This is a genomic window from Salinibacillus aidingensis, assembly GCF_055393355.1.
In genome coordinates, this window is record NZ_AP043759.1 from 2,869,127 (window position 1) to 2,984,469 (window position 115,343).

Below are 115,343 nucleotides of genomic sequence, written 5' to 3' on the forward strand. Positions count from 1 at the left end.
TCTAACAAAGTTTACTTTTGCCTGATCATAAGCGGGCTCCAATACAATATCTTTGTATGTTTTTGACGGAAACTCCATCCCTTCGTAATCCATAATTTTTTTTCGATGAGACAGTTCCATAACTAACATCCTCTCATTTTTAATATAGTAAGAAGCATTAATAAAACTAACCTTTACCTAATTATTTACTTCTTCCTATGAAAAGTTAAAATGCTGCTGTTGAAGAAGAATCTCCCTTTAATTTTTCATTTACTAATAACACAATAATAATCAAGATTGATTGAAGAACACCGTAAGCACATGCGGTTCCAAATTCAAAAGAATACATTTTGTTCCATATTCCAACGGATAATGGCATTGCAGAAGGTGTATAAATTAATATCGAAGCTACAAATTCAGTTAATCCCTGTACAAAGGCTAAAAGTGTACCAGCTAATATACCTGGCATAATAATTGGTAGAACAACTCTTCTAAAGGAATACCACCAATTAGCACCCAAACTGTGAGCCGCTTCCTCGACAGATTGATCCATTTGTATTAAGCTTGCTTGTGAATTTCGAAAAACTAATGGTAGCTGTCTTACAAAATATGCTAAAGGTAAAATCCAAAACGTCCCGACTAATATTTGATTAAATGAAAAAATACTTTCTTCACTAAATGCAGCAATTAAATTAACTGCTACAACAGTACCAGGCAATGCCCATGGAACCATAATTAAAATATCCATAAGGGCTTTTCCCTTAAAGTTGTACCTTACCATTGCATAGGCAGCAGCAACTCCAAAAATAATGTTCCCTATCACTGCAACAGTACTCATTTTGATACTATTCCAGATAGGCTCCCAAGTATCCTGATCTGTGAATAAATCTATATAATGCTGTAAGGTATATGATGTTGGTATAATTTGTGTTGTCCATTCCCCATCTACAGCAAAGGAAATCAGACCAATAACCAAAATAGGTAATAATAGAATAACTACACCGATTATGGAAAGAATAAGGGATATATACTTAATTAAGGAGGACCTTACCTCTGTTCGGTGAACACCAATACCTTTACTTTGATTTTGATAGTTTCTTCTGTTTTGATACCAGGTCATTAAAAGTAAAAAGGCTATTGAAACAATTGATAGAACAAAGGACTGTGTTGCAGCCATATCAAGATTCCCATTGGTTCTTGACAAAGTAATTTGCATTGTCATCGTTCTTTCAACACCAAACATAAGTGGAGCTGTGTATGAAGCCATCGAAATCATAAAAACAAGAAGAGATGAGGCTACAATGGCTGGTGTTAACATAGGTAAAATGATTTTTCTCCATATTCTGAATCTGCTCGCACCTAAATTTGTTGCCGCTTCTTCCAATGACATATCAAGTCCACGTATAGCGGCTGATGCACTTAAGTAAGAGTAGGAATACATTGTAAAGGTATGAACTACAATGACTCCCAAGATTCCATCGAGAGAGAAAGGAACCTCTTCTAAACTAAAAATAGATTGAAATAGACGGGGAAAAATACCACTTTCACCGTATAAGAACGAAAATGAGATAGCCCCAATTAATGGTGGTAATGCCATTGGAACTAACACCAGGACTGACAAGATTCTTCTACCCGGAAATTCATAACGGTTTAATAGAAAAGCCATGGTAACCCCGACAATTGTACAAGTCACAACACTTACTACTGAGATGAACACACTGTTGGTTAATGACTCAATTGTTGCTTCTGTTGTAAAAAAGCTTATATAATTACCAAGTGTTAAATCACCTTCTTGACTCATAACACTATTAGTGAATGTTTTATACATAGGAAAGATAACGTATCCTATTAATATAAATATTAGGGGAGATATTAACACATAAACAAAGTATTTTGATTGACTTATTCTTGCCCAAAGACTTTGATTTGGGGATATTGCCTCACTTTTAGTCATATTATTACCCCCTATCATCCATAAAGTATATACCACTTTCAGGAATATTTAGTTTTATTGAATCTCCCCGTTTTAAGACATCTGAACCCGAATTTACAATCATTACGTTTATCTCTTTGTTTCCGACCTTAACAATATAATTAATACTTACTCCAGAAAATTCACTTAGCTGAACCTGGCCTTGTATAGAATTAGGACCCTCACCCTCTTCAATAATTTCTGGACGAATGGAGAGTAATACATTCTTCCCCTCTTCAAGTTCAAGATTGGGTGAACAATTTTCTTTTAATCCTTTAAATTGGGTATTATCTCCAGTATCAACAACAATATGTTCATCGGTTATTTCTTTTATTTCTCCTTCTAATATATTTGACTCTCCAATAAAAGAAGCAACGAAATGATTTAATGGCTTATTATAAATTTCTTGTGGAGTACCAATTTGCTGTATTTCACCCTGACTCATTACCATTATCCGATCAGACATAGCCATAGCTTCATGTTGATCATGAGTAACATAAATAGTTGTAATGCCTAATTCAACTTGAAGACGCTTAATTTCCACACGTGTTTCTTCACGTAATTTAGCATCTAGATTAGACAAGGGTTCATCCAACAATAAAATATCGGGTTCGATAACAAGTGCTCTAGCTAAGGCTACACGCTGTTGTTGACCACCAGACAATTCGGTTATTTTCCTTGATTCATAACCTTCCAGATGAACAAAACTTTGTGCTTTCTGGACTTTTTCCTTTATAACTTCCTTTGATAACTTTCTTACTTGTAAGCCAAAAGCAATATTCTCAAAAACGGTCATATGGGGAAATAGTGCATAATTTTGAAATACCATTCCAATATTTCGTTTATTTGCTTTTAAAGCTGTCACATCTTCCTGATCAAAATAAATTTCACCTTCAGTTGGAAAATAAAATCCAGCAATCATTCTTAACGTTGTTGTTTTCCCACAGCCACTTGGGCCCAGGAAAGTAAAAAATTCCCCAGAATTAATATGTACATTAATATCTTCTACGCCTTTCGCATTACCGAACATTTTTGTTATACCATCTAATGTCACACTCTTCATATACATCACCTTTCTCTGCTATAAAAAAGATGATCAAGAAATCATCTTACTTATGGAATCTATTATCATAATTAGGATTGTAATCAATTTGCTTCGCTAATATATTCTTGAGCAAACCATTTTGTCTTAGCCTTAATCATTAATCCAATTTTTTATTAGTCTGTTCATATTTTCAACTGCCTCTCCTACAATTTTATTGCCCATTTCAAGTGATGTTTGTTGAATTAATCCAGTATAACCATCCCAAGACTTTGGAGTTCCTTCCACAAGAATATATGGTAATGAAGAATACTTTTCCACATCAGGGAATTCCGAATCATCCTTTTCAACATGAATTAAATTTGGCTTGAATGCTTTTGTAGCAGACATTTCATAGGGACCCCCATGACCTCTCCCCTTTGTATTCACTAATCCCAGTTCATCTGCCTTATCAATTTCAACCATTTGCCACCAGTTAATTAAAAGAAAACTTGCATTTTCAAACTTCTGAGTTACATACTCTGCAACAACACGCGAAACTCCCATATTACCATCATGCGCATTTAAAAGGATAATACGGTTTATTCCTTGATTTAGGATTCCTTCAACTACGTCAGTAATATATTCCTGTATTATACTTGGTCGGACCGGAACTGTACCTTTATATTTACTCGTCTTTCCAGGACATGCGGTATACGGAATTGTAGGAAAAATGACACCATTTAAATCAGAATCCACTAAATTTCCAAAACCCTCAGCCAAAAAAATATCAGTACCTAAGGGCGAATGTGGACCATGATACTCAAAGCTTCCTAAGGGCAATACAGCAAAGTTAGCATCCGAAAGTTTTTCTAGTTCTCTTCCGTGTATTTCTGTTGCTTTCATATACTCACTCCTGATCTTAATAAAGAATAATTACTTTGGATTAAACAAATATACTGATAATCATGAAAATGATTAGAGCAGGATGAGTTTAATCTCACCCTGCCAAATATTTAATAGATACTAGTTTTGATTCTTTATGTTTTGATCCCAATATTCCATCCATTCCATTTCATTTTCACCCATAACGTCCCAATCTAGTTCCATTGGCTTAAGATCAATTTCTTTTAACCAATCAGGCTGGTTATCGCCCAAATCAGAGCGAGTCGGAATTTGGTACTTGTTTTCTGCCAACTGAGCCCTTATATCGGGAGAGAATAAAAACTCAGCAAATAGTTTTGCATTTTCAATATTTTGTGCATCTTTAATAATACCTACACCATCTACTAGCATTGGTGCACCACTTTCAGGAATTACAAAGCCAAAAGGCTGATTATTTTCTTCCTTCTGTAATAAGATATCCTGAAGGTTCCACACCGATACAGTGCCTTCCTGACGAGCCAATTTCAAATATAGATTGGTAGGATCTTGTGCATACTCCTTCGTATTAGCATCCAGTTTCCTTAACCAGTCATAGCCTTTTTCAGGATTATCCGGTCCTTGACGATAAATCATTGATGAGAAGATCGTTCTCATAGTCCCAGAAGGTAGTACACCTCTAATGATAATTTCATCTTTCCATTTAGAATCTAATAAATCATCCCAATCCTGAGGTGCTTCTTCCTTTGAAAGTGCATCTGAATTATACATAATTACTTCTGGGTAAATAATCTCTCCATACCATCGGCCTTCAGGATCCTTATATTGGTCAGGTATGGATTGAGCAAACTCGGGCTCGAAGGAATGTAATAAATCTTCATTTGCTGCTGTATCAAAGGCTGATTGTGTTCCTCCCCACCAGAAATCGCCTTGAGGGTTTGCCTTTTCCCCTCGAACTCTTTCAAGTACTTGTTGTGCACCCATTGTTAACACTTCAACATCGATATCTGGATATTTTTCTTCAAATTTTGGAACTACCTCGTCTACAATAGATTGATCTCTAGCAGTATAAATGATTAATTCTCCACTACCACCTTCCTGACTATCATTTTCCTGACCATTACTACTGTCAGAAGACTCTTGACTACAAGCAGCAAGTAGGGTAATCAACATTAAAAAAAATAGTAAAAATATCTTCTTTCTAAAGTAATGCATAATAAATCCTCCTTGTAATTTTATATACTCTTATAGTCGAGAGTAAGAACTTTCTTTCATTACATTAGTTCTTACTTATCGACTTAAAGACAAATGGATAGCTGCCTGGATATTCTTAGATTTAAAAATTTGGTTCATAGAAATGTTGTAATGCTAGATGTAGTGCTCCATATATACCAGCTTTTGATTCAAGTTCAGTTATTTTTATTTGAGGAATTTTCGGTACATAGGATTCTATCATTCTTTGAAAACGGTTGTAATAAAAATTATTCAAATATGTAAGTTCACCAGAAAGTATAACAGCTTGAGGATCAATAATACTGATGATATTGGATGCAGCTTTCGCCCACTGATTGATCGTATCTTCTAAGATAGTTTTAATATCTTTATTATCACAATTCTTTTGCAGAAAATTTAAAAGTGATTTCTCATCTTGAATATCAATATTTAACTGCTTTAACTTTTTACTAACACCAAATAAGCCATAATTTGTTTCGAATACACCCAAATCTTCACTTAATGGTTGTTGATTGCCTATTACCATATAACCTATCTCACCAGCAGCTGAATGAAATCCTTTATAAAATTTACCATCAAGAAACAGCCCGCTACCTATCCCATTTCCTATAAACAAATAAATGAAGTCATTAATTCCTATTCCCTCTCCTTTATAAAACTCTCCAATTGTCATAAGATTTACATCGTTCTCTATTATGATTTGACTATTTAAGCGAGTGGATAATTCTTGTTTTAAATTAACATTATCCCAGTTAATCGATGGTGATGAACTAATAACTTCCTCATTATTCATTTTTATACCTGATACACCTATAACCATACCCAAAACTTTCTCATCATCTATTTGTTCTCTATTTAGTAACTCTCTAACACCTTCCGCAATGATATTGACGATTACGTTACCATCAGAGAATGGAGTAAATTTTTCTTTATGAAAGTTGATAATTTCCCCATTCATATCTCCAAGTGCTAAGAAAATGGTTTCATTTTCAATTAAAGTACCTAAAACATAGTTTGAACGAGCATTATATTCTAAATATATTGGCTTTTTTCCGCCAGTGGATGGTCCCAATCCAGTCTCAAAGACCAAATCATCCTCTATTAGTTCTTTAACGATTTCAGAAACAGCGGGTTTACTAAGATTAGTTTTTTTTGAAAGGTCAGCTCTTGACTGCCTGGGATTCTGCTTTAACTCATTTACAATTTTTTCCCGATTCATCAACTTAACCATCTCAGAACTGGACTTCTGCATATTTACACTCCATCTGCTAATTTTGTAACTTAGATATAATTTTTTACACTTATATTCTTGTTTTTTTCAAACTATGTTAGTTAGTTTAACTATCTAACTAAGTGTAAGTATATAATGTATGCGCATACATGTCAAATTGTTTTGAAAATTTAATATGATACTGTTATTGGCTCTTTTACCAGAGTGTATAAGACTTCCACAGTACCTCTGTGGAAAAATAAAATAAGAATTTCGCAGTCAATAAAACCACAGACATCAAACAAGGAAGAGATGATATAAATGCTTGACCTTTCTTGGTATTAACTTTAAGTGGTTAACAATTTAGTTCCGCTTTTGTGTAGAATACATACATCGTGAAAAACACCCCAAAAGTCAGATTTCAGTCCAACCTTTGGGGGGATGTAAATCTAAATCTTATTCATCTTCTACCCCGTAACTAATCATATTCGTGAAAATCCGATAACCGCCTGGTACCTGGTTATCAATTTGGCGATAGAATACGAGGTTAGTGTACAGATAGGTACCTTCTCCGTATTCAGTGAGTAGAATTCCACCATTGAAAGGCTCTTCTCCAGGATCTTTCATGGTAACGAATGTTTCGTAACGCTCATCCCAATTCATTGGGAAGTATAGCCCTCTTTCTTGTACCCAGTTATCCCAGTCACTATCTGTAATTTTGTTCGGATAATTAAATAGTTTATGCTCGGGTTTGGTAACGGTAACTTCCGCATTCTCATCTGTTACGCGCCATTCAATGGACGGTTGCCCGATTTCTAATGGATATGGAGCGGATGTTTTACTGTCCCAATTATCCCATGGTTTATGGTATTGAACGACCAAATGTCCGCCATTTTCCACATATTCTAGTAAACGATCATTATTTTCTACAAGGTCATCTCGGGAAAGACTTGCTCTTATTCCTGTAACGATTGTATCGTATTTGGATAGATCAGCGGAGATAAGGTCTTCCTCATCTAGTTTTGTTATATCAAATCCTGCATCGATTAAATAATCGGCAACTTTATCAAAGCCACTTTCAATGTATCCGACTTTTAGATTATCTGGTTTTAAGAGTTCAAAGGCTACTCCATTAATAGTAGAAGGATACTGATAGTACGAATCATTAATATGATCGTAGGAAATTTCTTGTACCGTTGTGTTAAACTGTTTTCCATTCGATTTAGCTATTGCTTCGATGTTAAAATTTCCTTCCGCGACATTAGAAGGTGGTCTTAAAGTAAAAGTCACTTCCTTTTCGTCAAAGCGATCTGTCAAAGTAATATCTCTTTGTGCTGGTTCACTGATCCATCCATCTGGAAGATTTAGCGAAACTGTTGCCTGATTTTTTTCATTAGCATAATTTTTAACCTTCACCGTAACGGGAATCTCTTCCTGAACATTAGCGGTATTAACGGTAAGGTTTACTGGGTCAGGTGTTATACTTAATTCAGGTAAAACAGCTACTGAGTTATCCAAATCAATAACTTGTGATGATTTTACACCATTTTCTTTAAACGTAATGCTTGCTTGAATGGTAGGTTCGGCATAGGGTTTAAAATATTTTGCATCCTGTGGAACCGTAACAGTGTATGTTACAGACTTAGTTTCATTTGGTTTTAGGTGTTTAACCTTATTGTTACCATTAACTTCCCAGTTGTCCGGTGTTATCAATGATGCATTGATATGATGTATTTTGCTATCCCCATTATTGGTGAACTGTATTGTAACTTCTGTTTCTTCTCCTTGAGTTAAAACATAAGTATCAATAGAAGTTTCCACCTCAAGGCTTGATGATACAAAACTTACTTGTTGTAATTGTTCTTTTTTAATCTCAAGTTTATGAAGTAAATCATTCTTCGTAGCTTCATCAATACTTGCCTTCTTTGTTAAGTTATAGATATTTTCAACTTGTTTTAAAGCTTGCTGTGATTTTGGGAAGATAGCTTCTCGGTTAGGGTAAAGATCAATAATGGAGTCTAAATCTTGTTGAAGTTGTCCTAATTTTGTTTGAAGTCTCTCATCAGTAATGACTTTCGCCCATTCATCAAAGTCATACGGAATTCCGGCAAATAAGTCTGTTTGATTCTCTGGGGTAGTAGAGTTGATTAGTTTTAGGTGGAATTGTCTTGGCTCGACAGGGATATCATTTCCCATCCCTTGACTTTTGTGCATATACCTGGATTTTTCGCCAAGCTGCGGATACGACATGCCATATATAGGATCATAATCACCAATCTCGATGGATGTAGTTGCAGTTTCTTCTGATTCAGCTGGTACGTATAATTTCTTGGGTTGCCACACATTTAGGCCATTTTCCAATTGTTCCGGGAATACGGTAGGGTCACCAGCATCTTTAAACGCACGCTTACTTAGGATTGTCATGGCACGGTGATGTCCGTGCTGACTGTCCACATTTCGGAAAGAGGGCATCACAATATCTGGTTGATAGGTTCTAATAAATTTGATTAATCGCTTATAAGTAACTTCTTCGTCCCATTTTTCTAGTGTTTCTTCAGGGGATTTAGAAAAACCAAAGTCATAAATTGTATCGTTTGTTGTTTCGCTTAAGTGATAGGCTTTCACACCGGTAATTTTTGAAGCTTCAATCATTTCATTTGAGCGGATGATACCTAAGGCATTTCCTAACTCACTTCCGATTTCATTTTGTCCACCTTCTCCACGATTTGCAATCATACTAGCTGTTTTTACTCCTAGCCCTCTGGATAGATAGGCTAGCAGGTCACTTCGCTCGTCATCAGGGTGTGCTCCAGTATTTAAAAAAGTTACAGTAGTATCAAGTGGTTTTATTACATTCCAAAGCTCGACATCTTGGCCTTTCGTCTGTTGGGCAAATCCTACCATAGGGTAGAAAGCTGCTATTAACAGGATTGCTAAAAACAGATAGAAAACTTTCCTCATAAACATTAACACCTTCCATTTTATTTTTTTTGAAGCTCCTTTCGTAAATCTTGATGCCCCTCCTTGTCAAATTTCTAAGAAAAAGCCTTATAAAGAAGTTAATCTTGTCCTCCTTTCTACATACCTAGTTAGTAAGGCTATCTAACTAACTAGCTATATGGTATTTCTTTAATCAAATTAACATATGTTAGAAAAATGTAAATATTAAGAAAGTTCTATTTATGCCTTTTGGTTTAGGAACAAAGTAATTATTTAAACCATATAAACCCTAGTAATACAGCATTTAACTAATCCTTAAATAATTCCATCCCTTAACTGTAAATGCCTTCAAGCACATATTAGTAATAATGCTCATAGTAAGGTGAACACATTATTAACATATCCTCATCCTTTAACTTGCCCTTCCACTCCACTTCTTCGACCTCCCTTTTTATTCCCGATATCATAAGCAATAGTTGTTTTTTTCTTATTATAATCATCAAAGAGCTTTCTCCAATGTGTGATTACATTCACCGACAAATATGGTGTTACAATCATGGCTTCTTCGGCTCGCTCAATATCTGTCTCAAAATCCTTGTGAAGCTACAACTTTCTCACACCAACAAAAGTTTTGAGTATTTATTATCTATAGCTATAAGTGTTGCGCTATTTCTGTATCTCATTGATTTACTGGTTCCGTACTATAAGGATAGCAGTACATAAAGGTGGGTTATTTTCTGCTATGATCTGAATTTATCCCGCCTACTCCCTTTTTATAATATGAGCTTTCTTAATCTATTAAAAAAGGCCTTGCAGAACCCCTCTGCAAGACCTCATTCCAATATCCATCTTCCTCAGTCATATCCAATCATTTCTTCTAATTCATACCGACTCCTATTTAAACCGAGCCTCAGCCCAATCGGCATGATCATTACTATTCCCATCGCCATCAAACCTCAGCTCATCATAAAATTTTCTGAAATAATACCGATAAATTCCTCAAAACTATTCACCTTGACTAACTGTTGCACAATTGAAGGGCTGTCGATTATATTACCCAGTAAATCGTACAAGTATTGTAAGTTCTCTGCGCTGTTTTTCTTCACACTAAGGATACAGATAAATTGGACCGGCTTATCATGCCATATGACAGGCCTGTCTAGTGTGCATACAGATAGGAAAGTCTGATTGGACTTCGGGTTTATTGGATGAGGTATGGCTACTAAATTTCCAAACGATGTTGGTGCGACTCGTTCCCTTTCATATATGGATTCTAAAAATGATGAATCTACGAGGCCTTTTACTGTTAACTGATTTGTCATGAATGATAAAGCCTCTTCTTTAGATTGGAACTGTTTATTTAAGAATATAAGCTCCTTCTGAAACAGAGAGTGCAAACCTTGTTCACCTTCAGATACAAAGTTTTTTATTCTGTTTAAATCATCATCTCCCAGAATTGCATTAACTTCGATGACGGGTACAGGTAATTCTTGTGGTATTGGAATAGAACTTACAATAAAATCAATGTTGTCTAAATTATACTCGTCAAGTTTATAATATTCTGTCGTTCCAACCACTTCGATTTCATTGTAAAATCTGGCTTTTAACTTGTAATAAATGAGTTGGGCTGTTCCAAAACCTGAAGCACAAACCACTAAACATCGCTTAGGACCTGATTGTAATTTTTTTCGTTCAATTGCTGCACCTATATGAAGCGCAATATAGCCAATCTCATTCTCATTCATCTCCGTACCTATTTGATCTTTTATTGCGAGTGCAGCGACAAGTCCCGCTTCAAAAGCTAAAGGATAATTCCTTTTAATGTCATCTAACATAGGGTTTCGTATATTCATATCATATTTATAACGATTTATTGCAGGCTTCAAATGTAGGCCTAAGCCTATGATTAATTCTTGATCATCACTTATTCCTAAATTCATTTCCCTTTCTATTTTATTAAGAGAGATTTGAACTAATTGATAAGTTTCATCGTCCATAACCTGCTCGACTACACGATTGTTTATATTTTTCTTTGACAGCATTTTCGTACCAAGCAAGTGCATTGTTATATAAGCAATCTCAGACTGGGGAAACTCTACCTGAAACGATTTTTCAACTTCATTTACTATCTGCTTTGCGACTCTGTATTCATATTTATCAACAAGCTGATTGACATCAGTTTGGTAAAAATTAACTTTATATCCACTTTGAATTCTTTTGTATGCAATGGCTATATGAATAAGCAGATTGTTAATGGCGATGTCAGACAAAGTTATTTTATGTGTATTTAGCTGATTCAAAATAATTGATAATATCGCGTCCAATTCTTTTTTGGAAAAAGCTGAATTGTAAAATTCCTGGATATAGTCCTTTCTTTCATCAGAATGATCAAAGACATACTCTGACATACAAAAACGTAATTTAAGTTCGCTCCCTTGAATCTTTAAACCATAATTAGGTCTTGCTTCCAGTGAGATCTCATATTCGCTGAGTATTTTTTTTACATCTTTTAAGTCATTTTGAATGGTCGACTTGCTAACATAAATTTCATCAGCTAAGTCTTCTAACTTTACGTAGCCCTCACTTAATAACAACCTTTTAATTAAATATACAATTCTGTCTTCCCGGGACCGTGGTATATTGTTGTTTTCATAAGCATTGTCACTTAACTCAGAGTCTAAATACTGCAGAAATTTATTTTCATGATGAATGGTTAGTTCATACCCTTTTCCCATAACTGAATTTATCGAACTACCATGTTCAGAAAGAATTTCATTTAATTTCTTTATATCTTCTCTTGTTGTCCTTGATGAAACTTGATTGATGTTCGCTAAATATTTTCCAGTTAATGGTGAATGAGAAGCCATTAATTCTCGCAAAATAACTTTCATACGGAAGTTTAACATAAAGGATCTTCTCCTTATTTTCTATGAATCAGCTTTCTCTGCGTAATCCAAAGGGGCCTGATCCAAGTAGAATCAGGTACCCTTACCAATGATAACGACACGATACATAAATTAAATCATTATCTACTAACTTGATGTGTATCTTCTCTAACCTTAAAAACCGTTATTATTCGATACATCTCTAATCCAGTAAGCACTTTTCTTTAGAGTTCGTTTTTTCGTTTCAACATCAACAGAAACAAATCCATACCTATTTTTATAGGCATTCATCCATGACCAATTATCCATAAATGACCATAAATGATAGCCTTTTGCATTGCATCCCTCTTCAATAGCTTTGTGCAGCCATTTCAGGTGTTCCTGAATAAATTCTATCCGATAATCATCCTGTATTTCTCCATTTTCGACAAATCGGTCCTCGTCCTGAACTCCCATGCCATTTTCTGAGATGAAGGATTCAATGTTTCCGTAATTTTCCTTTAAATTAATCATAATATCGTATATACCTTTTTCGTAAATCTCCCAGCCACGATACTTGTTCATTTTTCGACCCGGCATTTCATAATTATCAAAGAACCAATCCGGCATAAATGGACTATATGGATTAGGTAAATGTCCTTTAGCTTTTACCCTGCGTGGTTGATAATAATTGACCCCTAAAATGTCAGCAGTGTTGTTTTTAATAAGCTCAAGATCACCTTTTCGTGTTACAGGCAATTGACCATGTTCTCTTAATATCTCAACTAATTCTTCCGGGTATTCTCCTAGCACTGCAGGATCTAAGAAACTTCGATTGAAGAATAAGTCGGCAATACGGGATGCTCTTAGATCAGCTGGGTTTTTACTTCTTGGATATGAAGGTGTTAAATTCAGGATGATTCCAATTTGTCCATCCTTGATATCAAGAGTATGGAAGTATTCTACTGCTTTGGCATGTGCAACGATCGTATGATAAGCTACCTGAAACGCTCGTTTTGCATCGACTACATTCGGGTAATGAAAATCGTAAAGATAACCACCTTCTACTGGTACAATTGGTTCATTGAATGTAAACCACTTTTTCACTCGATCCCCAAATAAACGAAAGCATTCTTTAGCATATTGCAGGTAGGCCTCAACCACATCACGTTTTTCCCATCCGCCCTCATTTTGAAGTTCCAGAGGCATGTCAAAATGGAATAGGTTCACAAATGGTTCAATATCATTTGCAAGTAATTCATCAATCACATTATTATAAAACGTTACAGCTTCCGGATTAACCTCACCACGTCCACCAGGTATTAGTCTTGACCAGGAGATCGATAAACGAAATGTATTATGTCCGATTTCCTTCATCAAACGAATATCTTCTTTATATAAATGATAGAAATCTGAAGTAGACTCTGGACCAACATTATCAAAGAATCGGTTCGGTTCTGTTTGATACCAATAATCCCAAATGTTTTGACCTTTACCACCTTCATCAGCAGCACCTTCTATTTGGGTAGCAGACGTAGCACTCCCCCACCAAAACCCTTCTGGAAACTTATACTGTAAAGACATGTTGAAATTCCTCCCTTTTATTTATTACGATAGAGATCAATAAATTCTGTTGCTAAATCCTTTACTGCCATTGATGTCATTAAATGGTCCTGAGAGTGTACTAAAATTACATTTACTGACTCTCCTTCACCATTCACTTCATCTTGTAACAACTGCGTCTGATAACTATGTGCTTTACTTAATTCCTCTCCAGCCTTCTTAATCAAACGATCCGCTTCCTGAAAATCCCCTTCTTTCGCTAACTGAATGGCTTCCATTGCGTCTGAACGTCCGTTACCAGCGTATAATATAATTTGAAATGCGATTTCTGTCATTTTATCCATACTCATTCACCTCCGAAGTAACCCAAAAAGCCCTTGTATTTACTTATATAGTCAAGGGCTTTTCTTCTAAATACTAGTCATTACCCTTGGATGCTTTTTTCTCATTTTCATAATAATTTTTATCCATAATTTTGAGGAATGGCCACCAGATTCCCATAACAACAATTAGATTAAAGGCTTGTAGAACAGCACCTTGCCATGCATTACCGGTTGCCAAATATCCACTTAGTATTGGTGGTGTTGTCCATGGAACAATTATCCCTGCCGGCTTTGGTACCATTCCAGTTGACATTGCAAAGTACGTAATAATGGTTACAACGACTGGTGCTAACAACCATGGAATAATCACCAATGGGTTCATCACGATTGGCAAACCAAATATTATAGGCTCGTTTACATTAAATATTCCAGGAGGGGTTCCCAGCTTACCAATTTGTTTCAGCTGTCTGCTGCGTCCAATTAAATAGATTAAAAGAATTACTGCTAAAGTCATTCCTGTTCCGCCCATACCTACAAGGAACGTATCAATGAATTGCTTTGTAATTACATTAGGAAGTTCTTCTCCTGCCTGGAACGCCTGTAAATTTTGATCATTTAACGCATACCAAATTGGATCGAATACTGAATTAACGATAATCTGGCCATGCAAACCAAAGAACCAGAATATTTGGATTAATAGTACAGCCACAATGGTTGCAGGTAATCCGCTGCCTAAAACAGTCAATGGTTGTTGGATAACTGTATAAATAAAGTTCTGGACGGTTTCGAAAGGTGTAAAACTAAAGATAATACGAATAAGTAAAAACACTGTTAAAGTTAAGGCTATTGGAATTAAAGAGCTAAATGACTTTGAAACAGCATCCGGAACTCCCGCTGGCATTTTAATCGTCCAATTTTTTTGAACAAAATACCGATATAATTCGGCTGCTATGAAAGCAGTGAAAAGTCCCAGGAATAAACCTTCAGCTCCTAAAACAGATGTTGGAATAACTCCTGTAATATCCTCCAAAACTTGTGGTGTTAAGATTAGAAATGCTGCTAAAGCCACAACCCCACCGTATATAGGTCCTTCAATCTCATATTGCTCTGTTAATTTATATCCTATACCGATAATGACGAAAGCTCCCATAATACTTAAGGTTGCATTAGATGCAGGACCAAGAGCACTTTGATATGCTGCAAACGCTTCTTCACTCAATATTTGATCCAAAAATGGAAAATTTGCCAGGACAACAAAAATAGAACCAAATATAATCAATGGCAGCGCAATCATAAAGCCATCACGCAAGGCAGTTAAATAGCGGTTATTATTTAACTTATCAGCGATAGGTAATAAAATATTTTCTAAGAGCTGCATAAACTTATTATTTTCCACTGTTGTTTCCCCCTTTTTGAGAAGTTAATCAGCCATTAACTCCAGAGCTTTTTCCAGAACCGCTTCACCATCCACACGTCCATAGGCAACTGGATCAATCGAATCAATCGGTAAGCCTAATTCATCAGCTTTTTTAGAGAATTTCCTTTTCAAAAATCTCATCTGAGGACCTAAAAGCAGTACATCCGCTTTCTCCATATCCGTTTCTGCTTTATCCTGTGAAACAGCCCAAATTTCTGCCTCAATTCCTTTTTCTTTGGCCACTTCCTGCATTTTCTTTACCAATAGACTTGTTGACATTCCTGATGAACATGCTAATAGAATTTGCTTCATATATAATTCCTCCCTGAAGTATGGTTTATCTATCTACAATTCGAAGTTTATAGTAAAAGCGCTTTCAACTAAACCTATTAATTTTCCGCCAGTAAGAGGAAATGTCTAAGCAGCAAACCAATATCCTTAGAGAAACCGGAATCCATTTTTATATTAGTCAGCTATGTTAGCGGAATAATGTTTCAGCAAATAAGTGAAATCTATATTTTGATCGCGTAAATAAGATTTAAAGAGTTGCTAAACGTTTTAAATATATTAAAGCATGAAATTCAGGACTTGGCTCAGTCTGCGGGAGATGAACTGGTATCGAAGCTATAATGAAAGCCTTAAAGCAAAGCAGGAGTGCCGGGGTATATGAGAATATTTGAAAATAGTGGGAGAAAACAAGGGGTTGCCAGTGTTGAATTAATTCTATTAGTCACCAGAAAATCAAAATGGCAAATTGGAGAAATCCAAAGCAAAAAAAGACTTGCAGGAACTTACGTCTCGTTTGGAGAGCCATCTAACTGGCGAATGACCAGTGCAGGAAAGGTATAAAAATTCCGTTTACAGGAAATTCAAAGGAACTAATCCATATTGTTGCAAAATTTATTTTTGAGCAGAGATTTTCTTCTATTTTTTACTTCCCTCTTTTCCTATTAAAATCGAGTTCTTTTTTTAAAAAAATACCATATTAGAGCGGACGGAGGGGCGTTTCCCTCCGTCCTTAGCCTGCCACCACTCGAAAATTTGTCGAATCAGGAAGCCGTGAAACATTTGTGAAACAATATTTTTCGGGTGGTGACAGGCACCAAAACCCAATCAAACCCAGCGACTTGTCACAACCTTCTGTCTCGTATAAAAGGCTAATCCGTCTTTCCCATTAGCATGCAGGTCACCGTAAAAGGAGTCCTTCCAGCCTGAGAAGGGGAAAAAGGCCATTGGTGCTGGTACACCTATGTTTACGCCTAACATGCCAGCATCAATCGTTTCCCGGAATCTTCTGACCGCACCTCCATCGTTAGTGAAAATGCAAGCCCCATTGGCAAAACGGGATTGATTGGTTAATTCAACGGCGGAGTCAAGGTCTTTTACTCTTGCTATCGATAAAACGGGCGCAAAAATTTCATCCTGCCAAATTTTCATCTCTGACGTTACCTCATCAAAAATCGTCGGGCCGATGTAATAACCATTTTGCTGTACGACCTCATCATTACGGCCATCACGGACAAGTTTTGCTCCTTCTCTTTCACCGGTCTCAATATATCCCAGTGTTCGCTGCTTATGTTCTTCCTGAATAACAGGGCCAAGAAACACCCCATCATCCAAGCCATTCCCGATTTTTATAGTATTTGCTTTTTGTATAAGCAACGAAATCACTTCGTCAGCCACACTTTCTTCAACAGCAACAACCGAAGCAGCCATACACCGTTCACCAGCAGACCCGAATGCAGCATTCACGATTTGTGTTGTTGCGTGTTCCAGGTTCGCATCACGCAGAACAATCGAATGGTTTTTCGCTCCGGAAAGTGCCTGGACCCGTTTTAAATTGTCCGTACCTCGTTTGTATACATACTCGGCGACTGGTTGGGAGCCCACAAATGAGATCGCGGCAACCTTTTTGTGGTCTAATAACCCATTGACGACATCCTTGGCACCGTGAACAATATTAAAAACTCCCTGTGGCAGCCCTGCTTCTTCTAACAACTCAGCCAATCGATTCGCAAGCAATGGGGTTTGCTCGGATGGTTTTAAAACAAACGTATTTCCTGTTGCAATCGCCATGGGAAACATCCAGCAGGGAACCATCATGGGAAAGTTAAACGGAGTAATGCCGCCAATGACCCCAATCGGATAACGATAAACCCCCGATTCCAGTCCATCAGCAATAGACGGCAACTGTTCTCCCATCATTAATGAAGGCGCACCGGCCGCAAATTCTACATTTTCGATGCCGCGTTGAACCTCTCCCTGTGCTTCCTTAAAACTTTTTCCGTTTTCAATCGTGACAATTTCAGCTAACTCATCCTGATGATCAACAAGCAGCTGCTGATATTTAAAAAGGATTCGAGCCCTTTTTGGAACCGGAACCTCCCTCCACTCCTGAAATGCCTCAAAAGCAATCTCAACAGCCTCATGCACATCTGCCTGGGAAGATAGCGGAACCTCAGCGATCACCTCCCCTGTTGCTGGATTATACACCTTCTCACTATACTGGGATCCAGCTTCTACCCATTTCCCACCTACATAATTTTTTAGCATGGTGCCTGTCACCTCCCGAATTTTGTCGATTATTGTTGAACGCTAATTACTTAAAATACCATTTGCGCAGAGATAATCCGATTACGACTAAACATGTTATAAATCCATAGAGCCATAAGGAAAGCATCGTATTTACGAAAATGACTGCTCCCTCCTTCCTCTAATTTGCTTTCGAGCCTTCTTTTTCAATCTCATACATCATTCGCGGCTGTGGGTCTTTCAGCACGCGAGCCAATACCACAATCGTAAAAATCCCGATAGCCGTCGAAACTGCACCCGCAGACATGGTACTTGATATCATTCCTCCAAAATAGATAACCAGATACGAGAGGAGTCCCACGATCATCGACACCTCGGCTGCCCGTGCAGGTGCTTTTTTCTTCCCGTAAACCGCATACAGGATAGGTCCCATCGTCCCGGCTGCAACCCCTGACACGCCAATCCACAGCACATCTCCCATAAAAACAGGAGGCTCTAATACAATAAGAAAAGCAATCAGGCCAATCAATGGAACGGACAAGCGACTGATTTGCAGGGCTATTTTTTGCGCTTTTTGTTCACTGACATTCACGATTTTCCTTTTTACTAAAACTTTAAGAAAAATATCGTTAGCAAAAACGGTAGAAATAGACACAAATAAACCATCAGTGGTTGACATGGCCGCTGCAAGAATAACCACACCAAAAATCGCTACTACTACAACAGGAAACGCCCATACCACATATTCCATTAAAGCAAGGTCGGGGGCTGCAACATTTCCCCCTAGTGCTGCTCTGCTAAACAATCCTCCAAATAAAACAAAAAGGGAAAAAGCAGATGCAATGACATAAGTCAGGATCATTTTCCCCAGATCCCGTTCGTTTTTCAATCCAAGCACTTTGTTAAATAAGTGTGGGGCAGAGGCAAAGGCCCATTGGATGACGATGGCACCTATCACGAGACCAAAGGAGTGAAAGTGAGTCGATTCCGGATTAAATACCTCTACTAAATGACCACTCTGATTAGCCAAATCGTTTGTAATCCCTGTAAAAGTGGCGGAAATACTGCCTTCCCAAAAGATTACAATACCTGACACAACTATAAACAAACCTGCAATGGCCATCATAACCGCCTGAACCGCATCCGTATAAATATCAGCAAAGGCTCCACCTGCAAACACATAAATAACAACAATAGCTGCGATAAACACAAGGCCGCCCGTATAAGACATATCGAGTAAGTATTGGAAAATTCTAGCCCCGGCAACAAATTGGGCTGCAATGTAAAAAATGTTGAACAGCAAAATCAGGCCTGTGCCTACCCGGATGATGTCACTCTTGTAAAAGTCCCCCAGCCAATCTGGCAATGATAGGGACTTTTGGCCATTATTCAGCTTTCGCACTCGTTTTGCTACCATTAAAACACCGATGGGACCTCCGCCAATCATGGCTAAAAAGAGCCACAGGTTTGAGTATCCCCAGGCATGGGACCAGCCGGGATATCCTAAAAACGTCGCTGCACTTAAATAGGTAGCCGCAAAGGATAACCCGAGTACATAGGGCCCCAATTTTCCACCGCCGATTGCAAAGTCTCCAACACTCGTTGTCTTTCTGGCACTAAGTAACCCTAATACGAACATTACCACCAGAAAGACTCCAAACCCGATCCAGGTATAAAGCGTTAACGTATCCATTTCCCTCTCCTTTCCATATAAAATATAGTCCTACCGATTTATGGACTGTAAACCGAGCTGTTTGGCAGGGTGATGCTCCGGTAAATGGGCATAGCCCTTTCCAAACATATTTTCACGCAATGTGTTTCCTTCGTATTCCGTTCGATAAATGCCTCTTCTTTGTAATTCAGGTACAACATAATCAACAAATTCCTGAAGGGTACCTGGTGAATAAGTTTGCGCGATATTAAAGCCATCTACATCACCGTCGAACGCCCACTGTTCCATTTTGTCTGCAATCTGTTCAGGCGTACCAATAAACTTCACCGTCCCATTTCCTAAACCATGATTTTTAACGGCTTCCCGTAACGTCCATTTCTTATTCGGGTCTTTTGCATACATGTCCAGATTCCCCTGCACCGCATCGGTTTCCATATCCTCTATATACTGGTCCGGATCGTATTTGGAAAAATCAATCCCGGTATGGCCGGATAAGAGGGCAGCAGTACCTTCATAGCTAACATGGTTCGTCAGGTCCTCAAGTTTCGCATACGCCTCTTCCTCTGTGGAACCAACGATGGGTAAGATCATTGGGAAAATCAGTACCTCATCCGGATTACGTCCCTGAAGTTCTGTTCTTCTTCGTATATCAGCCGAATATTCCTTTAAAGCATCTAATGAATGATTTTTGGTAAACACGGCCTCTGCATGTTTGGCGGCAAAATCTCTTCCTCTTGGAGAAGCGCCTGCCTGAAATAATACGGGTGTGCGTTGCGGCGATGGCTCGACCAAGTGAGGGCCCGGGACATTAAAGAACTCTCCTTCATGGTTGATTAAATGCACCTTTTTAGAATCAGCAAACGAATCATTCTCTCTGTCATAAATCACACTGTCCCTCTCCCAGCTGTGCTCCCACAATTTATAAACAACCTCCAGAAACTCATCGGCACGATCATATCTAAGATTCTTAGGCAGACGCCCCGAAAGCCCCAAATTGACAGCCTCACTCTCCAGATAAGAGGTGACGACATTCCAAGCAATCCGCCCCTTCGTTAAGTGATCCAACGTTGACAACTGTCTCGCCAACGAATAGGGCTGTGCATATGTGGCGGATATAGTAGGAGCAAATCCAAGATTATCTGTCACGGACGCCATGGCTGAAATAGGAATAAGCGGATCATGGGCCGGGAGCTGAACTGCCCCGCGGGTCGCCGCACTGTGTGAGTTTTCATAAACGCTGTAAGTTCCAAGCACATCGGCAATAAAAAGAGCATCAAACTTTCCCCGCTCTAATGTTTGCGCCACCTCTATCCAATAATCCAGACGATTATGCTCGGTCCCTTTGTCCTTTTCATGTTTCCATAAACCGGTTGAATGAGGGGACGGCGAATTTTGTATAAAACCATTTAAATGAATCTGCTTACCCATACATCATGCTCCTTTTTGAGAGATTTTTTATACTTTAAAACGACTGCCAAGAAGACTTACCCGGCGCAGTAGATGAGATTTTTATGTTCTAGTCTGACGGAAGCCGATGATGCTGCAGACCGTGCTGGACACGGGACATAGCCATTATGATGCGATAAACGTTCAACTCCGGCTTGCCGTTTTCAAAAGGCCCGGCAATCGTAAAAGGTTCACACTAGCTGAATTCTTTAAGGATGGTCCATTCGTCAGCCTCTGTCATAAGCATTCAAGGCATTTACACTGTGGGCAATGGCAGAACCAGCCTTTAAAGCAACCGCAACAAAGATCGCTTCCGAGATTTCCTCCAAATCAGCACCTGCCTTCTTCGCATTTTGGGTGTGAAGGTCAATGCAATACGCACAGCCTGTCGTGTGGGCTGAGGCAACCGCAATGAGTTCCTTTTCTTTCTCGGTCAATTCCTTGGTTTTAATGGCTTGCTGGTCAAAATCCAAAAAACTCTTGAATGTATCCCCGCTCAGTTCAGCAAACTCCTTCAAACGATTGAAATAGGAGGCCTTATATAGCTCCTCATCCCCAGCTCCATCAAAGGCATTCAAAGCATTCACCCCATGAGCTGCCGCAGAACCTGCCTTCAAAGCAGTCGAAACAAAAATAGCTTCTGAAACCTCTTCCTTTGATGCTTCCTGTTTTTTTGCATTTCCAACATGAAGTTCAATGCAATATGGGCATCCAGTTACATGGGCGACACCAACAGCAATCAACTCTTTTAATTTCACGGATAATTTCCCGGGGGCCAGTGCCTGATTGTTAAACGCAAAAAACTTTTCAAATGCTTCTGGTGCATGTTCTTTCAATTCTGTAATCCGGCTAAAGTAGGACTTCTGGTATAAGCTATCTGTTTTTGTTGTGGTCATTAAAATCTCTCCCTTTTGATTCGTTTTAAAATTCAGTTTCCGCTATTGCCATTCACATAAATCGATACTGTTCACATAGGTTTACTTGGTTTAATGCAAATAATAGCCCATGAATGTTCTCCACCCCTTCTTTTTGGGAATTAAAAAAACCTCTGCCGATGAGGTAGAGGTTTTAAAAACAACATCATCTCATCTTTCAAGCAAATGCTTGCTGGAATTAGCACCTTGTTACATGCGTAACGGTTGCTGCGGGATCAACGGACCAGTTTCCTCCCCCGACTCTGGATAAGAGATTCATATTTAATTTTAAATTGAATTGTTCACATCATATCGGTTATATATTAAATCTGTCAAGTGGGAATGTTTTTATTTTTCTGAAATAGGACTTTTTGGGGGGACGGAGGGACAGGTTCCTCGTCCCTGGGGGGTGCCTCCCTGGGGTGGTGCCTGTCACCACCCGAATAATATTGTTTCACAGAATGTTTCACAATTAGAGGATAAGACATTTTGGATTAATAACATATCTATCAAAATTAATAATTAAATATAAAAAAACAAGGCTTGTAGCAATCCCCCCACAAGCCCACATCCTGTCCACCTGTTCCCCCGTCCCTATATTGTCGTCACATCCTGGATATGAAGTATTTTAATAATCTGAATATAGGGTTGTTTGATACCTATGATATATAAAATTTTCTGGTATAGGAAGTGGTTTTATCAACCTGATACGATTATCTTTTGGAAGGGTATTAAGCTCTTAGTTTGGTTTGTTTTGTAGTTGGTTTGATGCTATGTATTACAGGGGGACTATCACAGATATAATTTCGTCTGATTCTCAGATTCACTGCTTAACACTCTATTCTCAATCGCAATCAAATGATCATCAAAAAGAATCAATAAATCTAACCGCCGATGGTCCCTCAACTGGTATTCTCTAAAAAGTTGAACATTTTTTATCCCGGAAATAGTTTTTCCCGAAATCCACTTATATAGTTGGGCAAGTGCCTCGTGACCTATGCCTTTGATTTCGGGATTTAATATAAATTGCTAATCAGGTTTTCATCATAGGCTCTATTTGTAACGGAAAGGAAGGTTGGCGTCTGTTCAGAATATGCTTGCTTGATTTCGTCTGCTTTCCGGACCAATGACCTTAATTGATCAGTGTATGAGATACTTTTATTAAGGTTCATATCTTGTAACTCATAGATAGATCATGAAGATTTGGAAATGCTTTTTTCATATATTCCTAATCGGCACTATATCTTCCTTACAAGACAAGGGGAACGGGCCGCTTCTCATTATTTCAAATCTTTAAGTTATCGTGAATTAATCAGGATATTAAAGCAGGTGGACCTGGAAAATACAGAAGAGAAAGAGCGGTTTTTGTACCAGGAGTTTCTCACGCATTTGGAGGGGTATATTGTGGATAATACAGAAAAACAGTAGGAACTAAGCCGGTTGTATTTGAAGCATCATGATATGATTGATGAAATGGAAAAGGCCTATGAAAACCAAAAACAAAACTTCCTGAAAAATTTAGAAAATCTGCTGAAAGAGTATTGGGAGACGGGAAAATGGGTATATGATTTTTCGGTTAAGCGCGGCTATCAGCAAATTCGTTTTTATGAGTGGAAGCATTTAACTCCAGACGTTCATGTTGAGTTACATGTACACAAAGAAAGTATATCCAGCAAAATCAAATTGTAGTGATGATTGATATAGAAGGATTGGGAAGAAACGAACTATTGCATGCCGCGAGAAAAATGATAGACAGTGATTTAAAAGAAGAGATGAGTAACAGGAATATGGACTGGAAGGTTCTGAAACGCCCAGCTGCACTGGTAGAGAAGATAAATAAATCTGAAGAGGACATTTTTTGGGATGCACATTCTCTGGCGGATTTAGTTAAGGAAATTGTTGAGGATTTTAATGTTGTATTAGAATCTTTTAATCGTCTGCTAAAAGAGAGGTAATACCTGCGCTTTCCAGAAATGGTCATTCTCACAACCCCTAATAGGTAGGCTAAAGTGTGACATCACGACATGATGTTAGGGCGATATCTATGGATAAAACGATTGAATCGGATTATACAAACGGAATTTATCTGCACTTTTCTTTACAGTAAAATATAAAACACAAACAGAGGGAGAAATATGTTGAACTTCATTTACATAATCATCGCTATATTTATTACGGTTTTCCTAATTTTCCTTTTCTTTTCTTATAGAAGTGAGAGTAAAGGAGATCAAGAGCATCCTCTTTTAATTGCTCTTTTTGTTTCCACAGTATTCGGGCTATTAGTTTCAGTCATTATTTCGATTTGTATATTAGCTTTAACGGGTTCATTAAACTTGATAAATGAATTTCTAAACTTATCCTTAAATCAGAAACAGATCATTTATTTAATGTTATGGTACTTAGTTTTCAGTTTTTTCCTTGAGGCAAATTTAACCAGGATTTTATTATCCTTCTTTGGCTATTCGAAAATTTCATACTTCGTGAGTGTGAGTATACTTAGAATTTTATATTTGCTGGCTGTTGGATATTTATTATCTATTGACCTTGATACGAACATTACAATTGCTATAAGCTTTGCGCTATTTCTGTATTTAATTGATTTATTGGTTCTGCACTATAGAATAGCAGTGTGTAAAGGTGGGTTATATTCTGCTATGATTTGAATTTATTCCCCTCCTCCCTTTCTACAACGTGAGCTTTCTAAATCTATTAAAAAAGGCCTTACAAACGAATAATAACCTTTGTTCTATCATAAAGTAAAATAACTCATTATGTAATAAAGGGAACTGATTGAATGTCTTACATTAAAAAATATATTGCAAACCGCTACATCAATCCAAAACCAAACCGGAACAGATACTTTAATGGTTTCCATATTCAAAAACAAAAACGCATAGCTAGGCCATTTTCTTCTTTTTATCCTGAACCAGAAAAAATACAAAAAAAATCCACCGATCGATAAATCAGCGGAATTTTTCTTTATATCTTAGGTTATATAATTCATTAATGGTTCTTGCCTTCTTATCTTTATGAGAGTTCTTGCTAAACCCATACGCTGGCAGTCCCAAAAGTTTTGACCTTGCAACAATTTACCGGTGCCATTGAAATTGGTCGCCATCCTGGGTTATTACCCTTTACATTTCTTACTCCTAAAAAGTATTTGGAGGAGTAAGGACTCCTTGACCTGGTTAAGAGACAATATATTTAAAAAAACGTATCCCGTAAATCATTATATTTTGATTTACGGGATTTATTGCTAAAGCAATCAGGCCCGTGCATATCGAGTATTGCCAGGTATTGAACCAAGAATATTAGAGGCTGGGGCAATTTACCTGTCCTCTATGTCCCACCCCTAAATCAGAATTCTCTTAGCTTATTTTGAATTCCTTACCTGAGCAACCTTCTCCACATATCTCTCAGCTAAATTTTGCAGTGCTTTCCAATCCCCTTGTTCAATTAATGTTTTATTGACAAGAGAACCGCCGATCCCTGCTGCAACTGCTCCCGCATGTATAAAAGCACCTAAATTATCTAAATTCACTCCACCAGTGGGCATCATCGGAACTTGGCTAATAGGTCCTTTAACATCTTTAAAGAATTGAGGACCAACAACGGTAGCCGGAAATACTTTTACCATATCAGCACCCCATTGATAGGCTTGATGGATTTCAGTAGGAGTAAACACCCCAGGAATCATTAAGATGCCTTGATTCTTTGTATATTCTATTGTCTCTCGATCTAAGATAGGAGCAAAAATAAAATCAGAACCAGCCTCAATAGCTTCTTTTGCTTGTTCCTTATTTAAAACCGTTCCGGCTCCAATTAGAATTTTGTTCCCATGAACCTGTTTTAGCTCACGAATCATTGCAGATGAATTATCTGAATCCATAGTAATTTCGATACCAGAAACTCCACCGTCCACAAAAGCTTGGACGAGTGGGGGGACCTTTTCAGGATCTACTTTTCGTATAACCGCTACAATACCCGACGTTAATAATCTATTTAAAGATGCTTGATTACTCATTATGGTCTCCTTTCCAATACCTTGTCTACAGCCATTTAGACACCAGAGTAGGCCATAAACCCACCATCTACCGGTACAGTGACGCCTGTTACAAATCCAGACATGTTTTCATCCACTAACCAAAGCAAAGTTCCGAGTAAATCTTCAGGCTTACCGAATCGTTGTTGTGGTGTATGACTAATAATTTTATTGGATCGTTCAGTTAAAGAACCATCTTCGTTTAGTAATAGATTACGGTTTTGATCCGTTAAGAAAAACCCTGGTGCAATCGCATTCACACGAATACCAACGTCCGCCATGTGAACAGCCAACCATTGAGTAAAGTTGTCAATTCCCGCTTTTGCTGCACTATATGCTGGTACCTTGGTCATCGGAGACGGTGCACTCATCGATGACATATTAATAATGGTTGCGCCCTTACGATTGGCCATTTTTTTCAAAAAGACTTGAGTAGGAATAAAGGTCCCGACTAAATTCAAATTGAAAACAAATTGAAAGCCTTCTGTTGTCATATCGAAAAACGTAGATATATCTTTATTTCTTAAATCCTCTGGCTTTAAGGTTTCATTTGTAGTCGTTCCATCAGGATGATTTCCGCCTGCCCCATTAATCAAAATATCACAGATACCTAACTTTTCTGTAATGATTTCTTCTGCCTTACGAACACTTTCAATATCTAGAACATCGCAGGATATAGCTAAGGCTTCTCCTCCAGATTCCTTGATATCTTGTTCTACCTTTTTACCAGATTCTATAGTACGGTTTAAAATTGCAACTTTTGCTCCTTGGCGGCCAAGCTCACGAGCCATAGCCCCACAAAGCACCCCACTTCCTCCTGTAATAACAGCTACTTTTCCTTCTAAATTTTCATTTAGCTTTAGCAAAATTATTCTCCTTTTTCTTTTAGTCGCTCAAGGGAATCCCATATTCCCCATAAATACATAACCCCTAGTGCACGGTCATACAGTCCATAACCTGGTCGGCATTCTTCTCCCCAAATGTGTCTGCCATGGTCAGGTCTTGCATAACCCGTAAACCCTACTTCGTGATAGGCTTTAACGATTTCGTATACATCAACTGACCCATCCTGAGTACGGTGGGAAGTCTCAATAAAGTCACCGGTTTCATATCTTTTTAGATTTCGAATATGGGCAAAAGGAATTCGATCGGCAAACTCTCTTACCATTTCCGCTACATCATTTTCAGGATTAGCTCCTAATGAACCACTACAAAGGGTAATACCATTATAAGGATCATCTACAAGCTTTAAAAATCTTTCTAGGCTTTGTTTATTAGTAATAATACGTGGTAATCCAAACACAGACCAAGGCGGATCGTCCGGATGAATACCCATTTTGATGTCATTTTCCTTTGCGACTGGGATGACCTTTTCTAGAAAATATTGAAGATTCTCCCATAAATCCTCTTCCGTTACGTTCTTATATTTTTCAAATAAATTCGCTAAATGAGCGAGTCTTTCTGGTTCCCATCCTGGCATCGTATACGCCGAGTTTTTCGAAATGGTGTCGACCAATTCCATCGGATCAATGTCCTTCAATTTGTCGTTTTCAAAAAATAGAGCGGTTGAGCCATCTTCCATTTCCTTAAATAAATCGGTACGCGTCCAGTCAAACACCGGCATAAAGTTATAGCAAATCACCTTCACGCCAACCTTGCCCAACTTTTTAATCGTTTTAATGTAATTCTCAATGTATTGGTCACGTGTAGGAAGTCCAAGCTTAATGTCCTCGTGAACATTAACACTTTCTACCACATCGATATTTAATCCGTGTCGATCGGCTTGTTCTTTGACTTCCAAAATTTTATCCATTGGCCATTCATCACCGGCTGGGACGTCATGTAAGGACCAAACAACCCCTTCAACACCCGGAACTTGTTTAATATGCTCCAATGGGACACGGTCATTATCTTCCCCGAACCATCGCATCGTCATTTTCATAGAATTTACCTCCCTATTGCCTCGTCTCACAAATCAATTTTATAGTTTAATAACAACCTTACGTGCTTCTGGCGGAGCTTGGTCCATTAATTCAAAGGCTTTTTCAGCTTCACTTAATTCAAATTGGTGACTTACTAATTCCTTTACATCAAACTCTAGCGTGTTAAATAATTCAACCACTTTCGGGAAACGGTGTGTTTGTAAGCGTGAACCACAAATCGTTAACTCTTTCTTCGTAATATTCACTTGGGCAAGCTGAGACACTTTCGTATCAAAACCAAGTAAAACCACTCGTGCAGCCGCAGATGTTACCGCTACTGCTTGCTCAACTGTCTGCGGAAGACCAACCGCATCAATGACGACATTGGCACCCATGCCTCCAGTCCATGCAAACACTTCTTCTTCTACATCAGAGTTTTGTGGATTGATGATGTGATCAACCCCCCACTCTTTCGCAAAAGCAAGACGCTTATCATTGAAATCAGAAATTGCGACCTTCGCACCTGCTTGCTTTGCCATTTTCAAACAACACAATCCAATTGGGCCAGCCCCAATGATGAAAACATAATCTCCATCTTGAACTTGACCACGATAGATAGATTGAGCCCCAATCGTAAATGGCTCAATCAAGGCAATCTCAGACCAATCTCTATCATTATGGACCCGATGCACTAAATGCTCGGGCATCACCATCACTTCACGGCCACCGCCTTCACGATGCACACCATAAACTTGTACACTCTCACAAATATTCGGACGACCTTGTTTACAAGCATAGCATTCTCCACAAGATGTCATCGGTTCTATCACTACTTTATCTCCTACAGATAAGCCAGTTACAGAATCGCCCGTTTCTACAACCTCTCCAGCAATTTCATGCCCTATAACCCGAGGATAGGTCGCAAAAGGATTTTGTCCATGAAGAATGTGCATATCAGATCCACAAATTCCCATCGCTCTCATCCGTATTTTTACTTCATTGGGCTGTTCTAAACTTGGCTCTTCCATTTCTACTACATTTAATGTTCCTGGTTCTTTTACTTGAATTGCCTTCATTATAAGCCCTCCTTTTATTAATCAAATAAGCTTGGTAAGAATAGTGTTAGACTTGGAATGAAACTAACCGCTAATAATACGAGTAAACTTACAGCTAAGAATGGTAGTAACGCCTTAGATGCCTGGCCAATGGACACTTTCCCAATACTAGATGCCACAAATAAACATACACCTACTGGAGGCGTAGATAAACCAATCATTAAGTTCAGTACCATCATGACCCCAAATTGAACGGGATCCATTCCAATTTGAGTGGCAACAGGTAATAACACTGGGAACAAAATCACAAGTGCTGCGATGGTTTCCATAAAGGTTCCTACAAAAAGCAGCAACACATTTAGTAGAAGAATAACGATTATTGGATTTTCAGAAATGGCTAAAATCGAATCTGCTACTAGTTGTGGAATTTGCTCACTTACTAGAATCCATCCAAATAGATTCGCCATTCCAACCAACACCATAATTCCCGCTGTACTAACCATAGAATCTAATAGAATCTTCGGAAGCATGTGCAGCTTTAAATCACGATAAACAAATATCCCGACAATTAAAGCATACACAACGGCTACAATAGATGCCTCTGTTGGTGTAAAGTAACCACTTAAAATTCCAAATAAAATAATAACCGTCATCATAAGAGCCCAGAAGGCGCCGAAGAATGATTTGGTAATAACGGAGAATGTTTGACGTTCACCTTTTGGATATTTCCTCTTTTTCGATATCACATACGTAGCAGCCATTAAGCATAGCCCGAGCAAAATGCCAGGGATAGTACCCGCTAAAAATAAATCGCCGATTGATACCGTCGCAAGTGTTCCTAAGATAATCATAGGAAGCGAAGGGGGGATAATAGGTCCAATTGTAGAAGAGGATGAAGTTACAGCTACTGAAAAAGGAGCATCATACCCTTCTTTTTTCATGGCGGGAATCATGACTGAACCAATGCTTGCAGTATCCGCTAGTGCTGTCCCAGTGATGCCAGCAAACCCCATGGATGCACCAACGTTTGAGAGACCTAAACCACCTCGTATATGCCCAACTAGCTTTTTTGCAAAGTCGATGATTCGTTCTGTAATACCACCAGCATTCATTAAGTTTCCCGCCAGAATGAACCCTGGAATACAGAGTAAAGTAAAGGAGTTAATACCCCCAAACATTTTCTGAGGGATTATATTTAAAGGAATATCGGCAATCAAAATATAAACCAAAGATGATAGACCTAAACTAAAGGCAATTGGTACGCTGAGAAATATTAGAAGGATAAAGGTTACAAATAATATGGCGGCCATCATTGGTTAACACCTTCTTCCTCTTCGTACTGATCTAATTTAAGTACGGCATAAATATTAAAAAAACTGTATAGTGCTAAAAATACAAATAAAATTACCATGCTAAAGTGAATGTAATACATTTCAATCGCTAGTGTGGCAGAAGATTGATTCTTCCCAAGTAATGTAAACTCGTAGGCATAGGATATTAAGAAAGCAGAAAACAATCCTAAAATCAGGTAAATCATTGCATCGACATATTTTTTAAGTTTTTCAGGAAGGAAATCGATAAATAAATCGACTCGAACATATTCACGTTGCTCCATCGCTAAAGGTGCTGCAAAGGCAATAGAGAAGATAAAAAAGAAACGTGAAAGTTCCTCCGTCCAAACAAAACTAAATGGTGAATAACGCCCTGTAATTTGGATGATCACAACGAGAACGAGGGCAGAAAAACTAGCAATCGTTAAAAATTTTAGTATCCGACTAAGAATGTGTATAGCTTGCATTGTTGCTCACCCTTTATAAAATTATGGGGTAACATACCCCCTGAAAAGCGCAAGCGCCTCGCTCAGCCCCGTCAGGCATAGGCAAGCCCTGAAGTGGCGGTTTTTGCCACAGAAAGGGCTGACTTATGATCCGAGGCGCTAGGTGCTGGAACTAGACACCTAAAGGGGGATATGTTACCTAATTAAATTTTTATTGTCCTGCTTCTACAATTTTATTAAATAGTTCTAATTGTTTTTCAGTTAAGCTATCTTCAACAGCTGGTTTCATCGCTTCTGCGAAAGCCTCTTGGTCTACTTCAACGAATTCCATTCCAGCATCTTTTAATTCTTGCTCAATTTCAGCAGTTTCAGTTTCATATAATTCTAGACCATATGCTTGTGCTTCCGCTGCTGCTTCTTGAACAGCTGCTTGCATATCCTCACTTAGTGCGTTGAACTGTTCATTACCAACTACAACATAAATCCAAGAATATACGTGCTCGGTTACGTTTACATAATCTTGTACCTCATTGAAACTAGCACTTTGAATTAAGTCAACTGGGTTCTCTTGCCCATCGATAACCCCTTGTTGTAGTCCTGTAAATACTTCACTAAAGTCCATAACCTGAGGTCTAGCTCCTGCTGCTTCCCAAGCATCCATGAATAAAGGTACGTTTGGTACACGCATTTTAAATCCTTCTAGATCTTCTGGTGATTTAATTGGCTCATTAGAAGTTAAATTTCTTGGTGCACGGATATGGTAATAAAGTGGTGTTACGCCAACCCCCTCTTTAATCGCATCTTCAATTTCACCACCGATTTCACCTTCTACAACTTTTTGTAAGTGGTCTTGACCTTTAAATGCATAAGGAACAGCCATCAATGCGGCTTCTGGAGCCCAGTTCGCCATCGTTTCTCCGGAAATCGTCATATCCACTGTACCAGCTTCAATTCCATTTAAAACCTCTGTTTCAGAACCTAATTGCTCATTTGGATAAATTTCGATTTGTAACTGACCATCTGTTTTCTCATCAACAAGCTCAGCAAACTTTTCTGCTGTTTTGTGCCATTGGTGGTCCTCATTAGATAAGTGTCCCATCTTCCAAGTAATCGTTTCGCCTGAATCTGAACTTGATCCTTCTCCTGCACTACCTTCATTTCCAGAACCTGAAGCGTCTTTCTCATTACCACTACATGCTGCTAAAACCAAAATCAGTGCCGATACAAACAAAAAGCATAGAAACTTCTTCATGATTAGTGACCTCCCATTTTTTAATAGATTAATATAAAGAAAAGGTTTTTCACCTTAACTTACGATTCGAGATAGTTGTAAATACTTTCCGGTACCGGGATTCCTTCTACTTGTCTCATTTCCTCGTTTAGCTGTTCTGGCTCACCAGGTACCATTACAGACTTAAAGCCTTCTGCTGGTTTTACTTCATGTAACTCATCAATCATCTTATCGATGTTTTGCATGAATTGATGTTGGTCAATGAATAACCCTGGACTAATCGTAATAATGGTATGACTTAAATGACGGTAGTTATTATAGTCCCCATACATGCTAGAAATACTAGGGCCAAAGGCAGATCCAGTTAGTACACCTGTTAATACATCCACTATAAGAGCTAGACCATAACCTTTAGGTCCACCAGTTGGAAGTAAATGTTTAACTAGGCTTGGGTCTGTTACAGGAGTACCATTTCCATCTACTCCCCAGTTGTTTGGAATCTCACTACCTGTTTCTCTAGCATGTAAGATCTTTCCTAAAGCAACATTACTTGTTGCCATATCTAAAATAATTGGGCGATGTTTACTAGCCGGAAAACCATAAGCAATTGGGTTTGTCCCGAAATAGGAATCGGCTCCCCCAAAAGGTACGACGGCGCTATCGGTATGCGTCATGATCATGCTGATGGTATCTTGCTCTGCTGCTTGCTGTGCGTAATAGGACAAAGCACCACAGTGACTACTGTTTATAATTCCTACGATTCCAATGCCATTATCTTTAGAGAGTTGAATCGCATGGTCCATCGCTTTTTTTGTAATCACATGACCCATTCCGTTATCTCCATCAAAAAGTAATGCTGAAGAACCTTTACGCTCCGTTCGGAATTCTGGGTTTGGGTTCATGCCCCCTTCGTTCATTCTCTCTACATAGTGCTCGGTTCGCAATACACCGTGTGAGCCCACACCGCGTAAGTCTGCATGTACAAGCACATCTGCTACATCCTCAGCATGCTCTTTGCTTACTTTAGCTTCGGTTAATTTATGAACAACTAATGACTTTAGCTCTTCCTTTTGTACGATGATGTCAGACATCTAATCTTCCTCTCATTGCAGATTGGCATGATTTCTATTCATCATGTCGTGAATATCTTCTTTCTCCGTCGTCATTGAAATTACCACAGCATCTAGCAACAGATGAACAGATTGGTCGAATTGATTCCCCATCGGCTGAATGGTTGCCGGTTCATCTTTTCTACGCTTTTTCGTGGCTGCTGGTATAATCACTTGATGGTCCACTAATGTTTGAAGCTTAGATTTTCTGTTGCTCGTGACTAAGTGTACCAGGGCCTTCGATTTAGCTGCTTGTTCAGCTACGAGCGCAACAGACGGGGTATTTCCTGAGCCACTGATGGCTACAAACAAATCCCCTTCTTGAATACTTGGCGTAATAGTTTCTCCTATCACATAAACCGTATAGCCTGCGTGCATAAGTCTCATCGCAAACGCCTTTCCCATCAAGCCTGATCTACCCTCCCCACAGACAAAAATACGTTTAGCTTGCTGCAGGGCATCTATGAAAGCAGTAACTTCCTCATGGTCAACATGTTTAGCTACTTGCTTAAGCTCCTCTAAAATTTCCAAATGAACACTCCTCATCTTTTTGAAATCACCTCCTTCATCGTACGACTGGCCTCACCCGGGTTACTTGCATTTGTAATGTAACCGCCTACAATAAAGACATCGGGTTTAAGCTTTTCAGATTGTTGAACCGATTTTGGTGAAATTCCCCCTGCCACAAATACCGTGAAATCATCAGATAAAGATCCGTAATGTTCAAAGGAGTTCCCCTCTGAATGATCTTGTGTATCTTTTCCAATATGGGCGGAGACGAGTTCTACGCCTAATTCTTTTAATCTAGCAAAACGCTCTACTGGAACCTCCAATAAATCGACCAACACATTTTTATACAATTCTTCAGCTACCTGAATAGAGTCGAGAATGGTTTGATCATGGGAAAGCCCCATCACTGTTGTAATGTCAGACCCGGCCTCAAGTGCTTGGCGCGTCTCATGCTTCCCCGCATCGCAAGTTTTCATATCCGCAACAATTTTCTTATCAGGAAACCGCTTACGAAAATCGCGAATGATATCCATTCCGTACTCCTTAATCACGCCAGTTCCAATCTCGATATAATCGATATGATCATAAGTCTGCTCTGTAATCGAGATACATTCCTCTTTTGTTAAACGGTCTAACGCAACTTGAATCATCCTCGTTGCCCCCTACCTTTCAACAGACTCTTTTTCCCCAAGTCTTTCTAGGACGTCATCATAATACGGCAGCCCTTCATTATCACCATAAACACCAACGACCATCGATCCAATTGTATTGGCAAATTGCAAAATCCGTTTTGGCTCCCATACGTTTAATAATCCACAAATGACACCCGCATCAAATCCATCTCCTGCACCGACTGTATCAGCTACTGTTTCCACTTTAACAGCTGGAGCTTCAACTATTTCGCCGTCAGTCCAAACAAGTGAACCATCTACCCCAAGCTTGATGAACAAATGAGAAATATTATATTGCTTAGCTTTTTCGATCAGTTCAGTTACATCATTCGTACCAAATAGCAATTCAGCCTCATCTAACCCAGTCAGTAGGTAATCCACGTAAGGCATCCATCTTAACAACGTTTCACGTGCCTTTTCCTTACTCCAAAGCTTCAGTCGAATATTAGGGTCCATGGAAATTTTCACGCCATGTTTGTGAGCTAAAGTAACAGCCTGTTCAATCACTTGAATGTTTTGCTCACTGATTGCCGGGAACACCCCCGTTATATGAAGCAGCTTAGCCTGTTGAAAGTATTCTTCATTTAAAGATTCTGGAAGTAATGTCTCAGTAGGTGATTTATCCCGATAATAAAAAGTTTTTCCAGACCCGTCTTCTTGGATTTCTTTAAAATTTAGGGAGGTTGGATAGCCTTTTTCAAGTTTGACCTCAGATACATCTATGCCTTCACCTCTAGCAAAGTTGTAAATATGCCGGCCAAACTCATCCTTCCCTAATCGGCCAATCCATCCGACATTGAGGCCCAGTCGAGAACATCCAATCGCAACATTAAATTCTGCTCCCCCTACCTTTCGTTTAAAGGAATCTGAAAACCGAAGGGGACCTGTAGAACTTGGGTCAAATGTAATCATGGCATCTCCGATTGTGATAACATCGTTCATATACGTACACCTGCTTTCTCTGCTGATTTTCTAACGATTATTGAAGGGTCAAATCGATATATTTGTGCACCCTCACTCTGGTTGGAATCATCAAACTTATCGAGTAATAACTCTACCGCCTTTTCCCCCATTTCAAAGGTTGGTTGTGCGATTGTAGTTATTGGTGGATTATGAATCTCCATAAAGTTTACTTCATCAATGGTCACTAACCCGACATCACTCCCAATTTTCAAGTCATGCTCCGAAGCATATTTCAGGAATTCCATTAAGGTTAAATCGTTTCCTGAAACAATGGCCTGTGGCGGTTTTTCTAACTTAAAAAGCTCAGCTATACCTTTTTTTAAAACCGGGAGATCTCTTGATTTGATGTAAGCTTCACGTATCGGGAGATCAAACCTTTTCATTGCGCTTTTATAGCCTTGAACACGCTCAACCCTTGGTACAACAGCCGTATCAATAGAAGTCGTTAAGACGGCAATATCCTCATACCCATTGGTGAGCAAATGTTCTATAGCCATATGAATAGCTTTTTCGTTATCTAGCATAACCGCATCACTGTTCAAACCGTTTACATATCGGTCAACAAAAACAATCGGAAAGTTTGAATCTACCAATCTTTTATAAAGTTCTCGATTCCCACTTGTAGGAAAAACGATTAAGCCATCCACCTGTCTGGCTAATAGAGTTTCTATATAATTCTTCTCTTTTTTTGGATTATCATCTGCATTACAGATAATAGTCGAAAAATCATTTTCGTTTAACGTATCTTCAATCGCTCGAATCACCTGGGTAGAGAAGGAATGAAGAATATTCGCCACAATAACCCCTATCGTAGCTGTGCTTTTCAGCTTTAAACTTCTGGCTACATTGTTAGGTTGATAGTTTAATTCTTCAATAGCTTGCTCTATTCTTTCCCGAGTCTCTTCCCGCATGTATTCATATCGTTCGTTCAGGAATTGAGATACAGTACTTTTCGATACCTTTGCATACTTTGCCACGTCACTAATCGTCGTTTTTTCTATTGTCATATTTGTTCATCCCTTTACAAAACCGGTTTACTAAATCGGTTTACTAAATCGGTTTAATGAAACTATAACATAATGAAAACGCTTTTAAAATAGAAAATTTAAATTTTTTAAATATATTGGTGAGAACAAAAGCCAAAATGCCTTGGTCACCCCCGACAGACATAAGGTGAAGTTCTGGCGTTGCGGTTTTGCTGATTAAAGACATGGGATAAATTTAAGGCATTGCATACGTATTGTACAACCCCGCCCCCTATCGTCCGTTAAAGAAACAACCATCCCTGATTGCGTTGTGTGAGGACCGGCTTTTAGCCCCTAAACCGAAAAACTTAACTATGGCACAGGCTACTGCACTTCCCCTGGTTACAATTACAGCATGGGAATCGCTCTATAATCGTGCTCATGTACAACAGGGCAAACTGTACTCGTCCACGTAGCTACGGGTGGTGTAGGTCATATTGCAATCCAGCTCGCAAAGCTCGCAGGTGTAGAGGTATTTACTTCGGCATCACTGAGAAAAAATTAAATATTGGCAAGCGTCTCGGAGCGAATGCGACAATTAATTACAAAGAAATGCCAATAGAGGAGTACGTAGAAGAATATACGGATGGCAAAGGGTTTGATATTGTATTTAGAAAATCTGGATCTATCGTTCAAGGCCGCTGGCACCTATGGAACTGTACTATGGATTGCTGTACGTTCAGTGCATGATTTATCTCCACTTCATTCCAAAGCTCTATCCTTACATGTTACATTCATGCTTTTTAAAAATAATTAATAAAGCCCATAGACAGGATTACGGAAACATCTTGAAAGAAGTACCAAGTCTTATCGAGGAAGAAAAAAACTACAACCACTCGTAAACGAGCAAATTTTTACTTTTGATAGAGTCAATGATGCAGATGCCTTCTTGGAATCAGGAGAGGCTATTGGAAAGGTTGTATTAGTTAATGAATGGTGATTAATGTATTTTTTACTGATAGCTTTATACTGTGTATTAAGTACGTCTTCTTACACAGTTTTTTAATTGGAAATAAATGATAATGAGAGCTGCTCAAGTTATTTCAAAAAATCTTCTTCACAAAGTCTTCCTCTACCACTTAACTGTTCTTATCCCAATTTCACTAATTTTTACGATAACCCGATTCTTGCAAATGATCCAACCCCAATCCCACGTGTCATAGATGATTACCCTTATTTGACCAAAATGAGTACTGGGTATAAATCTCCAAAATATTTGAAGGTGGGACAATGTACTGAAATCCCACAGCAGTATTTGGCGCCAGGTCTATTGGATTACTTCTAACTGAGTATTTACGAAAAGCAGGAGCCAGTAAAATTTTTGTGATCGAGTAAATGAACAGCGATGAGAGTTAGGTTAGGACTGGCAGCAGATATTATTATTGACCCAACACAAGAGGATATAGTTAGTACTAATGAATTGAATTTAGCCTGTAGAGAAGGATTAAGCTTCTTTTCTCTACAGGCTTTTTAATTTTAAAGAAGTGGTACCAGATACCGATCATACCGGGCAGACCTACAAATTTTACTCTTCCAAGTCCAAAGAAGTATCTTTCCTGGTAACCTTGAGTATGATTAGATATACAATACCAAAAGCTAACCATATAAATCCTAATTTTTTAGATAACGGATCCAAATTCAACCATACATACCCAATAATAGCGAACCCAATTAGAGGTAATACCAAGTGTTTAACATAGTTTTTACTCTTCTGCTTTTTCACGAAATAAATAATGACCGAAACGTGTAAAAATAAAAATGCAGAGAGTGCTCCAAAGTTTACAACAGAAGCTAAAGCACCAATCTTTGAAGCAAAGAATGTCGTTACTATTAAAGATATAGCTGCCACAACTAATGTACTTGCATATGGAGTCTTGAACTTTGGATGAATCTTTGATAAAAACTTCGGCAGTTTACGGTCTCTGGCCATACTATATAGAATACGTGAAATTGCTGCCTGTGCAACTAAGGCATCCGCAATACCCCATGCGAGAGCCGTTGCAAGGATCGTCATCCATTTCATCCATGTACCACCAGCAATTTCTGCAATTTGATAGAAGGCTACATCTACATTTTCAAACGTCGTATAATCTGGCCAAATAAGGGCTGCCACCCAGGTTTGGATAATAAATAGAGTTCCGACCACTAATAATGAAAAGATAATCGCTCTACCTACAGCCTTGCTACCACCTTTTGATTCTTCAGCTAAGGTAGAAATAGCATCAAAGCCAAGGAAGCTTAATACTGCAACGGAAACAGCACCCATCACCATACTCATACTAAAGTTGTCTTCATTATAAAGTGGCTTAAATGTGAACTCCGCTCCATTTACCCCCTGGATGATAGCTGTAACTCCTACTGCAACAAAAATAGCCAATACAATTAATTCTAATACAACAATAATTTTATTTGCTCTTGCAGTAAATTCAATTCCTAATACATTTATGACTGTATTTATACCGATAAAGATAACTAACCATAAAAGTAACGGTATTTCAGGAACGATATCATTTAGAGCTGCGGCACTTACCAAATACAGCAAAGCAGGAACAAAGATATAATCCAATAAGATGAGCCAACCCGCAATGAACCCGGCTGATTCATTAATTCCTCTCTGAGCATATGAATATACAGATCCTGCTATCGGGAAAGCTTCAGACATCCTTGCATAACTGAGTGCGGTGAAAATCATACCAACCATACCAATCAGGTAAGCAAGTGCCACCATACCATTTGAGCCTTGAGCAACCTCACCGTAAATTCCAAAAGGTGCTATTGGAACCATAAAAACAAGACCATATATTAATAGATCCCAAAAGGTTAATGAGCGTTTTAATTCTTGTTTGTAACCAGTACTGGGTTGATTGTTTGTGGATATTTCAGCCATTTACTTTTCCCCTCTTCCAAACAGTATAATATCATAAGCTTCTAAGATTGTTTTAGGTACAAAAAATCTTGCTGTTTTTAGCGGGTCCACAATTTGACTGATTTGAGATTGACCAGCAGCACTCATTAGCATAGTAATTTCTGATAAGGATAGATTCGTATGCGGCTGTAATAAGTCAATCATTTCTTCAACCGCCTGATCTGCAGCATCATCCAATGATTCCTTTGATACTAAGTAAGCGATTCCTTCCTCATTTTCAAGTAAAGGGTAATTTAAGCTATATCCCTTGATAACATCTACAGTAACGGTTACTTTAGCTGGAATTTCAATACCAGACACCCCTACTTCACCATCTCCCATTGCCGCATGCAAATCACCTAAGGCCAAGAGAGCACCCTTTTGAAATACAGGGAAGTTTAACGTTGCTCCAGTAGTGACTAAAGTTGTATCCATATTACCTCCGTGTGCTCCAGGGGTACCGTTGTTGACTGCATCACCTTCAGGGGCAACACCGATTACTCCGATCATGGGGTTTAAGTCTAATTCAAGCTTCTCATCAAAAATCGCTTTATTATTTTTTACAGGGATAATTTTGACACCAAAGTTTTTAATCCTATGCCCCATAACACCGAGTTCCGGACCAACAACCATGACCCCTTTATCTCCCAGTTCAATATTCTCAATCTTTACTTGCAAAATATCTCCTGGTTCTGCCTCTTCTACATATATAGGCCCTGTAGCCGGATTAATCTGGTTCCAATCAATTGAATTAAATTCCGTCTTCTCTGATTGGATTTGATTTTGGAAACAGTCAAAGGTATTAATTTCAACCTGTGAACCAGACTTTACCGTTAAAGCAGGTTCGTTTTCTTTATCCATAGCATACACGTAGGATTCCTCAAACAACTTCTGTGACATATTTATTCCCTCCTAACAATGATTTGAGAACTATTTTACTAGGTTTCTGTTCTTTTTATTTACAAAATTTTATCATTATTTTATAAAATTTTATTTGTTTTCTGATTATTTAGTTTAATAAATACAACCCAAATCATGGATGTAACGATAACAACTATAGGAGAGACCAGCCATATGTCTGAGATCCATTTGGATAATAAAATGCTAAAACCTATCATCAGGGATGTTGTATAAAAGTAAAGTTTTAAATGGGATCGTCTTTTTACATTCATTAAAAACATAGGGATACCAACAGAAGAGTAAAAAGCAATAGCCAATGAAATCCACTCACCTGTGATTTTATAGGTAAACATGACCAGAACCCCGGAGAGGAATGTAACCATCATTCCAAAAAAGTATCCCATCCTTAACAGACGATAAGCAGTCCAATTGTACGTACGACTTTTCAGGATAAACAGGAATATACTTATTATTGAATATAGCTGTGTACTTACACCAAGCGTAATCGATGCTAAAAAAAGGATTGTTAGTAAGCTTAGAAAAGGACCATTCATCTGACTAATTATGGTGAAGAAGGAAAAAACCCCCTTAGAACCAGAAACTGCAAATAAATAAACAGAAAGGACAAAAAATAATAGCAATAAAGCACTCCAGGAAAAAATAGATAATTTTAATGCAGTTAATCTGTGATTTGATTTAATCGATTGAATGGATCGCCAGAAATAAAAACTGGTACACACTTGTCCAAATATAGTCATGATTATCGTGAAGGTGATAAGAGTTATATCAATAAAACTCCCATCAAGAATACTCGCAAAGTTACGGTTAATATGTTCATATACATTCTCTATACCCGTGCGCATATAAACCGTTAATCCAATAAAGACTCCAATAATATAAATACAGAAAAATATCTTTGAGCCAATATAACGTACTCCATAATAACCACCTAAGCCAAAATAGCTAAAAACAAAACTCAGGAATAATAGAAATCCCACTAACAAACTGGTCTTAAAAACCTCATCAAAAAGAAAACCTAATATGGATAGCTCAACTAAGAGTGAAATGAAATTAGATAGCCCAAAAACAATAAGAATATACAAACTGAAATCATTTGTCACATTCTTATCAGTCAAACTAAGAACTTTTTTGTTATTCTCATTTTCAGTAACTTTCACCAATAAGAAGTAAATGGCACATGCACTAATAACAAAAGCAAAAAAACTGGACAATTGAATTTGATTCGTTATATAAATTGGTAGATAGAACACTCCCCCAGTCACGAATTGAATAATTAGCGCATAACTTCCCTCACTTAAACCCGCATCACGATTAAATAAAATATAATGATTTACGCTTTGATGTTCACCAATTTTTTCTATATAAACAATAAGAAGTCCAAAAGCGATAAACAATATAAAATACCAATCAATCATATTTATTCTCCTTAAACTGACTAGGTGTCATCCCTTCTATTTTTTTAAATAGATTGCTGAAATGATTTTGACTGGAAAAACCAACTCTTTCTGCTACTTCAAAAAGTGTCCATTCCGGTTTCTTCAGGATAAATTGTTTCGCTTTCTGAATACGATAATAGTTGAGATACTCTGTAAAATGAATACCTGCTTCTTCTGTGAACTTTTTACTTAAATATGCTGGTGTTACATAAACCCGCTTTGCTATATCGGGGAGTTGTAATTTTTGATTGTAGTCCTCCCGAACAATGTCCAATACTTTATTAATGGTTTCTGATTTTGTTTCAATATCAGGATTACTCTCTAAAAAATGATCGATAACTTGAAAAAACTCACTTTCAATAACAGGCTTAACCAAATAATCCATTACTTCTAACCGTATGGCTTTTTGGGCATAGGAAAAATCCTGATAGGCTGTAATAAGAACAATGCTCGTTTTAATCTCGCATTTTCTAATATACTCACATAGATCAAGTCCAGACTGACCTGGTAAATGAATATCAATTAAAGAAAGCGGAATTTTCGTTTCCTTAAAAATCTGTTTTGCTTCAACTGCATCTTCAGCGGTATAGATTTCCCAATCTGGATATTTGTTTTTTATTAAAAATGACAGTTGTTCAATTTCCAAAGGCTCATCATCAACAACTAAAACATTCATATTCTTCCCTCCGGTGTATAGGGCCAAATAGCTTTTACTTCTGTTCCTTTTTCACTCTTTTTCAGTGATACTTCTGTATACAAATCAAATATTAATTCAAACCTTTTTCTCACATTTTCCAGGCCCATCCCTGTGTTACGGTGATGTTCTGGTTCTGAGTCGCCATTATCAACAACTTTTAAAATTACCCAATCTCCGTGCCTTTTCAGTTTTATCACCAATTGTTTCGTTCCTCTTTTTTTATCAAGCCCATGTTTAAATGCATTTTCAACAAAAGTTTGGAGTGTGTATGGGGGAAGTATACTGTCATAAGCTGCCTGTTCAATCTGATATTCAATATCTAATTTGCTTCCATAACGCATTTTCTGCATGGCCAGATAATTTTTGGTATGATTAATTTCACTTTCAAAGCTAACCAGGGATTCCTTATTTTTACTTTGATATTTTAAAAATGTAGAGAATTTTTCCATCGAAAAAATCAGATCATTATTTCGCTCGAGTCGGGCAAGAGACATCATCGTATTGAGACTATTTAATAAAAAATGGGGTCTGATTTGCTGACTTAACTGAATATATTCCATCTGTTGCACCTGTTTTTCAAGTTGTATTTGTTTATTTTCCATTTGTAAGTAATCAAATTCCTGCTCCAATAATTTTAGAATAGTAAGCACCACCAATGAAACGACTGAAGCTAATAAACATAGAAATATAATGATAGAAAAAATAAGCCCATCATTCATCATTATCAATTCCTTTTCTTGATTAGAATCGCTTAAAACTATCTATAATGAGAACATTTTATCATATAGCCATGGAGAGGTTCCTGTTATTCTAACCTGAAATATTAAGGAAAAATAAGGTTTCTATCAGAGAAGATAATTTAATGAAGAAGAAAAACGAGATACACTACAATTAAGTAAAAAATGGAGAGTAACTAAACTAGAAGAATCTTATCCTATTTCTTTTGTTATATTTGGAGCAGATTTCAATGAAGCAACAACAAGTTGAACGGAAAGGGCTGCAAATTTATTGGATATTACAGTCCCAAAAGTTATAAACCACGCAACAATTACCGGTGCCATTGAAATTGGTCGCCATCCAGGTCTATTACCCCTTACATTTCTTTCTTCTAAAAAATATTTGAAGATAAAGGACTCCTTGCCCTTGACCTGGTTAAGCGACTATATATTAAAAAAAGCGAATCCCATAAATCATTAGTTTTGATTTACGGGATTTATTTACTAAAGTAGGTCAGACTCGTTCATATAAAGTGAAACTTCCATCAGTGAGGTTTTCCATCGCCCACTGATGGTTAGTTGAACTTATCAGGAATTTACTGGCCATTTATCCCCCGCTCCTAGTCTTGTTGTGTGATCCTAAAGACCTGAAGTGGGGGATTACGGACAGTTAATGCGTGATAAAGTATTGACGGAGTTGAACGAAGAAAACTAGAAACCGGGACAGCTCACCTGTCCCCCTGTCCCAACAACCCAGGCACCCGATCTCCCAACGGTTTCATCTGCTCAACTGCATACCCTACATTCAACAGCCGGCTTTCACTAAACTCCGGCCCCATAATCTGTAAACCTACCGGCAATTGCCCATTAAATCCACACGGAACGGACAATGCTGGAATTCCACTAAGATTGGCCGGGCCTGTCAGACGAATAAAGTTGCTTAGTAAATCCACATTTTCCCCGTTCAGATCAACGAGGTCTTCCCCTATATTATTAGGCATGACGGGTAAGGTCGGTGAAATCAGCACGTCTACCTTTGTGAATATTTCCCTAAATTCCTCGATCAGCTGTTCTCTTACTCTTTGCGCCTGGGCATATGCAGTTGAGGAAGGAAAGGCACCTGATAGGAGAAATCCTTGAATATCTTCTCCAAAGTCTTCTGGTCTGCTTAATATACTGTTCATATGAATAACGGAAGCTTCGGATACATTGAACGTAAACATGGCCGATTGTGCATCCTTAAGAGCTGGGATGTTAACTTCCTCTACTCTTGCTCCCTGATCGACAAGAGCCTGAATTGCTGCTCGGGTGGATTTTTCAATATTGGAATCGATGTTGTTGAAAAAGAAATCTTCATTGACCCCAATGACTAAGTCTTTCACATCGCCAGTTATCTTATCTAAGTAGTTTTCGACAGGTGTGTCTGCGGAGGCTGGGTCTTTTTCATCGTGTCCAGCGACAATTTCCAGTAAACCAGCTGCATCTTTGACTGTTTTCGTCATTGGTCCGACATGATCCTGCGTCCATGACAAAGGATACACGCCATGTGCACTCACTCTTCCACGGGTAGGTTTTAAACCGACAATCCCGCAAGCTGCTGATGGAATGCGTACCGAACCAGCTGTATCTGTTCCAATCGAAGCCATACTTGCACCAACGGCAACAGAAGCCCCGGAACCACCACTCGAACCTCCAGGAATTTTGTTAAGGTCCCACGGATTTCTTACGCCCCCATAATGCGGGTTATTACTGGTAATGCTCATCGCATATTCGTGCATATTTAACTTTCCGGTAAAAATCACCCCTGCCTCTCTAAGTTTAGAGACAATGGCTGCATCATATCGGGGAACAAAATCTTTATGTATTTTCGAACCCATCGTCGTTACTTTGTCTTTAAAGTAAATATTATCTTTCAACCCCATTGGAATCCCATGATACATTCCACGGTAATTTCCATTCAATATTTCCTCTTCTGCCTTTTCTGCAGATTCTTCCGCCTCTTTACGATAAATATCTAAGTACGCATTCGTTTTTCCCTGACTCGCTTCCGCACGGTCCAATACCACCTTTGTCAATTCGACAGGTGAAAGTGCCTTCGCTTTCATGAGAGCTGCTAATTCCTCTACTGATTTTGTAAATAGTTCATTTGTCAATGTGATACCCCCATCGTATTTGCTTACCAAAATTGGTATTATTCAGTCTTTTCTGTTCATGGTTATTATAGGCTTTGCGTAACAGGGGTTGTCAAATGAAGTGGCTGGTTGTGAGGTTTTGAAGGGTGGTGTAACTGCTAAACAAAAGTAACTGTTTCTGCCAGATAAGATTGAATACTTGATGGAGCAGCAGAGGTCGACGACAATGACTTGTATATGATTATTAAGCGGTGATTCTGTAAATAATATCTTCTGCCCAGCATCTCTTATAGACAAATGACCAAGTATGTCTTTAACAAAAGGACAATAGTGATCTAAGTGAAGATTTGTTATTAATACCTGATATCACTTATATAAATAGTAACGAGTATAGGGCGTGACTACATGTATTCCGGTTTGATTTAGCTATTTTAAAAAGAAATTGCCAATAAAAGAAGGATTATTCATTGTGTATGTTAAATTGTGTAATTGTTAGTTTAAAAAAACTGATAGGATGGTGAAACATGAGAGTTGGTGATATCTATGTTTTTTATGACCATGATGAAACGTATAAAAAAGTAAAAATAATTAATGTTAGAGGTTATGAACAAATAGAGATGACGGGAATCCAAGAGAAATACGTTGAGGCAGATGTGGTAGACTTTGAATATACAGACTCTAGTACTAGGAAAAAATACGGAAGTGAATTATATCAATCAAAGCGATTTAGAAAAATTGATAGGGAGCCTCATTGTTGGAGTTGTAAAGACAATCTGAATGAAAAAACTGATCATATTTGCCCCACTTGTGGCTGGATTGTTTGCCCTAACGATGGGGGTTGTAAGTGTGATAAACCATAAATCCATAAACCATTGTGATATTAAAGAAATATATTGAATGTTGCAATGTTTATAATCAAGCCCAAGAGGATTATACCCTTGATCCTCATTAATAAACAAACAGAGTCAATTAATGTAGAAGTTCATAAATTATTTAAAAGACTCTGGTAAATTCTTTTGTGGAGAAGATTGGTACTCAGAAATTAAATCAGTTTCGTTTTAAGCTAGTACAAAAACTTGATAACCAAAGTGTTTAGAAATTGAAAAACGAACAGGGATTACAGGAGGAGAAGCTAATAAGTTTTCTTTCATAAGGATATGTCACAGAAGGGGAAAAAGCATGCAGTAAAGCATCATGACCTAACCATGATGAATAAAATTTGGGGCTCACCTGTACTTTGCAGGAAAGCTCCTCATGTACGTCCTTATCTTGAAATCATACGCATAATGGGGTTATTAACTTCTACTGAATTAACTTTAATTGAAAAATACGCGCGTTTTGCAGAAGTACCATTTCAAAACAAGAAAAAAATATATGCGAATCAAATTTTGAAACTTTTAAAAGAAAAAGAACCCCGGGAGCAAATCTTATTTAAGGAAGTTGAGATGATGGGTTTTCAGTGTAAAGCACCTCCTGCAGCGTGAGTATTACTCTGATACCCTATATAACATTCCTTTAAGTTGGTAAAACAAGCTTTTTAAATTCTCTCGTTATTTCAATTTTTCATCCTCCAATAACTAAGGCGCTGAAATCAATCGTCGCAGCTTTCAATTACACTTTCACTTTTGTAAACAAATTAGAGATTTGCCCTCAAGGGTACTACGAATCTTGTAATTAAAAATCTATTTACGATTTTCCAATAATTGGCGAATATCAAAAACATTAATGTATTTTTTCAATTTTTTCTAACCGCCTCCGTCCGTCCAATAATAAACCCAGTTATATTATTCTCATTAATTTCAACACGTACCTGTTCCAGAATTTGGCCAACTCTGATCTCGTTTTACTAGTTTTGTAAAAACATTCGTTTAACAATCACAGGGCTTTTCCCTTTTTCTCGTTCTGCCACTTTACAATATTGTTTTTCACCCAATTCAATTCATAACAGAGCATTTGGTAGTCATCTGCTTGCCTCAAAGCGTCTTTAGTATAGCCGGAAGTGGTTATAAATCGTGATAGTACACATCCCTGATTGCGCTTGGCGGAATGTAGTTCTCTTATTTGGCTTACAGTAATTTGATTTCCTGAGCCTATATAATGTTTGATTTGAATAGCTTCAGCCTCATGGTGTTTATTATAGATGATTAGATCTACACCACCGTCAGCTCCCTCTTTCGTTTCTTTTGGTTTATATCCTTTGGCCTTAAAGTAAAGAAAGCATAATCTTTCAAATTCTCGCCATGACAATTCTTCTAAACCAGAACATATTATATACTTATCTTCTCGCAGCCGATTTGGTGAAATATTATTTAACTTTTTGTTCTTGCCCTTCTTTTTACCTGAACTACTTTTTTTACTTTTTTTGTCTGGCAGAATAGAATATATAATTCTCTCTATTACAGGTGCTGCAATTATCAGACTAAGTAATATGTAGAAATTAGTACTTTTGAAAACAATCCAGTATAAAAATAAACTAACTAATAGAAATAATGATGCAACGGTATTAGAAATTGTCTTTTTATCTTTTTTAGTCACTTATTAACATCCTTTGCCTATTAATCACACTTTTATGGTTATTCATATCTAAGTTATAGAAGGTATTGGCTTTTCTTAGTTCTTATACATAAATCGTATTATAGTATCCGGAATGATATTAGTCTTCCAATTGGTATTTCTGCAGATATTCCTTTCCTTTCTCTCGAATAACATAATTATTGTCTACACTAGCTTTTTGCATCATTAGTTTGGTTATTTTTGGATTAATGACTATTAGCTGATCAAAGTCATTAATAATAGTATTCTTTATATAACCACTATCAAAATCCATAATTTTTGATAACTGAGTTAAAATTGTTTTTTCCGTATTAATAGTTATCATTTGTAGTAATGCTTTAGTGGCGAAGAATCTCACATCATGATTTTTGTCATTACTCATGGATAATACGAACTGCAAGGTCATAAATAAAATATCTTTGTCTATTTTTTCTGCGTACTCATCATTCATTAAATTATTAACCGCTTTTAATGCTTCAATCTTTTCAAAGTCGTCCAGCTCAGTATATCTACTTATGACATAAAACATTGCTCTAAAGTCTACAACTCCACACAGTACCTCCAAAAGCAAATAATTAAATTCAAGCGTAGTAGCTGTATATCTATCAATAAAATCGTTTTTTACATTTTTAACAACTTCCCTATTGTTCACTATCCTTTTATATAGATTATCTTTAATAGCTATGTCATTTTTATATTTTGCGATAAATACAATTAATTGAATTGCGCTTATTTTATCTGAGATTAGTTGTTTTTTATTAAGTAATGTTTCTAACGCAGTCTCAATAATTAAATTTGCTAAGTCCCCTGCTATCTCTAACTTATTGTGATTTATTATATTTAATATCGTCTTATAGGGATCAGAACCGAAGCCTGCATATAGTCCATTTTGACCTTGAGTGTTATTACGTTCTTTTATTTCTTCAATATAATCCAGTATGTGTTTCTCATCATATCCAGAGGAGTCTGTCATTGTTTCTATCTGATAAACTTTTTTACTGTGATCAGGTAGATATTTCATTACATTTTGGTGTAAATCATCACATAACTCTGGTTTAGTGCGGCTAATGGTTATTACTGCATCCAATAATTTATGAACTTTATCACGCTTATCTTCATCCTTTATGATATCGTTAACTAACAATATGATCTGCTTTGAGTTTTGATCACTTACATATTTAAGACCCATACTTGCTAGTAAATCAAATATATCATCGTAAAATCTGTACACTTTTTTTGTTATTGCATTAATACATGTTTCAGCAACTTTATTATTATCCATTCTTAGATGATTGGCCTTTAAGGCTTCAAAAATATGATTACCATTAACAAATACCCGATTTTCTTCCTCAATCCAATCATTGACCATATTTAAAATTTCTCTTTGTATATTTGCATAATCATAATCTGAGAAAAAATAACCCAGGTGCTTAAATGCTTCCAAAGTAGAAATCATTCTCTGGTGCTTTATTGGTTTAGTTTTTGAAAATTCATATATATCTAATGCATCATTTGAGTTCATTTTCCCAAAAACATCATTAAAGGTATTGATATAGCTATTTATTTGCTTTTTGTTCCCTCTGTATATAGCCATCTTCAGTAATAAGACACGGAATTGCCATTCTTCATATTTTTCACTGAGATAAAAAGCAATGCTTTCTAATCTGTCGACTGTAATCAGAATATGTGTAAGTGAACCATTATAAATGGCAATTGCAAAAATACTTGCTACTAATTCAGCAAAGATGTCAATATGATTGCCAAAAGTCACACTGTAAGGAGATTGAGTCCTTTCTTTAATTCTTTGCTTATCAAGCTCTTGATATAAGCTATTTGTGAAACGGTCAAGAATAGGATAAAAAAGTGGTTCACTCATCCCATCTATCTCTTTTTGTGCATCATTTTGTAGAGAATATTGATTCCTCTCTTCACCATAACTTCCTTGAACATTTCTAAGATCAATTAATATATCCTGGATTAACCATTTCGGCAAAGAGTATTCTTTGGCTTTATTTAATGCATCTTTTAAATGTTTTAGACAGCTGGATAAATCATCCTGCCAGTAACTCTGTATTGATTTCCAGCGTAACTTTACAACCTTATGTAAATTACTGCTTTGTTGATTTTCAAGATAGTCAAATAGCAAGGATGTATTAAACTCCCTTATGCTTCGTTTACCAAATACCAGATGTAAAAAGTCCTCACTATAATCATCTAATTCATTTGTTTTTTTTATATCACTTTTAAAGTTAGACATCTGATTTACTATAAAATTCTTTGATTTGTCCAAACCTTTTAGTATACTCTTATTCATTGATTCATCCGCTTGAAATCCGGCTTCAATTTTTACGTCTTCATAATCATCGAATTCTGGATCTATCAGACGGTTTTTGGTGTATAGTTTATATATTTTCACAATATCATTAATCAGACTGTCATAGCCTGTCGCAACAAAGTCAGTAAAATTTTCTACTACATAAAACCGATAACCTTTAGCTCCCATCAGTTCATTTTGAATTTGGGTAGGCGTCTTTTCTTTTTCATTACAAAATAAATATATTGACTTCTTTGATTTTGCCTTTGCACGATTAATTTCATTTACGACAGCTTGCGTAACATCATCTTTATTATCAATAAGAAAGATACACACATCACTGTCATCAATTTCATATAAATATTCCTGTTCAGCAGAAAGAGTAGATCCTTGACGATTTTTTTCAAATAAATATACATTTGCTAATCCTGTTTCTTCTATAAGTTGTTTTAATTTTTCCCTTACTTCATCATATTTCGGAATACCACATTGTGAACTTATAAACACTTTTATTTTATCTGTGACTTCAGTATCAACCATCATTCTCACCTTTTTTAAAAAAATTATTTCGCTCTTTTCTTTCTATCTGCAGCCGACTCTATATGCTTATCTTCCACATTATACTTCATAAATCAAAATACTCACTTGCGTCCTTTTCATGCTCTCCATTTAATATAGGAAAATAATTGTTACACTTATCTATTTCACTAATAAACTGATTTACTTTTGATAAAAAATCATTATCTACTTCAAACCCTTTCCCAATTGCTAAAAACATAGGTCCTTCCAACCAATTGAATTTCAGTAGTGAGTCAATCATATACCTTACCAGTTATTTTGAACACCATTTTCAGAACAGTATATTTTGTGATTCTTTAATTTTTTGTAGATAATGTTTCAGGAGTTAGTGTTAAAATCCTTACCTCTTAAATATAATCAAAGATTCTAATAATAAGTATATTTCTACAAATTTCCGCAAAATCCTTCCCAAAATTTGTATTATTAATCCTTCCTACTATCATTCCTTTCTTCACAATCAATCCCTGTTAATCCCCACCACCTTGTTTATTGCGACCTACAGGTCGCTTGGGACAATGTACCTGTCCCCATGTCCCGCAAAAAAACTCCGTCTTAATTCCAAACGTGCTGTGTCTTGTCTTTATCTCCCAATAGATAATTTAGAAAAAAGGGAGATCGTTTTGACGGATCAGGAATTACAGTTGGTGATTGGTAGATTTCTACGCAGGAGGAGAATGGAAATGGAAAAGGAAATCAATGTTCATTCTATAGAGGAGATCGCTTATCAAGCGTGGATTCATGACAAAAGTTTAGGGAGAATGGAACGGGGAGAGACGATGCCTTACGTATTCAATCTATTCATCTTTCTAAAACCCTGCATATCCCATGGGAATTACTTGATGAGATCAAGAAGAACATGAATTAACCCCATTCTCCTCCTCTTATCCTCCGCACCAGCCTCGAGTTTCGATTTGTTTAACCCCAATTTCCCCACAAAAGGAGTGTCCCCAATGACTGAAATTCTGAGCAACTACCGCATTACCCCCTCCACCATCGCCTTACTGCCCGCCAGACATTTTGACTATGACACCATCGTATTAGAAAAAGGCCGCGAACTTTATATAAGAAAAACCCCCTTGCAGCTAATCAAGAGGGCCTGTCTGGAGGCTGGGTCATCTTATGATGGGAGGAGGCAGTACATTATGTATCAAACGAGCTTCCGTCACAAGGTCCCCATTCCTATTTATCCCGACCAGCAAATTTATGCCTTTCCGACTCATTCCCCTAACGACTTCAACTGCCAATGGATTTTTTATCCCCACATTGACTCGCTTATCTCCAATCACACCGCTTCGAAAAAAATCCATCCATCAATCATCCGATTTAGAAACGGGGATGAACTTCCACTTAAGGAATCTTTTTACCTGCTCGAAAAACAAATCCAGCGAACGGCGATCTGTATGCTGCGCTATCAATCCGCTATTCAAAATCAATTCCCATCCAAAAATGATAGAAACGAAAGGACGATCCATAATGAATTATATTCAAGAGATTAATGCTTTTTATACGTTAGGCGTAACCAATCCTGTCTCAAATTCTGCCGTGAGTCTTTGGCATGCGTTAATGCACATTAACAATCTGACAAGATGGAGGAAAACATTTACGGTCGCTGCTACGGTTTTAAAAACGAAATCCGGGTTAAAGGATAGTGCGTTTAAGCGGGCGCGAAAGGAACTGGTGGACAAAGGGTACATTCACGTCCGATCCCGGGGAGGAAATCAGGCTCCGGAATATCAAATGGTCAGCCTGTTGGCCATTATGGACCACAGCGCGAACCCCAAAGCCGACCACACGATGGACCAGAGTACTGACCAGAGTTTGAACCACAGTGCGGACCCATTAATAAAAGAAAGAAAGACGAAAGAAAACCAAACCAATCCTACAACAACAAATGCAAAAACTGCATCCGTGATTTTCTTTGAGGAAAATGCAGGTGAACTGCCTACCTATATTCAACATGATGTCCAGGAATGGGCTCAGTCTGTTGGTGATGAACTGGTTATCCAAGCTATAAAAAGAGCCTTAGAGCGAAATAAGGCGAACTGGGGGTATGTGAAGAGTATTTTAAAAAGCTGGGAGAAAAAAGGGATTACCAGTGTTGAAGAAGCAGAGGGAGAGGAACAGACTTATCAAAAGCAAAGGTCCAAACCGCGAGTTTCACGGAAAAGAGAAGTGCTGCCGGAGTGGTTTGAAGTGGAGAAGGAGAAAGAAAAGCAGCCTTTAGCTAAGAAAAGTCGTAAGGAGATTGAGGATGAGAAGCAGGAGCTTGCGGGGTTACTGGCTAAGCTATAGATCGTACCCTGTACTCCGCTCCCGATCTACATAATCGAAATAACTGCTCCACTTATAATCATTCAATTCCGATACCATGTTGGCTCGGAGCGGGTTTAAGTGAATATATTTATTTACCTCTAATTCGTACTCTACATTATGTAAATATTCAGAAGCATATCGGCTTTCGAACACATGACCTGTGAATTTATATTTTTTGTTGAAGTATTTGGCATAATTGAGGTGAACCTGCTGAAGGATTCTTCCGGGATGATGTTCATGTGGCTGCATCTGGAGGTGAACATGATTGGTCATAAGGCAGTAGGCATGGAGTGTAAAAGGTTTGGTTTGTTTTACCTCTTCTAAAATCCTTAAGTACTCCAGGAAATCATCGTCCTCATGAAATAAAGTCGTCCTCCTTACTCCACGAGTGGTTATATGCAAATTCGCACCAGGAAACCAGATCCTTTTCTGTCTTCCCAATCTAGCAACCTCCCATGACTGATTTTCAAAACGGTGACGTGATATCTATGTTTCTATCTTATCCAAGAACCCGGTGCTAACTCAAACTAGTAAAATTTAAAATTCTCAGTGGGTAAAAAAACATATTCCAGAGTATTAAAACGATATTTTATCAATCACAAGACACTCAAAATAGAAGTTTGAACTAATTCAATACAAAAAAATAAACTTGCAGGAATTATCCCACAAGCCCTTTCTATCCACCACATAGGGACAAACACCCCTAATTGTCCATTTGTGGTACCGGGTACGGATATCACGCCGCCAATAGTAGTTATTGTTGACAAAAACGGTCAAACTTTGGGTTAATGGCAAAGTTCTGTGTTTTCGATCCATATGAAAAAGTATGTTCAAGTGTAGAAATCATGTCATTATCCACTAAAGTTTGTAATGCATCCCTTACGATTGGCTCACTGTACCCATCTATAGCAGCTGTTGTGATAATTTGATTGATTGACGTTATACGATTTTTGCTAATCACTTTACATAATAAATCAAATAGACCTTTATCAATGTCCTTAATCGAATTATTCACTTAATGTCACTCCTTTTTATCTTCATTACTTTTATTAAATTTATTTTAGATCATTGTTAATACCCAAAGTAGACAAAAATAGTGTAACAACTCCTATCCTAGTAAGAGAAGTAATCTTATATTACCTAATAATATAGTCTTGGTGGTGTACCTTTGCTTTGAACAACCTGCCTAACGTATCCTTTCCATTTCTCCATTATTTGGAGAAATTCAGCACCTTCTAAATAATCCTGTGTATCTTCATTTAAATCAAATTCTGGTAAATAAGTTCCAGTCACACCTTTCTCTCTTAAAATTAGTATGGGAAGTCCTAATTGAAAGGCCATAGCTGGCTCAATATGAGAATACGGGCTAGTCATCCAGACATTTGAAATATCTTTCGAGTCTTGTCCTTCTAGATCAGGCGAATACTTAAACGATCCGTTATTTATGTAATATCGTCTATAAGCAATTGTAATAATTCCATTAGATTCTAGCATTAACCTTCTAATTGCTGTCAGCGGTGCATCCATATCGTAATCTGTAACACCGAGAGTTCTTGGTTCAAGACCACTACTCTTCAAATATTGCTTAATTTCTTCCACAAATTTCTCTTGAACTATTTGATGTGGTTTAGGATAACTTAAAAATACCGAAGTACCCAAAAATATCGCTCCTTATTGTACAATCCGCCTTTTAAGCAATGATTTAAATTGGAATATTATTAAGATAAATCAATTACCAAATTGAAAAAACCTCAAATAAATAATAAAGGGCTATTATTAAATAAGGAAAACCAAGATAAATTGGCACTTTTTGTTCAATCTGAGTTAAACGTGTATAATTTTCTCCGTTTCCTCGTTTAAGGTGATTCCATTCCTCATAAAAACAACAGTAAGGAAGCTGTTTTTCAACCTCATGAATAACTTTAAATCGGCCTGTGTTCAATTGTTTATACGACTTTATATGTACGTACCACGTATAGCATAGTAAACCGCCTAACAAAGAAATAATTAGTATCATTGTGTTTGGAAAGTTATTTTTAATAAAAAGTGATACTATAGCCAATAATCCTGAAAGAACGGTAATATAAAACTTATTTGTGTTCCCTCTTTGCACAGTTGTGTTATCTGTTAGTTGAACATATAACTTATACTGTTCTAGCAAATGTTCTTTATAATTATCACCGTACTCTTCTTCATTCACAAACAACACCTCTTAAATTAAAGTCAAATTAGATAAAATCACTAGCATACTAGTGTTTTATCTAACATACTTTTATTTATCCCAGTTCTTTTATAGCATCAATTATTGATTTTGACTGCCATTTAACAATACTGTCCGCATTATCCTTTACACGTTTTGAAGTCCTTTCTGATGCCCAAGGTTCTACAGCAATAATAGGTTTTGGTACAATAAATTCTGTTTTGCAAATGTCAATCTCTTTATCAATCCACTTGCTGTGACTGGAATAAACACCAGCCAGTATTATAACCACACCGCTAGGACTGACTTTCTTTTTAATTGCTTCATAAAGTTCTTTTTCATTCTTAGCATTATGAATTGGATCATTTTTAGGAACAGAGTAATTTTTATATAAAAAATTATCATCCTTATCAAGCAATTCAATTAAACCATCATATGCATCTGAATATGTCCATGAATGGCTGATAAAAAGATTGTAAGTTTTAGGCATACTAAAAACCCCCTCTGTGTTTTATTTACATATATTAGATAAAAGATGACAAAAATCCTGCAAAATAGCTAAATTAATTCCAAAGAAGATAGCTGTTTCTAGAATTCAGATAATTTATACTTTAGAATAGAAGGCATTCTGTGTTTATGGCAAACTAAAAATGTAGTCTTTGGCAGTTAATTTATGTAGTTCCCAAAAGGGGGGTATATAAATAAAAAACCACTTGCCAACCTCTCAAAATAACTTTAAACTCCTCGTTGGACCAACAACGTTCGACAGGAGGTTATTAAGGAGATGTTAGCAGTGGCTAAAATTGATTATATCAGACATGAGGTAAATCAAAAAGGAGAAACATATGCCAGCGTAGGTGGGAAAATGGGGATTAACCCACACAGTAAATAATTATGCAGAGAGCAAGAGATACATAACCTACATCTGTGTTCACTTTTCTAAACTCAACATTGTGACCAGTTAAAGATTCTTGTGAAAAATCCATAGCTAAAAGAACTGCAAATAATCATTCTCAAGTCTTCACCATATTGCTGAAACAATTCCCGTATTATTGCAATACTTCTGAAAGCATGGCCAAATCCGTAATCAGAAATATAAAAAGCAACAGTTTTCATAAGGATCACCTATGAAATAACTGTTGCTTTTGATTTTTGAAAATGGGCAATAACATCTTCCCATTCGAAATATATACGATTAAAGTCATCATTACTAATACCTGCACCTGTTTGAACTTCTATAAATTCGAGTTCAGAAATAGCTCGTACACCATGTTTTTTACCGGCAGGAAGGTGAATAACATCTCCAGCTTTTACTCTGGTGATCTGGTCATCAAGGGCTAGTTCTCCTTCACCTTTTACAATGGTCCAGACTTCATCTCTTAAATTATGGTAATGGTAGCTGGAATTCTTTCCTTCTTCTATACAAATTCGTTTGGTTACCATCTCTTGTTCATCATCGTATTTCGTATAGTCCAATGTTCTTGACCATCCCCAAATCCGTTCTTCATACATAGGTGGCTGATCAAAATCCTTTATAAGATCCTTAACTTTTGGACTGGATGCTTTGTCGCTAACTAATATGCCATCAGGACTTGCAGCTACTACTAAGTCTTTGCCACCCAGCACTGTAACCGGGATATCCAGTTCATTAATTAAATGAGTATTTACCGAATCCTCACTTACAACACCTTTTCCAATTTGAGTTGTCGCCATTTCTTCGGTTAATGTATTCCATGTACCCAAGTCTTTCCAATAGCCATCATAAGGAAGTGCAACAATGCTATTAGCCTTTTCAACCACTTCATAATCAAAGCTTATTTTAGGTAGATCATTATATTGATCTTTTAGCGATGTGTATTCAGTAGGCAACCCTTTCTCTTTTAATACATCCATCAGATACCCAAGTTTGAATGCAAATACACCACAGTTCCATAACGCATTTTCATTTATTAATGATTCTGCTCTTTCCTCTGTTGGTTTTTCTGTAAAATGGCTAACTTCTACTACCCCATCACTGTTATTCATTTTAGGAACTATATAACCGTATTTTGTAGAAGGATAGGTAGGTTTTACACCAATAAGTCCCAAATCAGCATTAGAAGTGTTAAGTGCATTATCCAAATCTTTCACTCTATTAAAAAAATCATCCTGCACAAATGGGTCTACTGGCAAGACGACTACTGTTTCATCTTCGTTAACTTCTTCAACTGAATATAAATATGATGTTGCTAATGCAATGGCTGGAAAGGTATCTCTTCGGTTTGGTTCAGTTAGCACTGGAACATCCAAGCCTAATTGGTTATGAATCATTTCACGTTGTAGTTTTGATGTCGCTATCATAGAAGAATCTGATAATCCTACAGATTTCAACTGCTCCCATACACGTTCAACCATTGATTGCTTATTACTCTGACTTTCTAATATTCTTAGAAATTGCTTTGATCGTGTATCGTTGGATAGTGGCCACAGTCTTTTTCCTGATCCTCCTGAAAGAAGTAATAATCTCATACTATACCTCCGTTAATAATTCTATTGAATATAACCTAACTTTTTAAGAAGATTACTATATTGTGACTCAAGTATTTCTATCTGTTTTTTTGTCAAATAGTCATTCCACTGACCCTTCTTACCAGATCGAAAGAATTTTATATTTTGGTTTGTATTCTTTAACTCTTCAGCTTTATTCTGAACTTCTACTTCACTTTTTTGTAAATTATCAAAAGAACTTTTCTCTATTGCCATGGTTAATTCCGATTTATTTACATTTAAATCTAAAAAATCACATACCTTAATCATTTCTGAATATATATCTTCTAACATATCTTCATATTTAATTAAGAGGAAGTTTGAATTTCCCTTAGAAGCTCCTAGCCAACTTCCGACGTTTTCACCCCATGTTCCATAATTATCGATATCTCCGGCTAAAAACTGATTATAAAAATCGTTAAACTCTATTGAGGTATTTTTCCTTTTTTGTACATACTGATAGTACGATATGATTACATCCCTAACATCTCTTACAATGTATACTACCTTATTACTTTTATATTTCGTGAATTTAGGCCTAAAATAACTGTGAGTTTTAAAAATATTAATATCATTATTACGTTTAATTTCATTGTTTTTTCGTTTATAAATATCAACTATAAAATCTTCTATATTAGCAAAATCAATCCTCTGTTTACTATAGATTAAATTTGCTAATAAAAATCTCATCCACGTATTTCCCGACTTTGGATAAGATGCTATAAATATGTCGTTTTCCTTCACTTCAAAACCTGTATCGTGATCAATCAATCTTGGCATTATTGATTTAGATAAATAGTTTTTTATACTTTTTTTAAACATATGACCAGCTATTTTCCTTTCTTTAATTTACTTAGAATTTTATTACGCAAAAATGTCTTATCACTAATACTTAAGAACCACCATTCTACTACAGTTACTAGTAATGAAAAGAATAACACCAAAATAAATTGAACTAGAAATGTTATACTCAAATATATTTGGGTAATTAAAAATAATACAAATAGTGCCATTACACTAATTTGAAATTTTGAAATAGGTTTAAACAAAAGTGTTTTTTTTATTTGAAATAATTGAATTATATTAATAACAACCATGGCCATAAATGTCGCAAGTGCTGCACCCACAATATCTAAGTCCATATAATAAATGAAAATGGTATTGGCAATAATATTAATAATGATTGTTGAAGATGTATTCATAAACTCATATTTTGTATTGCCAGTCATAAGTAATGTTGCACCAGTTGGTCCTGCCCAAGAAGAGACAAATTTAATGAAAACTAATAAAGTAAGCACCAAACTAATAGATGAATTAAGATATTGCTCACCATATAATAGTTTAATAATAAGAGGACCAAAGGAGATTGCGAAAATCGCAAAGACAAAATTTAAAAATGTCACTATCTTCACCATAAAGAAATATGACAACTTGATATCTTCATAATTTTTATTTTTATATGATTCAGAAATCATTGGCATTAGTGCATTTTGCATTGAATTTTGTACTACAGAAATAACTTCAACTATAGCTACAATAGCTACATATTGACCAACAACCGTGGCATTATCAAAAAATCCAAGCATCAAACGATCTAACTGGTGATTAAAAAAATAACCCATACTAATTATTGTTGTCTCGGCACCTAAAATAAGCATACCCTTATTGGGAAAAGCAATGGCTGGTAGTTTTCTTATTCTAATTCCATTAAATAAATCCAGTTTTGTAGATTTTATAACTATATATATAAATTGAAAAAACACCACTGTAGTATAAATATATATAACATGTAATAATTTCAATTCAATTACTGTAGTTAAAACTAATAAAATTATAAATTTAAAAAATCCCTCTATTAGTTGTGTATAAAAAACATCTCTTAGGTTCCTTTTTGCTCTATGCAATGAAACTAGGAAGTTTGATACAATAGATACACCAATAATAATTGAAAAGTACTTTAATACTATTTCTAGTTGAGGTTCATCAAAAACATTATTTGCTATTGTAGATGATAATAAAACTACTAATAATGGAATTGAAATTGCAAAAACTAAATTAATCAATATATATTGTGATATTTTTTTATATTGTTCATTATTTACCTTCCCTGAAAAGTCCTTTTGAGCATTTAAACCTAGCCCAAACATTCCTATTTTTTGTGAGAAGTTTTTTACAGTTTGTGCTAAGGAGAATATTCCAAAGTTACTTGGACCTAGGGTTCGTGCTAATAGTACCGATACTAAAAAATTTGATACCCTTTGTAATATATTAATTATAAAATATATACCGCTATTACGTGCTAATTGTTTCTTTTGAGGCATAATATCTTCCTCATATTCATAATATTTTATTATACAATTGTTTATGTTTTTCTAAGAATAATGAAGGCTCTAGATTTTTTTTATACCTTTTTGTCTCAATAGATTGTTGCCAATTTTCTTGGGAGAATTTTTTAATTCTGAAAGATAAATCAGCTGGATCTTCACTTTTAAAAGTATATCCTAGGTTGAATGAATTAATTAAAAATCCTAGATTACCTTCATCTGGCCCTATTATAGGTATATCCCTGTAAACCGCTTCAGTCATTGGACCACTATTACCAGTAAAATCACTTTTATAAGGAAGAACTAATAAATCAGATACTACAATGTTTCTAACAAAATCTTTATTAGCAATAAAATCCAATTCTAATCGACAATCTATGTTATACTGCCTTATTTTTTTTTGTATATATTCTTTAGAGAAAAATTCTTCTTTTCCTACAATATTTAACTTTATTGTTTTTTTTAATGAATCATCTAAATACTTAAAAGCCTCAAGGAGTAAATCCAATCCTTTTTCCTTACGAGTACCGCCTAAAATTGAAACAACAAGCTTATTTAAATCAATGTTATACTCTTTTCGGATAACTTGCTTAGACTCGACTTCAAAATCATTAAAAACTGGATAATCTATAACAATTACATTTTTTATTTTATTCTCTAAAAGTTTTTGTTTTATAAATTTTGAGTGTACTATTATATATTCTAAGTTTTTTGAAAAAAGTTTTAACAGAAACATCTTTTTTCGAGTTTGTGGGTAGTGATGTAAGGTACCAACTATCTTTACCTTTTTATTACCAAAACTAAATGGTCCTATTGTATATAAATTATCCAAATATAGAAGATGTAGAACATCCCCATTATTTATTTTATTTAAGCTTTTTTTAAGGAAATCTCTTCTCTCTTTTATATATCTTTTTATATTTTTTCTATTCGAAGAAAACCTTAATTCATGAGATATATTATTAACATTATCCAATTCATTTAATGTATCCATATATAATTTATGGTGACCACTATAAACATTATCAGCAATCCAAATAGTTCTATTGGTCATATTTAATCTTCCTCATATAAATTTTCAATTTATTTATCTATAATTTAATAATTTCAGTATTTATATCAAAATTCCAACACTGCCTAAACCTTCCAATGACTAAGGTTTATTTTTAAAAGCTTTTCTAGGTTATTTAAATCTTCCTCATAAACACTATAAAGTTTACTTTTGATTTCAAAACTTAGTTCTGGTTTCTTTTCAGAAAATATCCTTTTTAAAACAAGTTCATCAATGCCTCTAAATAAAATTTTTGACAAATTTATTATTGGTCCCGACCTTTGAGTTAACCGAGTATTAGTTTTATTATATTTATATATAATTTTATTTTTTATTTTATTTATTCTTAAACGATTTAGGTTATACATCCCCATATTAGGTTTCTTAGTTAAAGAATTAGGTATATAAGTTTTATTCTGTATTCCTAAAAAATTATATACTCTCTTCAAAGTATTGATAGAATCCATTTTAATATCTTCATCAAACATAACCAATATTTGATTTTTATTAAAATACTTTAAATATAGATCAATATGTTTATAATAATAACCGTATTCTATAATATCCTTAGCTGATTGATATTTCTTGCTTAAAGACCCATTTAATATACTTTTTATTCCTTCTTCCAAAGGTGTTATTGGTAAAAAGCCCATTCTCATATAATGATAGTATGCAGATATAGTTCTGTTTACAGGATTACGTAATACAACTATTAATTTAATATTTTCTGAATAACCCCTGATTCTTTTAGGACATTCCTCTTTAGCTAAATAGTTAGGTCTTTTTATACCTTTTATCGGTGCATTACTATTTTCTATAATAGTTTCTAACTTTTTTAACCCTTCCATGTGATAGTCTGGGTTTTCAAATACAGAGATTTCATCTTGAGGCATATAAACCTCAGGATGTTCTTCCAAACACCTATGAATAAAAGTAGATGCTGACTTTTGTGCACCTATTATCATAAAATCCAGCATGATAAGTGCTCCTTAAATAAAATATTTAAATATGGTTCCTTTTATTGTGACGCCATAACTCTATTAACTTTTTAAATAATATTTTGGCTCTTCGTCATATTCTGTGAACTCGCACATTTCAGGCCTTTCCATAGGTCAGTAGAATCCCTTCTGCGCTTACCAACCATTCAGTTGATGGAGCGCAAGGGTCAAGCGCTTTTGTCTTGATCCTTAAGCGACATCAACTACGCTTTTGGAAGCCGAAGAAGGATGTAACTCTTTGTTACTCTGAGAGCATTCTAGCTTTACTCTAATTCGAAAATGTTCTGGGTTTCTAAATCCGTAAGAAATCCGTTTTCTATTTTTGATTTTATGATTCGTTCCTTCTGTTTTGGCATTTGTATAAGGTAACCGAAAATATTCTAGGATATGAATCTTCCATGTAGCCAACGTTTTTGTATACTCATGAAATGCTAAGAAAGGGCTCATCCTTGCTTGCTCAATCCAAGTATTTAAAAATGCTTTAGCCTCCTCATATGTTGACTGTTCATAGAAGTCATAAAACCATTCTTTTAAGTAATAAGCATGAGCGATTTCTGGTGATTCCTCATGGTATTCTTCCAGCTTTTGATGTTGTTTTTCGGTTAGACGACAAAGGCGCTTTAATAAGGCAAATCTACCCTTTTTAAGTCCTTTAATCTGGGCATTATGAGCTTTTCTGACTTGATCAAAGGCGTGATTCACTTTTTGAACTACATGATTCTTATCAATCACGATTGGGACACCTGTATATAACTATTTGTCAGCTTTATGGAATAGCCGCCACATGTGCATAACAAGGGTTTTTAAACTATGTCTTTCAACATTTCAATAATCTCAAGAGCTGATTGATAGTAGAGCTGATTGATAGTCACGGTCTGCGCCCATTTCATGGACGTTACCCGTTATAATACCTGTCACAACAGTTTCGTAACGGTGAACTTTTCGAACGGCAAATTCATCGATGCCAACTACACTAGAAGTTTGTTCATCTTGTAATTCATTCTTTGCCATTTTGTAATAGATACGTTCGATTGTTTTGTAGCTCATCGCCAATTGACGGCTCACATAACTAATCGTTGTATCACGACATTGTTCAAATATGTGCTCCTGCAATCGATAGGTTTGATGGCTTCCAGATTGTACAGATGATAAAGGTTCACTAAACACTTCCTTGCAGTTTTGACAACGCGATCGTTTGACATGAATGAGTAGATGCAAATTTTTATGAAATAGATTCATATTCCTTACTCTTCGTAGACGTTTGTCGTGTCGTTTAAGGTTTGAAAAACCGCAGTGAATGCATCGATTTGGTGATTCGATCGTTTCCACCTCTAGTAGTATTCTTTTTTTGAATGGTCTGTTTTTAAAATCATAAATTCCGGCAATCCTAGTGGTAAACTTATATTAGCTTTCACTCGCTATTTCCTCCAGTTCATTGATTGGTCCCCATGAAATGAATTGCCAAGAAATAGCGAGTTTTTTCATGTTTATTGTATATTTTTCACAGAAAGTGACGATGAATCAATATTTTTTTGTTCACCTACACTTCCTTTTATAATGTGATGTACAATATTAAAGATTATAAATAATACAGATACGATTAATACTGGTCTAACTAAACTAAGGGGTGTATATAAATACCACCTGGGTACAGAAAATATAATTGTGACCGTAACAATTTTCAGATAGTGATTATTACGGGAACCTAGCTTGTTCAGGATAATTACAACTATTACTGAGATAAGAATAACCCCTAACCACCCAAGCCAAAAATAAAAATGAGAAGGTATTAATCCACCACCGTGATTGTAAAAATAATGTTCCTTAACATAGTGGGTAACATCACCCATATCATTACTTGCTCCTAAAAATATATGACTTAAAAACATAAAAAAGGAGTTAATTTTATCATTAATAGTTACTAGAAGCTCAGCGGCAACATGTGTCGCTGATGCATGATAAGCATAAACTGGTGTATTGAAAACAAAAAAGTTATTTACTAAATTAGTGGCAACACCTATAAGATTAATTGATTCTAACGAGTATTGTTGTCTGTAAACATCAATTAAACTATTAAGAAATATCCCAATACTCCCTCCTAATAAAATTAATTTTACAGATAATCTTTCTAACAAAAATAACATTAAAAATAGTATCATAAGTTGAAGTGATGTTATCCTACCCCCGTAATAAAAATCTTGCAAGATGAATAGAAACATTATCCCAATTAATAAATACCTTCTTATAGATGACTTCCCTGAAAAGAAATATGCAACTAAAAACATAATGGTTGAGTATTCATACATAGGTGTGATGCTTATAGTATATGTTGAAAAATCACCTCTATTAATACCGAATAGAAAAATGTATATTAAGACTAATAATAATCCATAAAATATAATAATGTTATCTCTCGGGATAATTCTAAAGTTATCTATATTTGCTATCCTAGATTTAAAAAATAAAGATACTATACTAGTAAATATTAATAACACTCTTATTGTTAATCCATAAATTTCTGTTGTTTTTATTTCTTCAGTTGGTACACCAAGATTCCCCCCAATAAAGTATTCTCCTACAACGATACTATAATTACAGTAGAAAATGAAGAAAGCAACAATAAACAATGGAACATTTTTTCTGCATTTATACAAAAAAATAAATGAGAAAGTCAAGGATAAGGCAGCTGATATTCTATTTGTTATAATTGTTATATCTAAATACATTGCATAAGTGGTTACAGCGAAAAAGACAATTAATTTGAATGCTAAGCTTGTGTAGTTACTTTTCTTCATAGTATTCTCCTTTAATTTATAACCCATATGAATTATAGACCATCAAATTATTATCTATTTTGGTGGTACTTCTCTAGATATCTGACTAATTTCACAGTATTCTCAGTATAAATATTAACTTTTGAGAATCCACCCACCTCCGGGTTATCAACTAATATAGAGTAATATTACTTGCATACAAATTTATAAATTTTTTAATATTTTCTTATATTTAGTAATTGATAATTCCTTTGTTAAATAAGTTTCAAGATATCTCCGGCCTCTTAAGCCAATTTCACTTCGTTTATTTTTGTTCAGTTTATAAAAGTAGGTTATTTTTTCAACAATTTCATTATATTTATGTGGTTCTACTACTACCCCACTTCTACTTTTGGTTATAAGCCTTTCTGCTTCACTACCCTCTTCAATAACTCCTAAGATAGGTTTTCCAACAGCCATAACCCCATATATTTTACTTGGGACAGATACCCCTTTTATCCCCTTTTGATTAACAACAAGATGAAGATCACCAACATTTAAAGAATACTTAATAAAATCTTTCGGTTGATAAGGTAAAAACATTACATTTTCTAATCTATGATTATTAACATATTCCTCAAGTTCCTTCTTTTTAGCTCCATCACCTATAAATAGAAAGATAATATCCTTTTGAGTGAACTGTTCAGCTACTGAAATAATATTTTCCAAGTCATAATACAATCCAATGTTACCGGAATACATTACAACGAATTTATTTCTTAACCCATACTTTTCTTTGAATTTTTCAATTTCATCAGTATTTTCAGGTAGAGGAGTAACTTCATTTTCATTTATCCAGTTATTAATAACTGTATAATTGGGTACATTCCCTTTTTTGAATCTATTCTTTAAGGTTTCTACCATATCATTTCCAACTAACACTATTTGGTCAGCATACTTACAATTAAGTTTATCTAGCTTTATCGCAAACTTATAAATTAGTTTGTTATTTGTGTAATTAACTGCTTCTGCCTGCTCCGGATTAAAATCCTGAATGTTATAGAGATGCTTCTTTCTTTTGAAGAACTTTCCTATTGTTCCGATTAATCCTCCTAGAATAGGAGGTTGTGATATAGTATATATAATATCAATATTCTTTTCCCTAATAAGTGCTATTAACGCAAAAATAAAATAAGAAGTGATATATTTTATTCGGCTCCATTTTGAAGTTTTCTTAACTGATGGTAATTTGATTCTTATAACCTTTATACCATTCTCCAGATATTCTACTTCGTATCTCTTTTTTGTTTGAACAGTTTCACCAGCATATCCTGGTTGTGCTGCAATAACTGTAATGTCGAAATCTTCAATTAAATCAAAACACAACTCTGTCATTAGTTGCCCAGTTGAAGCTAGATCAGGATAAAAATAATTAACAACGAATGCAATTCTTTTTTTTGGCATGTTCCTCTTCCTTATAAAACTTATATTTGTTGAAAAGTCTTTATTAGTGAATCTATATACTTTTCCTCTGTATAATAATGTTCATAAATATCCCGGCTACTCTTCCCTAATTTCAATTGCTCATTTTTATCATTATACAATTTTTTTATAGCTTCCTTTAAATCCTTAACACTAGGTTGAATTATATAACCACAACCTGCTATCAATTCAGCTATTATTCCTTTATTAGTTGAAATTATAGGTAATCCTGCTGCCATACCTTCTATGATTGACATTGGCTGACCTTCAACTTTATATTTAGTTGGTAAAACCATAACATCAGCACCCAAAAACAAATCTTTCTTTTCATCACCTTTTTTTATTCCACAATAGGTTATATACTTATCAACTTTTTTATTTTCTATATATTGTAGTACTTCATTAAAATCTTCTTTGTTAAAAATACTGCCAGCTAAATTTAATTGAAGATTATAGCCTTCATTTATTAATTCAGTAGTAGCCTTAATTAGATCAATATACCCTTTTTCTTCCATTAAATTACTTAAATAAAGAATGGAAAAAAAGTCCTTGTTTGGTTTTGAATGAATTTCATCCGTTTTAATAAAGTTAAATGGAATACCATTTGAAACAACTTTTACTTTTTGCACTAAACCTTTATAGTTTTTTGATAATTTTTTGCCTAAGACTATGCCAATGTCTACTTTTTTTAAAGTATATGAAATAAATTTATTAAGAAAACCATTTGTTTCATCAATTACATTTGCTAAATTATTTCCATGTAAATGTGTGATCACTTTGCAGTTACCAAATAATTTACACAAAAAAATTATTATACAGTCTCTAAAAAGACCTAGTTTTGTTTGTGATATTGATAAATATATAATAGAATTCCTATAAAGTAGTGATGACATAAAAGCGCGAAAGATATTTGCCATATCCATTATTGTTTTAGAAAGAGTAAAAACCCCAGCATTATCTGTTGTGTGTTTACTTGTATCTATTTTTCTAACATTAAACAGGTCATGTAGTTCATTAGATTTGTATAATGATTCTAAGGCAATACTTTCTCCATGTATTGGAGGAGGCAAAGGCCCAATAAAAATCAGTTTTTTTTTCTTTTTTAAATTTTCCTTGGACAAAGTATCACTTCTCTTTATATAAGACGTATTTTTTTCATTATAGTTTTTATTAATTTATAAATTCCTATTTTCTTTAAAGCTCTTCCAATGTAATTATAGAAGCTTAGATTATACTTTTTTCTAAAATTATTTATTATCTCAGGATCTAATTTTACTCTTTCAAGATTACCTTCGTATTCCTCTGCTAAGTTTACTTGATACTTGCTTTTACCAATAGAACCGTGTGTAGCATCATTATCAAAGCCAATATTAACTACAAATGATTGTCTTGGATAAACTGTTAATTTATTTAATTTAAATTGATTATAGCACCATCTAATAGCCCATGAATCAATAATACCTTTTATCTGATCATCAAGCATTGGTGATAGATCATTACCAGCATAATTAAATAATCTTCTTGACTTACCATTATTTTTAAATTCATGATAATCTTTAATATCCCAATCTATTAGTTTCCATCTATCCTTCCATGTTCCCCATCCCCAAGAACTCGCTCTTGGAGAAACATAGATATTTGATTGATAAGAATCTGGAAAACTAAGGTTAGGTGTATAACCAGATATAGACCATATATCATTATCAAACTTATAAAAGTTTAAAGCTTCATTTATGAAAGTTAAAAAGTTCTTTGATGTTAACAAGTCATCTTCTAACACAATTACTTTATCGTAATTTTTAAATACTTTAGTAACACCATTAATTACTGAATTGGCTAAACCTTGGTTTTCTTCATAACAGTAAATGTATACAGATTTAAAACCCTTAATATCATTAATAATATTTCTAACTTCCTCTACCTTTTTCAAGTCTTCATGTTTCTTTGGTCCATCAGAATAAATATATAATTCACTTTCTTGTGCCAGATTATTATTTTTTAATGCTTCTAATGTCTTCAATGTGTTTTCTGGTCTGTTATATACAAATAAAATAATTGGTGCCCACGAATTATTCATATTGAAATACCTCATTTTTAGTGGATAAGGTTCAGCTTCTGTAATCACTATTATTCATATCAGCCTCGACCATAATCTTAACTAATTCCTCAAATGAAGTCTTGGTTGGATTCCATTTTAAGTTATTCTTTGCTTTAGTAGGATCTCCCAACAATTGCTCAACTTCAGCAGGACGAAAAAAGTCAGGATGAACTCCTACCATAATATCACCGGTGGCCTTGTTCACACCAACTTCTTCAACACCTTCACCTTTCCATTCAATTTCAATTCCCGCATATTTAAATGCCAATGTAGCAAATTCACGTACTGTATGCATTTCACCAGTAGCAATAACAAAATCTTCAGGTGTATCATGCTGTAAAATCAACCACATACACTCTACATAGTCCTTTGCGTAACCCCAATCACGTTTAGCATCTAAATTACCAAGATAAAGCTTATCTTGTTTACCTTGTGCAATCCGAGCAGCTGCTAAACTAATCTTACGTGTAACAAAAGTCTCCCCACGTCGTTCAGATTCATGGTTAAATAAAATGCCATTAACTGCAAACATCCCATATGATTCACGATAATTTTTTGTAATCCAATAACCATACTGTTTCGCAACAGCATAAGGAGATCGTGGATAAAATGGTGTTGTTTCACTTTGAGGCACTTCCTGAACTTTACCGTACAATTCAGAAGTTGAAGCTTGATAAATTCTCGTCTTTTTCTCTAAACCAAGGATTCTAACAGCTTCTAGAATCCTAAGTGTTCCTATTCCATCTACATCAGCTGTGTACTCAGGAGTCTCAAACGAAACTTTAACGTGAGACATAGCTGCTAAATTATAAATTTCATCCGGCTTTATTTCATTAATAAGTCGAATCACATTTGAAGTATCCGTCAAATCTCCATAATGAATATAAAAGTTTTCTGTTGATTTTAATTCCTCAATATATAAATGTTCTATTCTTTCTGTATTAAAAGTTGAGCTTCTCCTAATAATACCATGCACTTCATACCCTTTATCCAATAGAAATTCAGCTAAGAAAGACCCATCCTGTCCCGTGACTCCTGTGATTAATGCTTTCTTCATATTAACCTCCATTACTTAGTAACTCTTGTCCCATTTTCTATATTATTTAAAAACCAATCATAGGTACTCTTCAATCCTTCATCTAAGGAGATTGATGCTTCCCAACCAGTATTACTGAGCTTGGTAACATCAACTAACTTCCTAGGCGTACCATCTGGCTTGTCTGTATTAAAGACAATTTCACCTTCATATCCAACTACAGATTTTATCTTTTCTGCTAATTCCTTTATAGGTAAGTCCTTCCCTACACCTATATTCACGAATTGATTCTCTTCATAATGATTCATTAGATAAACAGTAGCATCTGCTAAATCATATGAATGTAAGAATTCTCTTTTAGGATTTCCCGTGCCCCAGACTTCGACTGTGTGTTTTGAATTGATTTTAGCTTCATGAAACTTTCTTATTAAAGCAGGAAGAACATGCGAAGTCTCTAAATCAAAATTATCATTAGGACCATATAAATTTGTCGGCATCACGGAAATATAGTTAGTCCCATATTGGCGATTATAAGCTTCACACATTTTTATTCCTGCAATTTTAGCAATTGCATAAGGTTCATTTGTTGGTTCTAATTCACCTGTTAACAGCGAATCTTCATTCATAGGCTGTGGCGCATATTTCGGATAAATACATGTACTGCCAAGGAAGAGCAGTTTCTTTACATTATTTTGGTAGGAAGCGTCTATTACGTTCGTTTGTATCATAATATTGTCACGAATGAAATCAGCAGGATACTCATTATTTGCGACAATCCCTCCAACTTTTGCTGCAGCCATAAATACGTATTCAGGCTTTTCTTCTGCAAAAAACTGATCAACCTGAGTTCTGTCTGTTAAATCCAGCTCTTTACTGGTTCTATATATAATGTTTGTATACCCTTTTTCCTTAAGTTTCCTTACTATAGCTGATCCAACTAAACCTCTATGGCCAGCAACATAAATTTTAGAATCTAAGTCCATTTATTTCACCTCTAGTATGCGTCTTTTGAACCGAATAACACTAAAAATGTCCTAAGTATTAATTTCATATCCAACCAAAAGCTTCTATTTTTAATATATTGTAAATCTAGCCGAACCCACTCTTCAAAACTCAAATTACTTCTACCACTAACTTGCCAATAACAAGTAAGTCCTGGTCGAACAGACAATCGTTGCCTTTCATAACTGGTATATTCCTTAACCTCATCTACAAGTGGCGGTCTCGGGCCCACAAGAGTCATTTCACCTTTTAATACATTAAATAATTGCGGTAACTCATCAATACTTGTCCTTCTGATGAATCTGCCAATTCTTGTGACTCTGGGATTTCCTTAATTTTAAACACAGGCCCTGTCGCTTCGTTTTGTTCAATTAATTTTTCCTTCAACTCTTCTGCATTAGAAACCATTGAACGAAATTTATACATATAAAAACTTGTCTCATCTTTACCTATTCTTTTCTGCTTAAAAATAACCGGTCCTTTAGAATCCTCAATCTTTATTAATAAAGAAACCATCAAAAATAATGGAGATAATATAATAATACCAAAAATCGAACCCAGAATATCTATGGCTCGTTTAAAGAATAAATAAGAAGTTTTATTATTCGTCTGAATCTGTTCATGAATCGAATATTGAATCCTTTTCTCTGCGATTTCTTCCTTTGACTTCGATACTTCCAAGGACCATTCACCTACTTTCCCATCAAGTGAATTAACTTATACATAAGTGCCTGTCTGTACCATTTCAACAGCTGGTCTCCCAACAGAATGATACTCAACCCCACACTCTTTCATTTGATCAAGCGAAAATACATTTCGGCCATCAATCACTAAGGGATACTTCATAGCTTTAAAGATATCCAGATTTATCTTCTTAATTTCATCCCATTCGGTCAAAATTAAAGCTGCATCACTATCTCCAATCGCATCCTCTAAACGATCGGCATACTCAACATTAGAATTAAGGATTGTTTTCGCATTCTCCATCGCAATCCGATCATAAGCCACAACTTCTGCACCTTGCTCAATCAACTTTTCCGTAACAATAATCGATGCAGCCTCTCGCATATCATCCGTATTCGGCTTAAATGCAAGTCCTAAAACAGCAATTTTCTTCCCTTCAATCGAACCAACACGCTCATTCAACTTATCTAAAAGGAGTGACTGCTGTTGTTTATTTACGTCCACTACACCTTTTAACAGCTTGAAATCATACTCAACATTTCCAGCTATTTGAATGAGTGCTTTTGTATCTTTCGGAAAACAGGATCCACCATAACCAATCCCTGCATTAAGGAATTGAGGTCCAATGCGCTTATCCTGCCCCATTCCTTTTGCTACATCTTCCACATTGGCACCGACACGGTCACAGATGTTGGCAATTTCGTTGATGAAGCTGATTTTGGTTGCGAGAAATGCGTTGGATGCATACTTAATCATTTCTGCACTGCGGATATCTGTTTTGTAGATGGGTACACCAAAGGGTTCATTGATTTTTTCTAACGTAGCAGCTGCTTCTTCACTGTCACTGCCGATCACGATTCGATCACCTTCAAAGGAATCCTTAATGGCAGAACCTTCACGAAGAAACTCTGGATTGGATACAACCTCTATTTTGACGTTGTTGTCCAGATTTTTATTGAGAAGGTCTCTTAGTCTATCATTTGTACCAACTGGAACCGTACTTTTCGTTACAACAATCACATCATTCGTTACGGTTTCCGCGATTTGCACAGCAACATTTTTCACAAAGGATAAGTCAGCCGAGCCATCCTCCTTTTCAGGTGTGCCAACTGCAATATATATTACATCTGCACTTTTAAAAGCATCTTGATGATTGGTTGTGAAATCCAGTCGATTCGCATCCATGTTTTTCTGCATTAGTTCATCAAGACCAGGTTCATAAATTGGGGAAATCCCCATCTTTATTTTTGCTACCTTTTCTTCATCAATATCCACACATGTTACATGGTGGCCGATTTCAGACAAAGTAACGCCTGTCACCAATCCAACGTAGCCTGTTCCCACTACGGCTATATTCATGTCTTTGACCTCCAAGTTTATCGATTAAACATTTGCTTTCTCTGATGCCAGCGTCTGGATAATTTCTTTTACCTCATCGCCAATTTCTTCATTCTGCAGCGCAAACTCGATACTGGTTCTGATAAACCCAAGTTTCTCCCCAACATCATACCGCTTCCCCTCAAAATCGTAAGCATAAACAAACTGATGCTCATTCAGCTGCTTAATCGCATCGGTCAGTTGAATCTCACCGCCTGCACCTTTTTCATGCTTATCCAGGAATGGGAAGATCTGCGGGGTTAGGATATAACGTCCCATGATCGCCAAGTTTGATGGCGCGGTTCCTGGCTCAGGTTTTTCCACAAGGTCATTCACCTGATAACGGCGGCCTTCAATCGTATTCGGATCCACAATTCCATAACGATGGGTCTCGTCATTCGCTACCTGCTGCACACCCACAACAGAGCTTTCGGTTTCTTCATACTGCTCAATCAACTGACGGAGGGCTGGTGTGTCGGCTTGTACGATATCATCCCCGAGCAATACCGCAAACGGCTCATTTCCGATGAATTTCCGTGCGCACCAGACCGCATGGCCCAACCCCAGAGGCTCCTTCTGACGGATATAGTGGATATCCACCTGTGCGGGCTGCTTCGTTTTTTCCAGCAGCTCGTACTTGCCTTTTTTCATCAGGTTATCCTCTAATTCGAAGTTGTTGTCGAAATGGTCCTCAATTGCGCGTTTGCCTTTTCCGGTTACGATGATGATATCTTCAATGCCTGATTTCACCGCCTCTTCCACTATGTACTGAATGGTCGGCTTATCTACAATCGGCAGCATTTCTTTCGGCATCGCTTTTGTCGCTGGCAGGAAGCGTGTGCCCAGACCAGCTGCAGGAATAATCGCTTTTTTGACAGTCTTCATCTCGTCTATCCCCTTCCAGATTTTGATTAAATGGTTCACGGAAAACCACATGATGATCATGGCCTTTCGTTGACCATTTATTTCCTCTATATATCTATTCGTCTAATTTTGTGGAAAATTGGGCATCGAACCCGAACCTCACACCATTCCCTTGCGTCGGGCGCTAAGGTGAGGATTTGCTTCACCCACAGAATGGCCGAGTGCCTCCGTTGATAGGGGTAAGGAGACATTACCCGCTTAATGATGGTTTCTTCATTCGTTATGAATCGTAAGTGTTACCATATCCAAATATCCAAAAGAAAAGGATACCCAGGCACGAACAACACACACTCAGGGTGTATGCTGACGGTTGGGTATCCTCGATCAAGCTCATATAGACATAAGGGCTTGCGCTTTTTAGGCAACTCAAAAACCACCTTGAATCGCAGGCAAAACTTTTCCGCTCGAATCCCGTATTCTCCCCAAACGCCTGCTTCTCTGGTGTTAAGTGTCTATATATGGTTTTGGAATGGTATGACGCTAACTTTTTCTCTTTATCTATTTATCTCTTTATTTTTTTAATAGGCCAAAGAATTTTTTCTGTGTGATTCGGTGCGGCTGATCCCCAACAACCGCCTGGCCATCCATTAATCTCTCTGTATTTTCCATTAACTGAAAAACCATTTCATTGCCGAATGTCTTTTTAATCTGCTCGTAAGCTTCCAGTAAGTGAAATCCTCGTGATGTGGTGTTATGAGCATCGGAGGCGACGAAATGGGTCAGGTTTGCTTCTAGAATGTCTTTTGTGAATTTCTGGATCTTTTTGCCGAATTTGCCGGTTGCACTGGCTGCGGTTACCTGAGTGAGTGCGCCGCTTTTGACGAGACTGTATAGCTGATCCGGTTTCTGTATAAGGGCGGAATTCCGCTCAGGATGCACAATCACCGGTGTGTAGCCGGCCACTTGCATATCAAAGAATAATTGGTTGGTATAGTGCGGTACATGATTGGATGGAAGTTCGACAAAGACATATTTACTGGCAGCATTTAATGGCAGGATTTCATTTCTCTCTAATCGTTCCACCATATCCCCATTGATCCTCGTCTCATGCCCGGGGACTATGGTAACTGGTATATTTTCATCCTCAAGTGCTTCGTTTAATGCTTGTACAGCTTCTTCCACTTCATGTCCGGTATTATTATATCTCCCGTCCAGATGATGCGGAGTTGCGACAATGGTGTAAATCCCATCTTTCGCAGCGGTCTGGGCCATTTTCATGCTCTCAGCCACCGATTTCGACCCATCATCGAGATTGGGGAGAATGTGACAATGAATGTCAATCATACACGTTCCCCCTTTCCATTCCAAAACTAAACGTACATTTTAATGAACAGGTACTATTTTACCACCGGTTTCCATAATTTGAAAGGGGAGAAAATTCTGTTGTTTTGTATAAAACGATTGTTTTGTGTCGTTTGTTGTTTTATTTTAACTCTGAATTTAGCGAAAATCATCTCTGAATTCGCGATTTTGATGGATTGTCATAAAACTGTATGAGATTTCCTCCTGATTTAGAATGGAAAAATTAAGATTTTTTCTAAGGCTTATTGTATTTTTTAGAGTGAGAGAATAGTACTAATGAATAAAAAAACCACAGCCTAACGCTTGGATAGGTTATGGTTTTACGTGTTATTTGTTTCCGTAATAGTAATAATAGTTGCTTTCTTTGACTTCCCGGTCGTTTAGGACAACCCCTAAAATTCTCGCCTGTACCTGCTCAAGCTGCTCTTTTGATTTTTCTGCTGCCTCATGTTCAGTTATTTTGCTTCTTACCACAAGCAGCACACCGTCACATTCCTTGGCGAGAATCGATGGATCGGTCACAGCCAATACCGGGGGTGTGTCAAAAATGACGATATCATAGGCTTCCTTCGCTTCTGCTATATATTGCTGCATCCGCTTCGAGCTTAAAATCTCGGACGGGTTGGGCGGAATCGGTCCACAGGTAGCGACATCCAGATTGGGCACTTCCGTCTGTGAGGTTGTCGATTCCAGATCCGCATCTCCGATTAAATAGTTGCTCAATCCGGTAGTGTTATCCACCTGGAACGTGTAGTGCACAGTCGGCTTCCTCAGGTCTGCATCCACTAAAAGGACCTTTTTCCCCTGCTGTGCAAAGACAACAGCCACATTCGCGGTCGTCAGGGATTTTCCTTCCGATGGACCGGATGACGTCACCACGAGTGTCTCGAGGTCACGATCCACCGAGGCGAACTGTAAATTGGTTCGGATGGAACGATATTGCTCGGATATCGGTGACTTCGGATTTTTATGGGCAATAATTTGTCTGATTCGTTCGCTGAATCGTTTCTTTTTACGCGCCAAAGGTTCCACCACGCTTTCTGTCCATTCGCAGGTTTGGTGTTCGTTTGCCTGCCGGCCGAATGTCGCTGTCGGAAATTTGAGCAACAACACCTAATACGGGCAGCTCCAGTGTTCTTTCTACATCTTCTTCGGTCTTGATGGTGTTGTCCAGGTATTCAAGTAAGAAGGCCAGTCCAACACCGATCATGGCGCCAAGCACCAGGGCAATGGCGATGTTTAACATTGGATTCGGTTTGACCGGCTGTGGGTCGGCTTTTATTTGGGCTTCCGATAAAATCTGGACGTTATCCACGTTTAAGAGCACGGGCACCTGATCCTGAAAGACGGATACAATCGTGTTTGCCAGCTGTACAGCTCGATCCGGGTCAGGATCCTGCACAACCACATTCACGACCTGCGAGTTTTCCGCACTGTTCACCTGAATCTTCTGCTCCAGTGCATCGACGGACATGTCCAGGTTTAACTCACTAACTACATTATCCAGAATCGCCGGACTTTTAATGATGACATTATAGGTATTGATAATCTCCACATTGGTCCGAATATCATTAACGTTATATTCTCCCTGTGGATTTTCGGTCTGCTGATTGACAATAAATTGGGATGAAGACTGATAAATCGGTGTAAGAAAATAATAGCTGATAATAGCCGCAATAAATGCAGCGCTGAACGTTATGGATAAAATTAAAAGTGCACGCTTTTTTAACGTCTGATAAATTTCCTTCAATGATATGGTTTCTTCCATTTTAGTGGTTCGCACCTCCGTAATGCGTACTGTGATCTATGTTTATTGGATTTTTTGATAGAGTTTTTTGTTGCATTGTCTAGCGAAAATCTCTGAAACTAAACATTATTACTATATCATTTGGGCTGGTGCCTGTCACCACCCGAATTTTGTCGAATAATCTTGCTGGGCAGCTCCCTCTTTATTTCGGGGACTGTCCCTCGGTTAATTAACGCATTAACGCTTTAAAGCATATGGGGACAGTCCCAAGATAAAGACGTAATGAAAAAGCACATTGAGCTTGTGCGCTTTCATTACGTCTTTATCCATACAATTGATACATACCTCATAAATATTCACACATAATGAAATGGGCATTTAACCCTTCCTCACTCTGCACCCCTGACGACAAGCGTCTAAGGTCGAGAGTCTGATCTCCACCCACAGCACAGCCGAGTAGCTCCATTGATAAAGGTAAGGAGGTATCACCTAAGAAACTCATTTTTATGTAAATATTTTTGGGAAATTTATTATATTATGTATTAATTGCGGATAAATTGCGAGGTTTCTGTCTCCCTTTGTCTTCTTTTGTATTATAACAAGGGGACAAAGGCTTGTCATCGGCCAATAATCTCATGTGCAGGAAATGTATGGAGCATTATCCAGGGGGGAGTGGCTTTTTTAGCGGGGCTTAGGTTGGAGATGGGGAGTTTATAGGAACGGGGAGATCGGTATCGGGCGGGATGGGGCTGGTATCCGTTGGTTTTAGGGTTTTATCGGTCGGCGGATCTGGCATCGGTCGATTTTTGGTTTCTATCAACCTGTTTTGATTTAGTTTCAATTAAATTGGGCTTTTTATCAACTGATTCGGGGCCGGCATCCGCCGGCTTTAACTTTCTATCAATCACTGGAGCTGGCATCAGTCAGTTTGTATATTTTATCAATCAATAAGCGCTCTTTATCAATCAACTCGCCTCTGTTATCCGTCAACCTGAGCTTATTTCAATCATCAGTCCCGACCTCGAGATAAAATCCATATATTTACCTACCATTTTTTCCTTTCCTAATATATAATCCCTTGTCCATGAATGGTATAATACGATTGACTTACGGTTTAAAACAAAAAGTGTAAATTAGATTAATAGAGGGAGAGAGTTATGAAAAAGAGTATAATTTTTATTGTTGGTGTGATTATAGCTGCTGGGGTTGTGTTTTGGATTATGGACCGGGACAATCCGGCACAGGAGGCGACTACCCAGGCGGAGAATTATGAGTACCCGCCTACGGTTGCGAAGGATTTGCTGGACGAGCAGGAAAAGCTGGAGGAGACGATTTTGCAGGAAAGTGAAGGTAGCACGTTTGCAGAGCCTTATGTGAAGCTGGATCCTTACAATCGTTCTCCATTATCCGCGCTGGCGATTTTTTCGACCGAGGAGCCTGCTCAGGTTTCGGTAACAGTTGAGGGAGAAACGGATGATGCGGATATTTCCAATACGTTTGATGGCTACAAGACCTATCACGAAATTCCAATTTTAGGGCTGTATCCTGATGCTGAAAACACAGTTCATCTTACCGTAACCACGGAATCAGGGGAAACTTCTGAGAAAACCTTGAATTTAGAGACCGATCCGCTGCCGGATTACATTCCTACCATTAAGGTGGAGGAAGTGCAGAAGGAAAAAATGGATCTGGCGGACACGAGTTTGACGTTTGCGATTCCTAGTACGAAATATCCCTATGCTTTTGATGCAAATGGGGACATCCGCTGGTACGGTTCTGGCTACAACAGCCACGTGCTGAAGGAATTGGAGAATGGGAATCTTCTCTATTTAGGTAAGGAAGACAATAGCGGCAATGCGTATAACCGCTTATTTGAGACGAATTTTATCGGGAAGCTGTTTAATGCCTTTAAGATTAGCGAGGAGGCGGCCCAGGCGGAGCAGGATGGCATGGAGTCCACGCTGATCCACCACGATATCGCGGAGCTTCCGAGCGGGAATTTACTTTTAACCGTGAATGACGGAAAAGGCAATTATATGGAAGACACGATGATCGAGATCGACCGCAAAACCGGTGAAGTGGTTAAGGTTATTGATCTGAAGGCGCTCGTTCCGGAAGAGATGTACACGGACTACGACAGCACGCCGAAAAAGGATGGGCTGACGGACTGGTTCCACCAGAATTCGGTCGTCTATGATGAAAGTGATGACAGCATAATTATTTCCGGGCGTAACTCGGATACAGTGATGAAAATCGATTACGAGACGAACGAGATTAAGTGGATTCTGGCTGACTCTGAGGGTTGGACAGGCGATTATGCGGATTTAGTTGTGGAAGGCGTTGGTGAGGATTTCAAATATCCAGCCGGCCAGCATGATGCAACGATTATGCCGGACTTCGATAACAATCCGGATACGATAGATCTGCTCATCTATGATAATAACACCGTTGTCACCCGCGGAAATGAGGATCTGTCGAAGGATTACAGCGCCGGCGTTCAGTACCGGATTAATGAGAAGGAAAAGACCGCTGAGATTATCTGGTCCTATGGTGAGGAGCGCGGTGAAGAGCTGTTCACGAATATCGTCGGTAGCGCGAAATATATGGAGGACACCGGCAACCGTCTGCTTGGCTTCGGGCACGTTGCTAAAGGCGAGCGGAGTCATATTATTGAAGTGACTGATGATCAGGATGCTGAGGTTGTGTTTGAGGCAGTGATGTCAGACTTTCCTCAGGGCGCCTGGGTGTATCGCGGTGTGCGGTATGAGCTTTATCCAGGTGGCTGGGAGAAGAATTTTTCGGTTAAATAGTTTTTGGTGGTGGGACGGAGGGACAGGTACGTTGTCCCGATTTTAAATAGTCAGGTTGGACAGGATACTTACTTCCCTACTGTTCCACCTACTTCCCATAAGTATCACAACGAATCATTGATAGATTAGATCAGAATCAACCGATTGAGTTTATAAATTTACTCTACCCGAGCGATACTGCTTTAAAGGACAGTATCGCTCGGGTAGTTTTTGTTACGACCCAACAATTTTTTGAGAAAAAGGGCTAAGCGACCCTGGATTATACAGGTTCGCTTAGCCTTTCATAAATTTATTTAATCTACACTAAAACTGTGTCCCATGGGGTGGCTGTTTCTTCAATGGCCTTGGTTACTTTTTTAAGGTTTTGAACACCTGTAGATTGAAGCCATTCATAATATCTGTCTTTCCCATCTTTTGCAAATGGCTGGACGCCTTCTTTCCAAATGGCCCTTCCACATAGACAGCCATTAAAGGCAATCCTGAGTCTTTAGCAAAATGCAGGGTATCAATAAACTGTTCATTTGTAACCCCACCACTTAAGTAAATAAACGGTAGCCTACTTCTTTCTGAGCATTTCCTGTAGTAAAACCCTGCTTCCTGCGCTGTAAATACCGGTTCGTAATTTTCGTACTGCTCGTTACCTTCAATATGGAAAACCTGAACGGGTACTTCTACTTTTAATAAATCAATACCATATTCCTCTTTTGAGAATTCTTCCATGAAATATTCAACAATTTGTGGTTTTCGCTTGGCAAATTCGACACCTTTTGAATCAAGTCCATCAGCACTGTATGATACAGGCTCCAGAATAAACAGCACATCATTTTCCTTACATTCATCGCCCACTCGTTTAATTAGAGTTTTCTTTATATTATTATATTTTTCTTCTTCTTCCGTGTCATAATAGACCAATAGCTTGATTGCATCTGCTCCTGAATTAGCCAAATCCTGAACGGCATAAAAGTCTACTAAGTTGGGAAGTCGACCTTTTTCTGACGTATCGTAGCCCGTTTTTTCGTAGGCCATAATGAGTCCTCTTGAGTCCTCCAGTTTCTCAGCCGCCTTCCAACCATATTCAGGATCCAAAAGTAGGGATGAAGATTGATTGCCCAGGACTTCACTTACTCCTACTTTAAAGTTCGTAAGTCCATCTCCATATGAAATGTTTTCATTGAAGGACTTAATCATTTTTCCCAATGAACCGCGCTGGTCCATAGCAGTTGCCAGTACAATATGGTTATGATTGGAGATTGCATCTAATCCTCTTTTTTTACCTGGTGTTAATTTCATTGATTTATCCTCCTCATTTGCATGATGCGCGTACCATGCTCCAAAATTATTCATTATCTAGAAAGCTATGAATAACCCTGGCGACGCCGTTCTGATCATTCGATATGGCAATATAATCTGCTTCTTTCTTGACATAATCCTTTGCATTTTCCATCGCATAACTATGGGAAACAGCCTTGAACATGGAAATGTCGTTTCCGCTGTCACCTATTGCAATAGAATTGTCTAAACTCATGTTCAGCACCTGTGCCAGGTATTTAAGCGCATTTCCTTTTGAGGCTCTAGGGTGCTCTAGCTCAAAATTGTATGGTGATGAGGAAACAAGCGTTACGTCCTTTTCCCCTGCAAAATGATTCCATCCATTTATCCTTTTTTTATCCAGGAAAGAAAAGGCCAGTATGTTGTAAACTTTCTGTTTATCCTGGTACACCTTTTCATTGCTTTCCATGAATACATAACCGGTTTGTCCTACTTGTTTCTCATACGCTTGCTCCATAGATTCCATTTCTATTTTTGAACTGTGAATTTCCAGTTCTTTCAACTCGCTCTTAAGAATCTCTCTCCCTTGAACAGGGGTATAAATCCCGCTTTCACAAAACATTTCATAATAAAAGTTTTGCTGATTCAACCAGTCTGCAATTCTTCTGGTTTGGGCCTCTGGCATTGATTCTGAGAGAATATTAGTTCCAGCAGGAGAGTGGATGGTAGCTCCATTAGCCCCAATTGTGTATAAAGATAGATCGATGTCATCCAGGATCTTCTTAACATCGAATTGCGCTCTACCTGTAGCAATGACAACCTCATGTCCAAGCTTCAGTGCTTTTTTTATTGCCGCAATGTTTTCCTTACTAATTTGATGGTGACTGTTAATCAACGTACCATCCATATCAATCGCTATGATACCCATACTGGGATGACCTCCATCTTTACCTGTTAATTCATATGCTCGTTTAAAAAACCATTGATAATATCATAGATCTCATCCGAACTCTTGGCTTCTGATAATTCTGATCGAACATCGTCATGAATAAGCATTTTGGAAATAGCAGATAATACTTTTAAGTGTGTAGAACCGCCTTCTTCGTCAGGGATCAGCAAGGAAATAAAAAACTTCGCAGGTTCACCGTCCATTGAATCCCATTCAATCCCATTATCATTAACCAAAATCACAATTCCAGCCTTTTTGATAGAATAATCCTTTGTATGGGGGATAGCAAAACCATTATAAAAACCAGTTGTGCTTTCCTCCTCACGTTGAATAAGTCCCTTCACAACAGCTTCTTTATCTGTTGCAATCCCCTGCTTAATAGCAAGGGACGCAATTTGTTCAAACACTTCCGCCTGTGAATTTAAATCAGTGTTATATTGGATTAATTCTTTATCTAATAATTGATTATGCTGCATCTTCAACACCTACTTCATTTTTTAAGTAAGAACGTTTCTTGTAAGCCCCGTAAATAAAGGCAGCTACTAAAGATCCGATTAAAATCGCTACAACCCATAAGATTGCGTTAGTAACAACAGGTAATACCAAGAATCCTCCGTGTGGTGCCGGTACTTGTACGTTAAACAGGTAAGTTAGAATTGCCGAGATAGATGAACCGACCATTAAAATAGGAATGACTACAAGCGGGTTCTTAGCTGCAAATGGTATAGCTCCTTCAGTAATATGCGTCGAACCTAAAATAAAGTTTAGAATACCAGCGTTTCTCTCTTGCTCATTAAAATATTTTCTGAAGAATACGGTTGCAAATGCGATGATCAATGGTGGTGCAATACATGCGGCTGATACACCTGCCATGAAATAGAAGTTTCCGTCTGACAGCAATGCTGTACCTGTAAGATAAGCAGCCTTATTCACTGGTCCACCCATGTCAAATGCACTCATACATCCAACTATTAAGCCTAAAAGAATCGGGTTGGAATCCTGGAAGTTTGAAAGAAAATTCATCATACCTTCGTTTATGGTTGTCATTGGTCCTACAATAATTTTCATCGCTCCACCGGTTAATAATATCCCGATAAGCGGATACAAGAAGATTGCTTTTAACCCTTCTAAAGATTGTGGCAGCGATTTAAAGAGTTTCATCAATAAGACAACAATGTAACCTGCGATAAAGCCGGCAGCAATTCCGCCTAAAAAGCCTGCTCCACCATCATTAGCAATTACACCGCCAACAAAACCAGCAATCATACCTGGCCTTTGTGCGATCGATTGAGCAATGAATGCAGCTAAAATTGGAACCATAAGTCCAAAGGCCACACCACCTGTACTATTCAGAAATGCTGCGAACTCATTATATTGTTCGTGATCTGGATTAGCTGAGTGAATCCCAAATAAGAAGGATAAAGCTATCAGCACACCACCACCAACAACAAATGGAAGCATGTGGGAAACACCGTTCATTAAGTGTTTATAAATGGTTCGGCCTACACCTGATCCTCCTTCAGATGATTCCTCCTCTGCAGCATCAGAACTTGAACTACTTCCATTTCCCTTGTAAGGGAGTGCCTTTCCATCGATAATTTGCTGAATTAAATTTTCAGCATCTTTAATCCCTTGTCCTACCGACACATCGATGGTTGGCTTTCCAACGAATCTGCCTGCATTTACGTCTTTATCTGCAGCAATGATGACACCATCAGCTTCTTGAATCTCAGCTTTGGTTAACTCATTTTCAACACCTACCTGGCCGTGTGTTTCAACCTTGATTTCTACACCTAATTTTTCGGCAGCTTTTTTTAGTGCCTCTTCAGCCATAAATGTATGTGCAATTCCTGTTGGACAGCCTGTGGCACCGACAATTTTAATCTTACTCATGTTTGATTCCCCCTTTTACATTTTCTTCTATTTTAATTTTTTGAACTAGCTCATTCAGGTCGCTTAAATCACTAAGTCCTTTTGAAAAAGCAGTTGAAGCTCCTGCTGCCGATGCATAGGTTAATGCTTTTCCAATAGAGAACCCTGCCTGTAACTTCTGAACAAACATTGCAAGCATTGTATCTCCTGCACACGCTGTATTTACAACGCTCCCATTTACGGATGAGACTTTTACTAAATGGTCATGATCGATATATACTGCACCCTCTTCTCCCAAGCTGATCAATACACGCTGGGATCCTTTATCTAAAAGGTCATAGCCTAATTCAATAACCTCTTCATCTGTTATCGAATCACGGTTATATAATTTTGCCAGCTCCTCTCGATTTGGTTTGATCAGGTATGGATGATAAGGGAGACAGTTTAATAGATTTTTTGAACTAATATCTAAGACTAGGTGTATTCCTTTTTGATCGGAAACCTTTGCAATTTCTTCATAAATGGCTTCATCAACGCCCTGTGGCGCGCTCCCTGATACAAAAAGTATTGAATGGTCCGGTAATTGTTCGATTTTTTGCTTGATTTGATAAATGCTTTTCTGCTCTACCTCCGGGCCTCTATTCACAATTTTATATTCCTCATCATCATTATGAACGAAAATGTTCACACGGGTGATTCCGTCTATTTCTACAAAATCTGTATGAATGCCTAAACGTTTTAACTCATCTTTAATATAAGACCCGGTAAATCCCGCAACAAAACCTAATGCAGTGCTATCAACACCTAACTTTTTAAGCATAATAGATACATTAATTCCCTTTCCATTAGCCTGATAGTCTTCATCATAGGTTCGATTGACCTGATTGGGTTTAAAATTCTCTGTTGCAACAAATAAATCAATCGCCGGATTTAACGTACAAGTATATATCATCCAACCACCTCCTTTATCTTGATTTCATTATCGCACATAATTTAATGTAAAGGTTTTCAGGATGTGTAAAAGGGTTTTCATATATTCAATTCTTTAGGTTTATATAAAAAGAAAACCCAGGAAAGCCTCTATGGAGGACAAATTCCCGGGCAAATATCTCTACGTCATACGAATCACATAGGCATCCAAAATAATTCTTGAGATAACCTGTAACGGAAGTCTCGAGCGAACTTCATAGTCAGGAAAATAGGAGTGAGAATCTTTATAACCTAAAAAGAATAATTCCGATAAAGAAGCTAGGCTAGAGTCCATTTTTGCTGTTAAAGTGATAGTACTTATGTTATTAATGCGTAAATTTTTACAAGCTTCTACTAATTCCTTTGTTTCCCCACTTAATGAAATAAAAATTGCCAGTTCCCTCTGTTTGAGCTTTTTTGACTTTAATCGAATAATATTTGGGTCATTATGCATCTCGCAGTTCTTTTCTAATAGCTGGAGTTTTGTGGTCATTTCGGAAGCTATCATCTCTGAAAAGCCTCTTGCGAAAACATAAATTTTATCAGCATCCTGTATTTTTTGTATCGCATCCTCTATCATGCCGATCGATTGCATTTGAATGGTCTTTACCACTTCATGTTCATTCTTAAAAATTGCCTGTTTGATTTCCATGTCTATATCCTTTAACTCTGATGGTTCATCATCCGGGGTAGAGAGCTTTTCGTGAATGCTGTATTTAAAGGATGTATAGCCATTATACCCAAGCTTTTTCATCAAGCGGACGATTGTAGCTGTTGAGACATTTGCTTTTTCACTTAAATTTACGATAGACATTTTAGAAGTTTCCGTTAAATGGTCATAAATATATTTCAACAAAAACCGTTCAGATTCACTTAACGTCTGGTACTTGTCAGGTGAAATATCAAAAATCATGTCGCTCATAGAAACCCCTGCCTTCTTTTTGAATTCGTTTGTATAGTTCAATAGTAGCATATTTTGGGGTAATGGTGTTCGTACCAAGTGATAGCTGTGTGGTGGCCCCCCCCTATAGAAAGTTAGTCTAGAAGAGCATTTGACAAACCCCCAAGATTCTAAAGAATGGCCGGTTAGAGGGAAGAAGATTATCTCTGCATAAATGTAAGGTATTAAAAATTGAGCGTTTTTTTATTGAATCAAGCGCTTCTTCTTCCATTCTGTCCTATTTAAAAATTTTTCTGTCCGGTTTCAAAATTAATTCGTCCTGTTTATAAAAAGATTAAGCCCTATTTATTGTGATTAAGCCTAAAATGTATTTTATTGATCCCATAGCTCTTTATTAAGCCTGAAATATATTTATTAATCCAAATCTCTACTAATTAAACCTTTAATACATCTATCAATCCACTTTTCTACTAATTAAACCTTAAAAGGGACATGGGACCTGTCCCTCTGTCCCCCCGAAGGAGAATAGCGCCCCTGGGCATACCTGCTCCACTGGGGTGGTGCCTGTCACCGCCCGGATTTTGTCGAATGGGGAGACATTTTTCTCGAAATGGGTTATGATTTAACTGAAATTTCTTTAAATTAGCAATCCTGGGTGGACAGATGTCCTGTCCTCTATTGATCGAATCCTATAAAATAAAAGAAGGAAGTTGATGGGATGGAGAAACTGACAGAGCTGATAGAGGAATATAATCATGTACATGAAATGGTGAAAGAGTGCCCCTATCGATTCCTGAAGAAAATGTCTGTGGATCAAATCAGTCAGGGAGATATTGTTATTTATCAGGGCGATTCAATCCAGCGTTTTTATATCATTGTTGAGGGGACGGCGAAGATTTACGTCACCTCCGAAAACGGCAGGACGTATTCACAGGCGATATATCAGAAAGGGGATTTTATTGGGGAGATTGAAATTTTTGACCAGTATTCTTCTGTTTCAAATGTGAAAGCGTTAACAGATTTAACGTTGATCAGCATCGATAGAAAAGATTTTCTTGAGTGGATGAGTGTAGATCATCATATGAGTTTTTATTTCAACCGGCGTCTGGCGAAATATTTATATAACCTTGCGATGAAGGCGGGGGTCGATAGTCTCTATCCGCTCAAGTATCGTCTTTGTGATTTTATATTAAAGGAAATGGTCCCCTATCAGCGTAATCATTATATTGTGAGAGTCAGCAAGAGCCAGATGAGTGAACTGCACGCGGTTACGTTAAGAAGTGTGAATCGGGTCCTGCGGGAGTTAGCTGAAAAGAACGTCATTAAGTTCAAGGAAGATGGAATTATTGTTCCCCATCCTCAACTTCTGAGTGATGAAAAGGAAAATAGTTTGCTGGAATAGAAAGGGAGATTATTTATGGGCACTGAAATGCAGCCACACCTTCAATTAACCGAAGAAATTCAGGCAAAATATGCATTGCTCCCGGGGGATCCAAAGAGGGTCGATCAGGTCAAAAAGCATTTTCATAACGTGAAAGAATTGGCTTTTAACCGTGAGTATAAAAGCATCATTGGAGAATATAAGGGCATTCCCGTTCTGGTTGTTTCGACGGGGATCGGCGGGCCGTCAGCCGGGATTGCGGTGGAGGAATTGGCCAATATTGGGGTAACCACGCTCATCCGGGTTGGGAGCAGCGGATCGATGCAGAACCACATTCATTTAGGTGACCTAATTGTTGCTACAGGGGCCGTTCGTGATGAGGGTACAACCAATGCCTATATTGAAGCCGGCTTTCCTGCTGTAGCGGATGATCAGCTGGTTTCTGCAATCCGTGCTGCCGCTTCCAAAAAGAATATCCCCTATCATACAGGGATTGTCCGAAGTCATGATAGTTTTTATACCGATAAGGAAGAACAAATAGAGGACTACTGGTCTAGACGAAGAGTCCTCGGCTCCGATATGGAAACCTCCACATTGTTTGTCGTCGGAGCTTTGCGAGGAATAAGGACGGCATCAATTTTAAATGTCGTGGTTCCGTCAAAAGGGAATCTTCAGTCCGGAATCAATGACCTTGTTGATGGGGAAAGCCTGCCAATCCAAGGTGAAAGATATTCCATTCAGGTGGCATTAGAGGCTATTGCTTCTATTCACAATACATTTTAATTTTTAAGGGAGGAACTGGAAATGAGTAAAACGAGTATGTGGTCTTTCAAGCTCTCAACAGCCGCGATTGCTTTAATTCCTGCAGCCATCGGGATTAACTACTTAGGGAAATTATTTGCGGGATTGTTAAAGCTGCCTCTGTGGCTCGACTCGATCGGGACCGTTTTAGCAAGTATGCTGGCAGGACCTATTATTGGTGCTTTATCAGGAATCATTAACAATATTATTTATGGAATCACCGTAGATCCTATTTCCACAGTATACGCCATTACCAGTGGTGCCATCGGTCTGATTGTCGGGGTTATGGCTTATAAGGGCTGGCTGAAAAATGTAAAAACCGCGATTGTCATTGGTTTTGTCGTAGGGATTGCAGCGGCGATCATCTCAACCCCTCTGAATATCATTTTCTGGGGCGGTCAGACCGGCAACGTGTGGGGAGATGCTTTTTATGCCTTCTTAGTATCCAATAACGTCCCGGTATGGCTCGCTTCGTTTGGGGACAGTTTCGTTGTCGATGTTCCTGACAAAATCGCATCCGTCATTATCAGTTATTTCATATTTAAAGGCCTTCCAAAGAACTTCAACACGATTTTCCGCAGCAGTGACAAAATTGAACAACTATAGAGGATGATTCTGATGAGCACAATGACCCTGTACGTAGACAGAAATTCCATTTTACACAATACACATCCGCTAACAAAGCTTTTGTATGTGATGGTGAGCATTGCCATCACATACATCATTCCTGAGGTGACGTTTGTTTTTACCGTTGCCATGATTACATTGATTTTGCTTATTTTAGGAAAGGTTTTTCGCAAAATTGTTCCGATATTAGGCTTAAGTATTATTTTAATTATTTCCATCATTATTGTTCAGGGCTTTTTTCACCCGGAAAATCAAACGGAGCTCTTTTCCCTCGGGTTTCTCACTTTTTATCAGGAAGGATTGAGCTACGCAGCCTTGCTGACGTTGCGGGTGATGAACATGGTGATGTCATTTGGCATTTTAATTTTAACAACCCGGCATGATGAACTGGTGGAAGCGCTGATTAAAAAAGGGCTCTCGCCTAAAATCGGCTATGTTTTGCTGTCCGTTCTGCAGCTGATTCCGCAAATGCGTGCCACCATGGGAAAAATCACGGATGCCCAGCGTTCAAGAGGTATGGAAACAGAAGGAAATCTGCTCGTACGTATGAAAGCCTTCTTTCCGCTAATTGGCCCCGTCGTGCTCAACTCGCTGAACGTGACACGGGAGCGGGCGATTGCACTCGAAGTCAGAGGGTTTAATGCCAATCGTCAAAGGTCCTTTTTAAACGTATCAAAGGAATACCGCTACCAGAAATTGGTTCAGATTCTATTATGGACGGCACTGATAGCAGCCATTGTTTGGAGGATTGTGACATGGGGATCATAAGCGTTGAAAATTTAAAATATAAATATCCGGACACTGATAAGCTCGTGTTAAATGATCTTTCCTTTGATGTGGAACAGGGCGAGTATATCGGTCTGATTGGAAAAAATACAGCTGGGAAGTCCACCCTTTGTTTTGCACTGGCCGGTCTTGTCCCCCACTTTTTTAACGGAGCTTACGGCGGAAAAGTTTTGATCAATGAACTGGAAGTCAGGCAGCATGAAATCGGCGAAATTTCCTCGCATGTCGGGCTGGTATTCGAAAATCCCTTCTCCCAAATGACCGGATCAAAATATACCGTGTACGAGGAAATCGCTTTTGGACTGGAAAATATGGGCTTAGACAGAGAGACGATGATTCATAGAATTGATGAAAGCCTGGAGCTGCTTGACATTACCGGCATTCAGGACAAAAATCCTTTTGACCTGTCGGGCGGACAAATGCAGCGGGTCGCCATTGCCAGTGTGATCGCCATGAAACCCGATATTCTCATTCTCGACGAACCAACATCCCAACTGGACCCTCAAGGAACAGATGAAGTATTTAAAGTGATCGAAAACCTGAGGAAGGAAGGCATCACGATTATTATGGCCGAGCATAAAATCGATAAAATGGCCGGCTATGCAGATAAAATTCTATTCATGCACGACGGCAAATTGATCGATTACAGCAGCCCGGGCGAGGTCTTCTCCCGTGACGATCTGGAGGACTACGGAATGACTGCTCCTGCAGTAACGAGAATCAGTAAATCTCTGGGCATTCAAAATAAACAAAACGGACTGTATCCTGTTACACTCAAGGAACTGTCCCGGGAAATTGGTGATACCTATGAACTCCATCGAAATTAAAAATCTATCTTTTTCCTATACAGCTGGAAATGATGTTTTGAAAGGCATCGATTTGACGCTGAATGGAGCAGCCACCGCTATTGTGGGACAAAATGGTGCGGGCAAATCCACGTTTGTCAAATTGCTTAAAGGGCTGATTGTTCCCACAGAGGGCGAGATCGTCCTTAATGGAAAAAACACTAAGGATTATACCGTAGCCAGCCTAGCGAAGGAAATTGGACTCGTCTTCCAAAATCCAAATGACCAGGTCTTTAAAAATACCGTCATCAGCGAAGTCATGTTCGGACCACTGAATATCGGGATGGATGAGCAGGACGCCAGGGAGAAGTCTATGGAGGCACTGCGGAAAGTTAAACTGGACGAATACGTGGACACGAATCCCTACGATTTAAGCCTGTCCGAACGAAAAATGATCGCCATCGCCTCCATCTTGGCCATGGACCCCAATATTGTTATATTTGATGAACCGACCATGGGACAGGACCATGAAGGAAAGGAAACGCTGAAGGAAATCATTTATGAGCTCCGTAATCAGGGAAAGCTCGTCCTCTGCATCCTTCATGACATGGACTTTGCCGCCGAGGTTTTTGAGCGGACGATTGTATTTAATCAGGGGCGGGTTCAGATTGAGGGCCCGACCCGGGATATTTTCAAACAGAAAGACATCCTGCATCAGGCTTACCTGGAACAGCCTATTGTTGCACAGATTGCTGAAGTGCTCGGGGTGGCAGGGAGTTATGTGACGGAAAAGGAGGTGGTTAGTGCTGCTGGTGCCTGTCACGACCCGAATTTTGTCGAATAATCTTTTGTGTGGCTCCCGCGGGACGGAGGGACAGGTTCCTTGTCCCGGTCTAATGGGACGAGGACGACTCCCCACTTGGTTGACAGGTGGGGGTTTTTATTTTCGGTGTATGGCGTTGCACGGCGGTGGATTGAGCGTGTAATTTAATAATTAAGCCGATTTTCCTTGAATTAAGCGTCCGTGACCGTTATCTGTCCTATTTTAAAAATAATTCATCCTGTTTTCAAATTAATTCATCCTGTTTTCAAATTAATTAAACTTGCTTTTATATAATTAAACCAAAAATTTTATGATCAATCCGCTTTCCTTTTAATTAAACCATAGAGAATTGAGCTGTTTTGTACGGAATCGGTCCGTTCACACGCGTATTAAGCCTGCCTGAAAACATCAAACGCGCAAAAAATCTTTCTTCAAACACCTTCTTACCAGTGTTGAAAGCTGGATCCCGGGATGGGACAAGGGACCTGTCCCCGTGTCCCCCCGTGCTATTCGTCGGATTTCTGAAAATTATATAGAGGTAGTGTAATTTTTTTGGACATCATCCTGACACATTCACCTTGTAAAGTGAGTTTTGTAAGAGATTAAAACATCAAAATAATTCTGTGTTCTAAAGAGGTGATGATAATAAAAGAGCAACTATGTTAATTGGATGGAAAAAGCGAATAGCTAACAAAGGGTTAGATCATTTATTCTTACTGAATTCCCTGATTTACTCAATATAACGAAGAACCATAAGGGTTTTTACCAACTTCATCACACATATATCAAGATTGATTTTGACTTTAACCGCACAACACAAATTTATAAGGTGAAAGTTGACCGAGTTAAGTGGTTACCTCTTAGGAAAATTTTAAATGGTAGATAATAAAACGATTTAATGTAATTTAATTTAATAGAGATAGTCAATGAATGATTTAACTCTGACATCATGAACAAATAAACGTATTAAGAGAGGAGAAAAACATGATGACAAAACCAAAAATGATATATTGGGGTATCGGTTCTATTGTTGCCCTGCTTCTTTTAATTTGGGGCTTTTCATACAACTCATCAACAAAATATGTTGCGGAAATTGATGACACAAAAATTAGTGAACAGGAATTAAATGATGTATTGGTGTCTCAATATGGAGCAGAAGTATTAGATTCATTAGTCACACAAAAAGTAATTGAGATGGAAATTGAAAAGCAAGGTGTGGAAGTATCTCAAGAAAAAATCGATGCTGAAATGGCGAATTATCAGGAATATTATGGTGGTGAGGAAGCCTTTCAGTCCTTACTGGAGGAAAACGGAATCAAGCAGTCAACCATTGAACAAGATATTGAAACGTATCTTGCAACCAATAAATTAGTTGCTGAAGGAATTACCATTACAGATGAAGAACTGCAAACTTATTTTAATGAAAACAAAGACCAGTATAATCAACAAGAAGAAGTGCATGCCAGTCATATTTTAGTAGATGACAAGGAAACTGCAGAAGAAGTAATTGATAAGCTGGAAGCAGGTGAAGAATTTACAAGTTTAGCAAAAGAGTATTCAACAGATGAAGCGAGTCGTGAATCAGGTGGGGACTTAGGAACCTTTGGCAAAGGAGAGATGGTTCAAGCATTTGAAGATGCTGCTTTTTCAATGGAAGTTGGACAAATCAGTGATCCTGTGGAAACGGAAAATGGTTTTCATGTTATTCGGGTAGAGGAAAAATTTGAAGCAAAAGAAGCAAAATTTGAAGAGGTAAAAGAAAAAGTAAGAGAGGATTTAATGGCTACTAGAGTGAACAACGAATATTCGACATGGTTAGAAGAAGTGAAGTCTAAATATGACATTACTACTTCATTAGATGTTTAATCCCCCATTAAACCGCATTAATTCATCAATATATGGTGACTTAATGCGGTTTTTTTATATGAAGTGTGCCATTGATGTGAATTGTAAATTAGGCTGAGCCTCCAAAACTCGCTACAAGTGAGTGGCTAACTCTTACCTGGCAGGTATCCCACCCGCTATATGTCACGACCTTGCTCGGTCGCTCTGCCTGTCACACCGAATTTTGTCGAATAATCTTAGACAGGAGGACAAGGGACCTGTCCCCGTCCCACATTACTGTAAATAATACACGTCTGTATAGGCGTAGGAGCTAAGCTTTTTGTAGCTTATAATTTGTGGAAGCTTATTTACGATATCCTTTACGATAGGGGCTGCTTCTCCATGAACATATAGAACAAATTCGTCGTAATCCGTATTTTGATAAAGGGGATTGAGCTTACTTTTATCATAGAAAGTTACGGTTTTATAGTTCGATAATTCTACGTAGCTTGCCGGGATTTTCCATACCCTGTCGAATATTACTATGCTGTCTTTATCACTGTATTTCTCCGCCAGTTCAATGGCCTCCTCACTTTGAAGCCTTAAATATTCAAAATTGGTTGTATTTACATATCCATTTATCGAAATCAGAACCAGGGCCGCACTAACGATAAACACAGGAGCTCTTTTCGAAAAGTACTGGATGGCATGGTAGAGTAGTGCTGTAAACGTTAATATGATGATGGGGTAAATTGGCTGCATGTATCTTTCTGCTGAATAAACAGCAATTTTTGCAATCAGCAGGAAATACAGGGAACACGTCGTCAACAGATAGACGATATTCCAGATGGATGGCCGATCGAGCACGCTTTGCCTGTCATGGTCAGTCTTCACTATTTTCCGCTTGCGAAGACTTATCATAATCAGCAGGATCCCGATTGCGAACACAGCTATGAGCAGGACGCCTCCGAATAGGGTATTACTGATAATACGCCAAAACCCCTGAATGGAACCCAGATAATCACCCATATTCATTAGGTTTTCCATGGACTCCTGGCCCCGGCTTTCCCCGCCAAAAATATGATCATAAACAGAAGGGAAGATCCCGAGGACAGCAAGAATCGTCAGGATATAGGTTCCAACGTACATCAGCAAGTGCTTGATTTGTTTTTTATACAATAAATAGAATACAAATAATGCACAGACGAAAAAGGTGAAAACGATAAAATAATAATGGGTTAAAGCCCCGCCCAGAGACACCAGGAACAGAGATAGAAAAAATCTGCTGTTGCTGGGGGTTACGTCCTTCATAAACTTAACATGAACATAGGATATCAATAAGCAGAAAAACATCGTCATAATGTACATACGGATAAACATCATGTCCGACATAATTCCCGGATTCACAGCCCAGAACAAGCTGGTCAGGTAAGCTGCTTTTCTGCTGTTTGTAATAAGCATTGAAAACTTATACAGCAGTAAAATAATCAGTGCATTAAAGAAAATATTTATACTAATCCCAATATATTTGGTGAATTCCCCCGGCATAAAGGAACTGATCGTATGAAAGATTGTATAATAAAATGGGGGATGTACATCCTCGGCCTGGTTTTTCCATACATTTTGATAATTGAACCTTGTCTCCCCTGATGGAGTCAGAAAGCTTTCCTGGTGCTTGCCGTATAATTCGTAGGTCTCTCCCGGTTTAATATTAATATAATCGGTTCCGTTCGACAGGCTGTATGTAAGAAGTTCATCCAGATGGTAGTTTATTTTCTGTGTCGACAGGAATAAGGTTATAACCGTAGAAAGCAGGATCATCGCAATCATCAATATATGATGTCTGCTGAATTTCGTTTTCGTTCCCATTTCCAAAACTCCATTTCTATACAAAAAAGATGGTTGATGTCATTCAACTTCTCTTTCCTTTTTTGAAAATACGTGCCATTTGCTTGTGATATAGTTGAAAATCACCACGACGACGTTCGCAATAATTTTCGTTAACAGATCATCTAAATAGAAAAACTCAATTAGAACATACATCACTGCCAGGTCCACGAGCAGGCTGAGTAGACGGTAAAATACAAACAGGAAAAAGCTCTTAAGCGTCTGAATCAGCTTCGTGTAGCGGGCATTGAATACATATTTTTTATTTGTGTAATAAGCAAACAAGACCGAAGCAATCCAGGCAATTACGGTTGCAGTCTTGTAATCAAAAGCCAGGACCTTCGTCAGGAAAATATATGTTAATATGTTGACAAGCGTCGTTAATACCCCAAAAATTGCGTATTTAGAAACTTCATGATTGATGATCTTCATGGATAACAAATTCCTTTTCCCCATTATATTCCTGCACGAGGTACACAGGCCTCTGCTTCGTTTCATTAAAAATTCGGCCTAAATATTCTCCGATGACGCCGAGAGAAAGAAGCTGAATACCGCCAAGAAACAGAATGACGCTCATTAATGAAGGATACCCGGATACAGGTTCACCAAAAAAGATGGTCTTGAAAATAATGACAAACATATAGATGAAAGCCCCAATGGAAATGAAAAATCCTAAATAGGAGGAAAGCTTTAATGGATATGTAGTAAAGGACGTGATCCCCTCTATTGCCAGGTTCATTAATTTTTTATAATTCCATTTGGTTTCTCCGGCCGCACGGGGATCCCTTGTAAACAGGATTTCCTTTTTCTTAAACCCAAGCCAGCTAAATAATCCTTTGGTGTATCTCTGAGACTCCCGGATTTGGCGGAGGGCATTGATACAGCGTCGGTCCAGTAAGCGAAAATCTCCCGTGTCCTCCTGAATGGGTATCGTGGTTGTTTTTTTCAAGAGACGGTAAAACGCTTTGGAAGTCGCTTTTTTCAGCCAGGATTCACCCTGACGATCCCTTCGTTTGGCATAGACGTCATCGTAGCCCTGTTCCCAATAATAAATCATCTCAGCAATTAATTCAGGCGGGTCCTGTAAATCAGCATCTATAATGACAACTGCATCGCCTTTCGCGTAGTCAAAGCCTGCCAGCATCGCCACTTCCTTCCCAAAATTCCGGGACAGGTCTACATAGGATACCCTCTGATCCGTCTCCCTTAATTGTTTAATAATCTCCAGAGTCTGATCCGTGCTTCCATCGTTCACAAATAATAGTTCAAAACGATAGTTACGAATCCCATTAATGACTTCATTGATTCTGCTGTAAAACTGCTTAATCACGATTTCTTCATTATAAGCCGGTACCATAACGGTTATCAGCTTTTCCATATCTGATCACCTCTATCAGTATGCCTCATTAAACATTCCTCCTGAAGATTCTCCTGAGAACGTTTAATGCTTCCATACCAGTATTAACATAAAACAGAGGAAATAGAGCACTCCGATTTGTGTACAATTTATTCTTTATCATGAAACGACTCATGCTGTCAAAATAAAAACCATTTCGGAAAAAAGACTGATTCGATTTCACGTAGCGAATCAGTCTGTATGAAAAAACATGCAAAAGTAAAACCCTATTCTTCTTTCTTTTCTTTCACCTGCTCTTCTTCTGCCTGCTTTAATAGCTCCAAATAATCATCCTGCAAAATGTTTTGATTATAGAAACGGGAATTTACCGCCAGCTGATCGTTCACATGCTTTCTTCCATATTGCTCAAACAATGTCTGTTTGTCTGAAAATAAATTCGTTCCAAGTCCCAGCCTGTCTCCTTCAATGTTCACTCCGATACTGGCCAGAATCGTCGGATACATATCAAGCAGGGAGAATGTGCGATTTTTTGGTTGAACAGGTTTAGTTGTTGTATTTAAAAAGGCATTATAAATCGTTCGCTGATACTCTTTATTGAGGTGAGCAGGAAAGAAACCTCCCCCCTGCATACTCAGATGATCTCCAAGAATCACCAGCGTTGTATTTTCATAAAAGTCCTGCCCTTTTAGCCACGTCACAAATTCCTGCACCTGTTTGGAGGAGTAGGCATAGACATTTTCGTACTGAGTGTCATATTTGTTGCCCGCTCCTTCTTCCAGATAACCGTCTGTGAAATGAGTGTTTGCAGTCAAAAACGTGAAGTTAAAGGGCTGTTCTCCCTGGGCTAAGGTACTGATTTCCTCTTTGGCCCATTTAAATAAGTCCGAATCATCAAAGCCCCACCACACTTTTTCACTTGCCGTCATTTTTCCTTCATGAATAGCCGTATTGACATCAAATACTTTATAGTCGCCATGACTTTTGTAATAATTTTTGCGGCCACCAAATTTGGCATTCGATCCAAACATGGCGGATAACTGGTACCCTTCTTGTTTTAATATATCCCCTAACGCATATGCGCCTGGCATGAAGTCATCGGAGTAACGATACCGGTTTTGACCTACCGGAATTTTTAAGGGAAGTCCAGAAGTTGTTGAAAAAAGGGAGGCTACCGTCCAATCGGTCCCTTGAGTCGGTAAAGGGCCACCTATTTTACCTGTATTTGAAAAATTGATATTTTCCCTTGCGATTTGCTCAAGCTCAGGGATGACTGTATATGGCCAGCCTCCCCCACTCTCCCGGTCAATGAAGGAGTTTTCCATGGACTCCAGGTACAAAATAATAAGGCTCCGTTTTTCTTCCGGGAATGTGATAGATACATCCGTGCCACTTACATAATGATCCTCGATGAAGGTGGATTCAGCATTTAACTGATCTAGGTATTCATCCACTCCAAGCATCTTATAGCATGCAAACAATGCTATAGCCAGCGTAAATAATGCATAAATAAGTCTTAGTCTTCTTAAAGGGAAAATGTGAATATTAAGCTTTTTCTTTCGGATGCTGATTTCTATACGATTCTCCCGTTTTTTGAACTTGATCAATGGCAGAATCAGGAACAATAATATGATTAGAAATGGGATGATACCCTGTTGAATGCCGGTAATAAACACATCATTGGACGTACCCTCTAATCCACTTGTGAGGTAAAAAAGCATTTCATCAATGCCCTGTTCCGGAAAGCTCTGCCTGATATATATCGCTGTTGCCAGTACCAATGCAGTAGTCGCTAATAAAATATAGGTTAATACGGTTATGATGGCTTTAATGATTCTTTTCATCGGCAACTTTCACTTTCACATTCATTTTGATATTTAATTCAACAATTCGATACAATACGGCAATGACTACTGCAATAAACATCGCCAGGATACTGTACTTCATCGTAAATGAAATGCTGAACAACAGGGAATTTCTTTCAAATATAAAAATTAAAATTCCATAGCAAATGGCATTGGTGATTACCATAAATAAGGCCAGGTTACTGAAGAATTCAAACCATGTCAGATCACGCTTCTTCAATTTTGAATAAATCAATAGCCCTATGATTGAAGGCATAATTAATGCCATTACTTCATTAAACGTCACACACCTTCACCCCACAACGTTATTTGACAATCTTCACAAAAGATTTACATAAGCTTAACAAACTATCCTTATTATTACATAAATTCCAGGAAACTCAAAACGGAATTTTGTGGGGGGGAGCGGGGGTGGTCGGGGGTGGTGCTTTCCGTGGGTGGTGCCTCCCGGGGTGGTGCCTGTCACGCCCCGAATTTTGTCGAATTTTCTGCGAGCGGTCACGGATTGAGCCTGTCATTTTATAATTATGCCGATTTCCCCGGAATTGAGCGTCCGAGAGCGTTATCTGTCTTTTTCTGAAAATAATTAATCCTATTTTGAAAATAATTCGTCCAGTTTTATAATTAATTAAACTTGATTTTATATAATTAAGCCAAAAATTTTATAATTAATCCGTTTTTCTATTAATTAAACCCCAGGATAGAGAATTGAGCGGTTTTGTACGGAATCGGTCCGTTTCCAAAAGTATTAAGCCCGACAATATCGAACCCAACAAAAAATACCGCTTCCAACACCTTTTACCAGTGTTGAAAGCGGTACCCCATTACATTTCAATGATTTTTTGTTTATTACATCCGGTTTTGTGCTGTGTATGTAACTTATAAGTTCAGTAGACTCCATAGGGCGTCTGCAACAGATGTAATTTTCCATTCCAACCGATCGCTTCAAAGGTCTGTTTATCTAATCTTTGAAGCACACTAGACTTTCTAGTATTCCCCAATCCAAATATTTCTATATCCACCCATTATATTACAACATCCGATACAAAATTTCAACTAGTTTAATAATTTAATAACTTTTTGTAAGTAACTGGCGAAAGCGTATGCTCCCCCTGCTATTTTGATTGTAAGCAGAGAATACATAGCGTAAATTTCCTTTAGTTCGTTATATATTCACTAATTTTATCAGGCAGAATTTCTGTATCCCTCGGGTGCCAGTACCAAGTTTCGTGGTCATAATTAATTGAATAGGTATTTACAAGCGGCTGGTCTATATAGAGAACCATTTGATGGCGGTCGACTGGTCCCTCTGAATGGTTCGGTGCAAAATCGGTTCTTCTTTCGCCCTTATCCAGCAGGCTGATTAGTGTCTGAATGTCCTTTTGACTGGTAAGCTGGTTCAAAAGTTCAGGCTCCCCTGGAGATTTCTCCTGATAAAATTCCACTTTGCTAATTTTGCCTTTATCCACATCCTTAAAACTCCGGGAAATGTCAGTCTCAGATTTATCCGCCTGATACAGCTGGTAGCCATTTACCTCGTTCGAATCTTTAATGGCAGCAAAGTCAGGCAGATTTTTTACTGCAAATATTTCTGTCCCCTTATCCTGGAACGCAGCATCCCCGTTTTTGACCTGATACTGGGGATTCGACACATTATCCGCTACTTTAAACTCCACTTCACCGATTTTTTCCCCAATCATGGATGGATCTGCGATGACGCTGGAATGCAGGCCGGTGTACTGGGTGTCGTTTATTTTAATAAAATCTACCCAGTCGATAACGACGTGTTCGTTTGTGCCACCTGCACCGTTACCTGCTTCTCCTCCTATTCCGGTTCCGCAGGCCGTTAAGCTGAAGACCGCTGATACCAGGATGAACAGAATCATTAATCTTTTGTTCACTTGTGTTGCCCCCTTTATTATACAGTCGTTCGTTTCAGCACAAACGTTTCAGCCTTTTTCATTTTGGAATCGATCGCCGCTTAATACATCCGTAAACTTTAAAGTCTTTAAATACGATTATTGATAATAATAGAAGATTTCTTTCTCGATTAAGATATTCGATTCGTCATAAGGGTGGAAATTTTCGCAGCAGATTCTGTGAGATGATATCTAGGAGATTGTCTTAGAGCTGTAAACATCAGTGACTGAAAGAAGTATGAGTTCAAAGACTCCCAATCACGTCGCCCAACCTCAGAAAGTGCAGATCATCAACAAAAAAGAGCCAACCTAATGGTCAGCTCTCTATCCAAATAATCTATTGATCTACTCGCTTTTTACCGGCTACGAAATTCAACACCGGCCGGTAATTCTGACTCACCATCCCGGTAATTTCAACCGTAAGCTCAATCAGAACAGCTAATGCTAACAATATCATCATCGAGCCCCACATTGTACTGCGGGTGAAGATAATCGCGGCGATACTAAAGATCCCACTCAGGCCATAGATCATTAGGACTGCCTTCCTGTGACTGTACCCCAAGCGGATGAGGCAGTGATGCAGGTGGGACTTATCTGGCGCACTCAATGGCTTACCCTGTACCATACGGCGGATGATGGCAAAGGTTGTATCGACCAGTGGCACACCTAAAATGATGATCGGCACAATAATGGAGAAAAAGGTTAAATTTTTAAATAATCCCATAATCGATAGAATACCAATCATGTAACCCAGAAAGTACGAACCCGTATCCCCAAGGAAAATTTTTGCCGGATGGAAATTGTAGAACAGGAATCCAAGCGTACTTCCCAATAATAATAATCCAAGTGCTGCAACAAAAATACTTCCCATGGATAGCGCCATGCCGGAAATCGTAATCAGGGCAATGGCTGAGACGCCTGATGCCAGGCCATCCAGTCCGTCAATCAGGTTAATCGCATTCGTGATGGCGACAATCCAAATGATCGAAATCGGAATGCCCCAAAAGCCAAATTCAATTTTTGGACCAAATGGAACGGTAATAAAGTCAATTTGAATGCCGCTGAATACAACAGTAAACGCAGCCAGCAGATGACCGGCGAACTTAATTCCTGCTGAGAGTTGAAAGAGGTCATCCAATACTCCAATGGTAACGATGATGGTTGCCCCGATCATCACCGGCCATATATGAACGCCTTCTGGAGAAAGGATGAGGACTCCCAATAGGAAACTAGCATATATCGCCAATCCTCCCATACGAGGCATCACTTTTTTATGAACTTTTCTTTCATTTGGCTGGTCAACAGCATTTAGTTTTATCGCTAATTTTTTTACAAGGGGTGTTAATACAATCGAAATAGCCAGACATATTAAAACGGCAGCGATATATAGCATTGGGATCCTCCTTTGCGATGTCTAAGGCGTGTATTTTGTTCAATGTCCACATTCACTCATAAAGTCTACGAAACTGGCATAATGTTTATGCCGGTTGCTGATTAAAGATTTTTCATTTTCTTTCCATACAGATACTTACTTCTTCGCGCACAATGAAAACTCTCGTAAATTTAGACGTTATGAAAATCAAAATGGTTTCAATTTATTTTAAGTTTTTCTTTCAAATTCATCTTTTAAACTCACAGTCTATTTGTCCTTTAATAAAGATACTATATATTTAATGGAAATACAATACATTTATCCGTTTGCAATATAATTGTAGAATTTATGTAAAATTGATTTAGGAATGAAACCAAGAGCAATGATAAACTTGAGAATATTTTCTTAAGACTTCCCTCATACGGTTAATCCGGCTTTAATAATGTATGGCCAATGACCATTTAAAGCGTCTTTTACCACACCATATCTAATGAACACACTATATAGACTCTTCAGACACGGTATGCGCTTCTTACCAGACATTCTTACCACATTATAACAAAAGAATGCAGCTTACGAATTCTATGGTAAATCACACAAGAAGGTTTACAAAAGCCCCCCACAACTCATTTGTGAAAGGCTCAGCTTCTAAATCGATAAAATCCTGCTATAATAAAAATCAGCGTAACACCACCACCTGCCAGCAATGAAAAAACAGGTGCCGAAATAGGAATCCATCCACTTAATATGATAAAAAATGTTGAGATACACAGAAATGGAAGCAATTTGCCCATCTCGCGCCAACTACTGACCACTAACCCAAGTTTTCTTTTCGCTAAAATCACTAATAAGAGCAGATTAACCATGGTAGCAATAACCGTCCCAATGGCAATCGCCTTGGCTTCATATTGATCGATAAGCAGCCAGATAACCAGAATGTTGACTCCGAATACGGAAATTACATTAAGCAGAATCGGAATCCAGGAATTTTCCATTGCATAAAAGAATCTGGTCACATACGTGTTCAGGGCCAGACTTAATACTGATAATGAAAAAATCTGCAATAACGGGTAGGTCCGTTCCGTGGAATTCATGCTAAAATTCCCGTACTGAAATATAAATCGGATGATGTCCTCTGCGTACATAAAAATAAAAATAGAGGCTGGAATCAACAGTATAAAGAGCATGCGAAAGCCTTTCTGATAGGCCCGCTTAACTTTATCAAAATCGTTTTCTCCAACTGCTTTGGATAACATTGGATAGACGATGGTTGTCACACTTGTCATTAGCACAGCCTGAGGGAATTGAGTCATTTTTGAGGCGTAATTCATTGCTGAGATGACGCCTTCTTCTAAATGAGAAGCAAACATACGCTGTATCAGGAAATAAAACTGAATAGTCGCTCCTCCAAACATAATCGGAAGGGCAAGCTTTACGAATCTTTTCATTTCCGGGAGCGCGTATAGTCGAAACTTTATCGGAGCCAGCTTTTTTTGAAGTACAAAATAAAGCAAGAATGAAAACATAAGAATTGAACCTATTAAGGCTCCTAATCCATAAGCGTACTCCCCCATAATGAAAGTTAACCCTGCTCCCAGGATTAAAAAGACTGCATTAAATATGAGAGCACCAAATGTACTGATCCGATAATGATCATTCACATTATGTATACCGCTTAAAATCATCGCCATCGTTAAGAAAAAAGTAGCCGGAGCCATCCACCTGAAAAGTTCACTTGTCAGACGAACGGCCTCACCTGACATTCCAGAAAAAAATACATTCATCCAAAATTCCGGAAAAAGGAAAAATACAAGGGTAGCGCTCCCCATTAATAAAGCCAGTCCGGAAAAAATCGTTTGAACAAATGTATCTTTTCGTTCTTTCTCAAGTTTTGTATAAACAGAAATAAAGGCGGTTGTGATCGCTCCGCCTACAACAATATATAAAAAGTTTGGAATGGTAAAGGCGGAGATAATACTGTCCGCGTGTGAGGTGGTTCCATATTGATAGCCAATGACGACTTCCCGTGCAAACCCCAGAAGCCGTGAGATGATATTAATCACCGCAACAGCCCCTAATATTTTCAGAAAACGCGAATGCAATGTACTCGCCTCTTTTCTGGGTGACTAATGGTGTTTCCTATCCTTTTAATCATTCTCCCTGGCATAAGTCAAATCCTGTTCATTCTGGTGGAACTGCTGTTTTACCAGCTCCATACCTTGGTAAGCCATCCCTTTCATATGTTCTGATATTTGTTCAAAACGTTTTTGGGTTTCCTCCCAATTCTGAGCCATATGATGATAAGATTCATAGAAGAAAGACGGTTGTTGATTCAGATCTCCAATCTCAATGGTGTATTCGGTACAATCCATCATTTCCATAAGGTCGTACACTTTATGATGATAGGATACTGAAATAACCGGCGTATTAGATACTAAAGCAAGTATAAGTGAATGGAGTCTTGTCCCAATCACAACATCCTGCTGACTGGCAAATTCTACAATTTCACCATGAGTCATGGCCTGATCACATGTAGAAGTTCTGTCTGAATACTTCATTTTCTTCTGTATATCCTTTGTCACCATCATGTCCTGAGGATATTTAGTTGAAAAGAAATTTATAACAGCATTTGGATACCTGCTCAGCATCATATCCAGGTTTGCAGCCATCCCTTCCACATAATCCACGTACATATTCGTATTTTCCTCTGGCCAGTAAGTGCTGTTATAAAAGGGAACAGCTGTTACTCCAAATCGGATTTTATCCCCTTTCACAGAAGGTTTCTCTATATTCTCAGGGATCGGAACCTGAAAGGCCGGATCGCCAATGACATATACAGGGGATTTAACACCAATGGAGATAAGCAGTTCCTTCGACTTCGGGTCACGAACTGTAACAAGATCTGAAAGGTGTGCCAGTGATTTTAATAATTTCTTTCCCGTGCGTGTAATAATCGGACCAGCGCCAACTCCATATAATACAACGGGAGTCTTTGCTAACTTCGCTATCCATCCATACATCCCATATAAAAATGGTTCTCGTCCATATAAATCCATAAAAATACCGCCGCCGCCAACCAAAAGCAAATCGATTTTTCGAATGGTTTTCCAATTGCGAACCAGCGTATGAAAAAGTGTAGTAAACCCATTTGTCTTTTTGAAATAAAGCTTTGTTGATTGAACGCCATACTTCCTGCTTGTATATTCAGGCTGATTGGAAAATACAATAATATTCTTCCGTTCAATATTATGGGTCTTCTCTAATAAAACGAGAATTCCTTCTAAGATGGATTCGTCACCTTGATTGTTATTACCATAATTCCCCACAATACCAATTACCATGTTATTTTCAATCCTTTTCAGGGCTTATCTCCCCTATACTCAATGAAATTCATTTATATCATGAATGCCGACCGTTTACAACCGATAACCGACCATCAGATAATACATTTTCATTCTATCATTTTAACATGAAGCCCTTGCATAATAAACAACAATATTAGACAGTTTCCCACATTTTCCTTATGATTGGCTATTTCATTCATGTTATAATATTTTTTAGCATAATCCATAATTAAGGAGATTAAACGTATGAGCGTTCTTAATAAACAACCATTTACTAAAGACGATCGTAATATAAAAGGATATAAAAAAACGGTAGAAAAAATCAATTCGCTTGAAAGCCACTTTGAACAATTCACTGATGCCCAGCTTAGATCGAAAACAGATGAATTTAAAAAGGAACTTACGAATGGAAAAACTCTTCACGACATAGCCCCACAGGCCTTTGCAGTTGTACGTGAGGCTTCTAAACGTGTGCTTGGATTACGCCACTATGATGTACAGCTACTGGCAGGTCTGACACTTCTTGACGGGAAAGTGGCGGAAATGGCAACCGGTGAAGGGAAAACTCTTGTAGGCTCCCTGCCAAGCTATCTAGTTGCCTTGGAACAAAAAGGAGTTCACGTAATTACTGTAAACGAGTATTTGGCAAGCCGTGACAAAGAACTCATTGGCCCAATCCATGAATTTCTTGGGCTAAACGTTGGCTTGAATGTACCTATGATGGGTTCAGAGGAAAAAAAAGAGGCCTATAACTGTGACATTACATATGGTGTAGGAACAGAATTTGGCTTTGATTATTTACGTGACAATATGGTGCGTTCCCTGGATCAAAAAGTACAACGCCCTTATCATTACGCTATTGTTGACGAAATTGACAGTGTGCTCATTGATGAAGCAAGAACTCCATTAATCATTGCCGGAAAAGACAAGCCTATACAGAACCTTTATGGAGTATGTGCGAAGGTGATTAAAACACTGAAGCAAGATGAAGACTTTACCGTTGATCGTGAATTAAAGGTTGTTAACTTTACTGACCAGGGACTGAATAAATGCGAGAAGATCTTCAGTATTAATAACTTGTTTGATCTTGAACACAGCTCCCTTTTCCATGCCCTTCTGCAGGCGTTACGTGCCCGAATGCTATTTGAGCGTGATGTCGACTACATTGTGGAAGAGGATGAAGTAAAGCTGGTGGATATGAATACCGGTCGTGTCATGGAAGGGCGCAGTCTTAGTGATGGACTTCATCAGGCGATTGAGGCTAAAGAAGGCGTACCAAATACAGACGAAAACAAAACGCAGGCTTCCATTACCATTCAGAATTATTACCGCATGTACCCAACATTAAGCGGAATGACAGGTACGGCTAAGACAGAGGAGACCGAGTTCAAAAGTGTCTATAACATGGAAGTTGTACAGGTACCTCCAAACAAGCCTAATATTCGTGTGGATCTGCCCGATATGGTTTATTTAACCAAAGAGCAGAAATACGCCCAGCTTGTGAAGGAAGTCAAAAAACGTCATGATAAAGGACAACCTGTATTGATTGGGACCAGAACGATTGTCCAATCTGAACAAATTGCGGATTATTTGAATGAAGCGAATTTGGACTTTGAATTACTTAATGCAAAAAGTGTTGAGCAGGAAGCCAAATTGATTTCCATGGCCGGGCAAAAGGATCAAATTACCATTGCTACCAATATGGCAGGTCGAGGTACAGACATCATGCTTGGGGACGGTGTCGCTGAACTTGGCGGGCTCCATGTAATTGGAACGGAACGAAACGAAGCAAGACGTATCGATAACCAACTGAAAGGCCGTTCAGCACGTCAAGGAGATCCAGGATCAACTCAATTTATTATATCTCTTGAGGATAATCTTTTCATACGCTATGCTTCAGACGAGCTCGAAAGACTTCGGCCAAAGCTGAAATCAGATGAAACAGGCCTTGTCACGAACAAAGGCATTCCTAAGTTTGTAGAAACAGCTCAAAAGATTAGTGAGGGCGTTCACTTCTCGCATCGTGAATTTAACCTTAAACTGGAAGATATTATTAATGACCAAAGTAAAATTATTTATCAGTTTAGGGACTCTCTGCTGGATGCAGAAAGCCCCCTTCAATTTTTACTGGAGCAGACAAAGAATACTCCTAATGATATCATTGCTCATTTTTGTTCCGAGGAAATTGTACCTGAGGAGTGGAATTTAGTAGAGTTGGAGGATTCCCTGAACCATATTCTGTTGCCAACCCTGTCATTCGAAGGGCAGAATTTTGAAACACGGCAAGATGTAGAATCCTTTGTTAAACCCTATATTCAGGGGCATATTGATACCCTTCAGCATTTTGAAAATAAGCAGGATGTGCAAAACACAATACGGAACATTGCATTATATGTCATCGATACTTTATGGAAACGTCAATTGGATGCGATGAACCAACTGAAGGAAGGGATTGGGATTCGTCACTATCAACAAGAGGATCCATTCCGTATCTTCCAAAATGAGGGTTATGATATGTTTGAGGCGATGTATAACGACTTATATTATGAACTTTGCAGCCAAATGAAGAAGTTCTTCCAGAATATTTTAGAAAAGGAACAGAATAACTAAGGGGGATGCGTTCATGTTTGGAAGAAAGAAAAAGAAAGCGGAAGAAAGTCAGACTGTTACAGAAGATATGCTTCAGGACAATCAGGTTGATGATTCTGTCGAAGGGATTGAAACCGAATTGTCCATCCCTGACGAATGGAACATGCGAAATGAAGATCGTTATGTCTATGCCTTCCATAATACTGTGAGCCCTAAATTGAAAAAGAATCAAATCTCTGTTTACGGAATAGAACTAAAGCCATTAATGAATGATGGATATAGTGTGAATACCTTAATTCGGAGTACAGTAAAGAAGCCGATCTCATTTGGGAATACAAACATTTTACTACTGGATCCTGACAAAAATGTCGTTGCACGTAAAGAATTTGATATGAGTAAATTGGGAACCTTACCCCCTAATTCTGCTCGACCACTTAAATTCACCTTCCGGAAAGAGGATCTCGTAAATAAAGTAGATCTATCTGACAATGATGACTGGGCGATAGCTTTTGAATTAAAGAAAAAGCATCAGCTGGATCTTCCGGATTCATGGGAAAACAAGATTCCCGATGAGACAAAAGCAGGGCTTGAGAAAATCGTGGCCAACGCTTCCCCATTAAAGCCAGGTGAAGTGAACTTTATGGGAATCAGTGCAAATCAGACCGATCAAAAGGATTTGTCCGTAACAGTCCTGATTCGTAATGGTTCAGAGAAAAATATCAGCTTTCAGCAAATCCCATTAGCATTTAAAGATGGCAGTAATGAGGTCATTGCCAAAGGGACCTTTAAACTGGAGGACTTTGAGGTTAAGGCAAACACGAGTAAACCATGGACCTTTATCTTTCCATCATCCATGATTCAAACAGAAGAGCTGGATTTATCCAAATGGCAGGTGTTTCCTGTTAATAATCAATAAACCATACCTGGGGACTGTCCCTCACCACTTTAGAGAACTAAAGCAGCGGGAGACACGAAGTCTTGTGGAGAAGCAATCTCTGCAAGGCTTTTTTGTTTAATCATTCTTAATGAACGCTACAAAACTATTTCAAAGCACAAAAAACTGCACCACCTAAGTGATGCAGCTTGTCCAATCTTATAGTTCTTTAATAAAGTCTCCGTGAACCCAGGCTGGTTCGCCATTATAAATAATTTTGTACCAGTCCCCATCCTTAACAAGGTTTCCTTCATCGTTTAGTACTCCAAATACTACTTCCTTGTTTCCAAGAGAACCGACTACGGTGCCTTCAGGTTTTACCCTAACATTTAAGGAGGTGTCGATTTTTATGGTTTGCAGCAGATTGGTAAAGTCAACATATTTTCCTGATACCCAGCCTGTCTGATTGGCTGTTTTCACCTTATACCATCCGCCATTTTCACCTATGACTTCTAATTTTGTACCCTTGCTTAAGGTTGTGATAATGGTTTCGTATGGCGCTTTACGTATACGTAGGTCAGATGTTGATGTTTTTCCTAATGCACCTCTTAAAGTATGATCAATCTGATAGGCTGCTTCTCCTGTTGGCTTTCTTGATGCAGAAGGCTGATTTTTATATTTTGGTACTTCAAACTGGAGTGCTACGTTTTTATGAAGGTCATCATTTTCAAACATGTTCTCCAGATTCTTAGCTTGAATGACTGCCCACATGACGTGAGTAGCATATTGATGATCGCCAGGGTCTCTTGGATTCCATTTCATCTTGTATAATGTATCCTGACCTTGTCCAATGTACCCATTATTAATAAATGCTGCCCCACCAATGATAGCCTCTTCAGGTGTGAACCATCCTTCTTTGTAAGCATGCTCGGAGCCACATTTTATTGGACAGGAATCAAACGCCCTAATTCCGAATACATTGTACGTTGTTTTCTCAGTGACTTCTTTCCCATCTACTTTTGAAACTGGATATCCAGAAGCTAATGCAGAGGTTCCATTCCCTGTTTCATGTAATGCGTGGGCAATTAAGTATAATTCATTTATACTATACTTCTTTGCTGCTTCTATAAATGCATCTGCCGTACCCTCAAGGCTTCCTTTTCCAGCAAGTATTTTGTTATTGATCTCTTCTGCTGACAATCCAGAGGTTCCAGAAAGAACTAAAAATTGATAGTATGCACTGGTTCCTTTTTCAAAGTTTGCTGGATTTGCATAGTATTTTACTAATTCTTCACTAGCTAAAAATTGACCTGCTCCATCTACTTTTGGGGTCTTTTGCATTTGTCTGTTCATAACATCGGAGAAATTTATATCGTAATTCGTTGTTTTATGTGCATTCGGTACCGTGTTATTGTCATCAGGTACAGTTCCATACTCTTCTATTAAATCCAGGGATGTCATGGTTTTATAGAGAAATGTTGCAAACTGGCCCCTGGTGATTGTTTCGCCTGGTCTAAAATCATCTAATTGATTTGTTATCCCATATTGAGCAAGAATCTTTACATTTACTTTATGATCTTTATAGACATTTTTTAAGTTAATCCCAGGATTGGTTCCATTATCCTGTAGATCAAAGGCTTTGACAATCGTAGTCGCCATTTGCTGTCGGGTTAGTTTATCAGTTGGGCCAAACACTCCATGATTCCCTTTAAAAACACCTGGTGTGACTCCGGCAATTTGTTTGGCGTACATACTATCCATGTCTACATCCTCATAGTATTTGTTAAGTACAGCCTGAATTTCTTCGCTAGTATTAGCCTGAATTTCTTTTGCATTTGTGTTCTTAAGAGCTTCATAAAAGAGTACTGCACCGTGCCGACGAATTAATTTTTCCTTATATCCAAATGTACCATCGCCTTTGCCATTGATGACCCCGATATCTGTCAGTTTCATTATAGCTGGATAATGGGAATCTTCTGGACTCACATCTGAATATCTACTGGTTCCATCTGCATGTACAATGAAAGGAAAAAGTACGAGAATGAACATCATCATTAAAGTTATTAAGATTTTTTGGTTCAACCTAATTTCCACTTGTTGTTCCCCTCCCTTCCTGTAAGTCTCTATTACAATATTAAACTAGTTATCCGACAAAATATAGGGTATTTTTTCATGATTTCTTTAAAAATTCTTATTTTTGCTGCTGAATATAATTATAGAGAAAAACAGAGAAATGTTCCCTGCTAACTTTTAGAGAAGGTCTGAAGGTATTGTCTTCATAACCTTTTGTTATCCCGTTTGCTGCCAAGGTATTGATGACGTCATAAGCAAAATAATCCTTCGATACATCAGAAAAGTCCTGTTCCATGGAACCTGTTAAATCGTAAGCATTAACTACGATAGCTGCCATTTGTGCACGGGTAAGATTATCTTTAGGATTAAATTCACCCTTTAAATTTCCATGTACAATACCTAGTTCGGACGCTTTTGCTATCGCTTTATATCCATATGTGTCCGGATCTACATCCTTATACCCGGGATTCTGAACAACTGCATTTTCAAAGTCTATTCCTTTTTCCTTCAAAATCATCTGAATAGCCTGAAGTCTGGTTACCTTAGCCTCAGGCTTGAATGTACCGTTTGAAAATCCACGGATAATTCCTCTATCATGTAATAGCTTGATAGGTTCGACGTAGCGGTCTACATCAGGGAAAACACTCTTGACATCTTGATTTTTTGCCGCATTTGCTGTTCCGGTTATTTCTATCTCATAAGGCTGACTGGACCAGTGATCATAGAAATCATGGACTTTCAGGAAGTACGTTCCCTTTTCAGCCTGAAATTGATATTGTTCCCCTTCTCCAATATGCCCTTGATCCATTTTATAGCGTTTACCGTTATCATCATATACCGTTCCCACTAGATTAAGAGTAGTAGAATGATTATGAATGTTGATTTCCACAGTTGACGAGGAATCTACTTTAAAACTATACCAGTCCTGATCCATAGGATGGTCTACCTTTTGTTTCTCTGAGGAATTGATACTCTTAGCGTCTGCTTGTGTATCCGGGGCATCCTGTGTCCAATCAGGTAAATTGACAGCTAATGACTTATAGCCATTCACAATCCCATAACCATTTACATTTTCCCACTCTTCCCCGGATTCCGCACCAGCTTCAAGCGCCCACTCAATTTCATAGTTTTTCCAGGAAGGGTGTTCGGCCTTTATGAGACCTGCTAAGGCACTGACCATTGGGGCGGAAAATGACGTACCAGCGGCTGTTGCATATCCTCCTTCATAGTAGGTACTAAAAATATTCACTCCTGGAGCTGTTATATCAACATAATTACCATAATTAGAGAAATCAGCTTTACGGTCGTTTTGATCGATGGCCGAAACACTGATGACACCTGGATATGACGCCGGATATTGGGGCGTGATTACATTGTCATTACCGGCCGCAGCCACAAGTACGATTCCAGCATCATATGCGGCCTTAATCGCCTTTTTCTCTATTAAGCTAGGCTGAGTTGAAGAATAACTCATATTTATGACATCAGCACCCTGTTGCATGGCATAATGAATCCCCTCAACAATGTGCTCTATGCTTAACGTTCCTTTTTGATTTCCGACTTTAACGGGAAGAATTTTGGACTGAAAATCCAGTCCAGTCATTCCCTGTCTGTCTGCATTTGCAGCAATAATCCCGGCAATAAAAGTTCCGTGGAAGTGGTCATCATCAGGTAAGGAATCATTATTGACAAAGTCAAAGCCTGGTAATACGCGCCCTTTTAAATCAGGATGGTTTTTGTTTATCCCTGTGTCGAGTACTGCAATTGTTACATCTGAGGAACCTTTTGTCATCTCCCATGCCTCAGACATATCCATGCGATTTGCATACCATTGCTTGGAATAATAAGGATCTGCAGGAACATAAGAGCTTGTTCTTATATAGACAGGTTCAGCAATAGAAACATCAGGGTCCTGATTGATTTCCCGCAGTTTTTTATAAAAATCTTTGCTTTCTGGTACACGGACTACAATAAATTCGTTATTTTTTAAAATTTTATAGGATTCAACGAGAGTAACCCCGTATTTCTTAGGGTTAAACGCTAAATTATCTAAATTATTGACGACTTCTATAATGATTCTCCGGTCATGAACGGTATTTACATCCACTTCTTTTTCAGCTACGTCTATATTATTCTGTTTCGTTAAGGGCTGCTGTTCTTCCAAGGGGGCTGCAAATAGACGAGAAGGAAATAACATCATGGCAATGAGAAATAATAGCGATATTCTTCTGATTGTTTTATTCTGTCTCATTTTGGCTATCTCCCTTTGTGTATGTCTTTTGTTTGTTGTCACATGCACTTTCTTAGCCGATACATTTTTATTGAACAATTATAAGATTAAAAAAAGAACGAGTCTTAACCCGTTCTTTTCAGTTCTACTCATCCCTTACTAAGTTTATTATACGGATTTCGACAAATTCCGCAATGGGAGTTTAAGGGATTTATAAGATTCGTCTATCAGCTTAGAAATCTACCATTGTACGATAGATAAAGATAGCAAATTGTGACCTTGTAATATCTTCATTCGGACGGAATGGATCGGCAACGGTTATGTCATTTTGATAAATTTTATTTACCGCTTCAGAATTCCAAATTTTGCCTTGATCCTTGAATGTATGAGTTTCAGTTGGTTCGCTATAATAAGAATCGAAAGCCTCTGTCATGACCTGGGCCATCTGAGAGCGTGTTAAATACTCATTTGGACGAAGCTCTCCACCGCCACCGAGAAACTTATGGTATTCAACTTCTCTTAGCTGCTCATAATAATCGTTTGTTTTCTTTACATCATCAGAAATCATTTCATAACTATCCGGCGCGGAAAGATTTAAAATATTATCCAGGATAACCGCAACATGCTCACGTCTTAATTTATCTTTGGAGCCAAAGCTGCCATCCTGATATCCTTGCACATAGTCATTCATTGCGGCAAAGGCAAGTGCCGCTGCACGTTTGTCATCAATCGGATCACTGAACATGAGGTCCTTGCTTTCCTTGTTCAAATAGGCTGAGGCTACCTGACCCGTATCCTCTGCACTTTCCACCTTATAGTACACATAATCGTTATCGATATCGTTTAATTCTTGTGGTTCCCCTTTGATTGTTAAAGGTGTATACGGCCAGAGCTTTTTGTCGGGATTACCGTCATATTCTCCTTTATAAAAGCTGACTGACCCATCTCGCTCATCAATATAGACAATATCTCCCTGTTCATACATTTGCTGACTCGGTGTAACTGTCTCTGTTACATAGCTTTTGCCTTCAGGGAAATGCATCCGGTTATCCCCGTCTTCATAATTGATATCAAACTTAGGAAAATCAAAGTATACATAGTCTGGTGACTCATCCCAGAAAATTAATGAAGCACCTTCTATACGTTTATAGACACCAAACTGGTAAGTGTCACCTGAATTGACATTGGGGTCATTGCCACGTGACAGCCCATTATAGGCCGCTATGGCAAAATACCAATTTTCAAGGATATGACGGCTTCCATTATTTATTTTTGGTGTATCCAAATCCCATTTATTATCTAAAACCTTAGCGCCTACCTCAATATTATACCTAATGTCAGTCTTAAGTTTTTCTTCATTAACGGAAAAATCAATGTTGCCTGGTGTTACTTGCATAATCCCAATCCCGCCGTCAGTTGAAATATAAGGTGACCCATCCTCGTTAAACTGCTTATATCCTGTTTCCTCGTAGGCAATCGCCTTTAAAATTTCTGGCGGAATATCATACTCACGGGCAATATCTGAAATGATTTCTTTCTTTTCCTTAATAGATAGATTACCAGCTTCATAATTTTCTGGTACTAAAGTCAATACTGAAATCGCTGTCAATGTCATAATTAACGTTACTAAAAATGCTTTAAACTTTTTCAAATTTATCCTCTCCCCTATGTAAATCTTCCTGATTCTATTATACGGTTTTCTGCCGGAAATGAAAATAATAGAAAATACTCATTCGTTTAAATTCGACATGGACGTGACATACTAAAATGAACATGGTTACCATGATGGAGTGATATTCAATGGAATTTGTTCACTACAGATTAAAGGAAACCGAACATGGGTATGAAATTTATCTCTATGTAGATCCCAATGATAGTGAGTTTGCCAGAGAATTGGGCGACAGACCTGATGAAATGAAGGAAGACCTAAAGGAAAGAGTACATCAGTTTATTAAAAAAAGAATGCGTGGCGTCCGGATCGTAACGGCCAATATTATGATTGGAACAACCCTTTTAATGGCTGTGCCTTTACAGGACGTAAGTGCGCATGATGCGTCTTTTAATATGTCTTATTTATATTTTGGTAGTACACAGCAAAACATACAATCGGTTGAACAGACAAATGGAAATCTAGACGTGATTGCACCTTCCTACTTTGATTTAAATACGGACGGATCCTTGGCGATCACCAGTAAATTTGATAAAACCTTTGTGGATGAAATGCACAAACGTGGCATTCGTGTCGTTCCATTCGTAAGCAACCACTGGGATCGTGAAGTAGGAAGAGCTGCTCTTGAAAACCGAGAACTCCTGTCTGATCAGATCGCAAATTTTATTATTGAAAACCAGTTAGACGGGGTAAACGTAGATATCGAAAATGTAACAGATGCAGACCGTGATCACTATACCGATTTTGTGCGACTGCTTCGGGAGAAATTACCGGTTGATAAGGAAATCTCCGTAGCTGTTGCAGCCAATCCCAATCAGTGGACAAAGGGCTGGCACGGCTCCTATGATAACGAAGAATTAGCTAAATATGCAGATTATTTGATGGTGATGGCTTATGATGAGCATTTCCAGGGTGGTGATCCAGGACCAGTAGCGAGTATATCCTGGGTGGAAAAGACCATCCAGACGATGATTAACGGAGATAACGTCCCCTCAGAAAAAATTGTATTAGGACTCCCATTCTTCGGACGCTACTGGAATGATGCCGAAAGTACTGGGGGATATGGGGCATCGAACACACAAGTGGAAATGCTGATTTCGAAATATAATGGTGCGGTCACCTTTGATGAACAAAGTCAATCCCCTAAAGCCACGTTTACTATTAAAGCGAGCGATCCAGCTACTACAATAGCGGGAAGAACATTGAAACCTGGAAATTATGAGGTCTGGTACGAAAATAATGAATCCATTCATGCGAAAATCGATCTTGTCCATAAATATAACCTCAAGGGTACAGGATCCTGGAGTTTAGGTCAGGAAAACACGTCTGTATGGAATAACTATGGCATGTGGCTGTCAGACCATGAGCATACGCCAGATAACAGCCCGGATGTTCAAACTGCCGACCAGACCAAAGATTTATTACCCTTTAAGGATACCCGGACGCATTGGGCTCATGATGAAATTCTATATACGTATCAAAAGGACTGGTTTCAAGGGCGGACTGACACAACGTTTGCACCAAACGATGGGTTAACCAGAGCTCAGGCCGCAGCACTGTTTGTAAAAATTTTTGATTTAAAGCCTATTGAACCCCTTGGGAATACAGCAACCTTTACAGATGTGGGGACTGATTACTGGGCCTGGGAGGTCATTGAAATCGTTCAGCAGCATGGGGTGTTTAAAGGACGTTTAGATGGTACGTTTCAACCTCGTTCAGAATTAACAAGAGAGCAAATGGCTGCTGTTCTGGATAATGTTCTATCCGATGTTTATGACCCGGCTAAAGCAAATGAACATGTTTCCTTTCGAGATGTCTCCGAGGACAATGGGTTTTATAATGCTATCGTAAATATGAAACAACAGGGCATCTTTGAAGGTTCTCAGGATGGAACATTCAGACCTGGAGACTCTGTCACAAGAGCGCAAATGGCCGTTGTGCTGACGAATTCTGCTGATAAAATTCATGAAGTCAAAGGTGATTCTCTGTTTAATCAAAACCTAAGATCAGGGAACCAGGGGGCTGAT

At 37.8% G+C, this 115,343-nt stretch carries 100 protein-coding genes, 1 pseudogene and 1 riboswitch (2 of these 102 running past the window's edge); of the genes and pseudogenes, 20 read left to right on the forward strand and 81 right to left on the reverse strand.

Annotated features, from left to right (window positions below):
* The 13 genes from argH to ACZ5OK_RS15050 form a co-directional block, all read right to left on the reverse strand.
* A protein-coding gene (gene argH / locus ACZ5OK_RS14990) for an argininosuccinate lyase (RefSeq protein ID WP_343838156.1) crosses the window boundary here: on the reverse strand, window positions 1–120 show its 5' end (the start). Its footprint begins 1,401 nt before the window's first position; only the first 120 of its 1,521 coding nucleotides appear in the window; its start codon is at window positions 118–120; its stop codon lies off the left edge, out of view.
* An 85-nt stretch (window positions 121–205) separates the two neighbouring features.
* The gene (locus ACZ5OK_RS14995; RefSeq protein ID WP_343838159.1) at window positions 206–1,933 is read right to left on the reverse strand and encodes an ABC transporter permease; all 1,728 of its coding nucleotides are present in this window, start codon (window positions 1,931–1,933) and stop codon (window positions 206–208) included.
* A gap of 4 nt (window positions 1,934–1,937) precedes the next feature.
* Window positions 1,938–3,014 carry an ABC transporter ATP-binding protein gene (locus ACZ5OK_RS15000; RefSeq protein WP_343838162.1) on the reverse strand — a complete coding sequence of 359 codons (1,077 nt, stop codon included), beginning with the start codon at window positions 3,012–3,014 and terminating at the stop codon, window positions 1,938–1,940.
* A gap of 132 nt (window positions 3,015–3,146) precedes the next feature.
* Window positions 3,147–3,878 carry a creatininase family protein gene (locus ACZ5OK_RS15005; RefSeq protein WP_343838165.1) on the reverse strand — a complete coding sequence of 244 codons (732 nt, stop codon included), beginning with the start codon at window positions 3,876–3,878 and terminating at the stop codon, window positions 3,147–3,149.
* A gap of 120 nt (window positions 3,879–3,998) precedes the next feature.
* Window positions 3,999–5,069: an extracellular solute-binding protein gene (locus ACZ5OK_RS15010; RefSeq protein WP_343838167.1), complete on the reverse strand. Its 1,071-nt coding sequence runs from the start codon at window positions 5,067–5,069 to the stop codon at window positions 3,999–4,001.
* A gap of 121 nt (window positions 5,070–5,190) precedes the next feature.
* Window positions 5,191–6,306 carry an ROK family transcriptional regulator gene (locus ACZ5OK_RS15015; protein WP_464758218.1) on the reverse strand — a complete coding sequence of 372 codons (1,116 nt, stop codon included), beginning with the start codon at window positions 6,304–6,306 and terminating at the stop codon, window positions 5,191–5,193.
* Between the two features lie 447 nt (window positions 6,307–6,753).
* Window positions 6,754–9,258 (reverse strand): NEW3 domain-containing protein, encoded by a 2,505-nt coding sequence (locus tag ACZ5OK_RS15020; protein WP_343838171.1) that lies wholly within the window; start codon window positions 9,256–9,258, stop codon window positions 6,754–6,756.
* A gap of 384 nt (window positions 9,259–9,642) precedes the next feature.
* A complete protein-coding gene (locus tag ACZ5OK_RS15025; RefSeq protein ID WP_464758219.1) occupies window positions 9,643–9,795 on the reverse strand; it encodes a hypothetical protein in 153 nt (50 codons plus the stop codon).
* Window positions 9,796–10,193: 398 nt separating this feature from the next.
* Window positions 10,194–12,128 (reverse strand): BglG family transcription antiterminator, encoded by a 1,935-nt coding sequence (locus ACZ5OK_RS15030; protein ID WP_343838173.1) that lies wholly within the window; start codon window positions 12,126–12,128, stop codon window positions 10,194–10,196.
* 168 nt (window positions 12,129–12,296) lie between these two features.
* Window positions 12,297–13,685 carry a glycoside hydrolase family 1 protein gene (locus tag ACZ5OK_RS15035; RefSeq protein ID WP_343838175.1) on the reverse strand — a complete coding sequence of 463 codons (1,389 nt, stop codon included), beginning with the start codon at window positions 13,683–13,685 and terminating at the stop codon, window positions 12,297–12,299.
* A gap of 17 nt (window positions 13,686–13,702) precedes the next feature.
* Entirely contained in the window at window positions 13,703–14,008 is a 306-nt protein-coding gene (locus ACZ5OK_RS15040; protein ID WP_343838177.1) for a PTS lactose/cellobiose transporter subunit IIA, read from the reverse strand.
* Window positions 14,009–14,081: 73 nt separating this feature from the next.
* The gene (gene celB, locus ACZ5OK_RS15045) at window positions 14,082–15,383 is read right to left on the reverse strand and encodes a PTS cellobiose transporter subunit IIC (protein ID WP_343838179.1); all 1,302 of its coding nucleotides are present in this window, start codon (window positions 15,381–15,383) and stop codon (window positions 14,082–14,084) included.
* Between the two features lie 24 nt (window positions 15,384–15,407).
* The gene (locus ACZ5OK_RS15050; RefSeq protein ID WP_343838182.1) at window positions 15,408–15,716 is read right to left on the reverse strand and encodes a PTS sugar transporter subunit IIB; all 309 of its coding nucleotides are present in this window, start codon (window positions 15,714–15,716) and stop codon (window positions 15,408–15,410) included.
* A 354-nt stretch (window positions 15,717–16,070) separates the two neighbouring features.
* Between ACZ5OK_RS15050 and ACZ5OK_RS15055 the strand changes: the two genes are divergently transcribed.
* A complete protein-coding gene (locus tag ACZ5OK_RS15055; protein ID WP_343838184.1) occupies window positions 16,071–16,253 on the forward strand; it encodes a hypothetical protein in 183 nt (60 codons plus the stop codon).
* A gap of 264 nt (window positions 16,254–16,517) precedes the next feature.
* On the opposite strand, the gene ACZ5OK_RS15060 is transcribed toward ACZ5OK_RS15055, so the two are convergent.
* From ACZ5OK_RS15060 to ACZ5OK_RS15080, 5 genes are all read right to left on the reverse strand, one after another.
* The gene (locus tag ACZ5OK_RS15060; protein ID WP_343838187.1) at window positions 16,518–17,957 is read right to left on the reverse strand and encodes a CoA-acylating methylmalonate-semialdehyde dehydrogenase; all 1,440 of its coding nucleotides are present in this window, start codon (window positions 17,955–17,957) and stop codon (window positions 16,518–16,520) included.
* Between the two features lie 160 nt (window positions 17,958–18,117).
* Window positions 18,118–19,629 (reverse strand): sodium:solute symporter family protein, encoded by a 1,512-nt coding sequence (locus ACZ5OK_RS15065; RefSeq protein ID WP_343838190.1) that lies wholly within the window; start codon window positions 19,627–19,629, stop codon window positions 18,118–18,120.
* 30 nt (window positions 19,630–19,659) lie between these two features.
* Entirely contained in the window at window positions 19,660–21,036 is a 1,377-nt protein-coding gene (locus ACZ5OK_RS15070) for an LLM class flavin-dependent oxidoreductase (RefSeq protein WP_343838193.1), read from the reverse strand.
* Window positions 21,037–21,281: 245 nt separating this feature from the next.
* Window positions 21,282–21,950, reverse strand: coding sequence for a carboxymuconolactone decarboxylase family protein (locus tag ACZ5OK_RS15075; RefSeq protein WP_343838196.1), 669 nt, complete (start codon window positions 21,948–21,950; stop codon window positions 21,282–21,284).
* A 186-nt stretch (window positions 21,951–22,136) separates the two neighbouring features.
* Window positions 22,137–22,242: riboswitch (SAM riboswitch) on the reverse strand.
* A 518-nt stretch (window positions 22,243–22,760) separates the two neighbouring features.
* Entirely contained in the window at window positions 22,761–22,991 is a 231-nt protein-coding gene (locus ACZ5OK_RS15080; protein ID WP_425542194.1) for a PD-(D/E)XK nuclease family protein, read from the reverse strand.
* A gap of 186 nt (window positions 22,992–23,177) precedes the next feature.
* On the opposite strand from ACZ5OK_RS15080, the gene ACZ5OK_RS15085 reads away from it, so the two are divergent.
* Genes ACZ5OK_RS15085 through ACZ5OK_RS15095 form a run of 3 tightly spaced genes read left to right on the forward strand, consistent with a single transcriptional unit; the run spans window position 23,178 to window position 23,923 of the window.
* On the forward strand, window positions 23,178–23,396 hold the full coding sequence (locus ACZ5OK_RS15085; protein WP_343838199.1) for a hypothetical protein: 219 nt from the start codon (window positions 23,178–23,180) through the stop codon (window positions 23,394–23,396).
* Between the two features lie 18 nt (window positions 23,397–23,414).
* A complete protein-coding gene (locus tag ACZ5OK_RS15090; RefSeq protein WP_343838202.1) occupies window positions 23,415–23,657 on the forward strand; it encodes a hypothetical protein in 243 nt (80 codons plus the stop codon).
* Window positions 23,658–23,659: 2 nt separating this feature from the next.
* Window positions 23,660–23,923: a hypothetical protein gene (locus tag ACZ5OK_RS15095; RefSeq protein ID WP_343838205.1), complete on the forward strand. Its 264-nt coding sequence runs from the start codon at window positions 23,660–23,662 to the stop codon at window positions 23,921–23,923.
* Between the two features lie 1,418 nt (window positions 23,924–25,341).
* Here the strand turns inward: ACZ5OK_RS15095 and ACZ5OK_RS15100 are convergent.
* From ACZ5OK_RS15100 to ACZ5OK_RS15155, 12 genes are all read right to left on the reverse strand, one after another.
* The gene (locus ACZ5OK_RS15100; protein ID WP_343838208.1) at window positions 25,342–25,992 is read right to left on the reverse strand and encodes a bifunctional 4-hydroxy-2-oxoglutarate aldolase/2-dehydro-3-deoxy-phosphogluconate aldolase; all 651 of its coding nucleotides are present in this window, start codon (window positions 25,990–25,992) and stop codon (window positions 25,342–25,344) included.
* A 35-nt stretch (window positions 25,993–26,027) separates the two neighbouring features.
* Complete coding sequence (locus ACZ5OK_RS15105; protein ID WP_343838210.1) at window positions 26,028–26,876, reverse strand: SDR family oxidoreductase; 849 nt, start codon at window positions 26,874–26,876, stop codon at window positions 26,028–26,030.
* Between the two features lie 2 nt (window positions 26,877–26,878).
* Window positions 26,879–27,952: a mannonate dehydratase gene (uxuA, locus tag ACZ5OK_RS15110; RefSeq protein WP_343838214.1), complete on the reverse strand. Its 1,074-nt coding sequence runs from the start codon at window positions 27,950–27,952 to the stop codon at window positions 26,879–26,881.
* 39 nt (window positions 27,953–27,991) lie between these two features.
* Complete coding sequence (locus ACZ5OK_RS15115; RefSeq protein WP_343838216.1) at window positions 27,992–29,008, reverse strand: zinc-binding alcohol dehydrogenase family protein; 1,017 nt, start codon at window positions 29,006–29,008, stop codon at window positions 27,992–27,994.
* Between the two features lie 17 nt (window positions 29,009–29,025).
* The gene (locus ACZ5OK_RS15120) at window positions 29,026–30,300 is read right to left on the reverse strand and encodes a TRAP transporter large permease (RefSeq protein WP_343838218.1); all 1,275 of its coding nucleotides are present in this window, start codon (window positions 30,298–30,300) and stop codon (window positions 29,026–29,028) included.
* Entirely contained in the window at window positions 30,297–30,785 is a 489-nt protein-coding gene (locus tag ACZ5OK_RS15125) for a TRAP transporter small permease (RefSeq protein ID WP_343838221.1), read from the reverse strand. Before ACZ5OK_RS15125 ends, ACZ5OK_RS15120 begins: the two co-directional genes overlap by 4 nt.
* A gap of 190 nt (window positions 30,786–30,975) precedes the next feature.
* Entirely contained in the window at window positions 30,976–32,016 is a 1,041-nt protein-coding gene (locus tag ACZ5OK_RS15130) for a TRAP transporter substrate-binding protein (protein ID WP_343838223.1), read from the reverse strand.
* A gap of 59 nt (window positions 32,017–32,075) precedes the next feature.
* Window positions 32,076–33,086, reverse strand: coding sequence for an ureidoglycolate dehydrogenase (gene allD / locus ACZ5OK_RS15135; RefSeq protein WP_343838226.1), 1,011 nt, complete (start codon window positions 33,084–33,086; stop codon window positions 32,076–32,078).
* Window positions 33,087–33,098: 12 nt separating this feature from the next.
* Window positions 33,099–33,650, reverse strand: coding sequence for a 6-phospho-3-hexuloisomerase (gene hxlB, locus ACZ5OK_RS15140; protein ID WP_343838229.1), 552 nt, complete (start codon window positions 33,648–33,650; stop codon window positions 33,099–33,101).
* Window positions 33,647–34,264: a 3-hexulose-6-phosphate synthase gene (hxlA, locus tag ACZ5OK_RS15145; RefSeq protein ID WP_343838231.1), complete on the reverse strand. Its 618-nt coding sequence runs from the start codon at window positions 34,262–34,264 to the stop codon at window positions 33,647–33,649. The genes hxlB and hxlA overlap by 4 nt, the downstream gene beginning before the upstream one ends.
* Before the next feature lie 12 nt (window positions 34,265–34,276).
* Window positions 34,277–35,227, reverse strand: coding sequence for a sugar kinase (locus ACZ5OK_RS15150; RefSeq protein WP_343838234.1), 951 nt, complete (start codon window positions 35,225–35,227; stop codon window positions 34,277–34,279).
* Window positions 35,224–36,249 (reverse strand): LacI family DNA-binding transcriptional regulator, encoded by a 1,026-nt coding sequence (locus tag ACZ5OK_RS15155; protein ID WP_343839010.1) that lies wholly within the window; start codon window positions 36,247–36,249, stop codon window positions 35,224–35,226. The genes ACZ5OK_RS15150 and ACZ5OK_RS15155 overlap by 4 nt, the downstream gene beginning before the upstream one ends.
* Window positions 36,250–36,654: 405 nt before the next feature.
* Between ACZ5OK_RS15155 and ACZ5OK_RS15160 the strand changes: the two genes are divergently transcribed.
* Entirely contained in the window at window positions 36,655–36,963 is a 309-nt protein-coding gene (locus ACZ5OK_RS15160; protein WP_425542184.1) for a zinc-binding dehydrogenase, read from the forward strand.
* 835 nt (window positions 36,964–37,798) lie between these two features.
* Here ACZ5OK_RS15160 and ACZ5OK_RS15165 read toward each other — a convergent pair.
* The 6 genes from ACZ5OK_RS15165 to ACZ5OK_RS15190 form a co-directional block, all read right to left on the reverse strand.
* Window positions 37,799–39,160 (reverse strand): APC family permease, encoded by a 1,362-nt coding sequence (locus tag ACZ5OK_RS15165; protein WP_343838237.1) that lies wholly within the window; start codon window positions 39,158–39,160, stop codon window positions 37,799–37,801.
* Window positions 39,161–40,078: an acetamidase/formamidase family protein gene (locus ACZ5OK_RS15170; RefSeq protein WP_343838238.1), complete on the reverse strand. Its 918-nt coding sequence runs from the start codon at window positions 40,076–40,078 to the stop codon at window positions 39,161–39,163.
* Between the two features lie 80 nt (window positions 40,079–40,158).
* A complete protein-coding gene (locus ACZ5OK_RS15175; RefSeq protein WP_343838240.1) occupies window positions 40,159–41,514 on the reverse strand; it encodes a hypothetical protein in 1,356 nt (451 codons plus the stop codon).
* Window positions 41,507–42,211 carry a response regulator transcription factor gene (locus ACZ5OK_RS15180; RefSeq protein WP_343838242.1) on the reverse strand — a complete coding sequence of 235 codons (705 nt, stop codon included), beginning with the start codon at window positions 42,209–42,211 and terminating at the stop codon, window positions 41,507–41,509. Before ACZ5OK_RS15180 ends, ACZ5OK_RS15175 begins: the two co-directional genes overlap by 8 nt.
* Window positions 42,208–42,954, reverse strand: coding sequence for a sensor histidine kinase (locus ACZ5OK_RS15185; RefSeq protein ID WP_464758221.1), 747 nt, complete (start codon window positions 42,952–42,954; stop codon window positions 42,208–42,210). The genes ACZ5OK_RS15180 and ACZ5OK_RS15185 overlap by 4 nt, the downstream gene beginning before the upstream one ends.
* A gap of 722 nt (window positions 42,955–43,676) precedes the next feature.
* On the reverse strand, window positions 43,677–45,101 hold the full coding sequence (locus tag ACZ5OK_RS15190; RefSeq protein WP_343838247.1) for an amidase: 1,425 nt from the start codon (window positions 45,099–45,101) through the stop codon (window positions 43,677–43,679).
* Window positions 45,102–45,604: 503 nt separating this feature from the next.
* On the opposite strand from ACZ5OK_RS15190, the gene ACZ5OK_RS15195 reads away from it, so the two are divergent.
* Both ACZ5OK_RS15195 and ACZ5OK_RS15200 read left to right on the forward strand, forming a co-directional pair.
* The gene (locus tag ACZ5OK_RS15195) at window positions 45,605–45,940 is read left to right on the forward strand and encodes a hypothetical protein (protein WP_343838249.1); all 336 of its coding nucleotides are present in this window, start codon (window positions 45,605–45,607) and stop codon (window positions 45,938–45,940) included.
* Window positions 45,941–46,285: 345 nt separating this feature from the next.
* On the forward strand, window positions 46,286–46,564 hold the full coding sequence (locus tag ACZ5OK_RS15200) for a hypothetical protein (RefSeq protein WP_343838250.1): 279 nt from the start codon (window positions 46,286–46,288) through the stop codon (window positions 46,562–46,564).
* A gap of 391 nt (window positions 46,565–46,955) precedes the next feature.
* Here ACZ5OK_RS15200 and ACZ5OK_RS15205 read toward each other — a convergent pair whose 3' ends face one another.
* The 3 genes from ACZ5OK_RS15205 to ACZ5OK_RS15215 all read right to left on the reverse strand — a co-directional run bounded on the left by ACZ5OK_RS15205 (window position 46,956) and on the right by ACZ5OK_RS15215 (window position 50,767).
* Complete coding sequence (locus ACZ5OK_RS15205) at window positions 46,956–47,615, reverse strand: restriction endonuclease (protein ID WP_343838254.1); 660 nt, start codon at window positions 47,613–47,615, stop codon at window positions 46,956–46,958.
* A 118-nt stretch (window positions 47,616–47,733) separates the two neighbouring features.
* On the reverse strand, window positions 47,734–50,490 hold the full coding sequence (locus ACZ5OK_RS15210) for a hypothetical protein (protein WP_343838257.1): 2,757 nt from the start codon (window positions 50,488–50,490) through the stop codon (window positions 47,734–47,736).
* A gap of 82 nt (window positions 50,491–50,572) precedes the next feature.
* Window positions 50,573–50,767: a hypothetical protein gene (locus ACZ5OK_RS15215; protein WP_343838260.1), complete on the reverse strand. Its 195-nt coding sequence runs from the start codon at window positions 50,765–50,767 to the stop codon at window positions 50,573–50,575.
* Window positions 50,768–51,476: 709 nt separating this feature from the next.
* On the opposite strand from ACZ5OK_RS15215, the gene ACZ5OK_RS15220 reads away from it, so the two are divergent.
* Both ACZ5OK_RS15220 and ACZ5OK_RS15225 read left to right on the forward strand, forming a co-directional pair.
* The gene (locus ACZ5OK_RS15220; protein ID WP_343838262.1) at window positions 51,477–52,022 is read left to right on the forward strand and encodes a competence protein ComK; all 546 of its coding nucleotides are present in this window, start codon (window positions 51,477–51,479) and stop codon (window positions 52,020–52,022) included.
* The gene (locus tag ACZ5OK_RS15225; protein WP_343838265.1) at window positions 52,000–52,818 is read left to right on the forward strand and encodes a DnaD domain-containing protein; all 819 of its coding nucleotides are present in this window, start codon (window positions 52,000–52,002) and stop codon (window positions 52,816–52,818) included. Before ACZ5OK_RS15220 ends, ACZ5OK_RS15225 begins: the two co-directional genes overlap by 23 nt.
* Here the strand turns inward: ACZ5OK_RS15225 and ACZ5OK_RS15230 are convergent.
* From ACZ5OK_RS15230 to ACZ5OK_RS15345, 24 genes and pseudogenes are all read right to left on the reverse strand, one after another.
* A complete protein-coding gene (locus ACZ5OK_RS15230; RefSeq protein WP_343838268.1) occupies window positions 52,813–53,280 on the reverse strand; it encodes a transposase in 468 nt (155 codons plus the stop codon). The two genes, ACZ5OK_RS15225 and ACZ5OK_RS15230, sit on opposite strands and share 6 nt — an antisense overlap.
* A gap of 313 nt (window positions 53,281–53,593) precedes the next feature.
* Complete coding sequence (locus tag ACZ5OK_RS15235; RefSeq protein ID WP_343838271.1) at window positions 53,594–53,854, reverse strand: hypothetical protein; 261 nt, start codon at window positions 53,852–53,854, stop codon at window positions 53,594–53,596.
* 125 nt (window positions 53,855–53,979) lie between these two features.
* Window positions 53,980–54,498, reverse strand: a complete 519-nt coding sequence (locus tag ACZ5OK_RS15240; protein WP_343838274.1) for a hypothetical protein — start codon at window positions 54,496–54,498, stop codon at window positions 53,980–53,982.
* Between the two features lie 73 nt (window positions 54,499–54,571).
* Complete coding sequence (locus ACZ5OK_RS15245; RefSeq protein ID WP_343838277.1) at window positions 54,572–55,039, reverse strand: RipA family octameric membrane protein; 468 nt, start codon at window positions 55,037–55,039, stop codon at window positions 54,572–54,574.
* A 76-nt stretch (window positions 55,040–55,115) separates the two neighbouring features.
* Complete coding sequence (locus tag ACZ5OK_RS15250; RefSeq protein WP_343838279.1) at window positions 55,116–55,529, reverse strand: TIR domain-containing protein; 414 nt, start codon at window positions 55,527–55,529, stop codon at window positions 55,116–55,118.
* 635 nt (window positions 55,530–56,164) lie between these two features.
* On the reverse strand, window positions 56,165–57,547 hold the full coding sequence (locus tag ACZ5OK_RS15255) for a sugar phosphate nucleotidyltransferase (protein ID WP_343838281.1): 1,383 nt from the start codon (window positions 57,545–57,547) through the stop codon (window positions 56,165–56,167).
* 21 nt (window positions 57,548–57,568) lie between these two features.
* Window positions 57,569–58,387: a sulfotransferase domain-containing protein gene (locus ACZ5OK_RS15260; RefSeq protein ID WP_343838284.1), complete on the reverse strand. Its 819-nt coding sequence runs from the start codon at window positions 58,385–58,387 to the stop codon at window positions 57,569–57,571.
* An 8-nt stretch (window positions 58,388–58,395) separates the two neighbouring features.
* Complete coding sequence (locus tag ACZ5OK_RS15265; RefSeq protein WP_343838286.1) at window positions 58,396–59,886, reverse strand: oligosaccharide flippase family protein; 1,491 nt, start codon at window positions 59,884–59,886, stop codon at window positions 58,396–58,398.
* A gap of 16 nt (window positions 59,887–59,902) precedes the next feature.
* Complete coding sequence (locus tag ACZ5OK_RS15270) at window positions 59,903–60,943, reverse strand: glycosyltransferase (protein WP_343838289.1); 1,041 nt, start codon at window positions 60,941–60,943, stop codon at window positions 59,903–59,905.
* Window positions 60,944–61,026: 83 nt separating this feature from the next.
* On the reverse strand, window positions 61,027–61,917 hold the full coding sequence (locus ACZ5OK_RS15275; protein ID WP_343838291.1) for a sulfotransferase domain-containing protein: 891 nt from the start codon (window positions 61,915–61,917) through the stop codon (window positions 61,027–61,029).
* A 210-nt stretch (window positions 61,918–62,127) separates the two neighbouring features.
* On the reverse strand, window positions 62,128–62,670 hold the full coding sequence (locus tag ACZ5OK_RS15280) for a transposase (RefSeq protein ID WP_343838293.1): 543 nt from the start codon (window positions 62,668–62,670) through the stop codon (window positions 62,128–62,130).
* A gap of 102 nt (window positions 62,671–62,772) precedes the next feature.
* On the reverse strand, window positions 62,773–63,267 hold the full coding sequence (locus tag ACZ5OK_RS15285) for a helix-turn-helix domain-containing protein (RefSeq protein ID WP_343838295.1): 495 nt from the start codon (window positions 63,265–63,267) through the stop codon (window positions 62,773–62,775).
* Window positions 63,268–63,425: 158 nt separating this feature from the next.
* The gene (locus tag ACZ5OK_RS15290; RefSeq protein WP_343838297.1) at window positions 63,426–64,733 is read right to left on the reverse strand and encodes a hypothetical protein; all 1,308 of its coding nucleotides are present in this window, start codon (window positions 64,731–64,733) and stop codon (window positions 63,426–63,428) included.
* Between the two features lie 183 nt (window positions 64,734–64,916).
* Window positions 64,917–66,155 carry a glycosyltransferase family 4 protein gene (locus tag ACZ5OK_RS15295; RefSeq protein WP_343838300.1) on the reverse strand — a complete coding sequence of 413 codons (1,239 nt, stop codon included), beginning with the start codon at window positions 66,153–66,155 and terminating at the stop codon, window positions 64,917–64,919.
* Between the two features lie 20 nt (window positions 66,156–66,175).
* Entirely contained in the window at window positions 66,176–67,294 is a 1,119-nt protein-coding gene (locus ACZ5OK_RS15300) for a glycosyltransferase family 4 protein (RefSeq protein WP_343838302.1), read from the reverse strand.
* A 14-nt stretch (window positions 67,295–67,308) separates the two neighbouring features.
* Complete coding sequence (locus ACZ5OK_RS15305) at window positions 67,309–68,250, reverse strand: glycosyltransferase (RefSeq protein ID WP_343838304.1); 942 nt, start codon at window positions 68,248–68,250, stop codon at window positions 67,309–67,311.
* A gap of 31 nt (window positions 68,251–68,281) precedes the next feature.
* The gene (gene gmd / locus ACZ5OK_RS15310) at window positions 68,282–69,328 is read right to left on the reverse strand and encodes a GDP-mannose 4,6-dehydratase (RefSeq protein ID WP_343838306.1); all 1,047 of its coding nucleotides are present in this window, start codon (window positions 69,326–69,328) and stop codon (window positions 68,282–68,284) included.
* 11 nt (window positions 69,329–69,339) lie between these two features.
* A complete protein-coding gene (gene fcl, locus ACZ5OK_RS15315; RefSeq protein ID WP_343838308.1) occupies window positions 69,340–70,290 on the reverse strand; it encodes a GDP-L-fucose synthase in 951 nt (316 codons plus the stop codon).
* An 11-nt stretch (window positions 70,291–70,301) separates the two neighbouring features.
* Window positions 70,302–70,948 (reverse strand): annotated as a pseudogene (locus ACZ5OK_RS15320) (sugar transferase).
* A 78-nt stretch (window positions 70,949–71,026) separates the two neighbouring features.
* Window positions 71,027–72,352: a UDP-glucose dehydrogenase family protein gene (locus ACZ5OK_RS15325; protein ID WP_343838311.1), complete on the reverse strand. Its 1,326-nt coding sequence runs from the start codon at window positions 72,350–72,352 to the stop codon at window positions 71,027–71,029.
* Between the two features lie 24 nt (window positions 72,353–72,376).
* Window positions 72,377–73,255 carry a UTP--glucose-1-phosphate uridylyltransferase GalU gene (galU, locus tag ACZ5OK_RS15330; RefSeq protein ID WP_343838313.1) on the reverse strand — a complete coding sequence of 293 codons (879 nt, stop codon included), beginning with the start codon at window positions 73,253–73,255 and terminating at the stop codon, window positions 72,377–72,379.
* A gap of 549 nt (window positions 73,256–73,804) precedes the next feature.
* Window positions 73,805–74,578, reverse strand: coding sequence for a tyrosine-protein phosphatase (locus tag ACZ5OK_RS15335; RefSeq protein WP_343838315.1), 774 nt, complete (start codon window positions 74,576–74,578; stop codon window positions 73,805–73,807).
* Between the two features lie 345 nt (window positions 74,579–74,923).
* Window positions 74,924–75,619 carry a CpsD/CapB family tyrosine-protein kinase gene (locus ACZ5OK_RS15340; RefSeq protein ID WP_343838318.1) on the reverse strand — a complete coding sequence of 232 codons (696 nt, stop codon included), beginning with the start codon at window positions 75,617–75,619 and terminating at the stop codon, window positions 74,924–74,926.
* Window positions 75,609–76,364 (reverse strand): YveK family protein, encoded by a 756-nt coding sequence (locus ACZ5OK_RS15345; protein ID WP_343838320.1) that lies wholly within the window; start codon window positions 76,362–76,364, stop codon window positions 75,609–75,611. The genes ACZ5OK_RS15340 and ACZ5OK_RS15345 overlap by 11 nt, the downstream gene beginning before the upstream one ends.
* A 1,136-nt stretch (window positions 76,365–77,500) precedes the next feature.
* On the opposite strand from ACZ5OK_RS15345, the gene ACZ5OK_RS15350 reads away from it, so the two are divergent.
* Entirely contained in the window at window positions 77,501–79,153 is a 1,653-nt protein-coding gene (locus ACZ5OK_RS15350) for an aryl-sulfate sulfotransferase (RefSeq protein WP_343838323.1), read from the forward strand.
* A 348-nt stretch (window positions 79,154–79,501) separates the two neighbouring features.
* Here the strand turns inward: ACZ5OK_RS15350 and ACZ5OK_RS15355 are convergent, their stop codons facing one another.
* From ACZ5OK_RS15355 to ACZ5OK_RS15380, 6 genes are all read right to left on the reverse strand, one after another.
* Window positions 79,502–80,443, reverse strand: a complete 942-nt coding sequence (locus ACZ5OK_RS15355; protein WP_464758222.1) for a tagatose 1,6-diphosphate aldolase — start codon at window positions 80,441–80,443, stop codon at window positions 79,502–79,504.
* 46 nt (window positions 80,444–80,489) lie between these two features.
* The gene (locus ACZ5OK_RS15360) at window positions 80,490–81,350 is read right to left on the reverse strand and encodes a Cof-type HAD-IIB family hydrolase (protein WP_343838327.1); all 861 of its coding nucleotides are present in this window, start codon (window positions 81,348–81,350) and stop codon (window positions 80,490–80,492) included.
* A 26-nt stretch (window positions 81,351–81,376) separates the two neighbouring features.
* A complete protein-coding gene (locus ACZ5OK_RS15365; protein WP_343838329.1) occupies window positions 81,377–81,847 on the reverse strand; it encodes a PTS sugar transporter subunit IIA in 471 nt (156 codons plus the stop codon).
* Entirely contained in the window at window positions 81,837–83,264 is a 1,428-nt protein-coding gene (locus tag ACZ5OK_RS15370) for a PTS fructose transporter subunit IIC (RefSeq protein ID WP_343838331.1), read from the reverse strand. Before ACZ5OK_RS15370 ends, ACZ5OK_RS15365 begins: the two co-directional genes overlap by 11 nt.
* Complete coding sequence (pfkB, locus tag ACZ5OK_RS15375) at window positions 83,257–84,195, reverse strand: 1-phosphofructokinase (protein ID WP_343838333.1); 939 nt, start codon at window positions 84,193–84,195, stop codon at window positions 83,257–83,259. Before pfkB ends, ACZ5OK_RS15370 begins: the two co-directional genes overlap by 8 nt.
* 159 nt (window positions 84,196–84,354) lie before the next feature.
* A complete protein-coding gene (locus ACZ5OK_RS15380) occupies window positions 84,355–85,134 on the reverse strand; it encodes a MurR/RpiR family transcriptional regulator (protein ID WP_343838336.1) in 780 nt (259 codons plus the stop codon).
* A gap of 697 nt (window positions 85,135–85,831) precedes the next feature.
* On the opposite strand from ACZ5OK_RS15380, the gene ACZ5OK_RS15385 reads away from it, so the two are divergent.
* From ACZ5OK_RS15385 to ACZ5OK_RS15415, 7 genes are all read left to right on the forward strand, one after another.
* On the forward strand, window positions 85,832–86,515 hold the full coding sequence (locus tag ACZ5OK_RS15385) for a Crp/Fnr family transcriptional regulator (protein WP_343838339.1): 684 nt from the start codon (window positions 85,832–85,834) through the stop codon (window positions 86,513–86,515).
* A gap of 15 nt (window positions 86,516–86,530) precedes the next feature.
* Window positions 86,531–87,277 (forward strand): nucleoside phosphorylase, encoded by a 747-nt coding sequence (locus ACZ5OK_RS15390; RefSeq protein WP_343838341.1) that lies wholly within the window; start codon window positions 86,531–86,533, stop codon window positions 87,275–87,277.
* A 21-nt stretch (window positions 87,278–87,298) separates the two neighbouring features.
* Window positions 87,299–87,901 carry an ECF transporter S component gene (locus ACZ5OK_RS15395; protein WP_343838343.1) on the forward strand — a complete coding sequence of 201 codons (603 nt, stop codon included), beginning with the start codon at window positions 87,299–87,301 and terminating at the stop codon, window positions 87,899–87,901.
* A gap of 12 nt (window positions 87,902–87,913) precedes the next feature.
* On the forward strand, window positions 87,914–88,690 hold the full coding sequence (locus ACZ5OK_RS15400; RefSeq protein WP_343838345.1) for an energy-coupling factor transporter transmembrane component T family protein: 777 nt from the start codon (window positions 87,914–87,916) through the stop codon (window positions 88,688–88,690).
* On the forward strand, window positions 88,678–89,535 hold the full coding sequence (locus tag ACZ5OK_RS15405; protein WP_343838347.1) for an energy-coupling factor ABC transporter ATP-binding protein: 858 nt from the start codon (window positions 88,678–88,680) through the stop codon (window positions 89,533–89,535). Before ACZ5OK_RS15400 ends, ACZ5OK_RS15405 begins: the two co-directional genes overlap by 13 nt.
* The gene (locus tag ACZ5OK_RS15410; RefSeq protein WP_343838349.1) at window positions 89,516–90,337 is read left to right on the forward strand and encodes an energy-coupling factor ABC transporter ATP-binding protein; all 822 of its coding nucleotides are present in this window, start codon (window positions 89,516–89,518) and stop codon (window positions 90,335–90,337) included. The genes ACZ5OK_RS15405 and ACZ5OK_RS15410 overlap by 20 nt, the downstream gene beginning before the upstream one ends.
* A 963-nt stretch (window positions 90,338–91,300) precedes the next feature.
* Window positions 91,301–92,182 (forward strand): peptidylprolyl isomerase, encoded by an 882-nt coding sequence (locus ACZ5OK_RS15415; RefSeq protein ID WP_464758224.1) that lies wholly within the window; start codon window positions 91,301–91,303, stop codon window positions 92,180–92,182.
* Between the two features lie 252 nt (window positions 92,183–92,434).
* On the opposite strand, the gene ACZ5OK_RS15420 is transcribed toward ACZ5OK_RS15415, so the two are convergent.
* From ACZ5OK_RS15420 to ACZ5OK_RS15460, 9 genes are all read right to left on the reverse strand, one after another.
* A complete protein-coding gene (locus tag ACZ5OK_RS15420) occupies window positions 92,435–94,009 on the reverse strand; it encodes a phospholipid carrier-dependent glycosyltransferase (RefSeq protein WP_343838353.1) in 1,575 nt (524 codons plus the stop codon).
* 39 nt (window positions 94,010–94,048) lie between these two features.
* Window positions 94,049–94,459, reverse strand: coding sequence for a GtrA family protein (locus tag ACZ5OK_RS15425; protein ID WP_343838355.1), 411 nt, complete (start codon window positions 94,457–94,459; stop codon window positions 94,049–94,051).
* On the reverse strand, window positions 94,440–95,405 hold the full coding sequence (locus tag ACZ5OK_RS15430) for a glycosyltransferase family 2 protein (RefSeq protein ID WP_343838357.1): 966 nt from the start codon (window positions 95,403–95,405) through the stop codon (window positions 94,440–94,442). The genes ACZ5OK_RS15425 and ACZ5OK_RS15430 overlap by 20 nt, the downstream gene beginning before the upstream one ends.
* A 245-nt stretch (window positions 95,406–95,650) precedes the next feature.
* Window positions 95,651–97,225 (reverse strand): LTA synthase family protein, encoded by a 1,575-nt coding sequence (locus tag ACZ5OK_RS15435; RefSeq protein ID WP_343838360.1) that lies wholly within the window; start codon window positions 97,223–97,225, stop codon window positions 95,651–95,653.
* Window positions 97,209–97,514 carry a hypothetical protein gene (locus ACZ5OK_RS15440; protein WP_343838362.1) on the reverse strand — a complete coding sequence of 102 codons (306 nt, stop codon included), beginning with the start codon at window positions 97,512–97,514 and terminating at the stop codon, window positions 97,209–97,211. Before ACZ5OK_RS15440 ends, ACZ5OK_RS15435 begins: the two co-directional genes overlap by 17 nt.
* Before the next feature lie 889 nt (window positions 97,515–98,403).
* Window positions 98,404–99,147 (reverse strand): hypothetical protein, encoded by a 744-nt coding sequence (locus ACZ5OK_RS15445; RefSeq protein ID WP_343838365.1) that lies wholly within the window; start codon window positions 99,145–99,147, stop codon window positions 98,404–98,406.
* A 355-nt stretch (window positions 99,148–99,502) separates the two neighbouring features.
* Complete coding sequence (locus ACZ5OK_RS15450; RefSeq protein WP_343838368.1) at window positions 99,503–100,558, reverse strand: glycosyltransferase family 4 protein; 1,056 nt, start codon at window positions 100,556–100,558, stop codon at window positions 99,503–99,505.
* A gap of 620 nt (window positions 100,559–101,178) precedes the next feature.
* Window positions 101,179–102,639, reverse strand: a complete 1,461-nt coding sequence (gene murJ, locus ACZ5OK_RS15455; protein WP_343838370.1) for a murein biosynthesis integral membrane protein MurJ — start codon at window positions 102,637–102,639, stop codon at window positions 101,179–101,181.
* A gap of 45 nt (window positions 102,640–102,684) precedes the next feature.
* Window positions 102,685–103,878, reverse strand: coding sequence for a polysaccharide pyruvyl transferase family protein (locus ACZ5OK_RS15460; protein WP_343838372.1), 1,194 nt, complete (start codon window positions 103,876–103,878; stop codon window positions 102,685–102,687).
* 249 nt (window positions 103,879–104,127) lie between these two features.
* On the opposite strand from ACZ5OK_RS15460, the gene secA2 reads away from it, so the two are divergent.
* The gene (gene secA2 / locus ACZ5OK_RS15465) at window positions 104,128–106,491 is read left to right on the forward strand and encodes an accessory Sec system translocase SecA2 (RefSeq protein WP_343838374.1); all 2,364 of its coding nucleotides are present in this window, start codon (window positions 104,128–104,130) and stop codon (window positions 106,489–106,491) included.
* A gap of 13 nt (window positions 106,492–106,504) precedes the next feature.
* Complete coding sequence (locus ACZ5OK_RS15470) at window positions 106,505–107,386, forward strand: accessory Sec system S-layer assembly protein (RefSeq protein WP_343838376.1); 882 nt, start codon at window positions 106,505–106,507, stop codon at window positions 107,384–107,386.
* A gap of 177 nt (window positions 107,387–107,563) precedes the next feature.
* On the opposite strand, the gene ACZ5OK_RS15475 is transcribed toward ACZ5OK_RS15470, so the two are convergent.
* From ACZ5OK_RS15475 to ACZ5OK_RS15485, 3 genes are all read right to left on the reverse strand, one after another.
* Window positions 107,564–109,399 (reverse strand): SH3 domain-containing protein, encoded by a 1,836-nt coding sequence (locus tag ACZ5OK_RS15475; RefSeq protein ID WP_343838378.1) that lies wholly within the window; start codon window positions 109,397–109,399, stop codon window positions 107,564–107,566.
* A gap of 136 nt (window positions 109,400–109,535) precedes the next feature.
* Window positions 109,536–111,668, reverse strand: a complete 2,133-nt coding sequence (locus ACZ5OK_RS15480) for a S8 family serine peptidase (protein WP_343838381.1) — start codon at window positions 111,666–111,668, stop codon at window positions 109,536–109,538.
* A 211-nt stretch (window positions 111,669–111,879) separates the two neighbouring features.
* Window positions 111,880–113,298, reverse strand: a complete 1,419-nt coding sequence (locus ACZ5OK_RS15485; RefSeq protein ID WP_343838383.1) for an S-layer homology domain-containing protein — start codon at window positions 113,296–113,298, stop codon at window positions 111,880–111,882.
* 149 nt (window positions 113,299–113,447) lie between these two features.
* Here ACZ5OK_RS15485 and ACZ5OK_RS15490 point away from each other — a divergent pair, with 149 nt between their 5' ends.
* Window positions 113,448–115,343, forward strand: partial view of a glycosyl hydrolase family 18 protein gene (locus ACZ5OK_RS15490; protein ID WP_343838386.1) — the 5' portion only. It continues 174 nt past the right edge of the window; 1,896 of the gene's 2,070 nt are visible here — the first part of the coding sequence; it begins with the start codon at window positions 113,448–113,450; its stop codon lies beyond the right edge, outside the window.

What these genes read in the sequence shown, in the direction of transcription:
- ACZ5OK_RS15470 (WP_343838376.1), top strand. Translation starts at nt 106,505, where the DNA reads ATGTTTGGAAGAAAGAAAAAGAAAGCGGAAGAAAGTCAGACTGTTACA.
- secA2 (WP_343838374.1), top strand. Translation starts at nt 104,128, where the DNA reads ATGAGCGTTCTTAATAAACAACCATTTACTAAAGACGATCGTAATATA.
- fcl (WP_343838308.1), bottom strand. Translation starts at nt 70,290, where the DNA reads ATGGACTTAGATTCTAAAATTTATGTTGCTGGCCATAGAGGTTTAGTT.
- ACZ5OK_RS15425 (WP_343838355.1), bottom strand. Translation starts at nt 94,459, where the DNA reads ATGAAGATCATCAATCATGAAGTTTCTAAATACGCAATTTTTGGGGTA.
- ACZ5OK_RS15410 (WP_343838349.1), top strand. Translation starts at nt 89,516, where the DNA reads ATGAACTCCATCGAAATTAAAAATCTATCTTTTTCCTATACAGCTGGA.
- ACZ5OK_RS15185 (WP_464758221.1), bottom strand. Translation starts at nt 42,954, where the DNA reads ATGATGAATGATGGGCTTATTTTTTCTATCATTATATTTCTATGTTTA.
- ACZ5OK_RS15345 (WP_343838320.1), bottom strand. Translation starts at nt 76,364, where the DNA reads ATGGAAGAAACCATATCATTGAAGGAAATTTATCAGACGTTAAAAAAG.
- ACZ5OK_RS15220 (WP_343838262.1), top strand. Translation starts at nt 51,477, where the DNA reads ATGACTGAAATTCTGAGCAACTACCGCATTACCCCCTCCACCATCGCC.
- ACZ5OK_RS15440 (WP_343838362.1), bottom strand. Translation starts at nt 97,514, where the DNA reads ATGGCATTAATTATGCCTTCAATCATAGGGCTATTGATTTATTCAAAA.
- uxuA (WP_343838214.1), bottom strand. Translation starts at nt 27,952, where the DNA reads ATGAAAATGACGATGCGATGGTTCGGGGAAGATAATGACCGTGTCCCA.
- ACZ5OK_RS15255 (WP_343838281.1), bottom strand. Translation starts at nt 57,547, where the DNA reads ATGAGATTATTACTTCTTTCAGGAGGATCAGGAAAAAGACTGTGGCCA.
- ACZ5OK_RS15350 (WP_343838323.1), top strand. Translation starts at nt 77,501, where the DNA reads ATGAAAAAGAGTATAATTTTTATTGTTGGTGTGATTATAGCTGCTGGG.
- ACZ5OK_RS15335 (WP_343838315.1), bottom strand. Translation starts at nt 74,578, where the DNA reads ATGATTGACATTCATTGTCACATTCTCCCCAATCTCGATGATGGGTCG.
- ACZ5OK_RS15295 (WP_343838300.1), bottom strand. Translation starts at nt 66,155, where the DNA reads ATGCCAAAAAAAAGAATTGCATTCGTTGTTAATTATTTTTATCCTGAT.
- gmd (WP_343838306.1), bottom strand. Translation starts at nt 69,328, where the DNA reads ATGAAGAAAGCATTAATCACAGGAGTCACGGGACAGGATGGGTCTTTC.
- ACZ5OK_RS15480 (WP_343838381.1), bottom strand. Translation starts at nt 111,668, where the DNA reads ATGAGACAGAATAAAACAATCAGAAGAATATCGCTATTATTTCTCATT.
- ACZ5OK_RS15415 (WP_464758224.1), top strand. Translation starts at nt 91,301, where the DNA reads ATGATGACAAAACCAAAAATGATATATTGGGGTATCGGTTCTATTGTT.
- ACZ5OK_RS15050 (WP_343838182.1), bottom strand. Translation starts at nt 15,716, where the DNA reads ATGAAGCAAATTCTATTAGCATGTTCATCAGGAATGTCAACAAGTCTA.
- ACZ5OK_RS15120 (WP_343838218.1), bottom strand. Translation starts at nt 30,300, where the DNA reads ATGATGGCCGCCATATTATTTGTAACCTTTATCCTTCTAATATTTCTC.
- ACZ5OK_RS15015 (WP_464758218.1), bottom strand. Translation starts at nt 6,306, where the DNA reads ATGAATCGGGAAAAAATTGTAAATGAGTTAAAGCAGAATCCCAGGCAG.
- ACZ5OK_RS15130 (WP_343838223.1), bottom strand. Translation starts at nt 32,016, where the DNA reads ATGAAGAAGTTTCTATGCTTTTTGTTTGTATCGGCACTGATTTTGGTT.
- ACZ5OK_RS15260 (WP_343838284.1), bottom strand. Translation starts at nt 58,387, where the DNA reads ATGTTTAAAAAAAGTATAAAAAACTATTTATCTAAATCAATAATGCCA.
- ACZ5OK_RS15435 (WP_343838360.1), bottom strand. Translation starts at nt 97,225, where the DNA reads ATGAAAAGAATCATTAAAGCCATCATAACCGTATTAACCTATATTTTA.
- ACZ5OK_RS15355 (WP_464758222.1), bottom strand. Translation starts at nt 80,443, where the DNA reads ATGAAATTAACACCAGGTAAAAAAAGAGGATTAGATGCAATCTCCAAT.
- ACZ5OK_RS15055 (WP_343838184.1), top strand. Translation starts at nt 16,071, where the DNA reads ATGAGAATATTTGAAAATAGTGGGAGAAAACAAGGGGTTGCCAGTGTT.
- ACZ5OK_RS15175 (WP_343838240.1), bottom strand. Translation starts at nt 41,514, where the DNA reads ATGATTGATTGGTATTTTATATTGTTTATCGCTTTTGGACTTCTTATT.
- ACZ5OK_RS15165 (WP_343838237.1), bottom strand. Translation starts at nt 39,160, where the DNA reads ATGGCTGAAATATCCACAAACAATCAACCCAGTACTGGTTACAAACAA.
- allD (WP_343838226.1), bottom strand. Translation starts at nt 33,086, where the DNA reads ATGTCTGACATCATCGTACAAAAGGAAGAGCTAAAGTCATTAGTTGTT.
- ACZ5OK_RS15100 (WP_343838208.1), bottom strand. Translation starts at nt 25,992, where the DNA reads ATGAGTAATCAAGCATCTTTAAATAGATTATTAACGTCGGGTATTGTA.
- ACZ5OK_RS15390 (WP_343838341.1), top strand. Translation starts at nt 86,531, where the DNA reads ATGGGCACTGAAATGCAGCCACACCTTCAATTAACCGAAGAAATTCAG.
- ACZ5OK_RS15305 (WP_343838304.1), bottom strand. Translation starts at nt 68,250, where the DNA reads ATGAATAATTCGTGGGCACCAATTATTTTATTTGTATATAACAGACCA.
- pfkB (WP_343838333.1), bottom strand. Translation starts at nt 84,195, where the DNA reads ATGATATATACTTGTACGTTAAATCCGGCGATTGATTTATTTGTTGCA.
- ACZ5OK_RS15115 (WP_343838216.1), bottom strand. Translation starts at nt 29,008, where the DNA reads ATGAAGGCAATTCAAGTAAAAGAACCAGGAACATTAAATGTAGTAGAA.
- ACZ5OK_RS15040 (WP_343838177.1), bottom strand. Translation starts at nt 14,008, where the DNA reads ATGGATAAAATGACAGAAATCGCATTTCAAATTATATTATACGCTGGT.
- ACZ5OK_RS15270 (WP_343838289.1), bottom strand. Translation starts at nt 60,943, where the DNA reads ATGACCAATAGAACTATTTGGATTGCTGATAATGTTTATAGTGGTCAC.
- ACZ5OK_RS15195 (WP_343838249.1), top strand. Translation starts at nt 45,605, where the DNA reads ATGAGAGTTGGTGATATCTATGTTTTTTATGACCATGATGAAACGTAT.
- ACZ5OK_RS15420 (WP_343838353.1), bottom strand. Translation starts at nt 94,009, where the DNA reads ATGGGAACGAAAACGAAATTCAGCAGACATCATATATTGATGATTGCG.
- ACZ5OK_RS15400 (WP_343838345.1), top strand. Translation starts at nt 87,914, where the DNA reads ATGAGCACAATGACCCTGTACGTAGACAGAAATTCCATTTTACACAAT.
- ACZ5OK_RS15325 (WP_343838311.1), bottom strand. Translation starts at nt 72,352, where the DNA reads ATGAATATAGCCGTAGTGGGAACAGGCTACGTTGGATTGGTGACAGGC.
- ACZ5OK_RS15170 (WP_343838238.1), bottom strand. Translation starts at nt 40,078, where the DNA reads ATGTCACAGAAGTTGTTTGAGGAATCCTACGTGTATGCTATGGATAAA.
- ACZ5OK_RS15160 (WP_425542184.1), top strand. Translation starts at nt 36,655, where the DNA reads ATGTACAACAGGGCAAACTGTACTCGTCCACGTAGCTACGGGTGGTGT.
- ACZ5OK_RS15070 (WP_343838193.1), bottom strand. Translation starts at nt 21,036, where the DNA reads ATGGGTAAGCAGATTCATTTAAATGGTTTTATACAAAATTCGCCGTCC.
- ACZ5OK_RS15225 (WP_343838265.1), top strand. Translation starts at nt 52,000, where the DNA reads ATGAATTATATTCAAGAGATTAATGCTTTTTATACGTTAGGCGTAACC.
- galU (WP_343838313.1), bottom strand. Translation starts at nt 73,255, where the DNA reads ATGAAGACTGTCAAAAAAGCGATTATTCCTGCAGCTGGTCTGGGCACA.
- ACZ5OK_RS15365 (WP_343838329.1), bottom strand. Translation starts at nt 81,847, where the DNA reads ATGCAGCATAATCAATTATTAGATAAAGAATTAATCCAATATAACACT.
- ACZ5OK_RS15095 (WP_343838205.1), top strand. Translation starts at nt 23,660, where the DNA reads ATGATTGATATAGAAGGATTGGGAAGAAACGAACTATTGCATGCCGCG.
- ACZ5OK_RS15360 (WP_343838327.1), bottom strand. Translation starts at nt 81,350, where the DNA reads ATGGGTATCATAGCGATTGATATGGATGGTACGTTGATTAACAGTCAC.
- ACZ5OK_RS15085 (WP_343838199.1), top strand. Translation starts at nt 23,178, where the DNA reads ATGCTTTTTTCATATATTCCTAATCGGCACTATATCTTCCTTACAAGA.
- ACZ5OK_RS15370 (WP_343838331.1), bottom strand. Translation starts at nt 83,264, where the DNA reads ATGAGTAAGATTAAAATTGTCGGTGCCACAGGCTGTCCAACAGGAATT.
- ACZ5OK_RS15020 (WP_343838171.1), bottom strand. Translation starts at nt 9,258, where the DNA reads ATGAGGAAAGTTTTCTATCTGTTTTTAGCAATCCTGTTAATAGCAGCT.
- ACZ5OK_RS15450 (WP_343838368.1), bottom strand. Translation starts at nt 100,558, where the DNA reads ATGCTATATATCGCTGCCGTTTTAATATGTCTGGCTATTTCGATTGTA.
- ACZ5OK_RS15250 (WP_343838279.1), bottom strand. Translation starts at nt 55,529, where the DNA reads ATGCCTAAAACTTACAATCTTTTTATCAGCCATTCATGGACATATTCA.
- ACZ5OK_RS15475 (WP_343838378.1), bottom strand. Translation starts at nt 109,399, where the DNA reads ATGATGATGTTCATTCTCGTACTTTTTCCTTTCATTGTACATGCAGAT.
- ACZ5OK_RS15405 (WP_343838347.1), top strand. Translation starts at nt 88,678, where the DNA reads ATGGGGATCATAAGCGTTGAAAATTTAAAATATAAATATCCGGACACT.
- hxlA (WP_343838231.1), bottom strand. Translation starts at nt 34,264, where the DNA reads ATGATTCAAGTTGCGTTAGACCGTTTAACAAAAGAGGAATGTATCTCG.
- ACZ5OK_RS15430 (WP_343838357.1), bottom strand. Translation starts at nt 95,405, where the DNA reads ATGGAAAAGCTGATAACCGTTATGGTACCGGCTTATAATGAAGAAATC.
- ACZ5OK_RS15065 (WP_343838190.1), bottom strand. Translation starts at nt 19,629, where the DNA reads ATGGATACGTTAACGCTTTATACCTGGATCGGGTTTGGAGTCTTTCTG.
- ACZ5OK_RS15075 (WP_343838196.1), bottom strand. Translation starts at nt 21,950, where the DNA reads ATGACCACAACAAAAACAGATAGCTTATACCAGAAGTCCTACTTTAGC.
- ACZ5OK_RS15460 (WP_343838372.1), bottom strand. Translation starts at nt 103,878, where the DNA reads ATGGTAATTGGTATTGTGGGGAATTATGGTAATAACAATCAAGGTGAC.
- ACZ5OK_RS15060 (WP_343838187.1), bottom strand. Translation starts at nt 17,957, where the DNA reads ATGCTAAAAAATTATGTAGGTGGGAAATGGGTAGAAGCTGGATCCCAG.
- ACZ5OK_RS15010 (WP_343838167.1), bottom strand. Translation starts at nt 5,069, where the DNA reads ATGCATTACTTTAGAAAGAAGATATTTTTACTATTTTTTTTAATGTTG.
- ACZ5OK_RS15030 (WP_343838173.1), bottom strand. Translation starts at nt 12,128, where the DNA reads ATGAAAGTTATTTTGCGAGAATTAATGGCTTCTCATTCACCATTAACT.
- ACZ5OK_RS15035 (WP_343838175.1), bottom strand. Translation starts at nt 13,685, where the DNA reads ATGTCTTTACAGTATAAGTTTCCAGAAGGGTTTTGGTGGGGGAGTGCT.
- ACZ5OK_RS15380 (WP_343838336.1), bottom strand. Translation starts at nt 85,134, where the DNA reads ATGAGCGACATGATTTTTGATATTTCACCTGACAAGTACCAGACGTTA.
- ACZ5OK_RS15125 (WP_343838221.1), bottom strand. Translation starts at nt 30,785, where the DNA reads ATGCAAGCTATACACATTCTTAGTCGGATACTAAAATTTTTAACGATT.
- ACZ5OK_RS15275 (WP_343838291.1), bottom strand. Translation starts at nt 61,917, where the DNA reads ATGCTGGATTTTATGATAATAGGTGCACAAAAGTCAGCATCTACTTTT.
- ACZ5OK_RS15210 (WP_343838257.1), bottom strand. Translation starts at nt 50,490, where the DNA reads ATGATGGTTGATACTGAAGTCACAGATAAAATAAAAGTGTTTATAAGT.
- ACZ5OK_RS15215 (WP_343838260.1), bottom strand. Translation starts at nt 50,767, where the DNA reads ATGATTGACTCACTACTGAAATTCAATTGGTTGGAAGGACCTATGTTT.
- ACZ5OK_RS15290 (WP_343838297.1), bottom strand. Translation starts at nt 64,733, where the DNA reads ATGAAGAAAAGTAACTACACAAGCTTAGCATTCAAATTAATTGTCTTT.
- hxlB (WP_343838229.1), bottom strand. Translation starts at nt 33,650, where the DNA reads ATGAGGAGTGTTCATTTGGAAATTTTAGAGGAGCTTAAGCAAGTAGCT.
- ACZ5OK_RS15265 (WP_343838286.1), bottom strand. Translation starts at nt 59,886, where the DNA reads ATGCCTCAAAAGAAACAATTAGCACGTAATAGCGGTATATATTTTATA.
- ACZ5OK_RS15385 (WP_343838339.1), top strand. Translation starts at nt 85,832, where the DNA reads ATGGAGAAACTGACAGAGCTGATAGAGGAATATAATCATGTACATGAA.
- ACZ5OK_RS14995 (WP_343838159.1), bottom strand. Translation starts at nt 1,933, where the DNA reads ATGACTAAAAGTGAGGCAATATCCCCAAATCAAAGTCTTTGGGCAAGA.
- ACZ5OK_RS15150 (WP_343838234.1), bottom strand. Translation starts at nt 35,227, where the DNA reads ATGAACGATGTTATCACAATCGGAGATGCCATGATTACATTTGACCCA.
- ACZ5OK_RS15180 (WP_343838242.1), bottom strand. Translation starts at nt 42,211, where the DNA reads ATGAATGTTTTAGTTGTTGATGATGAGCCTTTGGAAATTGAACAACTG.
- ACZ5OK_RS15200 (WP_343838250.1), top strand. Translation starts at nt 46,286, where the DNA reads ATGATGAATAAAATTTGGGGCTCACCTGTACTTTGCAGGAAAGCTCCT.
- ACZ5OK_RS15025 (WP_464758219.1), bottom strand. Translation starts at nt 9,795, where the DNA reads ATGATTGTAACACCATATTTGTCGGTGAATGTAATCACACATTGGAGA.
- ACZ5OK_RS15005 (WP_343838165.1), bottom strand. Translation starts at nt 3,878, where the DNA reads ATGAAAGCAACAGAAATACACGGAAGAGAACTAGAAAAACTTTCGGAT.
- ACZ5OK_RS15395 (WP_343838343.1), top strand. Translation starts at nt 87,299, where the DNA reads ATGAGTAAAACGAGTATGTGGTCTTTCAAGCTCTCAACAGCCGCGATT.
- ACZ5OK_RS15000 (WP_343838162.1), bottom strand. Translation starts at nt 3,014, where the DNA reads ATGAAGAGTGTGACATTAGATGGTATAACAAAAATGTTCGGTAATGCG.